112 protein-coding genes and 2 riboswitches are annotated in these 115,343 nt (G+C 34.3%); of the genes, 21 read left to right on the top strand and 91 right to left on the bottom strand.

Annotated features, from left to right (window positions below):
* Positions 1 to 460: 460 nt before the first annotated feature.
* The 21 genes from BX659_RS07805 to BX659_RS07705 all read right to left on the bottom strand — a co-directional run bounded on the left by BX659_RS07805 (position 461) and on the right by BX659_RS07705 (position 21,181).
* Positions 461 to 823, bottom strand: a complete 363-nt coding sequence (locus tag BX659_RS07805) for a response regulator (RefSeq protein ID WP_097017558.1) — start codon at positions 821 to 823, stop codon at positions 461 to 463.
* Positions 824 to 836: 13 nt separating this feature from the next.
* Positions 837 to 2,828 (bottom strand): chemotaxis protein CheA, encoded by a 1,992-nt coding sequence (locus BX659_RS07800; protein WP_097017557.1) that lies wholly within the window; start codon positions 2,826 to 2,828, stop codon positions 837 to 839.
* Between the two features lie 33 nt (positions 2,829 to 2,861).
* Positions 2,862 to 3,320 carry a chemotaxis protein CheW gene (locus tag BX659_RS07795; protein WP_097017556.1) on the bottom strand — a complete coding sequence of 153 codons (459 nt, stop codon included), beginning with the start codon at positions 3,318 to 3,320 and terminating at the stop codon, positions 2,862 to 2,864.
* Positions 3,321 to 3,864: 544 nt separating this feature from the next.
* The gene (gene hisIE / locus BX659_RS07790; protein ID WP_097017555.1) at positions 3,865 to 4,515 is read right to left on the bottom strand and encodes a bifunctional phosphoribosyl-AMP cyclohydrolase/phosphoribosyl-ATP diphosphatase HisIE; all 651 of its coding nucleotides are present in this window, start codon (positions 4,513 to 4,515) and stop codon (positions 3,865 to 3,867) included.
* Positions 4,497 to 5,264, bottom strand: coding sequence for an imidazole glycerol phosphate synthase subunit HisF (gene hisF / locus BX659_RS07785; RefSeq protein ID WP_097017554.1), 768 nt, complete (start codon positions 5,262 to 5,264; stop codon positions 4,497 to 4,499). Before hisF ends, hisIE begins: the two co-directional genes overlap by 19 nt.
* Positions 5,265 to 5,295: 31 nt before the next feature.
* Positions 5,296 to 6,021 (bottom strand): 1-(5-phosphoribosyl)-5-[(5-phosphoribosylamino)methylideneamino]imidazole-4-carboxamide isomerase, encoded by a 726-nt coding sequence (gene hisA, locus BX659_RS07780; protein WP_097017553.1) that lies wholly within the window; start codon positions 6,019 to 6,021, stop codon positions 5,296 to 5,298.
* Positions 6,022 to 6,642 carry an imidazole glycerol phosphate synthase subunit HisH gene (gene hisH, locus BX659_RS07775; protein WP_097017552.1) on the bottom strand — a complete coding sequence of 207 codons (621 nt, stop codon included), beginning with the start codon at positions 6,640 to 6,642 and terminating at the stop codon, positions 6,022 to 6,024.
* Between the two features lie 41 nt (positions 6,643 to 6,683).
* Positions 6,684 to 7,268 carry an imidazoleglycerol-phosphate dehydratase HisB gene (gene hisB, locus BX659_RS07770; RefSeq protein WP_097017551.1) on the bottom strand — a complete coding sequence of 195 codons (585 nt, stop codon included), beginning with the start codon at positions 7,266 to 7,268 and terminating at the stop codon, positions 6,684 to 6,686.
* 72 nt (positions 7,269 to 7,340) lie between these two features.
* Positions 7,341 to 8,645: a histidinol dehydrogenase gene (gene hisD, locus BX659_RS07765; protein ID WP_097017550.1), complete on the bottom strand. Its 1,305-nt coding sequence runs from the start codon at positions 8,643 to 8,645 to the stop codon at positions 7,341 to 7,343.
* Between the two features lie 64 nt (positions 8,646 to 8,709).
* The gene (gene hisG / locus BX659_RS07760) at positions 8,710 to 9,351 is read right to left on the bottom strand and encodes an ATP phosphoribosyltransferase (protein WP_097017549.1); all 642 of its coding nucleotides are present in this window, start codon (positions 9,349 to 9,351) and stop codon (positions 8,710 to 8,712) included.
* Positions 9,352 to 9,355: 4 nt separating this feature from the next.
* Positions 9,356 to 10,573, bottom strand: a complete 1,218-nt coding sequence (gene hisZ, locus BX659_RS07755; protein ID WP_253250710.1) for an ATP phosphoribosyltransferase regulatory subunit — start codon at positions 10,571 to 10,573, stop codon at positions 9,356 to 9,358.
* A gap of 300 nt (positions 10,574 to 10,873) precedes the next feature.
* A complete protein-coding gene (locus BX659_RS07750) occupies positions 10,874 to 11,485 on the bottom strand; it encodes a cell wall hydrolase (RefSeq protein ID WP_097017548.1) in 612 nt (203 codons plus the stop codon).
* Between the two features lie 15 nt (positions 11,486 to 11,500).
* Positions 11,501 to 12,169 (bottom strand): S-layer homology domain-containing protein, encoded by a 669-nt coding sequence (locus BX659_RS07745; protein WP_097017547.1) that lies wholly within the window; start codon positions 12,167 to 12,169, stop codon positions 11,501 to 11,503.
* A 2-nt stretch (positions 12,170 to 12,171) separates the two neighbouring features.
* Positions 12,172 to 14,166, bottom strand: coding sequence for a cohesin domain-containing protein (locus BX659_RS07740; protein WP_097017546.1), 1,995 nt, complete (start codon positions 14,164 to 14,166; stop codon positions 12,172 to 12,174).
* Positions 14,167 to 14,183: 17 nt separating this feature from the next.
* A complete protein-coding gene (locus BX659_RS07735; RefSeq protein ID WP_097017545.1) occupies positions 14,184 to 15,329 on the bottom strand; it encodes an energy transducer TonB in 1,146 nt (381 codons plus the stop codon).
* A gap of 9 nt (positions 15,330 to 15,338) precedes the next feature.
* The gene (locus BX659_RS07730) at positions 15,339 to 15,749 is read right to left on the bottom strand and encodes an ExbD/TolR family protein (protein ID WP_097017544.1); all 411 of its coding nucleotides are present in this window, start codon (positions 15,747 to 15,749) and stop codon (positions 15,339 to 15,341) included.
* The gene (locus tag BX659_RS07725) at positions 15,736 to 16,359 is read right to left on the bottom strand and encodes a MotA/TolQ/ExbB proton channel family protein (RefSeq protein WP_097017543.1); all 624 of its coding nucleotides are present in this window, start codon (positions 16,357 to 16,359) and stop codon (positions 15,736 to 15,738) included. Before BX659_RS07725 ends, BX659_RS07730 begins: the two co-directional genes overlap by 14 nt.
* Positions 16,360 to 16,883: 524 nt before the next feature.
* The gene (locus tag BX659_RS07720; protein ID WP_097017542.1) at positions 16,884 to 17,702 is read right to left on the bottom strand and encodes a PHP domain-containing protein; all 819 of its coding nucleotides are present in this window, start codon (positions 17,700 to 17,702) and stop codon (positions 16,884 to 16,886) included.
* Positions 17,703 to 17,829: 127 nt separating this feature from the next.
* Positions 17,830 to 18,363 carry a spore maturation protein gene (locus BX659_RS07715; protein WP_097017541.1) on the bottom strand — a complete coding sequence of 178 codons (534 nt, stop codon included), beginning with the start codon at positions 18,361 to 18,363 and terminating at the stop codon, positions 17,830 to 17,832.
* Entirely contained in the window at positions 18,360 to 18,950 is a 591-nt protein-coding gene (locus BX659_RS07710; protein WP_097017540.1) for a nucleoside recognition domain-containing protein, read from the bottom strand. The genes BX659_RS07715 and BX659_RS07710 overlap by 4 nt, the downstream gene beginning before the upstream one ends.
* A 242-nt stretch (positions 18,951 to 19,192) precedes the next feature.
* Positions 19,193 to 21,181, bottom strand: coding sequence for a bifunctional 4-hydroxy-3-methylbut-2-enyl diphosphate reductase/30S ribosomal protein S1 (locus BX659_RS07705; protein ID WP_097017539.1), 1,989 nt, complete (start codon positions 21,179 to 21,181; stop codon positions 19,193 to 19,195).
* 440 nt (positions 21,182 to 21,621) lie between these two features.
* Here BX659_RS07705 and BX659_RS07700 point away from each other — a divergent pair, with 440 nt between their 5' ends.
* Positions 21,622 to 22,272 carry an undecaprenyl diphosphate synthase family protein gene (locus BX659_RS07700; RefSeq protein WP_097017538.1) on the top strand — a complete coding sequence of 217 codons (651 nt, stop codon included), beginning with the start codon at positions 21,622 to 21,624 and terminating at the stop codon, positions 22,270 to 22,272.
* A 91-nt stretch (positions 22,273 to 22,363) separates the two neighbouring features.
* On the opposite strand, the gene BX659_RS07695 is transcribed toward BX659_RS07700, so the two are convergent.
* On the bottom strand, positions 22,364 to 24,766 hold the full coding sequence (locus tag BX659_RS07695) for a bifunctional diguanylate cyclase/phosphodiesterase (RefSeq protein WP_097017537.1): 2,403 nt from the start codon (positions 24,764 to 24,766) through the stop codon (positions 22,364 to 22,366).
* Positions 24,767 to 25,643: 877 nt separating this feature from the next.
* On the opposite strand from BX659_RS07695, the gene BX659_RS07690 reads away from it, so the two are divergent.
* The gene (locus tag BX659_RS07690; RefSeq protein ID WP_097017536.1) at positions 25,644 to 25,862 is read left to right on the top strand and encodes an alpha/beta-type small acid-soluble spore protein; all 219 of its coding nucleotides are present in this window, start codon (positions 25,644 to 25,646) and stop codon (positions 25,860 to 25,862) included.
* Positions 25,863 to 25,966: 104 nt separating this feature from the next.
* Positions 25,967 to 26,185, top strand: coding sequence for an alpha/beta-type small acid-soluble spore protein (locus tag BX659_RS07685; protein WP_097017536.1), 219 nt, complete (start codon positions 25,967 to 25,969; stop codon positions 26,183 to 26,185).
* 47 nt (positions 26,186 to 26,232) lie between these two features.
* Here the strand turns inward: BX659_RS07685 and BX659_RS07680 are convergent, their stop codons facing one another.
* The 13 genes from BX659_RS07680 to cobC all read right to left on the bottom strand — a co-directional run bounded on the left by BX659_RS07680 (position 26,233) and on the right by cobC (position 38,212).
* Entirely contained in the window at positions 26,233 to 26,487 is a 255-nt protein-coding gene (locus tag BX659_RS07680) for a hypothetical protein (protein ID WP_097017535.1), read from the bottom strand.
* Positions 26,488 to 26,678: 191 nt separating this feature from the next.
* Complete coding sequence (locus tag BX659_RS07675) at positions 26,679 to 27,053, bottom strand: sirohydrochlorin chelatase (RefSeq protein WP_097017534.1); 375 nt, start codon at positions 27,051 to 27,053, stop codon at positions 26,679 to 26,681.
* Between the two features lie 18 nt (positions 27,054 to 27,071).
* A complete protein-coding gene (hemL, locus tag BX659_RS07670; protein ID WP_097017533.1) occupies positions 27,072 to 28,367 on the bottom strand; it encodes a glutamate-1-semialdehyde 2,1-aminomutase in 1,296 nt (431 codons plus the stop codon).
* A gap of 234 nt (positions 28,368 to 28,601) precedes the next feature.
* On the bottom strand, positions 28,602 to 29,078 hold the full coding sequence (gene ahbB / locus BX659_RS07665) for a siroheme decarboxylase subunit beta (protein ID WP_097017532.1): 477 nt from the start codon (positions 29,076 to 29,078) through the stop codon (positions 28,602 to 28,604).
* On the bottom strand, positions 29,079 to 29,540 hold the full coding sequence (gene ahbA, locus BX659_RS07660; protein ID WP_097017531.1) for a siroheme decarboxylase subunit alpha: 462 nt from the start codon (positions 29,538 to 29,540) through the stop codon (positions 29,079 to 29,081).
* Between the two features lie 71 nt (positions 29,541 to 29,611).
* Positions 29,612 to 30,625, bottom strand: coding sequence for a putative heme d1 biosynthesis radical SAM protein NirJ2 (gene nirJ2, locus BX659_RS07655; RefSeq protein ID WP_097017530.1), 1,014 nt, complete (start codon positions 30,623 to 30,625; stop codon positions 29,612 to 29,614).
* 86 nt (positions 30,626 to 30,711) lie between these two features.
* Positions 30,712 to 31,680 carry a porphobilinogen synthase gene (hemB, locus tag BX659_RS07650; protein WP_097017529.1) on the bottom strand — a complete coding sequence of 323 codons (969 nt, stop codon included), beginning with the start codon at positions 31,678 to 31,680 and terminating at the stop codon, positions 30,712 to 30,714.
* Between the two features lie 33 nt (positions 31,681 to 31,713).
* Positions 31,714 to 32,919 (bottom strand): radical SAM/SPASM domain-containing protein, encoded by a 1,206-nt coding sequence (locus tag BX659_RS07645; protein ID WP_097017528.1) that lies wholly within the window; start codon positions 32,917 to 32,919, stop codon positions 31,714 to 31,716.
* 70 nt (positions 32,920 to 32,989) lie between these two features.
* Positions 32,990 to 34,501: a uroporphyrinogen-III C-methyltransferase gene (cobA, locus tag BX659_RS07640; protein WP_216358765.1), complete on the bottom strand. Its 1,512-nt coding sequence runs from the start codon at positions 34,499 to 34,501 to the stop codon at positions 32,990 to 32,992.
* 2 nt (positions 34,502 to 34,503) lie between these two features.
* On the bottom strand, positions 34,504 to 35,427 hold the full coding sequence (gene hemC, locus BX659_RS07635) for a hydroxymethylbilane synthase (protein WP_097017526.1): 924 nt from the start codon (positions 35,425 to 35,427) through the stop codon (positions 34,504 to 34,506).
* 21 nt (positions 35,428 to 35,448) lie between these two features.
* Positions 35,449 to 36,129 carry a precorrin-2 dehydrogenase/sirohydrochlorin ferrochelatase family protein gene (locus tag BX659_RS07630; RefSeq protein WP_097017525.1) on the bottom strand — a complete coding sequence of 227 codons (681 nt, stop codon included), beginning with the start codon at positions 36,127 to 36,129 and terminating at the stop codon, positions 35,449 to 35,451.
* 125 nt (positions 36,130 to 36,254) lie between these two features.
* The gene (gene hemA / locus BX659_RS07625) at positions 36,255 to 37,520 is read right to left on the bottom strand and encodes a glutamyl-tRNA reductase (RefSeq protein ID WP_253250709.1); all 1,266 of its coding nucleotides are present in this window, start codon (positions 37,518 to 37,520) and stop codon (positions 36,255 to 36,257) included.
* Positions 37,521 to 37,597: 77 nt separating this feature from the next.
* Positions 37,598 to 38,212: an alpha-ribazole phosphatase gene (cobC, locus tag BX659_RS07620; RefSeq protein ID WP_097017523.1), complete on the bottom strand. Its 615-nt coding sequence runs from the start codon at positions 38,210 to 38,212 to the stop codon at positions 37,598 to 37,600.
* 356 nt (positions 38,213 to 38,568) lie between these two features.
* Here cobC and BX659_RS07615 point away from each other — a divergent pair, with 356 nt between their 5' ends.
* A complete protein-coding gene (locus BX659_RS07615) occupies positions 38,569 to 40,062 on the top strand; it encodes a hypothetical protein (protein ID WP_097017522.1) in 1,494 nt (497 codons plus the stop codon).
* Here BX659_RS07615 and cobD read toward each other — a convergent pair whose 3' ends face one another.
* The 12 genes from cobD to cobU form a co-directional block, all read right to left on the bottom strand.
* Positions 40,063 to 41,172 carry a threonine-phosphate decarboxylase CobD gene (cobD, locus tag BX659_RS07610; RefSeq protein WP_097017521.1) on the bottom strand — a complete coding sequence of 370 codons (1,110 nt, stop codon included), beginning with the start codon at positions 41,170 to 41,172 and terminating at the stop codon, positions 40,063 to 40,065.
* Positions 41,141 to 42,019: a GHMP family kinase ATP-binding protein gene (locus BX659_RS07605; RefSeq protein WP_097017520.1), complete on the bottom strand. Its 879-nt coding sequence runs from the start codon at positions 42,017 to 42,019 to the stop codon at positions 41,141 to 41,143. Before BX659_RS07605 ends, cobD begins: the two co-directional genes overlap by 32 nt.
* Before the next feature lie 108 nt (positions 42,020 to 42,127).
* Positions 42,128 to 42,847, bottom strand: a complete 720-nt coding sequence (locus BX659_RS07600) for an AIR synthase related protein (RefSeq protein ID WP_097017519.1) — start codon at positions 42,845 to 42,847, stop codon at positions 42,128 to 42,130.
* Positions 42,848 to 43,330: an ECF transporter S component gene (locus BX659_RS07595; RefSeq protein WP_097017518.1), complete on the bottom strand. Its 483-nt coding sequence runs from the start codon at positions 43,328 to 43,330 to the stop codon at positions 42,848 to 42,850.
* Positions 43,331 to 43,353: 23 nt separating this feature from the next.
* Positions 43,354 to 44,100 carry an adenosylcobinamide-GDP ribazoletransferase gene (gene cobS, locus BX659_RS07590; RefSeq protein ID WP_097017517.1) on the bottom strand — a complete coding sequence of 249 codons (747 nt, stop codon included), beginning with the start codon at positions 44,098 to 44,100 and terminating at the stop codon, positions 43,354 to 43,356.
* Positions 44,100 to 44,696, bottom strand: a complete 597-nt coding sequence (gene cobO, locus BX659_RS07585) for a cob(I)yrinic acid a,c-diamide adenosyltransferase (RefSeq protein WP_097017516.1) — start codon at positions 44,694 to 44,696, stop codon at positions 44,100 to 44,102. Before cobO ends, cobS begins: the two co-directional genes overlap by 1 nt.
* Before the next feature lie 84 nt (positions 44,697 to 44,780).
* A complete protein-coding gene (locus BX659_RS07580) occupies positions 44,781 to 45,413 on the bottom strand; it encodes a hypothetical protein (protein WP_097017515.1) in 633 nt (210 codons plus the stop codon).
* Positions 45,414 to 45,568: 155 nt separating this feature from the next.
* Complete coding sequence (locus BX659_RS07575; RefSeq protein ID WP_097017514.1) at positions 45,569 to 46,936, bottom strand: cobyrinate a,c-diamide synthase; 1,368 nt, start codon at positions 46,934 to 46,936, stop codon at positions 45,569 to 45,571.
* A gap of 177 nt (positions 46,937 to 47,113) precedes the next feature.
* Positions 47,114 to 48,064 (bottom strand): adenosylcobinamide-phosphate synthase CbiB, encoded by a 951-nt coding sequence (cbiB, locus tag BX659_RS07570; RefSeq protein ID WP_097017513.1) that lies wholly within the window; start codon positions 48,062 to 48,064, stop codon positions 47,114 to 47,116.
* Positions 48,065 to 48,066: 2 nt separating this feature from the next.
* The gene (locus BX659_RS07565; protein WP_253250707.1) at positions 48,067 to 49,581 is read right to left on the bottom strand and encodes a cobyric acid synthase; all 1,515 of its coding nucleotides are present in this window, start codon (positions 49,579 to 49,581) and stop codon (positions 48,067 to 48,069) included.
* 93 nt (positions 49,582 to 49,674) lie between these two features.
* Positions 49,675 to 51,186 (bottom strand): cobyric acid synthase, encoded by a 1,512-nt coding sequence (locus BX659_RS07560; protein WP_097017512.1) that lies wholly within the window; start codon positions 51,184 to 51,186, stop codon positions 49,675 to 49,677.
* Positions 51,187 to 51,292: 106 nt separating this feature from the next.
* On the bottom strand, positions 51,293 to 52,012 hold the full coding sequence (gene cobU / locus BX659_RS07555; RefSeq protein ID WP_258176124.1) for a bifunctional adenosylcobinamide kinase/adenosylcobinamide-phosphate guanylyltransferase: 720 nt from the start codon (positions 52,010 to 52,012) through the stop codon (positions 51,293 to 51,295).
* 70 nt (positions 52,013 to 52,082) lie between these two features.
* Here cobU and BX659_RS19415 point away from each other — a divergent pair, with 70 nt between their 5' ends.
* The gene (locus tag BX659_RS19415) at positions 52,083 to 52,214 is read left to right on the top strand and encodes a hypothetical protein (protein WP_258176123.1); all 132 of its coding nucleotides are present in this window, start codon (positions 52,083 to 52,085) and stop codon (positions 52,212 to 52,214) included.
* A 60-nt stretch (positions 52,215 to 52,274) separates the two neighbouring features.
* Here the strand turns inward: BX659_RS19415 and cobK are convergent, their stop codons facing one another.
* The 16 genes from cobK to BX659_RS07475 all read right to left on the bottom strand — a co-directional run bounded on the left by cobK (position 52,275) and on the right by BX659_RS07475 (position 65,092).
* Positions 52,275 to 53,024 carry a precorrin-6A reductase gene (gene cobK / locus BX659_RS07550; protein ID WP_097017510.1) on the bottom strand — a complete coding sequence of 250 codons (750 nt, stop codon included), beginning with the start codon at positions 53,022 to 53,024 and terminating at the stop codon, positions 52,275 to 52,277.
* The gene (gene cobJ / locus BX659_RS07545) at positions 53,021 to 53,704 is read right to left on the bottom strand and encodes a precorrin-3B C(17)-methyltransferase (protein WP_253250706.1); all 684 of its coding nucleotides are present in this window, start codon (positions 53,702 to 53,704) and stop codon (positions 53,021 to 53,023) included. The genes cobK and cobJ overlap by 4 nt, the downstream gene beginning before the upstream one ends.
* 29 nt (positions 53,705 to 53,733) lie before the next feature.
* On the bottom strand, positions 53,734 to 54,765 hold the full coding sequence (gene cbiG / locus BX659_RS07540; RefSeq protein ID WP_097017508.1) for a cobalt-precorrin 5A hydrolase: 1,032 nt from the start codon (positions 54,763 to 54,765) through the stop codon (positions 53,734 to 53,736).
* Positions 54,765 to 55,517 carry a precorrin-4 C(11)-methyltransferase gene (gene cobM, locus BX659_RS07535; protein WP_097017507.1) on the bottom strand — a complete coding sequence of 251 codons (753 nt, stop codon included), beginning with the start codon at positions 55,515 to 55,517 and terminating at the stop codon, positions 54,765 to 54,767. The genes cbiG and cobM overlap by 1 nt, the downstream gene beginning before the upstream one ends.
* Positions 55,518 to 55,580: 63 nt before the next feature.
* Positions 55,581 to 56,312 (bottom strand): precorrin-2 C(20)-methyltransferase, encoded by a 732-nt coding sequence (cobI, locus tag BX659_RS07530; protein ID WP_097017506.1) that lies wholly within the window; start codon positions 56,310 to 56,312, stop codon positions 55,581 to 55,583.
* A 4-nt stretch (positions 56,313 to 56,316) separates the two neighbouring features.
* The gene (cbiT, locus tag BX659_RS07525) at positions 56,317 to 56,904 is read right to left on the bottom strand and encodes a precorrin-6Y C5,15-methyltransferase (decarboxylating) subunit CbiT (protein ID WP_097017505.1); all 588 of its coding nucleotides are present in this window, start codon (positions 56,902 to 56,904) and stop codon (positions 56,317 to 56,319) included.
* Complete coding sequence (cbiE, locus tag BX659_RS07520; protein WP_253250705.1) at positions 56,897 to 57,523, bottom strand: precorrin-6y C5,15-methyltransferase (decarboxylating) subunit CbiE; 627 nt, start codon at positions 57,521 to 57,523, stop codon at positions 56,897 to 56,899. The genes cbiT and cbiE overlap by 8 nt, the downstream gene beginning before the upstream one ends.
* Positions 57,524 to 57,527: 4 nt before the next feature.
* On the bottom strand, positions 57,528 to 58,616 hold the full coding sequence (gene cbiD / locus BX659_RS07515; RefSeq protein WP_097017503.1) for a cobalt-precorrin-5B (C(1))-methyltransferase CbiD: 1,089 nt from the start codon (positions 58,614 to 58,616) through the stop codon (positions 57,528 to 57,530).
* 213 nt (positions 58,617 to 58,829) lie between these two features.
* Entirely contained in the window at positions 58,830 to 59,447 is a 618-nt protein-coding gene (locus tag BX659_RS07510; RefSeq protein WP_097017502.1) for a precorrin-8X methylmutase, read from the bottom strand.
* A 4-nt stretch (positions 59,448 to 59,451) separates the two neighbouring features.
* Positions 59,452 to 59,817 carry a sirohydrochlorin chelatase gene (locus BX659_RS07505; RefSeq protein WP_097017501.1) on the bottom strand — a complete coding sequence of 122 codons (366 nt, stop codon included), beginning with the start codon at positions 59,815 to 59,817 and terminating at the stop codon, positions 59,452 to 59,454.
* A 15-nt stretch (positions 59,818 to 59,832) separates the two neighbouring features.
* The gene (locus tag BX659_RS07500) at positions 59,833 to 60,666 is read right to left on the bottom strand and encodes an energy-coupling factor ABC transporter ATP-binding protein (protein WP_097017577.1); all 834 of its coding nucleotides are present in this window, start codon (positions 60,664 to 60,666) and stop codon (positions 59,833 to 59,835) included.
* A gap of 172 nt (positions 60,667 to 60,838) precedes the next feature.
* Positions 60,839 to 61,603, bottom strand: a complete 765-nt coding sequence (gene cbiQ, locus BX659_RS07495) for a cobalt ECF transporter T component CbiQ (RefSeq protein ID WP_097017500.1) — start codon at positions 61,601 to 61,603, stop codon at positions 60,839 to 60,841.
* Complete coding sequence (locus BX659_RS07490) at positions 61,597 to 61,899, bottom strand: energy-coupling factor ABC transporter substrate-binding protein (protein ID WP_097017499.1); 303 nt, start codon at positions 61,897 to 61,899, stop codon at positions 61,597 to 61,599. The genes cbiQ and BX659_RS07490 overlap by 7 nt, the downstream gene beginning before the upstream one ends.
* 2 nt (positions 61,900 to 61,901) lie before the next feature.
* Entirely contained in the window at positions 61,902 to 62,657 is a 756-nt protein-coding gene (locus tag BX659_RS07485) for an energy-coupling factor ABC transporter permease (RefSeq protein ID WP_097017498.1), read from the bottom strand.
* 110 nt (positions 62,658 to 62,767) lie between these two features.
* A complete protein-coding gene (cobT, locus tag BX659_RS07480) occupies positions 62,768 to 63,808 on the bottom strand; it encodes a nicotinate-nucleotide--dimethylbenzimidazole phosphoribosyltransferase (RefSeq protein WP_097017497.1) in 1,041 nt (346 codons plus the stop codon).
* 155 nt (positions 63,809 to 63,963) lie between these two features.
* A riboswitch (cobalamin riboswitch) is annotated at positions 63,964 to 64,156 on the bottom strand.
* Positions 64,157 to 64,249: 93 nt separating this feature from the next.
* The gene (locus BX659_RS07475; RefSeq protein ID WP_097017496.1) at positions 64,250 to 65,092 is read right to left on the bottom strand and encodes an AraC family transcriptional regulator; all 843 of its coding nucleotides are present in this window, start codon (positions 65,090 to 65,092) and stop codon (positions 64,250 to 64,252) included.
* Positions 65,093 to 65,375: 283 nt separating this feature from the next.
* Between BX659_RS07475 and BX659_RS07470 the strand changes: the two genes are divergently transcribed.
* The 3 genes from BX659_RS07470 (at position 65,376) to BX659_RS07460 (ending at position 69,972) form a co-directional block, all read left to right on the top strand.
* Positions 65,376 to 66,707, top strand: coding sequence for a pectinesterase family protein (locus BX659_RS07470; RefSeq protein ID WP_097017495.1), 1,332 nt, complete (start codon positions 65,376 to 65,378; stop codon positions 66,705 to 66,707).
* 210 nt (positions 66,708 to 66,917) lie between these two features.
* Positions 66,918 to 67,919: a hypothetical protein gene (locus BX659_RS07465; protein ID WP_097017494.1), complete on the top strand. Its 1,002-nt coding sequence runs from the start codon at positions 66,918 to 66,920 to the stop codon at positions 67,917 to 67,919.
* 382 nt (positions 67,920 to 68,301) lie between these two features.
* Positions 68,302 to 69,972: a pectate lyase family protein gene (locus BX659_RS07460; RefSeq protein ID WP_216358764.1), complete on the top strand. Its 1,671-nt coding sequence runs from the start codon at positions 68,302 to 68,304 to the stop codon at positions 69,970 to 69,972.
* Between the two features lie 145 nt (positions 69,973 to 70,117).
* Here BX659_RS07460 and BX659_RS07455 read toward each other — a convergent pair whose 3' ends face one another.
* From BX659_RS07455 to BX659_RS07445, 3 genes are read right to left on the bottom strand one after another with little or no spacing between them, the layout of a single operon-like run.
* Positions 70,118 to 70,771 (bottom strand): Crp/Fnr family transcriptional regulator, encoded by a 654-nt coding sequence (locus BX659_RS07455; protein ID WP_097017493.1) that lies wholly within the window; start codon positions 70,769 to 70,771, stop codon positions 70,118 to 70,120.
* A gap of 11 nt (positions 70,772 to 70,782) precedes the next feature.
* Complete coding sequence (locus BX659_RS07450) at positions 70,783 to 71,637, bottom strand: FecR family protein (protein WP_097017492.1); 855 nt, start codon at positions 71,635 to 71,637, stop codon at positions 70,783 to 70,785.
* Positions 71,621 to 73,390: a CHASE2 domain-containing protein gene (locus BX659_RS07445; RefSeq protein ID WP_106231780.1), complete on the bottom strand. Its 1,770-nt coding sequence runs from the start codon at positions 73,388 to 73,390 to the stop codon at positions 71,621 to 71,623. The genes BX659_RS07450 and BX659_RS07445 overlap by 17 nt, the downstream gene beginning before the upstream one ends.
* Positions 73,391 to 73,641: 251 nt before the next feature.
* Here BX659_RS07445 and BX659_RS07440 point away from each other — a divergent pair, with 251 nt between their 5' ends.
* Positions 73,642 to 74,085: an FxsA family protein gene (locus BX659_RS07440; protein WP_097017490.1), complete on the top strand. Its 444-nt coding sequence runs from the start codon at positions 73,642 to 73,644 to the stop codon at positions 74,083 to 74,085.
* 62 nt (positions 74,086 to 74,147) lie between these two features.
* Here BX659_RS07440 and BX659_RS07435 read toward each other — a convergent pair whose 3' ends face one another.
* Both BX659_RS07435 and BX659_RS07430 read right to left on the bottom strand, forming a co-directional pair.
* Positions 74,148 to 74,609 (bottom strand): DUF3189 family protein, encoded by a 462-nt coding sequence (locus tag BX659_RS07435; protein WP_097017489.1) that lies wholly within the window; start codon positions 74,607 to 74,609, stop codon positions 74,148 to 74,150.
* Between the two features lie 237 nt (positions 74,610 to 74,846).
* Positions 74,847 to 75,557 carry an N-acetylmuramoyl-L-alanine amidase family protein gene (locus BX659_RS07430; protein WP_097017488.1) on the bottom strand — a complete coding sequence of 237 codons (711 nt, stop codon included), beginning with the start codon at positions 75,555 to 75,557 and terminating at the stop codon, positions 74,847 to 74,849.
* Between the two features lie 218 nt (positions 75,558 to 75,775).
* Between BX659_RS07430 and BX659_RS07425 the strand changes: the two genes are divergently transcribed.
* Positions 75,776 to 76,057, top strand: a complete 282-nt coding sequence (locus BX659_RS07425) for a hypothetical protein (protein ID WP_097017487.1) — start codon at positions 75,776 to 75,778, stop codon at positions 76,055 to 76,057.
* A gap of 98 nt (positions 76,058 to 76,155) precedes the next feature.
* Here BX659_RS07425 and BX659_RS07420 read toward each other — a convergent pair whose 3' ends face one another.
* On the bottom strand, positions 76,156 to 77,271 hold the full coding sequence (locus BX659_RS07420) for an aminopeptidase (protein ID WP_097017486.1): 1,116 nt from the start codon (positions 77,269 to 77,271) through the stop codon (positions 76,156 to 76,158).
* Between the two features lie 115 nt (positions 77,272 to 77,386).
* The gene (locus BX659_RS07415; protein WP_097017485.1) at positions 77,387 to 79,381 is read right to left on the bottom strand and encodes a PAS domain-containing sensor histidine kinase; all 1,995 of its coding nucleotides are present in this window, start codon (positions 79,379 to 79,381) and stop codon (positions 77,387 to 77,389) included.
* A 1,224-nt stretch (positions 79,382 to 80,605) separates the two neighbouring features.
* A riboswitch (SAM riboswitch) is annotated at positions 80,606 to 80,712 on the top strand.
* 177 nt (positions 80,713 to 80,889) lie between these two features.
* Between BX659_RS07415 and BX659_RS07405 the strand changes: the two genes are divergently transcribed.
* The 3 genes from BX659_RS07405 to BX659_RS07395 all read left to right on the top strand — a co-directional run bounded on the left by BX659_RS07405 (position 80,890) and on the right by BX659_RS07395 (position 84,912).
* Complete coding sequence (locus tag BX659_RS07405) at positions 80,890 to 81,477, top strand: vitamin B12 dependent-methionine synthase activation domain-containing protein (RefSeq protein WP_097017483.1); 588 nt, start codon at positions 80,890 to 80,892, stop codon at positions 81,475 to 81,477.
* Between the two features lie 22 nt (positions 81,478 to 81,499).
* Complete coding sequence (locus tag BX659_RS07400; protein ID WP_097017482.1) at positions 81,500 to 83,914, top strand: homocysteine S-methyltransferase family protein; 2,415 nt, start codon at positions 81,500 to 81,502, stop codon at positions 83,912 to 83,914.
* A 68-nt stretch (positions 83,915 to 83,982) separates the two neighbouring features.
* Positions 83,983 to 84,912: a methylenetetrahydrofolate reductase gene (locus BX659_RS07395; RefSeq protein WP_097017481.1), complete on the top strand. Its 930-nt coding sequence runs from the start codon at positions 83,983 to 83,985 to the stop codon at positions 84,910 to 84,912.
* Positions 84,913 to 84,961: 49 nt separating this feature from the next.
* Here the strand turns inward: BX659_RS07395 and BX659_RS07390 are convergent, their stop codons facing one another.
* The 3 genes from BX659_RS07390 to BX659_RS07380 all read right to left on the bottom strand — a co-directional run bounded on the left by BX659_RS07390 (position 84,962) and on the right by BX659_RS07380 (position 90,695).
* A complete protein-coding gene (locus tag BX659_RS07390; RefSeq protein WP_097017480.1) occupies positions 84,962 to 86,893 on the bottom strand; it encodes a methyl-accepting chemotaxis protein in 1,932 nt (643 codons plus the stop codon).
* Positions 86,894 to 87,290: 397 nt separating this feature from the next.
* The gene (gene menA / locus BX659_RS07385; protein ID WP_097017479.1) at positions 87,291 to 88,235 is read right to left on the bottom strand and encodes a 1,4-dihydroxy-2-naphthoate polyprenyltransferase; all 945 of its coding nucleotides are present in this window, start codon (positions 88,233 to 88,235) and stop codon (positions 87,291 to 87,293) included.
* A 216-nt stretch (positions 88,236 to 88,451) separates the two neighbouring features.
* A complete protein-coding gene (locus BX659_RS07380; protein ID WP_097017478.1) occupies positions 88,452 to 90,695 on the bottom strand; it encodes an alpha-amylase family glycosyl hydrolase in 2,244 nt (747 codons plus the stop codon).
* Positions 90,696 to 91,048: 353 nt separating this feature from the next.
* Here BX659_RS07380 and BX659_RS07375 point away from each other — a divergent pair, with 353 nt between their 5' ends.
* The 3 genes from BX659_RS07375 (at position 91,049) to BX659_RS07365 (ending at position 93,795) form a co-directional block, all read left to right on the top strand.
* Complete coding sequence (locus BX659_RS07375) at positions 91,049 to 91,993, top strand: dipeptidase (protein ID WP_097017477.1); 945 nt, start codon at positions 91,049 to 91,051, stop codon at positions 91,991 to 91,993.
* 261 nt (positions 91,994 to 92,254) lie between these two features.
* Complete coding sequence (locus BX659_RS07370; RefSeq protein WP_097017476.1) at positions 92,255 to 92,620, top strand: hypothetical protein; 366 nt, start codon at positions 92,255 to 92,257, stop codon at positions 92,618 to 92,620.
* 239 nt (positions 92,621 to 92,859) lie between these two features.
* A complete protein-coding gene (locus BX659_RS07365; protein WP_097017475.1) occupies positions 92,860 to 93,795 on the top strand; it encodes a L,D-transpeptidase family protein in 936 nt (311 codons plus the stop codon).
* A 45-nt stretch (positions 93,796 to 93,840) separates the two neighbouring features.
* Here the strand turns inward: BX659_RS07365 and BX659_RS07360 are convergent, their stop codons facing one another.
* From BX659_RS07360 to BX659_RS07350, 3 genes are all read right to left on the bottom strand, one after another.
* Positions 93,841 to 94,170: a rhodanese-like domain-containing protein gene (locus BX659_RS07360; RefSeq protein ID WP_172431862.1), complete on the bottom strand. Its 330-nt coding sequence runs from the start codon at positions 94,168 to 94,170 to the stop codon at positions 93,841 to 93,843.
* 163 nt (positions 94,171 to 94,333) lie between these two features.
* Complete coding sequence (locus BX659_RS07355; RefSeq protein WP_097017474.1) at positions 94,334 to 94,999, bottom strand: 4Fe-4S binding protein; 666 nt, start codon at positions 94,997 to 94,999, stop codon at positions 94,334 to 94,336.
* 185 nt (positions 95,000 to 95,184) lie between these two features.
* Positions 95,185 to 96,867, bottom strand: coding sequence for an FAD-dependent oxidoreductase (locus tag BX659_RS07350; RefSeq protein WP_097017473.1), 1,683 nt, complete (start codon positions 96,865 to 96,867; stop codon positions 95,185 to 95,187).
* 346 nt (positions 96,868 to 97,213) lie between these two features.
* Between BX659_RS07350 and BX659_RS07345 the strand changes: the two genes are divergently transcribed.
* Positions 97,214 to 97,918 carry an SIMPL domain-containing protein gene (locus BX659_RS07345; RefSeq protein WP_181186428.1) on the top strand — a complete coding sequence of 235 codons (705 nt, stop codon included), beginning with the start codon at positions 97,214 to 97,216 and terminating at the stop codon, positions 97,916 to 97,918.
* Positions 97,919 to 97,973: 55 nt separating this feature from the next.
* Here the strand turns inward: BX659_RS07345 and BX659_RS07340 are convergent, their stop codons facing one another.
* The gene (locus BX659_RS07340; protein ID WP_097017471.1) at positions 97,974 to 98,693 is read right to left on the bottom strand and encodes a DeoD-type purine-nucleoside phosphorylase; all 720 of its coding nucleotides are present in this window, start codon (positions 98,691 to 98,693) and stop codon (positions 97,974 to 97,976) included.
* A 284-nt stretch (positions 98,694 to 98,977) separates the two neighbouring features.
* Here BX659_RS07340 and BX659_RS18805 point away from each other — a divergent pair, with 284 nt between their 5' ends.
* On the top strand, positions 98,978 to 99,499 hold the full coding sequence (locus BX659_RS18805; RefSeq protein WP_143786656.1) for a CBO0543 family protein: 522 nt from the start codon (positions 98,978 to 98,980) through the stop codon (positions 99,497 to 99,499).
* A 90-nt stretch (positions 99,500 to 99,589) separates the two neighbouring features.
* Here the strand turns inward: BX659_RS18805 and BX659_RS07335 are convergent, their stop codons facing one another.
* Positions 99,590 to 100,054: a redoxin domain-containing protein gene (locus BX659_RS07335; protein ID WP_172431860.1), complete on the bottom strand. Its 465-nt coding sequence runs from the start codon at positions 100,052 to 100,054 to the stop codon at positions 99,590 to 99,592.
* Positions 100,055 to 100,347: 293 nt separating this feature from the next.
* Here BX659_RS07335 and BX659_RS07330 point away from each other — a divergent pair, with 293 nt between their 5' ends.
* On the top strand, positions 100,348 to 100,932 hold the full coding sequence (locus BX659_RS07330) for a hypothetical protein (RefSeq protein ID WP_097017470.1): 585 nt from the start codon (positions 100,348 to 100,350) through the stop codon (positions 100,930 to 100,932).
* A gap of 36 nt (positions 100,933 to 100,968) precedes the next feature.
* Here the strand turns inward: BX659_RS07330 and BX659_RS07325 are convergent, their stop codons facing one another.
* Positions 100,969 to 102,285: a Na+/H+ antiporter family protein gene (locus BX659_RS07325; RefSeq protein WP_097017469.1), complete on the bottom strand. Its 1,317-nt coding sequence runs from the start codon at positions 102,283 to 102,285 to the stop codon at positions 100,969 to 100,971.
* Positions 102,286 to 102,579: 294 nt separating this feature from the next.
* Between BX659_RS07325 and BX659_RS07320 the strand changes: the two genes are divergently transcribed.
* Entirely contained in the window at positions 102,580 to 103,614 is a 1,035-nt protein-coding gene (locus tag BX659_RS07320) for an LNS2 domain-containing protein (RefSeq protein WP_181186427.1), read from the top strand.
* A 73-nt stretch (positions 103,615 to 103,687) separates the two neighbouring features.
* Here BX659_RS07320 and BX659_RS07315 read toward each other — a convergent pair whose 3' ends face one another.
* On the bottom strand, positions 103,688 to 105,721 hold the full coding sequence (locus tag BX659_RS07315; RefSeq protein ID WP_097017467.1) for a hypothetical protein: 2,034 nt from the start codon (positions 105,719 to 105,721) through the stop codon (positions 103,688 to 103,690).
* A 283-nt stretch (positions 105,722 to 106,004) separates the two neighbouring features.
* Between BX659_RS07315 and BX659_RS07310 the strand changes: the two genes are divergently transcribed.
* On the top strand, positions 106,005 to 106,463 hold the full coding sequence (locus tag BX659_RS07310; RefSeq protein WP_097017466.1) for a flavodoxin family protein: 459 nt from the start codon (positions 106,005 to 106,007) through the stop codon (positions 106,461 to 106,463).
* Positions 106,464 to 106,493: 30 nt separating this feature from the next.
* On the opposite strand, the gene yfcE is transcribed toward BX659_RS07310, so the two are convergent.
* From yfcE to BX659_RS07260, 11 genes are all read right to left on the bottom strand, one after another.
* Positions 106,494 to 107,054, bottom strand: coding sequence for a phosphodiesterase (yfcE, locus tag BX659_RS07305; RefSeq protein WP_097017465.1), 561 nt, complete (start codon positions 107,052 to 107,054; stop codon positions 106,494 to 106,496).
* Positions 107,055 to 107,095: 41 nt separating this feature from the next.
* Positions 107,096 to 109,177, bottom strand: a complete 2,082-nt coding sequence (locus tag BX659_RS07300) for a sensor domain-containing diguanylate cyclase (RefSeq protein WP_097017464.1) — start codon at positions 109,175 to 109,177, stop codon at positions 107,096 to 107,098.
* Between the two features lie 342 nt (positions 109,178 to 109,519).
* Entirely contained in the window at positions 109,520 to 109,651 is a 132-nt protein-coding gene (locus BX659_RS19410) for a hypothetical protein (RefSeq protein WP_258176121.1), read from the bottom strand.
* Positions 109,652 to 109,742: 91 nt separating this feature from the next.
* Entirely contained in the window at positions 109,743 to 110,297 is a 555-nt protein-coding gene (locus tag BX659_RS07295; protein ID WP_097017463.1) for an NUDIX hydrolase, read from the bottom strand.
* 565 nt (positions 110,298 to 110,862) lie between these two features.
* Positions 110,863 to 111,159, bottom strand: a complete 297-nt coding sequence (locus BX659_RS07290; RefSeq protein ID WP_097017462.1) for a YkvA family protein — start codon at positions 111,157 to 111,159, stop codon at positions 110,863 to 110,865.
* 52 nt (positions 111,160 to 111,211) lie between these two features.
* Positions 111,212 to 111,397 carry a rubredoxin gene (locus BX659_RS07285; RefSeq protein ID WP_308870763.1) on the bottom strand — a complete coding sequence of 62 codons (186 nt, stop codon included), beginning with the start codon at positions 111,395 to 111,397 and terminating at the stop codon, positions 111,212 to 111,214.
* A 140-nt stretch (positions 111,398 to 111,537) separates the two neighbouring features.
* Positions 111,538 to 112,605 (bottom strand): magnesium/cobalt transporter CorA, encoded by a 1,068-nt coding sequence (corA, locus tag BX659_RS07280; RefSeq protein ID WP_097017461.1) that lies wholly within the window; start codon positions 112,603 to 112,605, stop codon positions 111,538 to 111,540.
* A 12-nt stretch (positions 112,606 to 112,617) separates the two neighbouring features.
* Positions 112,618 to 113,163, bottom strand: a complete 546-nt coding sequence (locus tag BX659_RS07275; RefSeq protein WP_097017460.1) for a GNAT family N-acetyltransferase — start codon at positions 113,161 to 113,163, stop codon at positions 112,618 to 112,620.
* 36 nt (positions 113,164 to 113,199) lie between these two features.
* A complete protein-coding gene (locus BX659_RS07270; RefSeq protein WP_097017459.1) occupies positions 113,200 to 113,808 on the bottom strand; it encodes a class I SAM-dependent methyltransferase in 609 nt (202 codons plus the stop codon).
* A 202-nt stretch (positions 113,809 to 114,010) separates the two neighbouring features.
* Complete coding sequence (locus BX659_RS07265) at positions 114,011 to 114,292, bottom strand: acylphosphatase (RefSeq protein ID WP_097017458.1); 282 nt, start codon at positions 114,290 to 114,292, stop codon at positions 114,011 to 114,013.
* Positions 114,293 to 114,544: 252 nt separating this feature from the next.
* Complete coding sequence (locus BX659_RS07260) at positions 114,545 to 114,985, bottom strand: pyridoxamine 5'-phosphate oxidase family protein (protein WP_097017457.1); 441 nt, start codon at positions 114,983 to 114,985, stop codon at positions 114,545 to 114,547.
* Between the last annotated feature and the right edge of the window lie 358 nt (positions 114,986 to 115,343).

Genomic DNA, 115,343 nt, shown 5'->3' with positions numbered 1-115,343 from the left:
CTACACCTCTAAAATCCTGATCTATATATGACTATTTTAAGATAAAATAATTGATCTAATTAAATTTCAAATATAGTAATATTGATAGTATAATTTCTAGGCTTAATCTATATCTAATCAAGTTACTGATTGAACAGTTAAGAAAGAATCAACCTAATCTTAAACTCTCTTTTAGGTATAAACTAAGCCTTCTAATATATAAAACATGAAAAATAAGTTTAATAATTTAACTATTTCTACTAAGCCACAGGTTTAAACCTGTGGCTTAGTATTATAATAAACTAAATCCAAAGCCTCTAAAGATTTTTATATAATTAAATTCTGAAAAAACCTCTATAGCTAAAATCTATTAACTTAGAATGTTCTTTAAAGTATCTTTTACTTTGTTTGGTTTAATAGGTTTTACTATAAAGTCCTTCCTACAGGTTTCACAGAAACCTTTCGTAATTCATAAATAACTTTAACCTAGAATATTCTTTAGAGCATCCTTTACTTTGTTTGGTTTAATAGGTTTTACTATAAAGTCCTTTGCTCCTGCTTTTAAAGATTCTACTACCATTGGCTTTTGACCCATAGCACTACACATGACTACTTTGGCTTCAGGGTTGAAGGCAAGAATCTGTTTAGTAGCCTCAACACCATCCATCTTAGGCATAGTAATATCCATCGTTACCAAATCTGGGGATAAATCCATGTATTTCTGTATAGCTTCTTCACCATTAATAGCTTCTCCAGCTACCTCATAGCCATTCTCTTCAATTAATTTTCCCAACATTGTGCGCATAAATTGTGCATCATCAACAATCAATACAGACTTCGACAAGATGATTCCCCTCCTAACCTGTTGTAATTTCCTCTACATTGATAATTAAAGCAATACTACCATCACCTAAGATAGCTCCACCAGCAATCTTTTGAAGATTCTCGGATAAATCATTAATTCGCTTGATTACTACCTCTTGTTGACCAATAATAGAGTCCACCATTAAACCATAATTTTCATCTCCTACTTCAACAATAACTGTAGGAATTTCAGTTCTTTTCTCTGCTAATTCTGCTTTATTTAACTTATTGCGTAAAGAGATTAATGGGATTACAGACCCTCTACGGTGAATAACCTTCTCTTTTCTAATAGTTTGAATCTCATCTAAATTGACATCTACAATTTCTTGAATAGATTCTAATGGAATTACATACTCTTGATTTGCTACTTTAGTCAAGAAACCTTGAATGATAGATAATGTCAATGGTAATTTAATAGTAAAGATAGAACCTTTACCAACTTGTGAAGTAATATCAACAGAACCACTTAAAGACTCTATCTTATTCTTTACAACATCCATTCCTACTCCACGACCTGACACATCACTTACTTTAGCTGCAGTACTAAATCCTGCAGCAAAAATCAATTTTATTATCTCATTATCACTCATAGTTTCTAATTCGGATTGGGAAATAACACCTTTTTCTACTGCCATATTTCCAATAAATTCAGGGTCAATTCCATTTCCATCATCTTGAATTTGAATTACAACATTATTACCTTCATGGAAGGCTGACAATCTAACTAAACCAACTGGATCCTTTCCAGCTGCTTCTCTTTTAGCTGGACTTTCAACACCATGGTCTATAGAATTACGGATCATATGGACTAATGGATCTCCAATCTCATCAATAATAGTTCTATCTAACTCTGTATCTTCACCTTCAATTACTAAATTAATATTCTTATCTAATTCTTGGGATAAGTCTCTAACTAACCTAGGAAAGCGATTGAACACCAAGCTGATTGGAACCATTCTCATCTCCATTACAGCATTCTGTAATTCAGTAGTTACCTTACTTAATGGTTTTAATTTCTTGTTCAATTCATCTAGATTATAGCTTCTACCAACAGATTCAACCTGAGTCCGCTTAATAACTAGCTCTGCAACTAAATTCATTAAAGAATCTAAACGCTCTACATCTACCCTGATTGTATTATTGGATTTTAGACGCTTAGATAATGTGGCTGCTTTAGGCTTCTTCTTTTCATTATCTTCACTAGTAGTTTTACTCTCTTCTTTAGGCTTAGTATCCTCTTTGATTAATAATTCAGTTATATCTTCAATAAGGTTAATCTCTACCTCTTCAACCTCAGAGACACTATTTAAGGAATTATAGATTATATCTTTATCATCTTTAGTTGAGAACAAGACGTAGAAGGTATGCTCAAACTCCTCATTTTTAATCTTCTCTATTTCAGGATTTGCCTTAATCAACTCTCCATGCTCTTCTAAAGCATCTAAGACCATATCTGCTCTTAAAGATTTAAAGACACAATCTTCTTCTAATTTAACTCTGATAGTCATTGGATGGCCATGGGCATTTTGAGTCATCTCTATCTCTTCTTGGGTCAAGTTAAAGTCATTATCTTGCTTTAGATTAGCTGTAGTATTAGCTGGCTTCTCTACTACTACATCACCTTGGGAGTATGCTTTTAATTCCTTGATTAGTGTATCTAATCCACTAGTCTCTTCAGGACTACTACTTAATAGCTCTAACATATCAACTGCTTTAAAGAGTAAATTAATAACCTCAGTATTAACAGCTAAAGTCTCATCTCTAATCAAGTCCATAACATTCTCCATAGCATGAGCTAACTCGCTAACATTGTCAAAGCCCATAGTTCCCGCCATACCCTTTAAGGTATGTGCTGCTCTAAAAGCTTCATTTATCATTTCCATATCATTAGGATTATTCTCTAAAGTCAATAGTGCATCATTTAACAGATCTAAATGCTCTCTAGATTCACTAGCATATAACTCTTTAAAATCACTCATATCCATAATCAAATTCCCCCTTCCTAAATAAATTTATTACTATGATTCTTTATCCAATTCAATCTTTTCTTTTGATTTTAATAAGTTAGCTAATTCTAACAAGATAACTATATGCTCTCCTACTTTAATAATTCCTCTAATATAGTCATTCTTAATTCCAGACATACTACGAGGTGGAACATCTACCTTACTCTCATCAATATGTAACACCTCAGATACAGCATCTACAATTAATCCTACATTTTGACCTTCAAATTCTACAACAATAATTCTAGTATTATCATCTTCAACTATATCCTCTATCCCAAACCTCTTTCTTAAGTCAATAACTGAAATAATATCCCCTCGTAAGTTGATAATTCCAGCTATATAAGGAGAATTGATTGGAAGCTCAGTTATCTTCTTCATACGGATAATCTCATGTACCTCGGTGATTTTAACACCAAACTTCTCTTCCCCTATATCGAAAACAATAATTTGCCCTGTTTCCTCTGACATAATGTCTCCTCCTTTCATAAGATAAGGATTTATTTTATAAAAAATTTATTCCTTATTCATATCCTTTATTCTATCCGCTATCTTATATTACTAAATATCTTTGGTAATTCTTTTTTATAGATTCTTTTAACTTAATAATTCGTGATTTAATCTATTAATTCCTTCCTAGTTAATTAAAAAATTTATCCAAAAAGTAAAATTTATTAATAATATTAAGGAAATATGTAGTTTTTAAGAACTAAAATAAGATAAAAGCCATCTTAAACAGACAGCTTTTTAAAGTAATTAATATAATTTTAGTATAAGTATAATGTTAAGCAACTAGGAAAAATTTCTGATCGAATTTTTCCTATCTTAATCCTTTGACTATATCCTTAATTATAGACTTTCTCTCTAAATTTCAGATTTGAACTCTAAGTCCTTTTCCCTTCGAGTCCTTTGGACTCTTCGTGCTGAGATATAAAGTTTCATGTTTTTGAGAAACTTTATGATCATGGAGAGTTTCTTGAAACTCACAGGGGAAAAATTCTCGATCGAATTTTTCCTATCTTCTATCTTCCAACTCTTGATATATCTCCTTTAAGTCAACACCATAATAGACCATCATCACCATCAAGTGATAGACTAAATCAGCTACCTCATAAATAATCTCACCTTGATCCTTCTCTTTAGCAGCCATTACTACTTCTGTAGCCTCTTCTCCTATCTTCTTTAAGAAGGAATTCTCACCTTTCTTATATAGTGATGAAGTATAGGAACCTTCCTTTGGATTCTCTTTTCTATCCTTAATAACTTCATACAATTCATCTAATATATCTGAATCTAAAGATTTTTTATAAACCTCCTTAGGATCAAATACCTTCTCTGCATCTTTCTCCCGTTTAATTCCACGATAGAAACAAGATTTATGCCCTGTATGACAAGCTCCACCACTCTGATTAACTTTCAATAATAAAGTATCACCATCACAATCATAATCTATCTCTACAACCTCTTGAATATGACCTGAAGTCTCTCCTTTCCACCATAACTCTTGGCGGCTTCTACTCCAAAAACAGGTTCTACCTGTCCTAATTGTATTCTTTAAAGATTCTTCATTCATATAAGCCATCATCAAAACCTCTTTTGTCTCTGCATCTTGGATGATAGCAGGAATCAAACCCTTCTCATCAAACTTTAAATTTTTGATAGACATCTAACATTAACCCCCTCTTTCTTTAAATATTGCTTAGCTTCTTCTATTGTATACTCTTTAAAATGGAAGATCGATGCTGCCAGTGCTGCATCAGCTTGCCCTATTGTAAAAGCTTCTTTAATATGCTCTAAATTTCCTGCTCCTCCTGATGCAATCACAGGAATATTGACAGCCTCTGATACTGCTTTATTTAGCTCATTATCATAGCCATCTTTAGTACCATCACCATCCATACTGGTTAAAAGAATCTCGCCTCCACCTAATTCTTCGATCTGTTTAGCCCAATCGATTACATCGATTCCTGTTGCTGTTCTTCCCCCATGGACAAAGACTTCCCAAGAGGTACCTCTTTTTTTAGCATCTATAGCTACTACTATACATTGGCTCCCAAACTTTTGAGCACCTTCTCTAATCAACTCAGGGTTCTTCACCGCTGCTGAGTTGATCGATATCTTATCAGCTCCTGCCTTTAATAGCTCTCTCATATCTTCAGTCGTTCTAATTCCTCCACCTATAGTAAAAGGAATAAATACCTTTTCAGCAGTCCTTTTAACTACATCAACCATCGTCTTACGCTTATCACTAGAGGCTGTAATATCTAAAAAGACTAACTCATCAGCACCCTCTTTATCATAAAAAGCAGCCAACTCTACAGGATCTCCTGCATCACGAATATCGACAAAATTAACCCCTTTAACTACCCTGCCTTTATCTACATCAAGGCAAGGGATAATCCGCTTTGCTAACATAAAATCACTCCTTTCATTTGGCTAGTAGCTATTAGCTGTTAGCCAATTCAATCGCTTCTTCTAGATCTAAACTATCGGTATAGATTGCTTTTCCTGTAATCACACCTACTACTCCATCACCTTCTATTTTCTTTAAGTTCTTGATATCCTCTAATTTAGATACCCCTCCAGAGGCGATGACCTTTAAGCCTGTCTCTTTCGCCAAGCTTTGAGTACTCTCAATATTTGGTCCTGTTAAAGTACCATCCTTACTAATATCAGTAAAGACTACCCATTCTACACCTCTATCTTTCATTGCTTTACCTAAATCGATAACAGTAGTATCAGAGGTCTCTAACCACCCTTCAGTAGCTACATAATTATTCTTAGCATCAATACCTACTACAATTCTCTCAGCACCAAACTCTTTAATTCCTTCCACAACCAACTCTGGATTCTCAATCGCAGCCGTACCAATAATTACTCTATCCACTCCAACTGATAAATAACTCTTGATAATCTCCATAGTTCTGATTCCACCACCAACCTGTACTGGAATCTCGACCTCTTTAACAATTTTAGAAATCAACTCCAAATTAGTAGGCTTACCATCTAAAGCGCCATCTAAATCAACGATATGTAAACGGCTAGCCCCTTTACTTGCCCATAATCTAGCCATCTCAATTGGGTCACCATACACAGTCTCCTGCTCAAAATCACCTTTATATAAACGGACACAATTTCCATTACGAATATCTATTGCTGGTATAACTTCCACCTATTCTACCTCCTCAACTATTTTTCCAAAGTTTTTAAGAATCTGCAAGCCCTTATCACTACTTTTCTCTGGGTGGAATTGAGCACCATAGACATTATCCTTAGCAATACTTGCTACAAACTCAATCCCATAATCACTTGTAGCACCTATTACCTCTTCATCCTCTGTTTCAACATAATAGGAATGGACAAAGTATTGGAACTCTCCATCAGCTAATCCATCATAAATTCTATTATCTTGTTTAAGATTCAATTGGTTCCAGCCCATATGGGGAATCTTAAGTCCCAACGTATCAGGAAACTTCTTAACTGAGCCTGAAACGATATCTAAGCCTTTAGTATGACCAAACTCGTCACTCTCACTAAATAGTAATTGAAACCCTAAACAGATTCCTAAAAAAGGTTTTCCTTCCTCAACTACTTGATAGATCGTATCTATCAAATCCAGCTCTTGCAGGTTCTTCATCGCATCCTTAAAAGCACCTACTCCAGGCAGCACAACTCCAACTGCATCAAGCAACTCCTCTTTCTTATCGGTTATCTTCGCTTGATAGCCAACCTTCTCAAAGCTCTTTTGTACACTTCTTAAATTACCCATCCCGTAATCTATAATTGCAATCATTTTATCACCTCACTTAGCTATTAGCTAGTAGCTAATAGCTATTACAGTTTTCCTTTCGTTGACATTACCCCTGTAATCCTCTCATTCATAGCTACAGCCTTCGATAATGATCTGCCAAAGGCTTTAAAGATACCCTCAATAATGTGATGGGTGTTATAACCTGCTAGCTTTCTAATATGTAGGTTAAGACCTAAATTAAAGGCTACTGCTCTAAAGAACTCCTCTACTAGCTCTGTATCAAACTCTCCCACCTTATCCTTTAGTCCATCTACCTCGCAATTTAAATAATACCTCCCACTTAAGTCCAAGGCTATATGAACTAGAGCATCATCCATTGGAACAAACTCGCTCCCATAGCGATTAATTCCCGCCTTATCTCCAATGGCTTTTTTGATGGCCTGCCCTAACACAATTCCAATATCCTCTACAGTATGATGGTCATCTATCTCAACATCCCCCTTAGCCTCCAAGTCCAAATCAAAAAGACCATGTCTAGTAAATAAATCTAGCATGTGATTTAAAAAAGGAACAGGGGTATCAATATTAGAGTTTCCACTACCATCTAAATTTATCTTTAAAGAGATCTCTGTTTCACTGGTCTCTCGCTTAATATCTGCTATTCTCATTTTAAACCCTCCTTTAAAGTACAGTAATAAATAACGGAGTAACAAGAGTGCTTACTCATAACTGCTTACTGGTCACTCGTTACTGCCCTCAAACCTGACTTTAATACTATTAGCATGGGCATCTAACCCTTCTACCTCAGCTATTCTAACAGCATCATCCTTAACCTTCTCTAATCCCGCTTTAGTATAATAGATAATACTTGACTTCTTTCTAAAGTCATCTATATTCAGTGGAGAGTAGAATCTCGCTGAACCTCCAGTTGGTAAGACATGGTTAGGTCCTGCAATATAGTCACCAATCGGTTCTGCAGCATATTCTCCCATAAAGATCGCTCCAGCATTCTTTAATTTACCTAAGATTGCAAAAGGATCATCAACCTTAACCTCTAAGTGCTCTGGAGCAAATTGATTAGTTAAATCTATTGCTTCCTCTAAATCTTGAGCTACTAAGATAGCACCGTAGTTTTCTAAAGACTCTTTACAGATATCTTGACGGGATAGCTTAGCCAACTGCTTCTCTAATTCTAAGTTAACCTCTTTAGCCAACACTGATGAAGTAGTTACTAAAATACTTGAAGCCATCGGATCATGCTCTGCCTGTGATAACAGATCAGCTGCTACAAAACGAGGATTAGCACTCTCATCAGCTAATACCAAGACCTCACTCGGTCCTGCTAACATATCGATATCTACATAACCAAAGGCCATCTTCTTAGCTAAAGTAACATAGATATTACCTGGTCCCACTATCTTATCAACCTTAGTCATAGTCTCAGTACCTAAAGCCAAGCCTGCTATTGCTTGAGCACCACCAACCTTATAAATCCTATCGACTCCAACCTCTGCTGCTGTTACTAAGGTATAAGGATTAATTCCTCCATCCTTAGAAGGGGGAGTTACCATAATTATCTCCTTAACCCCTGCTACCTTGGCAGGAGCACCATTCATTACTACCGAAGATACCAAGGGAGCACTACCACCTGGCACATAAATTCCTACCTTTTCTAAAGGTTCAAACTTCTGCCCTAAAATCACACCATCCTCTTTAATATCCATCCAGCTCTCTTGCAGCTGTTTACTGTGAAACTCACTTACATTCTTGATGGAAACTCTAATCGCCTTTAAGAATTTATCATCAACCTCTTTATAAGCCGCTTCAATCTCCTCTGCCTGTACTTCTAACCCCTTATCTTTTAAGTCTACCTGATCAAAACGAGCTGTATACTCAAAGATAGCTTGATCTCCTTTAGTTTTGACATTATCCCAAATCTCAGCCACAGCCTCTACCTGAGCTTCATTATCAAAGGATGAACGATTTAAAACCTTATTTAATTCTGATTCTATTTCCACATCAGTAGTTTTTAATATCTTTAACATCTTTATATACCTCCTTTTTAATTTGGTGATTAATAATTAGTAATTAGTAAATAGTTACCAATAACTAATTACTAATTACTGCTCTTATCTTCTCAATTATATCTCTAATCCGCTTATACTCTGTCTTATAGCTGACTTGATTGACGATTAAACGTGCCGATGACTCAGCTATTTCAGCAATCTCAATCAGATTATTCTCCTTCAAAGTAGTTCCAGTAGAAGTAATATCAACTATCATATCCGATAAACCGATAATAGGTGCTAGTTCTATAGAACCATTTAACTTAACTACCTCTATCTGAATTCCATTCTGATCAAAGTATCGCTGAGCTACATTGACATACTTAGTAGCTACTCGTCCTGTAGGTGCTAATTGACTTAAATTAGTAATACCTTTATCTACAGGTAAAGCTACAACCAATCTACAATAACCTAAGCCTAAATCTAATACCTCACAGACCTTTGCCCCCGCTTCTAAGAGCACGTCCTTTCCTGCTACCCCTATATCTGCTGCTCCATTTTCAACATAGGTCTGCACATCTACCGCTTTGGATAAGATAATATCGATATTATTATCTTCATCAGTTAAAACCAGCTTCCGTGAATCATCATCAAAGTCTCGATTTACAATTCCAGCTTCCTGTAAAATCGGAACTACCGATTTAAATAATCGCCCTTTTGGTAAAGCAATAGTTAATTTATTCATACCTCTACTCCTCTCCATCTACTAAAGTCTTAACCTTAGCCTGTAATTCTTCTCCTACTACCTTTAATTCTAAGCCTTTACTAGCTGTATACTCTATAACTTCTACTAATTCTCTACCAAATATCTCAATCTCTACCTGCTTACCTTTCTCTCTCAACTCTTCTGCCATAGCAAAACCTTCTGCTTTATAAGCTGGGTCTATCAAGACCAATATTCTATCTCTGTTAAGAGGAAAGTTATAATTCTGCTTCTCTAAAGATAATAACAAACGGTCGATCCCTATTGCAAATCCAGTAGCAGGTATTGAATATCCAAACTTGCTTACTAGCCTATCATAACGGCCTCCACCACAGATAGTATAACCTAAATCCTTAGTGTATCCTTCAAAGACAATCCCTGTATAGTAATTAAAATTACGAACAACACTAAGATCTATACAGATATAGTCACTAACACCTAACAGCTCTAAGTTACGATATACTTCCTCTAAATTAATCAATGATTCTAAAGACTCTTGATTATCTACTAAACCTTTAGCCTTTTCAATAATCTCTATCCCACCTCGTAGCTCTTGAGCTGATAAAATGGCATCCTTCTGCTTGTTAGTCAACTCTGTACCAGTTAATAACTCTTCTAATTCCACTACATTTCTTTGGGATAAAGCTTTACGAATTGCAATCTGCTCTTCTTCCTCTAATTTTGCCGCTTTCATAATCCCAGTAAAGTAATCTACATCACCGATATCTATCTTAAAGTTCTTAAGCCCTGACCCTTTAATAGCTTTAGCTGCCATAGCAATCACTTCTGCATCACCCATTGGACTTCCTACACCTAATAACTCTATTCCTGCCTGATAGAACTCTCGATATTGTCCTGCCCTTGGACTAGTATAACGGAAGACATTGCTCTGATAAGATAAGCGTAAAGGTAAAGGATTATCCTTTAATTTAGTGGCTGCTACCCTTGCAATAGATGCAGTCATTTCAGGTCTTAAAGCTAGAATCTGACCTTTACGATCAAAGAATTTATACATCTTAGTCTGTAACCCTTCTGTTCCTGCTGATAATATATCATAAAATTCAAAGGTAGGTGTAATAATTTCCTCATATCCCCACCCTTTAAATAAATTATGTAATTTATCCTCTATATACCTCTTCTTCTCTGCTACTTCTGGTAAATAATCTCTAGTTCCTTCTGGCCTCTGTAGTTTAATCAATGTCAAAAGACCTCCTCCTTAATTACTTTATCACGTTAAAGTGGTGATTTATTAAAATATAACATATATCTACCTAAGTGTCAATAAGATTTTATGAAAATAAATTAATACTAGTCAATAATTAACTAAACTCAAACTTGCTGTTTAGAAATTAATTCTACTCTGATTTATTTTTCCCTTTATTTATAGCTTCTATTATTGGTTTCGTCTATCATTATTTCAAATTATATATTCCTAAAATTCCTCCTTTAAAGAAAAATAAGTCTCGGGAATTCCCGAGACTTATTTTAATATCAATATTCAATTCTACCTAGCAAAGACATGACTACCAATTTGAATTGTCTTCTCTCTAGTTTCTAACCAAGCCCTCCCTACTGGATTAGCAGTTATAGGATTATAGAAGTAAAGAGCACCATCAGTTGGGTCACTTCCTCTAAAAGCCTCTTTAGCTGCCTTGTATGATGATTCATTAGGTGGTAGATAAATCTGCCCATCATCTACAGAACTAAACTGCTTTTTCTGGTGAATTACACTATAAATTGTATTAGGAAACTTATTACTCTGCACTCGATTAAGAACAACTGATGCTACAGCTACCTGCCCCTCAAAGGGCTCTCCTCTAGCTTCAGCATGAACCGCTCTAGCTAACCAAGTCAACTCATCATCAGTATAGCTCATAGGCTCTCTACTTTTACCCCAACTTGACCTTCCCGTTGTCTGATCATCATCAAACAACTTGTTAAAAAGATAGATTAAGACTACTGTAAAGGCTAAACCTTTATAAGCATCTTCCCTAGAAACCTCTGCTGCATAAGCCTGATATGAGAAAGGAGCAAAAAGAGAAGCAAGGCAAGGCATTATCAATAGAAATACCAAAGTAAAAGCAATAATTGAAAAAACTCTACTCTTTCTCTCCATTCTACCCCCCACCTTCTAGTTACTAACTGATAATAATAGAGAAATTATTAAACCACCAGTTAACCAATAAATATTCTTCTTTAATTTATCAATCTCTTGCTGAGTTCCTGAGCCTTCTTCTAGCTTAGCTAATCGCTCCTTTAAAACTTGATTATCCTGCTCTAAAGAGCTTAACTTATTTTCTAACTTTTTAGTTCTTTCAGCCTCTTCTTTTAAACTCTTTAGTAACTTAACAACCTCTTGTTGCAATTGATTGATTCTATAATTGGTGTTGACTACATCCTCTTTAAGAACCTTCTGCTCTTTATCAAGCTTATTAACCTCATCCTTTAAATCCTCATTCTGACTGATAACCTCTACCAACTCAGAACGAAACTCTGAAGCCAAGTTCTTTAATGTAAGCACATCACCTTTTTCTGGTACTACTTGACCTTGCTCAATGTTATTTAAAATCTTAGCAATAACCTTAGCAAGTTCATAACGACTTACCTTATTCTCACCTTTAAATTCATTGCCTTCATATAAAGACATATAGCCCTTCTCTACTAGCTCCTTGACACTCTTATATGCCCAATGGCTACTCGAGATATCATCAATTTTGGTAGCAGCAAAAGCCGGGAGTGCAGCCGTAGCTACAAAAATAAAGATGAGCATAAAGTTAATAAAACTATTTCTTACCTTCATAATCAATTCCTCCTAATATTAAGTAAATTATTAACCTTCTCCAATTTTAGTTGATTATTATTCTTATCATAAGCTATAAAGTCTTCAAAAGATAAATCAAAGCTTCCTAAAACCTTAATCTTAAAATGGAGCTTGGCTACTAGACCATCTTGTATATCCTGTTCATCCTCCAAAGAGGCAGAAATTCCTTTGATCATACCTTCATCTTGTGAAACCTCAGGTAAATTCCAACTCAATAACTTACCATTATTGATAAAGAGATTTCCACGGGAGACATAAATAGCCTCTAAGACCTCCTTATTATAACTAATATTGGTCTTTAAGCGATAGAAATCTGCTATATTCTTCAGCCTTATCTGGGCAGTTAGATAATCACCAACCTGATAGCCACCGTTTTTAGGTAGAATCTCTATCTTTGCTTTGGGCTTTAAACTTGGAATCAGGATACTATTTTTAGCTATTTCACTAAGAGCATTACTACTACTTAACTCTATTGAATAAGGTAACTTCCCATCAACTAAAGCTAAGGGCTTAACCTTCCAAAGTAATTCAATCTTCTCATTAGGTTCTAAAAATCCTATAAATTTCTCTTCTTTATCACCTTTACTTAAAGTTAAACCAGGTGGTAAGGCCAAATAAGCCTCTATTCCATAAGCAGTTGATGCTCCATAGTTTGAAATGTTACCTTTAATATAGAAGCTATCCTCTACTAAAGAATCATCCTCAGCCTCCATTCTCTTAGGTGCCTGTAATTTCAAAGATAACTTAGGTGGTCCAACAAATTTCAACCCTCTACTTACTTGGTTATCATCGGTATTTTTGGCAGTTGCTTTGACTGTATACTCTACCTGTTGCTGGAACAATCGCTTAGGGCGAACCTCCCACATTACCTGTGCAGTCTCCCCTGCAGCTAAGTTGCCAAGTTCTTTTACCTTATAATTATCTATAGGTTCTAAGTTATCTGGAAGCACTAATTCAACCTTTACATCCTTTACTGTAATTTCAGCAGTATTTTGAATATAAGCTACAATCTCTACAGTCTTATTAGGGTTGTCCATTACTACTTGTGCTGGTGAGGTAACACCTAAGGAAAGCAGTCCAGGTACAATAGTAATACCCCCTAAGCCATAATTTGTTACATAAGTCTTAGTCTCTTTTGCTTTAATGGTACTCTCCTGCCAGAATAGCGCCATAGCACTGTCCAATTCAAACTCACCTTTGCGTAAGAACTCTTCTCCAGATTTGAAATCAAAGTCCCAAGGACCATCTGCTAAACTTCCCCAATCGGCAAAATAAACCTCATCAGGAGTGGTCACTCCAGGACCTTTAATAGTACCTTGGGCAGTTACCTTTGGATCCCTTAATTCATCAAAGGCTTGCCAAAAAGTTGGCAAGTCATCCTTTAAAAATAAACTATCACTGGTAACTGCTTGATTGATAATCCTAAAGGGAGCACCATCATTCTCACCTAACATAGTATCGATCATAATTCTAGTACCTACTTTATGGTCTACTTCATCTTCATTTGTCACCCGATAGGTTATTTGTAAAGTATCAGGCAGACCTGTAGTACTACTCTTAACAAAATTTAAAATTTGACTGACAACTATCTTATTAAATCTATATGTGGTGATAATTCTATTATTGTCAAGGCTAGGCTCTTGGACTAACTCACCATACTCTCCATTACGACCAGCCCTTTTATCAGTCTTACCACCGAAGATATAGTTTTTATTATCTATTCTAAAGGTAGTATAAGAGGTCCAAGGGTGAGGATGACCATAAAGCAATGGCTTGCCATTATCACCACTTCTAATTGGATCTCCTCCTGTAATATCAACAGCAAATCTACCTTTATTAAACTCATTTTGATTGACAATCACAGAAATATAGTCATTCTTCAACTGCAAGTTGCCATATTGATCTACCTTAGCACTCACCTTAGAGGATATTACTGCTAATAGTAGTATTAGAATTATCCCTAATTTTTTCTTCATCCTCTAACACCTCATTTCTAATCAAAGGATAAATCCACATAGTCTATACTTACTGGCTCTTCATTATTATAGCGGAAATGAACTACTAGCATTACTTCATAATCGGATTTATCAGCCTTAAATTTCCACCCATACTGGACTGCTCTTTTAGCATAATTATTTAATTGTTCATGGGAAGAAGCTTCAATCACCTCTATTTGATCAATCTCTCCATTAGCTTTAACCTTTACCAATAACTTAACATCACCCTCTATCTCTGTATTCTGTGCATTTTTGGGATAGCTAAGTCTTGGTTGACTAATGACCATATCCTTAGGCTTAGGTGGAGGTGGTGGTGGCACTTTGGCTTCTTCTTTAACCTCTTCTTGTTGATCTTCACTCTGATTAGTATTCTCTTGGCTAATTTCTTTAGTACTTTCTTCACTAATCTCTTCATTTTTGATAGATTTATCAGTTTTAGCCTCTTTCACCGTCTCCTTCTTAGCTGCAACTTCCTCCTTCTTCTCAACCTCTTTTTGAGCAACCTTAATCTCTTCAGTACTTGACTTACTAGTAATTACCCCTTCTACATCTTCTTTAACCTCTTGAGCAACCTCTTCAACAGGCTCCTTAGCAACTTCTTCTATTTCCTCTATTATATCTTCCTTAGAATTATCCTCTACTACAACTTCATTATTTTCCTCTACTTTTGGACTTTCAGCTTTCTCTTCACTACCTTGGTCTATCTGCTCTTCTATATTAACCTCTTTTTCAATAACCTCTGCTGCTTTAGCAACCTCTTTTACTTCAGGAGCTTCTTCTTTTTCAACCTCTTTAACCTCTACCTCTTTTGGTGAAGCTTTGACCTCTTTTACGTCTTCAGTAACTTCTTTTAGAGGTTCTTTCTCTTTTTCCTTCTTTTTTTCTTCAACCTCTTCTACTTGCTCCTTATTTTTCGATTGACTATTATCTTGATACTCTTTAGATAGCTCTTGACTTTCAGCAGCTACATCTTCTAAATATAGGAGATCTAACTGACTTGTATAATTTATAGGATCACTTTGAAAAGCAGGTTGAACACCGGGATTAATCAAAGATAGCATGTACAACAGAAGCCCATGTATAATCATAGAGATAATAAAGAACCTAGGAAATTCTCCTTGTCGTTTCTTCTTATATGCCATAGTTATCACCTAATCCAATTTCTCTTTATTAGCTGCCAATGCTAATCTATAACCACCAGAATTACGGACTGTATCCATTACGTTAATAATCATCTCATACCTTACCTCTTTATCAGCTTTGATGATGAAGATAGCATCAGGTGATTTTTTAATAATTTTAGATACTTCAAATTCTAACAGTTGACCATCAACAGGATCTCCATCTAAATAAATCTTACCATTTTCAGCGATATTTAAAGTTAATTTGATATCTTCATTCTGCTGAGTAACAGTTTTAGCCTTAGGTAAATTAATCTCCAACCCCGTTGGAGTAGTCTTAAAGGTTGTAAAAAGCATAAAGAAGACTAGCAAAAAGAAGATAACATCAATCATAGGTAAGATTTGAATGTTAGGTCTCTTTTTTAAATTAGATTTGAACATTATTATCACCTTGGCTTAAAGCTTCAACCAAATCTACAAACCAATAATTGATATCCTCAATTCTATCCTGTACTAAACCTAATAAGTAAGTATAGACTAACATCGTAGGAATAGCCACAACTAGTCCTACTGCTGTACTAATTAAAGCTTCAGAGATTCCAGAACTTAAAGCTGCTGGTGTCGCCATGCCTTGAGCACCGGCTAAGATATTAAAGCTATCAATAATCCCCAAGACTGTACCCAATAATCCTAGTAATGGAGATATCGTTGCGATTAAATCCAATACTCCTAATCTCTTTTCTAATTTCTTGATCTCATTTTGTCCAATCAACTCCAAGTTACTTCTTAACTCTTCTTTCCCTTGACCATAATACTTAATCCCCTCTTCTAACATTCCTGCTATTGGTCCTTTGGCATTCATTGCAATCTTCTTCACTTCACCCATCTTACCTTTACTTAACTTTAACCTTACTGTCTCAAGAAGTTTAAAGTTATTCCCTTTAGCCTTCTTTAAATAAATCAATCGCTCTAAAGCAACAGCTAAACTTACTACCGAGCAGAATAGTAAAGGTATGATCGTAGCCCCACCTTGTTTCAAAATCTCCAACATAATTTGTCCTCCTTATAGTCTCTTATATTTTAGAAATTTAATTACAGTGTCTATAGATATATTAACTTCAAAACCTAAATCAATTTGACAGCAAATCAACACAAATTACTCAAAATAAAAACTCACACTAAATTAATTAGTTCAAAAGCTTCTGTCCTAAACTCCTTATATCCACAAAATTTCTTAGAAAAAGCGATCTTAACTTCTCAACTACACTTGCTAACTTAAATAAGTTAAAAACTTTATCACTTTCAATACACTTAGATTGCTCTATTGTCAATAGTTAAATTTATTACTGATATTAGTTATCGACAATAGACAATTAACTAATATTAGTTAACTGTCTACAAAGTACTTTTCTTGAAATATTTTGAAAAATTATAGCACAGAAAAAAATCAAAAAAGCATATTCTGATCTTTATCGACATTCTATGGTAGAGCTATCCAACTTTACCTTAAGCCAAGCTCCCTTCTAAAGCTGGATAACTATAGCTCTTTAACTCTACTTTTATTCCCTATAGAACTTATTTAGCTTTTAAGTTCTCAACTAGTTCATAAGAAGCTTTGATCTTACCAATTAAGATCTCCCCTTTACGCTCTGGTCCGTGGCAATCTGAGCCAGCTGTTACCAATAAATCATTCTCTCTAGCATACTCTAAATATCTTTGACTATCAATTCGGTCATGCTCAGTATGATAGACCTCTATCCCCTCAATTCCCCATTCTAGCAATGTCTTTAATAAATCATCTCTTTCCATTAAGGCAGGATGAGCAATAACAGGGACTCCTCCTGCTTCTTTAATAATTCCAATAGCTTTCTTTGGAGTTATCTTCTTTCTTTCTACATAAGCTGGAGCACCTTTAGCAATATATTGGTCAAAGGCTTGACTCCATTCTTGAACATATCCCTTATTTAGCATAATTTGAGCAATATGTGGACGACCTAGAGCACCTCCATCAGCCAATTTATTGACTTCATCAAAAGCTATCTCTAGTCCCAAATCATTCAATTTGCTGACAATCTTTCTAATTCTATTATATCTAGCTTCCTTTAAATCAGCTAATATATTTATAAAATTCTTATCTTGATAATCGATGTAATAACCTAAAATATGAATTTCAGTATTCTCATAATCAGTATTCATTTCAATTCCCGGTATTAATTCAATCCCTAATTCTTCAGCAGCCTTTAATCCTTCCTCAATGCCACCTACAGTATCATGGTCTGTAATTGCAATTGCACTAAAGCCTAACTTTTTGGCCTTAGTAACAAGTTCTGTAGGGGTATAGCTCCCATCAGAGGCTGTGGTATGCAAATGCAAATCTACGTATCTTCCCTTCATCAATCTTCTCCCCTATCATATTACTTATATTAATTAATCTAATATAATCTTGACTTAATTGATAATTATTTATCCATTATACTATTTCATAATAACTTATTCAATATCGATAGTTAAAATCCTCTTTTTATCCAAAGACTAATCGACAAATAAATACAGCTGCCAGAAATCCTGCTAGATCAGCAAGCAAACCAGCTAGAATGGCGTGGCGACTATTTTTAATTCCGATAGCACCAAAATATACCGCAGCTACATAAAAGGTAGTTTCTGTACTCCCCTGCATAGTTGAAGCTAGCCTACCAATAAATGAATCTGGACCATATTGATTGATTAAATCGGTAACAATTCCCAAAGAACCAGTTCCCGAGAGTGGTCTAATTAAGGCCAAAGGGATTACTTCCTTTGGAATCCCTAATATACTCAAAGGCTTAGCTAACTGATTCAATACAATATCTAAAGCCCCAGAAGCTCTAAAGATAGCAATTGCCATCAACATAGCCAGTAAATAAGGTAAGATTTTAACCCCTACTGCTATCCCCTCAACAGCACCATCTGTAAAGACCTCATAGACCTTGACCTTCTTGATAAAAGCAGCAATTAAAATCAGAAGTATTATTAGGGGAATAGCCCATTGGGAGAAATAATTTATAAGATTAATCATACACCCCTCAACCCACTTATCTTGATTAAGATTTTATTAGCAACTATCCCTACCACTGTTGAACAGAAGGTAGCAAAGACGGTTGTTCCTATAATCTCTGTTGGCTGTGCAGAGCCAGCTCCTATCCGTAAAGCAAGAATTGTAGTAGGAAGCAGAGTAACACTAGAGGTATTGATGACCAAAAAAGTACACATAGCATCAGAGGCTGAGCTTTTACCACTATTTAATTCCTGTAACTGTTGCATTGCTTTAATTCCTAATGGCGTTGCTGAGTTGCCTAACCCTAAGAAATTCGCACTTAAATTCATCATTATCGAAGCCAAAGCAGGGTGGTTTTTAGGTACTTCTGGAAATAAAATCTTGGCTAGTGGTTTAAATAATTTTGCTAAAACATCAGTTAGTCTTGCCTCTTCAGCGACCTTCATTATCCCTAGCCATAATGCCATAGGACCAATTAATTTAACTACTATCATCACACTATCTTCTGCACTCTCTAAGATAGCTATAGATACCTCTTCCATCCTACCATTGATAGCAGCTATAATTATCCCAATAATAATCATAGTAAACCAAATTTTATTCAGCACAACTCTCCCCTCCCTACTCTAAGTTTATGCTTAATAAGTAGGGATATGAAATCTGTTGAGAGAAATAACAATCATAAGTTTAGTTTTTTAAGACACTTTGTTTATTAGTTAGACAGGTTGGTAGGTGTTTAGAAACTATCTAAATATCTAAACCCTAGCAACTAGCTTTATCCTAGACTATAAATTAAAAAGCCTTGTTTGCTTAATTAAGCAAACAAGGCTTTTTAATCAATTATATCAAATTAATTATCAAATAGATCGCCAAATACATCACCTAATTTAACTCCAGAACCTTCATCATCAGTACTAAATTGTGGCTTAGGCGCTGTTTGCTTTTTAGGTTTTGCTTTAGGCTCAGGAGTAGGCTTTAACTCTTTAATACTTAGCCCTACTCTTCTATCATCCTCTTCAATGTTAATAATCTTAGCTTCTACTTGCTCTCCTACACTCACAGCATCCTCTACTGTAGGAATATGTTTGTGAGATAATTGAGAGATGTGAATTAGACCTTCAACACCTGGTTTAATTTCCATAAATGCTCCAAAGTCTACAGTTTTAGTAATCTTACCTTCAACTACATCTCCAACCTTATATTCTGAAATGAACTCTTCCCATGGATCAGGCTGAATCTGTTTTAAACCTAAAGAGATTCTACCTTCTTCAGCATTAACACCTAAAACTTTAACTTTAATGCTCTGTCCTTCTTCTAAAACATCTGATGGATGATCAATTCTTCCCCAAGAAATTTCAGAGATATGTAAAAGACCTTCTGCTCCACCTAAGTCAACAAAGGCTCCAAAGTCTACAAGCTTAGTTACAGTCCCTTCAACCTCTTGCCCCGCTTCTAAAGAAGCAAACAATTCTTTCTTCTTCTCTGCTAATTCCTCTTCTAATACAACTTTACGTGAAAGAACAATATTATTGTTCTCTTTTTCAACTTCAATCACCTTTAATTTAAAGGTTTGACCTACAAATTGACCCAAATCTTCTACATATTCGATAGCAATATGAGAAGCAGGAATAAATCCTCTTAATCCAATATCAGCAACTAAACCACCTTTTACTTCTTTACTTACTTCTGCTTCTATGATTTCACCATTCTCATAAGCAGCTTCAATCTTTTCCCATGCTTTTTGACTATCTGCTCTTCTTTTAGAAAGAATAGCTTTACCCTCTTCATCTTCAGGATTTAAAACAAATACCTTTACTTCATCACCTACAGCAAGTACCTCTGTAGCAGCTTTTCCTACATTACTTACTTCATTAGTAGGAATAAAACCTTCAGTTTTAGTTCCCACATTTACATAAGCACCTTCTTCTGTTACTTGCTCGACTTGACCACTAACAATATCACCCTTAGCTAGTATTTTAGCTTCTAAATTTTCTTCTCTTGATTCATTGATTTCAGACATAATCATTAAAACCTCCTTAATTATCCAGTTGGGGGTTGATGCCCCAGCAGTAATACCTACTTTTTTTATATTTTCAAACCAATCTAACTTCAACTCATCTGCTCTTTCAATGTGATATGTTTTTGCCCCATTCTCAGAACAGATTTCAGCTAAACGATTGGTATTAGCACTATTATAACCACCTATTACTATCATTAAATCGACTTGCTTAGAGAGCTCTGCAGCCTCATTTTGTCGCTCCCCAGTGGTTGTACAGATTGTATTATAAACCTTTAACTCTGTTACATGAGCTAACAGATAATTGGTCAGTTTCTGTAAATTATCTAAGGATTGGGTTGTTTGGGCTACAACTCCTACCTTCTTTAATTTATCTAATTTATCAAAATCAGACTCACCCTCAATAATAATAGCTTGATTGTCTGTATAGCCCCAAATAGCAATAACTTCAGGGTGATCCTTATCGCCACTGATAACAATATCATACCCATTCTCCATTAATTCTTTGGCTTTCTCTTGGGCACGCTTGACAAAAGGGCAGGTTGCATTTACAACATTTAAACCCTTTTCTTGGGCTTCAGTGAGTACCTTAGGAGGAACACCATGGGAACGGATAATTACTGTTCCTTCAGCTATCTTATCCACATCATCTTCTACCTCAATGCCTACAGATTTTAATTTTCTGACTGCCTGAGGATTATGTATTAATGGTCCTAAAGTATATACTGAATCTGCCTGCTCTGCTCCAATTTCTAGAGCTAAATCCATTGCACGATTAACCCCAAAACAAAAGCCTGCATTTTTTGCTAAAATTACTTCCATCACTGTTTCCCCTTCCCAACAATACAAAATTACCTTGTCATATTTGTATTATTCCCATTCGCTAAATAATTATTAAATATAATTATATAAACTTTACTCTTCTAAAAAATTTCTCTAGATATTTAAAATATCCTGCATGTTAATAAAAAAATCTGATAAAATCAAATCTAACTACAACTTATTATAACAAAAAACTAGCTAAAAAAAAAGAAATTTTATCCTTTTAGCCACTTAAATACTTTATTATATATTAAATTCAATCGTTTTAGTAGCCTACCCCTTGAAATCTACAGTTTCAGTTTAAATGTTGAATTTAACCAATTAAATCCTAGTCCAAAGTAAATTTAACTAAAGATATTCCTTTAAATCTAACTTTTAGAGAATAGATTAAGCAATTAATGAGAAAATAATAGTATTACTTTTCAAAAGGAGGCAAATCAATGAGAATTCCTAATCATATCGGTATTATACCAGATGGCAATAGACGATGGGCTGTTAATCAAGGCTTATCTAAAAAGGATGGCTATACATATGGGCTTGCTCCAGGATTAGAGGTCTTTAAATTATGCCAAGAGATGGGTGTAAAAGAGCTGACCTATTATGGCTTTACTATGGATAATACTAAACGCCGTTCTGAACAGACCAAAGCCTTTACTCAAGCTTGTATTGAATCAGTTAAACTAATGACTAAGGAAGACTGCTCTTTATTGGTCTTAGGAAATACAGAGTCTAGCATGTTCCCAGAAGAGCTACTACCTTATACTAAAAGAATAAATTTTGGAAAAGGCGGAATAAAGGTCAATATTTTAGTCAACTATGGATGGCATTGGGATTTAAGCGGTCTAAATGACAGGAATCTAATTAGTAATTCTAAAGAAGGTATTATCAATTCCTTAAAGTCTAAAGATATTTCTAGGATAGATCTGATAATCCGCTGGGGCAGACGACGTAGGTTAAGTGGATTCTTACCAGCACAATCGGTATATTCAGACTTTTATATCGTTGATAGCTATTGGCCAGACTTTAAAGCTCAACACTTTTATGATGCACTCAACTGGTATGACAATCAAGATATAACTTTAGGTGGATAGCAAGCTTTAGGGCAATTTAGGTATTAGGTGAGTAGGTAGATAGATTAAGCTTAACTACCTACCGCCAAGTTACCCAAGCATCAAAAAACTGTTATAGTAATTTAATAGCTTTCTCTTCATCTACTGGTCTACTAAAGTAGTAGCCTTGGAGCACATCACAACCTCTAGCCTTTAAAAATTCTAATTGTTCTCTTCGCTCTACACCTTCAGCAGTAACCTTTAAGTCTAAATTATGACCTATAGTAATAATCGTTTCAGCAATCGCTGCATTCTTATTATCGATATCATCTAAAGTCAATTCTCTAATAAAGGACTGATCAATCTTTAAAGTATTGATAGCAAATTCTTTTAAATAACTCAAAGAAGAGTAACCTGTGCCAAAATCATCAATAGCAATCTTGACCCCTATCTTCTTTAGCTCTTTTAATGACTCAATAGTATAGCTGATATTCTCCATAGTTGCTCTTTCAGTTATCTCTAACTCTAAGGATTTTGGCTCAATTCCAGTCTCTAATAAAATTGCTTCTACCTTCTCAACAAAGTCAGGGTTTTGGAACTCTTGAGGGGCAATATTAACGGAGACATACAAATCATCATAGCCTAGTTCTTGCCATTGCTTTAATTGTTGGCAGGCTCTCTTTAAAGCCCACTGCCCTATATCAATAATCAGTCCATTCTGTTCAGCCAATGGAATAAATCTAGCTGGAGAGATCATACCTTCACTAGGGTGCTTCCATCTAATTAGAGCTTCAAAACCTTGAACTTTTTCACTCTGAGCATTGATTAAGGGTTGATAATATAGAATAAATTCCTCTCTTTCTAGAGCCAGTCTTAATTTGGACTCTAAGCTCATTCTCTCTGACAATTCATTTTCCATACCAGCAGAATAGAATTGGATATCATTACCATTTCTGTCTTTGACTAAATGCATTGCCAAACCAGAATTCTTGATCAACATCTGAGCTGTATATCCAGAATCTGGATATACAGCTATTCCTAAACTACTTGTCAAATAAATAATATCTCCGTTTATTGTATAGTGTTGATTGACCTCACTTAATAGGTTCTGACCTTTTAACAAAATCTCTTGTTTATTCTTTAATCCTTCTATATAAAGATAAAATTCATCACCCATTCTTGATATAATAGTTCCATCAGGTAGATAATTCTTCAAGCGCATAGTTATACTCTTTAGCAATTGATCTCCAACTTCATGACCAAAGCTATCATTAATGGTTTTAAAGTTATCAATTCCAATAGATAATACAATTAACTTACCCCATTTTGTTTTACAATTACTAGCACGACTAACTACCTTTTGAGATAGGCTTTGATGCTTTTGCAACTCTTTATCCACCTTCTCTGTAAAGCAGAATAGGTTTACTAATCCTGTTAAAGGATCATTATAGGTCAGCTTATTTATGGTATCCATCATCTTATTAAAACTATCTATTGCTTCACCAATCTCATCTTGACTCTTTTTGTGAGCCCGCACTGATAAGTTACCCTCAGCCCCTTTATTAAAGACATCTTTAAGCTCCACAATAGGCTTAGATAAGTTATTGGCTATAAAAATACTAAAAATAACTGATATAATTATAGTAATTAAACCAATTAAGATCAACTTCTTGCTGGTAGTAGCTAATGGGCGAACAAAAACCTCTTCCGGAATAACTGTGATTAATTTCCAACCATCAGTTCCATTGATATTATGATAAAATAGATAGCTCTTTTCATCTTCATCCTTATATTTTACCATTCCAGAATTGCTAATCTTAATTTTAGATGACAAAGATACTAGCTTCTTATCAATAAGGTTAGATTTTTCACTGATATTCTCTTTTATAATCATTCTATTATCAGGGTGAGCTATAATCTTACCATCATTATTTATGATGTAAGAGTAAGAATCAAAATGCTTTATCCCTAATTTATTGATATAGTCACTAAATTGCTTCAAGTTTATTACTGCTGCTAATAGTGAAAATCCTTCTTTCTCCTCCTCTGGCAATGGAGTTGCTATTACAATAATCGGTTCTCCTGTTGATTTTGATATCAATGGTTTAGAGATATAGGTTTGCCTATCATTAAGTACTTTAGAGAAATAGTCTCGATCACTAATATTTCCTACGTCAGTAGACCAAGTAGTACTATAATCACCTTCTTTATCGGCGATAAAGAAGAAGAAATAGTCATTAGAACTTTTAGATAATTCTTCCTTCAAATAATTCTGTTTATCCTGCCAACTATGTCCTTCCAACACATGGGTATTGGCATAGGTCTCTAAATCCCTCTTTCTCTCTAACACCCAATTACTAATCAACTTAGTATGCATCTTGGCATCATTCATTCCCATACTTATACCTAAATTACTCAAATTTCTATTTGACAATATAGTAGATGCAAAAATTAAGCTCAATGTCAATAACACACTCACCATTAAAGCTAAAATCATGATTTTGAATTTAATGCTCAAATTTGAGAATTTTAACATTAATTATACCTCATCCCCCAATAGTGGCTTTGATAAAGTGAAACTATATTATCTATCTTTTAATATAGTTAACGCCAATATAGTTCAATAAATTAGAGTCTTTAACTAAATTACACCTTTTCCCTAAAAGTGATCATTTCCGTGTCATCATATGTAATTTAATAATAAAGTAATTTAATCTATAATGCAATAATAAATGATACTTATTCTCATGAAAACGATTTATATACTCTTAAAATTCTTCTTATACTATATCACATATGCTCTACAGATATAATAGACATTTTGAATCTACCCAAACTTAATGCGCTACAATATATTCACTAAATTCCATTTTAGATTCCTTTATTTATAGGTGTCTAAGTCTAAAGTGAAATCTATATTATTTTTATGTTTTTTAGCTCTAACTTGTTACTCATCACTTATTACTCTTCCTACCACTCTTACAAACACGAAGAAAAAATACCCAAACAAATTTTTCCTATTCACTGTTATCCAACTTAACCTTAATCTAAATTTCATTCTAAAATTGGATAATTATATATTTACATATAATAAGAGTTGAAAATTATTTTATTTCTTATCATAGATATTATTTTTTTAATAATGCTATTACATTACTACATACTTTTTTAAAATTCGCCATAATAATCAAGAATTCCTTTATTAAAGTTGAAAAAAACATTATCATTATAAAGTTAGATTAGCAATCCACTTTAATCTATAATATCTGATTGACCTATAGTTATTATTATCCATTGGTATATCTTATAGGTAGATTTAACTGATTAAATAATTCTACGAAAAACTTAACTCGAATTAATTATCTATTTATAAGAGATAATATTAGTACAAAGCAGATAAGGAGGTGAAAATAATGTCAATCAGAAATAACAGTAATCGCTTACTAAATCCTGTTGCTAAAGAAGCTATGGATAAATTCAAGTTAGAAGTGGCTGAAGGTCTTAATATCTCCAATGATTATAAATCTGGTTATTGGGGTAATCTAACTTCTCGTGAGTGTGGCTCTGTTGGTGGTGAAATGGTCAAGAGAATGATTCAAGACTATGAGAATAAGATAGCTAATCAACAATAATAAACTCCCCATCTGTTATAACTGTACCTTTCAATAATTATCTGCTAATAAAAAGTTATTCTTCTCTCCCAAAACCTAATAATAATTAAGGAGGTAAAAAGATAATGTCAATCAGAAATAACAGTAATCGTTTACTAAATCCTGTTGCTAAAGAGGCTATGGATAAATTCAAGTTAGAAGTGGCTGAAGGTCTTAATATCTCCAATGATTATAAATCTGGTTATTGGGGTAATCTAACTTCTCGTGAGTGTGGCTCTGTTGGTGGTGAAATGGTTAAGAGGATGATTCAAGACTATGAGAATAAGATAGCTAATCAACAATAAAATAATAAAAGCCCTAGAATTTATCTAGGGCTTTTTAAAAATTATAGTTAACTTTGTGGCTCTTTCTCTAAAAACTGAGTAATAAATCTAATCACCGGAAAACCTTTAAATCTACTATCAGATGATGCTTTCTCATCATCCTCATCTATAATATCAGCAATCTTATACTCAACAACAGAAATATTTCTTAATGATTCTAAATAGGGTGACTTCATCTCTATTTTATCTTCAGGATTCTCTTTAATACTTACTGTATTGTGTAATTTCTCTAAATTAGAAATAATATTACGTTTATTTATCATCAATATTGCCCCCTTCCTGTAATAGATAAATAGATTATCTGTCTATTCTAAAATCAGTTCACCTTTAATATACCATTAAAATTTAACGATATTGTTACGAACTATAAATATTTTATCAAAATTATATTATTACAAGCAAAAGCAATTAATGGTATAGAAATTTTAATCATTAAATAGAACCAGTTGCTTTATTAGATTGATTGACTGACATTATTTAGCTTTACCTCAATTAAATTTTTTAAAAGGCTAACTTCACCTGCTAAATGGCTAGTTGTTTTAAAGGTAAGTCTGGGATATTTATTTCTTACCTCTGCTAATAAGCTAGGTAAATCGGCTTTTACATGCTTGCCTGCAAATACAAATAAGGGAACAACTGTTATTCTTTGAATATTATCATCAGCTAGCTCTTCTACAGCCTGCCAGAAATCAGGCTTTGAAAATTGCAGGTTTGCTTCCTTTACTCTAAGCTCTAAATCCTCTTCTAAAGCTCTGCTTAAAGCAAGCAATTCTTGATTAGCTATAGCTGATTTGCTGCCATGGCTTAATAATATAATGCCTTCTTTCATTATATCCCCCCTCTACCTCTAAAATTCAACCTGCTTTTTGACCTCTAACAATGCTTTATAGTTTGCTTCTATAGTTGTTTGTATCTCATCTTTGCCATGGGATAAAGAGATAAAGTTAGCTTCAAATTGAGAAGGTGGTAGGTAGATACCTTCTTCTAACATCTTATTAAAATAGATCGAAAAAGCTTTAGTATTTGAGCTTTTAGCACTCTGATAATCTGTAACCTCTGAACTATTAAAGAATAAGGTGAACATAGACCCTAGTCTAGAAAAAACAGCATGAACATCTACTTTTTTGATATTCTTTAGGATTCCATCTTCTAGAAGCTGCCCTTTCTCTTCTAAATTATCATAAGTATCCTCCTCTTTTAATAGCTTTAAGGTATTGATTCCAGCAACCATAGCCAAAGGATTTCCTGATAAGGTTCCTGCTTGATAAACAGGACCTTCTGGTGCAATATAATCCATAATCTTTTCTTTACCACCATAAGCACCTACAGGTAAGCCTCCACCAATAATCTTACCAAAGGTAGTTAAATCAGGCTCGATATTATAAAGCTCTTGTGCTCCACCATAAGCCAATCTAAATCCTGTCATTACCTCATCAAAGATCAATAAAGCTCCATACTCTTTAGTAAGATTTCTTAAAGACTCTAAGTATCCAGCATTTGGGGTAACAACTCCCATATTCCCTGTAACTGGCTCCAAGATAACTGCTGCTATCTCTTGACTATACTCCTTAAAGACCTCCTCAAGAGCTGAAATATCATTATAAGCTACTACTATCGTCTCCTCAGCCAGCTTAGCTGGTACTCCTGCACTTCCAGCGATACCTAAAGTAGTTATTCCAGAGCCAGCTTCCACTAGTAAACTATCACCATGCCCATGATAACAACCTTCCATCTTGATAATCTTAGTTCTTCCTGTATAACCACGAGCCAAACGTAAGGCACTCATCGTTGCTTCTGTTCCTGAATTGACCATTCTTACTTTATCAACAGAAGAGACCCCAGCTACAACCATCTCTGCTAAAGTAGTCTCCAATTTAGTTGGTGCTCCAAAACTGCTTCCTTTAAGTAATTGCTGCTGTAAGCCTTCAACTACTGCTGGATGATTATGTCCTAAAATCATCGGTCCCCATGACCCTACATAATCTATATACTCTTTACCATCAGCATCATAAATAAAAGATCCCTTAGCCCGTTCAATAAAGAGCGGGTCATTATCCACAGCTTTAAATGCTCTAGCTGGACTATTGACCCCACCGGGAATGTATTTTTTTGCTTCTGAGAATAATTCTTTAGACTTTGACATAGTTACACCTCCGACTTACTTATAAATAAATTATATATTTTCTTAATTAATAATAATATAACTATTGAGATTCTGGGTATATTGCGACAGTTTGGTAGCTGGCTGCTGGCTACTAGCTTCTAGCTAAATCTTTTAATATATTTTAATCACTTAGCTAATAGCCAGTAGCTAGAGGCTATTAGCTAAAATGTCGCACTATCCTTCTATTCTATTAACTTCTATAATACTCATCACTTATTGCTCTTCTATAAAATATTTCATACTGGTCTTCTTTAGCTCCTCAGTACTATATAAGATTTGATAATCATCAATTCCAGTTAGTTCTGATAACTCTTGCACAATTTCTTCCACCTCAGCTTGGCTCTGCCCATGAAGCATACTGAATAGACTATAGGGCCAATCAGGATAAGTAGGTCGCTGATAAACATGGGTAGTAGCTGAATGTCTAGCCAAAATCTTGGCGACCTCTTCCCTCTTGTCTTTTGAAACCAACCAGGCTACCATTCCATTTGCTTTAAAGCCTGCTTCTCGATGGTTTAATATAACAGCAACTCTCCTCAAAATACCTTCTTCTTTATATTTATTTAATCTTTTTAGCAATTCTTCCTCTGTAATTCCCAACTGATTTGCAAGAATCATATAAGGCTGCTCTGCCAAAGGAATATTCTCTTGAAGTAACTTGATTATCTCTTGGTCTAACTTATCTAACATTTAATCACCTCTGTTATCTAACTCCAACTTAACAGCTAATTTAAAGAACCTCTCAGCAGGCAATTCTATCATTCTTGTAATTCCAGTCTTCTCTTTAATCTCCTTTAATATAACTGCTAACCTCTGCTGCGAAGGGGCAATTAGAGTAAACCAGAGGTTATAGCTATGATTTCTACGATAATTATGGGTAACACCTAAATAACTATTGATAATCTTAGCCACCTCATAGAATCTATCTTCAGAGACCTCCATAGCTACTAGAGTACTTATATAACCTAATCTTTTAGAACTGAAAATACCACCTATCCTTCTGATATAACCATTATTCTTTAATTTTTTCAACCTTTCAATTATCTCTTCACCATCGATTCCAATCTGCTGACCTAGATCATGATAAGGAGTAGAAGTTAAAGGAATTCCCTGTTGAGTAATCGTTAATAATTGCTGATCAATTTCATCCATTATCTCTCCTCCATATCAATAGTTTTTAAGACTAATTATATTATCATAAAGCTCTATGTAGTCTATATCCTTTAACTTTTAGCTGTATAATCCTCACTATCAATTGCTTTATAACACCAAGGCTCTTCTGCTAAATAATCTCCTTTGGAATAGTAATAGGCCCTTGCTCGACACCCTCCACATATATCTAAATCTTCACATTTACCACAATTTCCTTTGTAATCCATACTTCTTAACTCTTTAAATACTCGGTTCTCTTCCCAAATATCAGTAAAGGGCTTCTCTAACACATTAGCGACCTTAACTGGTAGATAAGGACAGATATGTACATCACCATCAGGTAGAATACAGCAATACCCCACTCCTGCAATACATCCTCGTGAAAATCTCATTTTAAGTCCTCGCCTTTTAGCTATTGGAACAAATTGTGGAGCACAGGTTGGTTTAAGTTCAATCTCAACTTCTTGTGATTTATCTAAAATACGGTGAATCATCTCTTCATAACGCTTGGCTCTTAGAGATTCCTTCTCAATCTCTTTTCCTCTACCTGTTGGTACTAAAAAGAAGGGGTGATGTGCTTTAGCACCTAATTTAACTGCTAAATCTGTTATCTCTTCTAATTCATTGTAATTTCTCTTAGTAATAGTTGTATTAATCTGTGTCTCTAGACCAACTGCTTGACAGTTTTTAATCCCCTCTATTGACTTTAACCAACTTCCTTCTCCTCCACGGAATCTATCATGAAGCTCTGCTTGAGTACTATCTAAACTGATACCTGCCCTTGCTAAGCCAGAATCCTTTAACTTTTTAGCCACTTCTAAAGTAATTAAGGTTCCATTAGTACCTAATACCGGTCTCATCTCTAAACTCTTTGCATAAGCAATCAACTCATAGATATCATCTCTAAGCAGAGGTTCTCCTCCACTAAAGATCATAATCTTAAAACCTGCTTGTGCGACCTCTTTTAATAATTTTTTTGCTTCCTCAGTAGTTAATTCATTACTTTGAACCTCAGGTCCCGAATCACGATAACAGTGTTTGCAGTATAAATTGCACCTCCTCGTAACATTCCAAGAGATAATCAAAGCTATAACCCCCTTAGTCCAAGTATGAGTCTAAGTTTAGGCTTTAGTAAAAATATTACTTAAATTCAAGCTCAAACTTAATATCATTAACCTAACCATTTTGCTACATCCTTTGCACAATATGTAATAATAATCTCTGCCCCTGCCCGCTTAATACTAGTTAGCATCTCTAAGACCGCTACTTTTTCATCAAGCCATCCCTTTTGGGCTGCCGCCTTAATCATAGCATACTCACCACTGACATTATAAGCTGCAATCGGCAGTGTAAAGTTATCCTTAGCCCTGCGAATGATATCGAGATAGGATAAGGCCGGTTTGACCATGATGATATCAGCCCCCTCTTCCACATCCAGTTGAATCTCCCTTAAGGCCTCATCACTGTTGGCAGGATCCATCTGATAGGACTTACGATCTCCCTCTTGTGGTGCAGAATGAGCAGCATCACGAAAAGGTCCATAAAAGGCTGAGGCATACTTTGCTGAATAAGAGATAATAGCTATATCCTCATAACCATGCTGGTCTAATCCTTCTCGAATTGCTCCAACCCGTCCATCCATCATATCGGAAGGGGCTACCATATCTGCTCCTGCCTGAGCATGGGAGATAGCAACCTTTGCTAAATTTTCTATAGTAGGGTCATTTAACAAGCATCCTTCCTCAAGGGTTCCACAATGTCCATGGCTAGTATATTGGCATAGGCAGACATCGGTAATAATCAATAACTCTGGATAAGCCTCTTTAATCTTACGACAAGCCCTCTGGATAATCCCATCCTCTGCCCAAGCTGTAGAACCAATCTCATCCTTCTGATCAGGTATTCCAAATAAAATTATCCCCAATATTCCTAAATCTACTATCTTCTTCACCTCTGCTAAGAGCTTATCTATAGAGAGATGAAAGTTGCCAGGCATTGAAGGAATCTCCTCTTTTATTCCTTCTCCCTCTACTACAAAAAGGGGATAGATCAAATCCTCTCGACTCAATTTAGTTTCTCTAACTAAATTCCTAATAGCTTTAGTCTTTCTCAATCGTCTCGGTCTATGTATTAGATCCATAAATATTGCCTCCTTTTACGTACAGTAACTAGTTTAGTTCTTAACCCTTAGCTCGTCACTCGTTACTGCCCTTGATATCTCATTATCTGTTAAATAACAGGCTGGGTCTTCAGCCCAAAAGTTATTATGGACTGCTTCTGCTCGTGGTCTAAAGTTACCATTACATAAGTCTAACCATTTACAGCTTTGACAGCGTCCTGTCAAATAAACCTTTCGATCTCTCAACTTATATAGAATACCTATCGAATCATCGCACCAAATCTGACTAAAGGGTCTTTCTTTGACATTACCTAAGGTATAATTTTGAGTAAATTGATCAGGGTGTACCTTGCCTAGCCAGTCAACATTAGCAATTGCTATTCCAGAACGGTTACCACCATTAATGGCTAAAAGAGTTTTGACCTGCTCTACTCTAGGATCACCTTTAGCCTTTAATTTTAAATAGAGATAAATCCCATCACAGTGATTATCGACAGTTAAAATCTCCTTATCTAAACCTCTAGCCTGCCATTCCAGAGTCTTAGCTATTAACAAATCTAAGGCTTTTCTGGTCTCAGTAGCAGAGATATCTTGATTGACCAGCTTACTTCCCCGCCCTGAATAGACCAGATGATAAAAACAGGCTCTGGGAATGTTCTCTTCTTCAATTAACTTTAATATTCTCTCTAAATTAGAGTAATTATATTGATTGATAGTAAAACGCAATCCAACCTTCTGATTAACTGCTAAACAATTTCTTATCCCTTGCAGTGCTTCTTGGTAGGCTCCAGTCTTACCTCTAAAGCTATCATTCTCCTCACCTATCCCATCTAAGCTAATACCTACATAGCTTACTCCTAAATCCTTTAATCTTCTAGCTATTTTAGAATTAATCAAAGTACCATTGGTAGATAATGTAACTCTTACTCCCTGTTTTCTAGCATATCCAATCAATTCATAAATATCGGAACGCATTAAAGGCTCTCCACCAGATAAGAGAAGCACTGGTACCTTAAACTCTACTAAATCATCAATAAAAGCTTTAGCCTCCACTGTACTTAGCTCCCCTTGATAGCTTTTAATTTCAGAGTTAGAATAACAATGGACACAACTTAAATTACAGCTACGGGTTACATTCCAGACTACCACAGGACCATAACCTTCTTTGACCCCATACTTATAACTCTTAGCACTCTGATCATATCTAAGACTATCCCCATATTTATCTGGAGAACCTAGTAGCTTTGAAATTCCTATCATAATAATTACTCCCTCTAAATCAGTGATTAGTAACAAGTAACAAGTGACAAGTAAAAATAATTGAAACCTACTATTTACTGTAGTATTTCTTAATTGCTGCTAACAAGCCCTCAATGGTATACTCTTTAGCTATAATAGTCACCTTTAATCCATAACCTTCAGCAGTTTTAGCTGTAATTGGACCAATACAGGCAATTTCAACGTCTTTTAATAGCTCTTGATAATTATCTCCTAAGCCTTTTATCAGATTGTCTACCGTTGAAGAGCTAGTAAAGGTTATCAAATCTACATCACCTGCTACTAATCTATCAGCTAACTCTTCATTACCTGCTCCTTGGATAGTCCGATAGGCTATTACATTATCCACTGTTGCACCTAACTCTGCTAAGCCTTCCTCTAACAAATCTCTAGCTAGATCAGCCCGCGGCAATAAAAATCTCTGATTCGATAAATCCTCTGTAGAGAAGCCTGTTAAGATAGCTTCACTGACATAATCATCAGGAAGATAATCAACTATTAACCCATAGTCCTGCAACCTTCCTGCAGTTTTAGGTCCAATAGCACAGAGCTTAACTCCAGCTAAGGCACGAACATCCTTCGATAATTCAAATAACCTTTTCATAAAAGCTTCTACACCATTGATACTAGTAAAGATAACCCAGTCATAGTCACCGATCCTCTCTAAAGCATCATCTAATTTCTGATAACTTTCTGGAGGAACTATCTCAATTGCTGGAGCCTCTATTATCTCTGCTCCCTCTTGAGCTAAGGCTCTACAGAGACCTTTGGCCTGCTTGGTCGGTCTAGTAACTACTATACTCTTAGCAAAAAGACTCTTTCTTTCAAACCAATTCAACTCTTTACGTAATCTAACCACCTCACCAACAACTATAATTGCCGGTGCTTTAAAGTTAGCAGATCTAACCTTATCTACAATATTATCTAAGGTGCCAACTAAGGTCTCCTGCTCAGGTCTGGTTCCCCATCTGATCAATGCTACTGGGGTTTGGGGATTCCTTCCTCCTGCTATAAGCTGAGGAACAATCTTTGGTAGATTTCCAACTCCCATTAAGATTACTATAGTTCCTATAGTTGTAGCTAGCTTCTGCCAATCTACATTGTTCTTATCCTTTGTTGGATCTTCATGTCCAGTAACTAGTGCAATAGAAGAGTTGTAATTACGATGGGTTAAAGGAATTCCTGCATAGGCTGGCACTGAGATTGGAGATGTAATACCTGGTACAATCTCAAAATCTATACCTGCCTGTAATAGCTCTTGGCCCTCTTCTCCCCCACGACCAAAGATGAAAGGGTCTCCACCCTTTAAGCGGGTAACGACCTTCCCTGCTTGAGCCTGCTCTATCAATAACTGATTAATCTCATCTTGGGTTCGATAATGATGCTTAGCGCTCTTTCCTACATAGAATAACTCAACAGAGTCTTTGCTATACTCCAATAATTTAGGGTTTGCTAAACGATCATATAATATTACATCAGCCTCTTTGATTGCATTTAATCCTTTAAGGGTAATTAACCCTTCATCACCTGGTCCTGCTCCAACTAAAAATACTTTACCTGCCACTATTATCCCTCCTTAATCTCTGCTAAAATCTCTGCTGCTCCCTGCTCAACAAGCCTTTGAGCTAACTTAACCCCTAACTCTTTAGCCTCTTCTCTACTTCCTTTTAGCTTAGCCCTTAGCAACCTACTACCATCTAAACTTGCTACCATACCTTCTATGCTTAGTTCATCATCCTCAATCTGAGCATAGGCAGCTATCGGTATCTTACAGCTACCTTCTAAATATGATAAAAAGCTCCGTTCAGCTGCTACCCTTACATATGTATCATGATGATTTATTCCTTTAACTAACTCCTTAATGCTATCATCATTACTTCTGACCTCTAAAGCCAAAACACCTTGTCCAACAGCAGGTAGAGAAATAGCTGGTTCTAAATATTGGCTTATCTTATCACTCCAGCCCATTCGCTCCAAACCTGCTGCTGCCAACACAATAGCGTCAAGGTCTTGGCTATACAATTTCTTAATTCTAGTATCAATATTCCCTCTAATTGGCACAATCTCCAAATCAGGACGATAATTTAACAGTTGCGCCTTCCTCCTTAAACTACCTGTACCGATTTTAGCCCCTTGAGGTAATTCTTCTAAAATTTTATCATCTTTTGAAATCAATACATCTAAAGGATTAGCTCTTTGAGGTGTAGCAATTAACTCAAACTCATTGGCTATCTCTCCTGGCATATCCTTTAAGCTATGTACAGCCAAATCTATCTCTTGATTTAAAAGAGCTATCTCTATCTCTTTAATAAATAAGCCCTTCCCTCCAATTTCGATCAAAGACCTATCGATAATCCTATCTCCCTTAGTACTCATCTTCTTTAGAGAAAATTTATAATCCGGAAATTTCTCAGCTAACTCTTCTGCTACCAAGGTACTTTGTGCTACAGCTAATTGACTCTTACGTGTTCCAATGATTATTTCTGACATTTTCCCCCTCCTATATCACTATTATAATCCAAATCCATCTTCTGCTATATAAGCTAAATCACAGATTTTTCTCACCTTAGCAGGCAAGCTCTTGTTTAACTTCTCTAAAAATTCATCTTTATCCTCAGCCAATAATCTAATCAACTCTAAATCAGCTAGCTCTCTAAATATCTTTCTCCTTTGCTTCTCATCATCGATATTATCTATAATTATCGGTCTTAATATTTTCATCAACTCTAAAAATACTTTAAATTCTTCTCCAAAAGAGTTCTCTAACTCTTCTCTAATTCTTTTAGAGAGAGCAGGCAGATTCCCACCTGTAGCAACTGTCAATAATAAATCCCCCTGCTTAATAAGCGCTGGCAAGGTAAAGGTCGACTCCTCTAAACTATCTGCCACATTAACAAGAAGATTATGCTTGTCAGCTAAACTGGCAATCAGAGAATTGACTCTTCTATTATCAGTTACAGCAAAAGTTATGCAAGTATCTAACATATCTTCCTTTTTAAATTCTCGTTGATAGTATTTTATATTATTAGCTAAGACAAAGTACTTTAACTCATCAATTACCGTTGGACTAACTAAAGTTATTTCAGCTTTAGCCTCTAGCAACCTTTTAGCCTTACGGTAAGCCACCTTTCCTCCACCAACTATTAAGACCCTCTTTCCACTTAACTTGAGATTAATTGGATAACAACTCATCAAATATCACTCCATATGTAAAGACAATCTCAGATAGACATATAAGTCTACTACTAGCTCTTCATTATCAATTTTTAGATTTTCTTAATACTTTACTCATCATTCTTTACTGGTCACTGCTCTTCTTACTGCCCCATAAATATTTTCTTGATTAAACTCAGTTGCTCCTTGCTGATATCATCACTACCTAACTCCTTGATCTTAACTGTAGGCTGATGGAGTAATTTATTGGTCAAGCGGTGAGCCAAATCCTTAAGCACAGCTTCATTATTCTCTTTAGATAATTTCTTTACAGCCCTTGCTAGCTCTCTTTTCTTAATAGCATTAGCCTCAGCTCTAATGGTCTTAATTAAGGGTATAATTTCCCGCTGCTTTAGCCACTCCCTTATATTAGCCTTCTCTTCTGTAATTATACTCTCTACCTTAGCTAATTCTTCTTTTCTTTTACCCAAGCTATACTCAATAACACCTTCCAAATCATCTATATCATAGAGATGAACCCCTGGAATATCGATTACTTTAGGGTCTATATCACGAGGTAAAGCGATATCAATTAAGAATAATGGTCCTCTTCTTTCTTCCATCGCCTTCTTTACAAGATCATAATGCAAGACATAATGAGGAGCTGCAGTAGAACCGATAATAATATCCACCTTATTAATCCAATCTGCTAGCTGTTTCCATCTGATGACCTCACCTGAAAACTTCTGGGCCAACTTTTGAGCACGACTATAGGTTCTATTAGCAACCATTACTCCTTTAACTCCATTGTCAACTAAGGACTTTAAAGCAAGCTCACTCATCTTGCCAGCTCCTAAAATCAGTACCGTCTCCCCTTCTAATGAACCAAATATCTTCTTAGCTAGCTTTACTGCAGCATAACTAACTGATGTTGCTCCTATTCCTATCCCAGTCTCTGTTCTTACCCGTTTAGCTACCCTGAAGGACTCAGTAAAAGTATAATATAAATACTTATCTACCAATCCCAACTCTTGAGAAATTTCAAAAGAGTTCTTAACCTGCCCCAAAATCTGAGCTTCTCCAATTACTAAAGAATCTATTCCACTGACTACCTGATAAAGATGTTCTATCATCTCCATTCCTTGATAACTATAAAGGTATCTATCCAAACTAATAGGGTCAAAATCTGAGATTAAATTAAATAAGTAATTAGCTAACTCATCTACCTCTATATCAAGGTTTTCAACTGCTAGGTAAAATTCTGTTCGATTACAGGTAGCCAGAATAACCACTCCTGCTACAGCTGATTTTGGGCCCACCTCCTTTAAGATCTCTCTATGCCTTTTACGGGTCAAAGAGAACTTCTCTCTTAATTCTAAAGGAGTGGTCTTATAATTTAATCCTATTACTACTAAGTCCACAACAACCATTCCTCCCACTATAATGTACAATTAACCTCAAGCCTAATTGTACATTATCAATTATAAATTAGCTAATTCTAAGACCACTAATCCTCTAAATGCTTAGTACAGTTAAATAGCTCTAAAGCAACTTTATCCTCTTCATAATAATTAATAATATTGACAGATGTATTTGACTGCATCAATTGCCAAGCCTTAGCTAAAGGTATTCCAAATAAAGTACTAATTAATACCTTAATTACGCCCCCATGGCTGACTATCAATATAGTATTACCAAGATGACGACTTATAATCTCCTCTAATTTCTTTATTGACCTCTCTTGTACATCTTTAAGACTCTCACCTTCTGGTGCTCCATTAAGGGCTGGATCCTCCTCCCACATCGCCCACTCTGCTTGATATTTCTCTTGGATCTGATTATAAGTTAGACCTTCCCACTGACCAAAGCTAATCTCCTGCAACTCCTTAAACTTATCTACCTCCAAATCATGCTCTTTAGCCACTGTTTTGGCAGTCTTATAAGCTCGTTCCAAATCACTTGCATAGATCACATCTATCTCTTCTGCTGCTAGTCTTTGAGCCAACTTCTCAGCCTGCTCTATCCCGTTGTCATTAAGTTGAATATCTTTACTCCCTTGAAATCTTAATTCTCGATTCCAGTCAGTCTCTCCATGCCTTACTAAAATAATTTTAGTCTCCATAATTTATACCCCCTTAAAATATGTAGTTCGAAATATCTCATATATCTGTGACTTTATGGGTGTGTTGTGACACTTTTTACTTTGGTGGTTGGAAGTTAGAGGGTTAGGCAGTTAGGCAGTGCCTACCCATCTATCTACCTAACAACCAAAGTGCCCTAATCTCTCTAAATAGTATTATTTTACCCACACAGACAATTAGCCATTTCCTTAGTATCAAGATTTTAGTACAATTCTATCATAACATTCTCCTCTTAGCATCATAGTAAAAATTAATCCACTTACTTAAATAAGTAGCTATATTATGATATAATTCTAATAATTCAAGTAATCTCTAAATAATTGGAGTGATATTAGCTATGGCAGAATTATCCCGTAATAAATTAAGATTAGAAGCTATCAGTAACCTTATTGCTAGCCTATCTGAAAATGAACAGAATAAGTTACCTAAAAAGCTATCTGAATTAGCCGATAAAGAACATGCCCATAATTTTTTTAAAAAGATAAGTAAGAAGAATCAAACAGAAGTCACAGAGATCTTAACAGGCAAAATGCTAGACCTATATAATAGATTTAAGAATAAAGAGGATTTGATGAATAAAAGCTATCATTGCTTATGCTGCTTTCTTAAAGAAGAGAGAGCTACCTATGAAACACAAGTAATAAGCAACACTCAACAAAAATCTTCAGCTACTTCCACAGAAGCAACTATAAACTCTAATAAAATAAATAATAATCTAATCTGGCAGGTTAAAGACCAGAATAACTCTTATGAATATATAGATTTAGTACCTAAAGAGTTCTGTATCAAGGCCTTAAGAGCAAAAGAAATTAAGCTTGACCTTAGTTTAAAGGATAGAGACTATTTTAGATTATTAATGAAATTATCTAAAGTAGATCAAGAGATTCAAGACTTCAATCAGTGGAAGAATATTCTTTTAGGTTTTGACTATCAAAAATTCAAGGATAAATTAGAAGAGCATAAAAAGCAATTACAAGAATACCTTCAGAAAGCAACTAATATTTTACAAAGAAATAGAAGTGAACTAAATAAAGCAAAATTCCAGAAACCTAAATATCAATATATGAAATTTAAGCTCCAATATAATATTAACCTCTTAAATGAATGGGTTGAATTAACTAAGTCACAAATTAAAGAAAATAATTTAAAGCCCTTCGTTATTAGACAACTTGTCTTTGGGGACAATTCCTTTGAAGTGATTAATAATAAGATTCTACCACCCTTAAATATTTTTGAAATCAATCACAGTACTACTCAATTTGAATGGATTGAATTTCTAGCAATTGACGATTATAATAAGATAATCGAAGCAGAAAATAAAAACATCTTGCCCAAATATATCAAAGCGTTAGAGACTAGGCTGACTAAGACCATAGATCAGGATTTATACCCTCTAGAAATTTCAAAGCATTTCCGCTATATTAAAGAAGCGATAGCTACCTATAATAATAGTCATATCGCTGCTGCTATCACCCTTCTATTACGAGAGAATGAAGGATTAGTCTGGGAGATAGCCCAATATATAGTTATAAAATATAATTTAAAGAACATTGACCTTAAAAATGGTCTCTACTATGATAATTCTAATAATATTACAAAAATTTACTCCCTCTATGGCTTAATCATCTTTATAGAATGGCCTAAAGTCTTTAAAGCCAATAACACTCAGGTCAATTTTGCTCAACGATTGGGATATCTAACTATAGATTATAGACAAGAAAGAAACTCAATCTTACATGGGAGTAAAACCGATTTCGATACCTCGGAAAAATATGCTGAGTTATTATTTACCTGTTTTGATATTCTAAAGAGCTTTCATGAAGCAAAATAATTATAAGTTCTCTCTTAGCTGCTCTAATAATTTTAGATTATCAGCTCTACCTTTGACTGCTACCCTGATAAAATCTTCCCCTAAACCTGAGTAAGAGTTGCAGTTACGGATTAGAGTTCCCTCTTTTGCTAAAAGCTCTTCTAAGTAACTAGCCGTTAGCCCAGTAGCCGCAATATCAATGAAGATATAATTGGCATTGGGATAGTAGACCTTTAAGTTATCAATTTCCTTTAATTGTTTATATAAAAACTCCTTCTCCTCTTTAATTCTTACTTTAGTTTCTTTGATGTACTCTTTTTGCTCTAAGGCTACCTTAGTAGCTATTTGGGCAAAATAATTAAGGTTCCAAGGGTCTTTACTAGCAATTAAGCTTTGAATTAGCTCTTGGTTAGCTACTCCATAACCGACTCTTAAACCTGGAATTGCAAAGAATTTTGTTAAAGAACGTAAAACAAATAGGTTATTATAATCATTAATCAAATCTATAATAGCTACTTCTTCTTTGACAAAGTCAGCAAAGGCTTCATCAACTACTAAGAAGATCCCCTGATTATTTGTATACTCTAAAATCTCAATCAGCTCAGCCCTTGAGAGTAAGGTCCCAGTAGGATTGTTAGGATTACATAAAAATAACAAATCTATACTGTCCAAGCTACTTAATAATGTATTTATCTTCAATTGAAAATTATCCTCTCTATGTAAAGGAAATTCTTCTACTTTACCCCCTACACTCTTAGCTGCTAAAGCATATTCAGAGAAAGTAGGGGATAAAACCATCGATTTACTCGGATTTAATACTTTAGTCAATAAATAGATTAACTCTACTGCACCATTACCCATTATAATATTTTCTCTACCTAAATTCAATTTATTGGCCAAATTCTCTTTTAGTTCTTGAGAGTCTGGTTCTGGATAATTGACTATTCCATCAATATTCTTCCTTATCTCCTCACTAACAGCCGCTGGCGGACCTAAAAAGTTGATATTGGCACTAAAATCTATAATATCTTCTTTACTTAAACCATACTTCTTGACTGCTTTAGTAATATTACCACCATGAATATGCTCCAATCTAACTTCACCCCTCTGTAAGAATCTGATAACCTCCATTAATTATCTGAGTTATCAGCAAATAATTAAGTTCAGGTACTTTAGCTTTGATCTCTGTTAATACTTCTACATAATCTCTTTGATTATCTAAAATAACTCCAATTAAGGTACCACTATGAGCAATACTTAACCCTAAGATAGCCTCTTTTTCTGTAGCCAATTCTAAAAGTTTACTCAAATAAGGCTTAAATAATATAATCTGATTCGATAGACTACTTAAGGTTGCTCCCTTAGCTATTAATCTCCTATCCCCTCTCTTAATACCTTCTGCCACCAATTTATAAGCCCTCTTTACCTCTTGCTCTCTAAGCAGATTCAGACTTGCTAAATCACTTCTAGAATTGAAGCTTAGAGTATCTACCTCACCACCAATATCAAAGATTAAGATTGGAATAGGGTCTATCTCTCCTAGCTTGATTGACCTCTTTCCTTGTAGATGGTCAAAGGCTACTATCCCTGTTAAAAACAATCCATCTGTCGGTTCTATCTTGAGAGCTATCTCTTTGATTAACTCTGTATCCACTTCTTCTCCTATTGCTAAGGTAGTGGCTATAATTGTAGCTACGATATCGGCTGTACTGCTAGCCATTCCCTTCCCTTTAACTAATTTAGACCTAATAGTTATCTCTGCACCACTATCATAACCAAAATAGGTAAGGGTCTCTTTAAGGGCAGTGATTGCCTTATTTCCTGCTTGCTTGCTCCTAATCCCTTTAAAACTCTGCTCTACTCTAACCGTTACATAACTATAAAGATCTATTGGACAGGTAATATGAAGATTGATTCCATCAATTACTCCTTGTACCAACTCACCACAACTTCCTGGTACCTTAACAGTTACTTCCATCTTCGTTACTCCTCTTTTAGCAGTGACAAGTGATGAGGAACGGGTGACGAGTAATAACTTCTACTCATCACTTGCCACTAAAATATTATAATGTATCTATTAATCATCTCAATCTAATCTCCCAATTACATTAACTGGTTTATCTATCACTTTCAACCTAGTTAAATCTTCTGCTGCTACTGTAACTAAAAGAACAGTAGCTGGACCTGCCGATTTTTGTAAATCTACTTTGCTCTTTACTAAGGATAATTCTAGCCCATTGCTCTTTGCTAAGAGTTGAGCTTCATATAAGATTCCCTTGGAGCCAACTGGTAAGATTTCATGGATATAATCAAATTTTAATAGCTCTATTAGCAAATCCAAATCAGCAATCTGACTTAAATCTGCTAAGACCTGATCACCTACTTTGGGAAGGCCGATCGCAACTATCAAATCCTCTTGCTGAGAGCTTCCTACCCTCAGTTGATCGATCTCTACACTTCCAATGGCAGTGACTCCAATCCCAGTCTGTACAGTCACTACATTCTCTTCAGTACTTCCTGTCAATAAATCATCAATACCTATCTTAGCTATCTCTTCTTTAATCCCAGAGATAATCTCCTCACCTGTAGGCTTTAACTCTACACTTAAAGTATCTACAACAGATATCGGAGTTGCTCCACTAGCCATAAGTTCCATCAAAGCAACTCTAGCTGTAAACTTACCTACCAAGCTATTAGCAACCCTTATCTTGTCATGTTTTTTACTTCCAATCCCACCTAAGGAGTCACAAGCAATCACTAAAGCCTTCTCACTATCTAAGTTCACAATAGATATATCCCGTTTCATCTAAAATTGCTCCCTTTGAAAGAACCTACTTAGCAATAATGCTAAACCGATATTAACCCCAGAGGCTAATAATAAGATAGGAACTATCCCGATAAAAAATCCCATACCTAAGATAGGTAGCAACAGCGCAGGTATAATCAGTCCATTATAAAGAATAGCTATAACTGTTGCAAGTACTTTATTTCTTTCGACTATATATCCAAATACTAAGCCCCCAACTCCCATTAATAGTCCAACAATTAAATGGATTGGACCTAAAGGTAGACTGGCTGTTAAGGCAGAGACTAGATGTCCAATTATTAAGATAAGACTCCCCTTAGCTCCTCCTAATAACAAGACCCCTAAGTAACCAGGTAAAGAATCAAGAGCGATACTTCCTACAGGGCTTGGGAATTTAAGATAGGCCCCAACTGCTGATAGGGATATTAACAGACTGACTCTAACTAGATTTACTATTCTCCAATTTTCATTATCTCTTCTCATAGTAATCTCCTCTAAATATTTATTTACAGCTTTAACCTTAAGACAAGAGTTATTATCAATATGGCAAAAACTTCGACAATCTCATTGATCGCTCCATAGTTATCGCCAGTTAGTCCATCAATCTTCTTGGTAATTGACTTAGCAATGATAATTGTCATTAAACGAACTAGTAAAAATATGATTAATCCTCTAAATTGAAATAAAACTACTCCTAATAATAGAGTCCAGATATTGACTATTAACAAGTCTCTAAACTTTAAATTCTCAGCATAAACCTTACCCAATCCTGATTTGCGAGCATAAGGATAATTGAAGGCAGCATAAACTATCGCCCACCGACTTATGGTAGGAAAGAATAATAAAATTGCTATCTTATGATTACTTGGAAGCTCTACTAAGAGGCTGAATTTCAATAAAAACAGAGTAACAAGACCAATTACTCCAAAAGCGCCGACCCTACTATCCCTCATAATCTCTAAAATCCTATCCTTCTTTCGACCACTTAAGAGTCCATCACAGCTATCCATTAAACCATCAAGATGAATTCCGCCAGTTAATAAGACCATAGCCATCAGCAACAGACTACTAGTCACTAGTTGTCCAAAATAGATACTAGCTAGATAATCAATTAAAACTAATATCCCACCAAATAGAATCCCAATCAAAGGATAATAAATCATCGATTTGGCAAGAGCCTTATCATTATAATCTAACTCCTTTTTAACAGGAATTCTGCTAATAAATTGTACCGCTATCAAGAAACTATTCATCAATATTCAATTCCCCTGCGACTCTTAATCCCTTGTTGATAAGGATGCTTGATAGCCTTCATCTCTGTAACCAGATCAGCCTTTTCCAAAATATCTTGAGGCATCCTTCTACCAGTTAAGATTAATTCCGTCTGCTCCGATTTTAATTCAATTAACTTTAATACATCCTCTGTTGATAACAAGTCATAACGCAAAGCATTATTAATCTCATCTAAAATCACAAGATCCTGTTTACCCTCTTCTAGAATCTCTTTAGTATACTCATAAGCCCAAGTAACAAATTTCTGATGGGCTTCTTTGTTCTTACTGTTCTTAATAAAACACTCTCCACAGCCAGTACAGCCCATTAACCCCTGCTTAATCAAAGCAGCATAGGAGCAGCCTTTGCCAAACTGCTTGATATTAAGATTTGCTAGTCTTTCTGTAGAGTATAGCTCTCCAGTATAAGTACTCCCCTTTAGATATTGAATCACCTCTACTTTCAAGCCATGACCTGCTGCTCTCAACGCTAAGCCTAAAGCAGCTGTCGTCTTTCCTTTACCATCACCAGTATAGATTTGTACTAGGCCTTGGGATAGTTTGTTTTCTAGATTCATCTTAGCACTCCTTCATCTTAGCTATTTTCCTTACTTCAAAATCAACATGTATGTATGTCTAAAACTTATTATCTTCAAGCTTAATCAAAACTTCACACCAAAATTCACTATGTAACCAGCAATCCCAAAAAGTGATACTTCTAAGGCATAGTCTCTATACTCCATCCCAAAACTTGGTAGAACTGCTGGAAAGGTTCCTAGCCTATTCATATAAGCAGAATACTTACCATTCTCATCATCATAGCCACTAATAATTCCATAGGTTACTTTGCCATATAGTTTAAAATTTGATATCTCCTTAAAGTCATATGATCTTCCAGTATAAAGATACCAGGTTGGTTGAAAATATGAATTTTGAAAATGAGCTACACCATAAAGTCGCTTCTTAGATGAACTATGATATTCTAAACCTAGCAGCCCTTGATCATTATTCCGGTCAGGATTTTGGTTCCAGTGGTAGGTCATAGAACTGGTTTGTAAGAAAAAGAAGCTTTTATCTTTAGTCCTATTCTTACCTTCATTACTTCTCTTAATAATTTTATTACTACCCTTTTCAGTAATTTTCTCAGTAGCTTTTATATTTTCTTCTTTGCCAACCTTCTTTACATTTCCTTTAGTAGTTGTTTCAATATTTTCTTTAGCAATTATAGGTACAGAGTAAACCGACACTGCTACAACACATAAGATCACTAATATTCTGAAATTGCTTCTTATCATCTTATACACTCCCTTAAGCAATTAGAGAAAGTTTAAATTTTCTCTAACCTGTATTATTTTTCCTTGCAATATTATAACATAGATTGTTATAATATTGAAATTTTTTAAAAGAAAATAATATACTTTGCTTGTGTATAAAATGACTTATAACTATATCAATCATTCCTACAAATTGCCAAAAATCTCTTGACCATATCTAAATTAGACCCAAAATGAAGATGTAGATAACTAGCCAATAAATTATTAACAGCCATCCCTTCATATCTGCCCTCTGCTCCTTTACCACCAAAGAGTTGATAGGCATAATTATCATCCTCTGTTAGATTGATCAATTTAGAATAATGAAACTCATGGCCTTTGACCTCTTGACCTGCTTTTAACAAGAGATTATCCTTAGTAGCTACAGCCTTAACATATCCCATCGCCTGTAGTCTATTCTCCATCTTCACTTGAACAGGAATTGCTCCCACCATTGAAAAGAAAGTACCATCAAAATTATTAATCCCTTCTGTTAAATACATCAAGCCCCCACATTCAGCATAAATCGGCAATCCAGCTTTAACCTGTTGATAGATACTCTCTTTCATACTTTTATTTTCCGATAACTCCGACAAGAAGCTCTCTGGAAATCCTCCACCGATATAAAGCCCATCAACTTCAGGTACTTCTTTGTCTTTAATCGGACTAAAAAATTTCAATTTTGCACCTAAACCTTCTAAAATATCAAAATTGTCCTGATAATAAAAGTTAAAAGCTTGGTCATAAGCTATTCCTAGAGTAACTGGATACTTAGAATTCTTAATAAATAGTTCTCTAGAGTTTAACTTGAGATTAGAAACAGCTTTAGCTAAAGAAAGAATTTCTTCTAAATTAACATACTCTTCCATTAATTTAACTAGTCTATCGATAAATTCTCTGAGTTTCTTGCTCTCAGCAGTAGGTACTAACCCTAAATGTCTTTCAGGTAGAGATAGCTCCTTTTGGCGAGGTAGATATCCCAATACCCTTAACCCAACCTCAGCTTCAATTGCTTCCTTCACCATCCTATAATGCCTATCACTACCAACATTATTTAAGATAACTCCTACAATATTTAGCTTAGAATCAAAGTTCTTATAACCATAGGCTAAGGCTGCAGCACTTCTTGCCACCTTCTTCACATCCAATATTAAAATAACAGGAGCATCTAAAATTTTGGCTATATCGGCGGTACTCCCCTTATCCTGCTGCCCCTGCTTTCCATCAAATAAGCCCATTACCCCTTCAATAATCGAAATATCTGCTTTCGTAGCAGAGTTCACAAAAGACTCCTTGACACCATCCTCTCCTAAGAAATAGCTATCTAAATTTCGAGAAGAATTTCCTGTGATTAGGGTATGAAACCCTGGATCGATATAATCTGGACCTACCTTATAAGGCTGTACCTGATAACCTTTTTTACTCAAAGCAGCCATCAATCCTATCGCCACTGTAGTCTTTCCTACCCCACTTTGAGTTCCTGCTATGACTATTCTAGGATACATCATTACACCTCCTCTTCAACTACTTATTTTACAATTAAAAACTCAAACTCTCTCCTAACCTCTCTCTTTATCTAAAGAGAGAGGAAATTGAGTCCCCCTCTTAAGATTAAGAGGGGTTAGAGAAGTTGTGATTTTTTAAAAGTGAAACTGTCGCTATCTCCTTATATATTACTAAACTTAATAAAATAATCGAATCAAATAATAAATCACCAAAAATAACCCTACATTCCAATACATCAAACTGATAGTATCTTGAATCTGCTCCTTATCAAATTCCTTCCTAGCATCACCTAAATAAGCTCTAAAACTCTCCTCACCTTGATAATAATTAACCCCACCTAAGCGAATATTTAAGCTTCCTGCTATAGCTGCTTCAGGATATCCAGCATTAGGACTAGGGTGCTTTCTAGCATCTCTTAAGATAATTCTAATGGCATTTCTCCAATCCTTACCCTTGATTAAAGCTATTAATATGTATAAACAAGCTGTTATTCTAGCTGGAATCCAATTGGCTAAATCATCTAGCCTAGCTGCCGCCCACCCGAAATAACGATATCTTTGATTCTTATACCCTAACATCGAGTCTAAGGTGTTGACTGCCTTATAGGTCATTGCTAAAGGAAGGCCACCAAGCATCCCATAAAAGATAGGAGCAATTATCCCATCACTGGTATTCTCAGCAAGGGTTTCAATAGTCCCTCTGACTACCTCACCTTCTGCTAAATTATTGGTATCTCTACCTACAATCCAGCCCAACTGTTTTCGTGCTAACTCCAAATTTCCTGCTAATAGTCCTTGATAGACTGCAAAGCCAGCTTGCACTAATCCTTTAATTGCAATAGTCGTTGATAATAACCAGATATTGACCATTAGTCCTAAATAATAATTAACTCGATAAGAATAATAGATTATAGCTTTTGACGTGATATAAGTCAAAGTGATTATTAAAATTGCTAAAATCAGACCAGCTATTCTCTCTCCTCTTTTAGTTGTAACTAACTTTCTAAAGTTTTTTTCTAGATAATTGATGATCTTTCCTATAATGATTACTGGATGGGGATAAAAATTAGGGTCTCCAATGATTAAATCTATGATAACTGCTACAATTAATATCAGCTCTTCTCTCATAGTTACTTCACTCCTATGATCTGATATAACTTTTCCATATCTAGATTCTCTCTAACCAATATAGCCAGTTTATCATAAGCCTCTTCTCTCTTGGCTTTGATATTAAAGAGCTCAGATTTGATAGGAGCTAAGCCTTTATCCACTCTCAACTTATTGATAAACTTTCTTCTAAAGTGGTCATTATCAAAGATACCATGAAGATAAGTTCCCCAGACATTGCCCTTTTGATTGTAAGCCCCATCTATAATAGAGACTCCTTGATCAGACCGTTTAACTATCTCTATCAAAGGCTTACTCCCTTCCCCCAACTCACTCTGACCCAGATGTATCTCATAACCTTCCAAAATATCTTCATATAACTCCATAAATATATCTTTAGAGAGCAGTTTAGCTCTAACTTGATTTGTAGTCTTCTGCTGCTCTAGGGTAGTTATCATATCTAATAATCCTAGACCCTTAATACTTTCTTTTTCAGACTCTACCTTAAAGGGATCATAGATACTCTTACCTAAGATCTGATAACCACCACAGATTCCAACTAACGTAGTCCCTTTATTAGCTCTTTTAATAATCTCTTCTGCAACTCCACTTTCATAAAGGTACTCTAAGTCTCCAATAGTATTCTTCGTCCCAGGCAAGATAATTGCATCAACTTCTTCTAGACTATCTTCAGTCTTAAGATAACGAACTCTCACACCAGGCTCCTGGACTAAGCTATCAAAGTCTGTAAAGTTAGAGATATGGGGCAAGCTAATTATCCCAATATCTAACTGATAATCCTCACTGCCTTGAATATAACTTGGAATTGCATCCTCTTCTGGAAGCTTGAAATCTTTAAAATAAGGGATTACTCCCAAAACCGGTACCCCTGTCTCTTTTTCAAGATAGGCTATCCCCTTCTTTAGCCTCTGGACTTCTCCTCGGAACTTATTGATAATAATCCCTTTAATTCTACTCCGTTCTTCCTGATTCAATAATTCAAAGGTTCCAATAATACTAGCAAATACTCCTCCAGGGTCAATATCTGCTACTAAGATAACAGGAGCAGCTGCCAATTTGGCTACTCTCATATTGACTAAATCAACCTCCCGTAAATTTATCTCAGCAGGACTTCCGGCACCCTCTATTACAATCATTTGATAAGCTTCTTTTAATCTCTTTAAGGAAGCTTTAATCGCCGCTAAACCAAATAAATTGTCATTAAAGTACTCCTGGGCAGTCATATTCTTAACTGCTCTACCATGGATAATCACTTGGGAGCTAATATCCTCTGTTGGCTTTAGTAAAATAGGATTCATATCTACTGTTGCTGCTATCTTTGCTGCTTCAGCCTGTACTGCTTGAGCTCGTCCAATCTCACCACCAGCTCTAGTAACATAAGAGTTCAAAGCCATATTCTGAGATTTAAAGGGTGCCACCCGATAGCCATCCTCTACTAAGATTCTACATAAAGCAGAACTTAAAATACTCTTACCAACATGAGAGCCTGTTCCCTGAAACATAATTGTCTGTGCCAATTTATCACCATCCTATATTGTAAGTTTAAGATTGAGTTTGAGTAAAAACAAAAATTCTACTTAAGCTTAAACTTATGATTAATCAATCTTACCCTATTCTATAATCTGATAAATTTTATCCATATCCAAATTCCCTCTAACAACTTCAGTCAAATTATCATAACTCTCCACTAAAGCCTTTCTAGTAGAGCACTCCTTCGCTAACTCCTTTAAGCCTTTATCTCTCCGTAAGGAATTGATAAATACTCTTCTAAAGTTATCATTATCGAAAATACCATGGAGATAGGTTCCCCAGACTCTAAGATCTTGATTATAGCAACCATCAAGAAGATCTACCTGCACCTTAGAACGAGCCTCTATCTTAAAGAGAGCTTGGGCATTATTAGCAAGTTTAGTATCTCCCATATGAATCTCATAGCCTGTTATTAGCTCATTTTTCAATACTCTAAAAAGATCTAAATCACTATAAACTCTTCCACTCACCTGATAGGTCCTCTTCTCTTTACTGAAAGTAGTCTCTACATCTAGCAAGCCTAAACCTATTATCTGTCTAATCCTACCCTCTACTAACTCTGGATCCATCAACTTCTTACCTAACATCTGATAGCCACCACAGATACCTATCACAGTCTTGCCAGCATTGGCTTGAGCAATTATCTTCCTTGCCAAACCACTGGTATGAAGGTAGTTTAAATCAAGGATGGTATTCTTAGTACCTGGGATAATAATAGCATCATAATTATTCAAATCAGCATCTGCTCCCAGATAATCCACTTCTACCCCTACTTCATAAGCCAAAGAATCAAAGTCAGTAAAGTTAGAGATATGAGGGAGGTTAATTATTCCAATCTTAACCTCTCCTTCTTGCTTACAAAAGTCAGCTAAAGCAACTGAATCCTCGGCTGGAATTCTGATATCCTTTAGATAGGGTATTACACCTAATACAGGCTTTCCTGTCTTTTCTTCTAAGATATCAATTCCAGATTTCAATAACTCAAAATCTCCCCGAAACTTATTCAAGATAATCCCTTTAACCAAATCTCTCTCTTCTGGCTCTAATAACTTCAAAGTCCCTACCACTGCTGCTAAAGCTCCACCTCGATCAATATCTGCTACCAATAATACTGGAGTCTGATTCAATTTGGCCACCTTCATATTGGCAATATCCTTATCCTTGATATTAATCTCGGCTGGACTTCCTGCACCTTCTAAAACTATCAGTTCATATTGAGCAGATAATCTCCGTAGAGAACTATCTATAATCTCCATTGCCCATTCAATATACTCTGGATCCTTTCTATCGACTCCAAAATCACCTATTGGTCTTCCTTTCACTATAACTTGAGCTTGACCATCACCCTTAGGTTTAATCAAAAAAGGTTGCATATCTACACCGATCTCAACATCTGCTGCATCTGCTTGAATTGCTTGAGCCCGACCAATCTCACCACCATCAGCCGTTACATAGGAGTTCAAGGCCATATTCCAAGATTTAAAGGGGGCAACCTGATAACCATCTTGAGTAAAGATTCGACAGAGTGCGGTAGCCAGAATACTCTTACCTACATTTGATGAGGTTCCCTGTAACATAATTGTTTTAGCCATTGCTTTACCTCCAAATTCAATTGACAATGTACAATTAACAATTAGCTTGATCTATAATTGTTAAATATCCTAATGTTTTTATATTTTGAACTTTAACTATATATTATCAATTATCCATTGTAAATTGTCTTTTTATTTTCATACCTAATTCTTTAATCTCTACTGGTATTCCTGCATAAGTAATATAGACCTCATCAGCTTCACTTGCCACTAATTGATTGACTTGACCAACAATATCCCGATAAACCCTACCTAATTTATAAGTTGGAACTAAGCCTTGACCAACTTCATTAGAAACAACTACTAAAGTTAAATTTCTCTCTTTGGCTTCTCCAATAATCCTCTTAACTTCAACAATAATCTCTTCTTCTTTATCCATTCTATTAAAACCATAGTCTCCTTCTCCAAATTCTTCATCATCTAATAATAGATTTGAAATCAATAAAGTTAAACAATCTAATAAGACTACTGCCCCCTCATTCAAATCACCTAAAACATCACTTATATACCTGGACTCCTCAATAGTAGTCCATTCTGCCGGTCTAGAATTTTGATGATGTGCTACTCTATCTGCCATCTCTTGGTCTCTAACTTCTGAAGTAGCAAGATAAGTAACATCTAATCCTCCAAGCTTAGTCACAATCTCTTCAGCAAAGCTACTCTTACCACTTCTGGCTCCACCTAAAACTAAAATTAATCTGCTCAATTGAACCTCTCCTTTGTGATGATATAACCCTCTTATATTAGTAGAAGAATGAATATTGGGACAGTTTAGCTTCTGGCTAGTAGCTATTAGCCAGCGACCAAAGTGTCGCACTATACCCATTAAGCATCATCAGCTAATCTGTATAAATCCACTAATAAAGAGCCATGCTGATAATACAGGAGGTGATAATATGTCTATGGAAAATTATCAATTCTCTAAATTGAGTCAAACAGAGTTGGCAGAGATTAAGAAGATTGAAGATAAGATCAATCAAGATCACCCAGATAAAGAAGTTATCTTATTGGCTTATAATAAGAAATAGTGTAAGTGTGGGGGTGAGTCTTTTATTAGCTTTTTCTCACACTCCCACTAATCACTCACACTATCTGAATGTCTCCATTAAACTCTGATAATCACTCACTACCCTTGGATATTCGATAGCTGGTCTAGTTATCAAAATCACCTTGACTCCTAAGTCTAAAGCAGCCTCCAACTTAGTATTCAATCCTCCTACCCTTCCACTTGCTTTTGTTACTAGCACATCAATCTGATAATCCTCTAATAACCTTTGATTTAACTCCTTAGTAAAGGGTCCCTGCATCCCAATCAAATTTCTAGGGATAAACCCTAACTCATTAGCTTCCTTAATAAACCTCCAATTAGGTAGTACCCTTGCCACTAACCTCTCCTGCCAGTTCTCTAACTCCTCTACAAAATAATGGAGCCTTCTACTCCCAATAGTTAACAGGATTCTATTAAACTCTTTAGCTTGTTTAGCAGCCTCTTCATAACTATCAACCTTGATGAGCAATTCATTATTAGCAAATTCTAGACTTTCCCTTTCAAAACGTAAATACTCTATCCCTAAGCTCTGAGTAACCTTAATTGCAGTCAAAGAGACCTCTTGAGCAAAGGGATGAGTTGTATCAATAATCATACTAATCTTCTTTTCTTTAGCTAATGCCTTCATCTTCTCTGAGCATAATTTTTCTTGAATTACTTCAACCCCTGATTCTACTAAGAGTTGATAGCCATAATCTGTTACCACCGAAGCTAATAGAGGCTGATTTATCTCTTGTAACCGGTCAATTATCTCTCGACTCTCTTTAGTTCCAGCCAAAACCAAAATCATAGCTGATAACCACGAGGTGTTACCATTAAATCACCTTGCTTAAGGGTCTGGGAATTTCCTATAATCACCGTAGTTAGCATATCAATTTTATGTTCTAACATCTCTGCTAAAGTAGTAACAATCAACTCCTCATCCCCCCGTTTAGCCTTACGCACGATACCTACAGGAGTATCAGCACTCCTATTCTCTAAGAAGATATTCCTAGCTATTTCAACCTGCTTAATTCTCTTCTTACTTTTAGGGTTATAAAGAGCAACTATAAAATCGCCCTCGGCTGCCTTCTCTAATCTCTTCTCTATCACTTCCCAAGGTGTCATCAAATCACTTAAGCTGATTACAGCATAATCATGCATTAAAGGTGCTCCTAGTGATGAAGCTGCTGCATTAGCTGCTGTAATTCCTGGGATTATCTCCACTTCTAGCTTAGGATTTTCTTTTACTAACTCTAAAATCAACCCAGCCATACCATAGACTCCAGGGTCTCCACTACTGACAATTGCCACCTCTTCACCTTCTAAAGCCAAATTAATTGCTTGTCGGCAACGCTCTACCTCCTTGGTCATACCATTACTTATTACCTGTTGTTCTTCAGTCAATATCTCTTCTAATAGTTTAATATAAGTCTGATAACCAACCACTACATCTACTTGTTGCAAGACTCGATAGGCTTTCAGACTCATATACTCGATATCCCCTGGACCGATTCCCACTACATAAAGCTTTCCTCTACCACCGCTACTGTTACCCTTCCTTTGATCGTCTTGGGTAGGAGTAACTGAGAATTCTTTGCACTTAAGACTGCTACTGGTTCGCATACACCACCAACTCCTATCTTCTCTTTTACAAATTCAGAACTTGTATATTCAAAGTCTACCCTTTTAATCTCTGCTCTACTGATAATATTTAAAGGAACCTCTAAGCTATTAGCAGCCTCTACAATTCCTATTTCCTTCTTTTTTAAATCAACAGTAGCTAAAGCCTTGATACTCTCTCTTCTTAGCTGCAACTTCTCTAAAGCATATGAGATAGCATCTTCTATCTCTGTTACACTAATACCCTTTCTACAGCCAATACCTAAAATGATATTCTTGGGAACTAATTGTAGATATTCTGCTGAGAAATCAATAGCTTTATTTGTAATAATTACAGGGAAACCTTCCCTCTGCCCTAGCTCCTTTAAAGGATATAAATTAATATTCTCATCTTCATCTAGCTCTAAGTGATAATCTGTAAAGATATTTAAAGTCTTGTCATTGACTATTGCTGAATTGGCTAATTTTAGATTTTCAAAAGGAATAATCTCACAATCCAATCTCTGAGCAAGTAAATCAATTGCCAACTTACCATGACAATCAGTTGCTGTGCTAATCACAGGGTTTGCTCCAATTAAAGTTGCAATCTTCTCTGTCAATCCATTAGCTCCCCCCAGGTGCCCTGACAGGGTACTGATTACATTCTGCCCAGTCTCATCAATGGTTACCACAGCTGGATCCCTTCTCTTATCAGCTAAGTAAGGTGCTATTACCCTAACTACAATTCCTAGTGCCATAATAAAGACTAAAGCATCATATTCTTCAAACAGCTTAGCCACTAACTCCCTTAAAGTTGTATCAAAACTATGTATATCCTCACCTTCAGCCAATTTAACTGGTAAATAAATTTCAGCTTCTTCTAATTTCTCTCCTAAGCTCTTAGCTAAAGTCCTTCCCGATTCAGTCAAAGCAATAATAGCTAACTTCATTAATTTTCTGCCTTTCTAAATTCATGGCTAAAGTTCTTATCATATAGCTTTGATTTATCATAATCACTATCCAAAAACTCGCCTACTAAGATCATTGCAGTCTTCTTAATCTCAGCTTCCTTAACCTTAGCTGCTATATTCTCTAAAGTCCCTTTGACTATTCTTTGGTCAGACCAAGAAGCCTTTTGAACCACAGCAATGGGGGTACTAATTGGATATGCTTTACTTAATCTTTCTACCACATCTCCGATCATATGTACACTTAAGAAGATAGCCATCGAGGTTTGGTGCTGGGCTAACTTCTCTAAGCTCTCTCTGGCAGGAACAGGGGTTCTACCTTCTAACCTAGTAATAATCAATGATTGAGCAACACTAGGTAAGGTAAACTCCCGCTCCATAGCTGCCGCTGCTGCTAAAAAGGAGCTAACCCCTGGGATAATCTCATACTCTATCCCTTGCTTTTTCAAATAATCTATCTGCTCCTGTATAGCTCCATAAAGACTAGGGTCTCCTGTATGGACTCTAGCTACTATCTTTTCAGCTTTAACCGCTTTTTCTATAGTAGTTAAGACTTCTTCTAAGTTCATGGTAGCACTATTATAGACCTCTGCTTGAGGAGCATAATCTAAGATGGCAGGATTGACCAAAGAACCAGCATAGATAACTACCTCTGCTTTTTCCAAAACCTTCATACCTTTAATAGTCAATAAGTCTGGGTCTCCTGCTCCCGCTCCAATAAAATAAACCTTCATATTAGCTTCCCTCCTTTTGTTCAAGTATGAGTGATTAGTGTGCGTGTGAGTAAGGTCAGAAGATTAAAAAAATAATTTTTTACTCACACTCACACTATATTTTCTCTTAACTATAATCATCGATAAATAATCTATCTTTTCACCAATCAATGACCTCAAATCTCTAGTAATGAACTCTCCATCTTGCCCACAGCGACTGATAAAGACCCCATTCTCTACTAAATCTAACTTCTCCAACATCCTGACTATCTCCTCATAATTTTTAGAGACCTTCATCAACACTACATTCTCATAGCTAGTTAATATCTCTGCTAAGTCATCACAGTCATAAGCAGTAGGGATAATCATGACCTTCTCTTTTCCTTCAGCTAAAGGCAGATTCAATCTAGCAGAACAAGCATTTATTGAGGTAATACCAGGTACTGTTTCAACTTCAAACTCTTTTTCTCTAACCCTCTCTAAGATATAGATATAAGTGCTATATAATAAAGGATCACCTAAAGTAATAAAGGCTACATCCTGACCAGATTCTAATAACTCTATAATCTCTTCTGCTGCCCTATCCCAAGCTAGCCTTAATTTTGCTCTATCATTGGTCATGGGAAAGAGTAGATACTTCACCCTCCCTTGACAATCTACTACCTCTTCTACTATATTTAGAGCCACACTTCTCTTATCTTTGCTAGATTGAGGAGTACAGATTAAATCAACCTCTTCTAAGATTCGTTTTGCCTTTAAAGTCAATAACTCTGGGTCTCCTGGTCCAATCCCTAATCCATATAATCTTCCAGCCATCAAATCATCCTTTCTCACCACTAATAATATATACTGGATTCAAGCCTTGTAGCATCTGATAATCTCCTACCTGTCGTGTTCTAGTTACTGCAATATTACAGATTTCAAAATCATAAGCTAACTCCTCTAACTTCTTAATAGAAGAATTCAAGGTATTTAAGGTGATTGCATTAATTACTATTCTACCTTTTGCTTTTAGCTTCTTATCTATCACATCTAAAATCTCCTCCAACTTTCCTCCACTACCTCCAATAAAGACCCGATCAACTTCAGGTAAATCCAACAAAGCTTTAGGAGCAGAACCCTGTATTACTTCTAGATTACTTACTTGAAACTTGGCAGCATTACTCTTAATTAAGTCAACCCCCTCTGTTTCTCGTTCAATTGCGTAGACCCTTCCCTTGGAGGCTAATAAAGCACTCTCTATTGTCAATGACCCTGTTCCAGCACCAATATCATAGACAATACTATCATCTTTTAAGCGGAGCTTAGACAGGCTAATAGTTCTGACCTCTTCTTTGGTCATAGGAATTTCACCACGAATAAACTCACTATCAGGAATCCCTACAGTTCTATAATTCCAGTTATCCATTATAAATCACCATCACTGTTAATTTAGCAAATTTTTGCTTACTTAACTCCTCTAAAGAAGCCTCTACTATCCTTTCTGATTCGTAAGATAAATTCTCTACTACAATTCCAATCTTATTCTTTACTCCATTCTCCACTAAAAACTCAGCAATCTCGTTAGGAGGAAATTTATTATCGGTAAAGAAGGCTACTTTATCCTTAGTAGAAACCAGCTCTAATAAAGCTTTCTTATCCCTGTTCCCATGCAAACTAGTAATATAAGCATCCTGCCAAATCAATTTTGCCTTAGCAAAGGCTAACTGCATCGCACTAATTCCTGGGATGACCTCCAGCTCACTCTTAGAGAAGAATCTTTTGAGATAATTCAAGATGCTATATAGTCCCGGATCTCCTGAAACTAAGACTGCTATCTTCTTAGTTTGGTAATTTTCTTTAATATAATCTTTAATTTTTGCTAAATCTACAGTAATTAGTATCTTCTCCTGCTTATACTTCTTAAATAACTCCAAAGCCCTGCTTCCACCAATAATAACATTAGCCTCACTGACAACCCTCTCTGTAATTGGTAATAGATAATCTCTACTTCCAGGGCCTATCCCTAAGATATGTATCTTGTTCACTAGATCACCAACCTCCATATCTCCCCAATATTTCTCCTTGCATCGAAAATAAAAGAGACTTGACCTCTAATTCTCCATCAACATGCTCCTCTGCCCTAATACTTACTCTTTTTGCTAATAGATTAAAAACCTCTTCAAATCCAGCTTCTTTGATTATCTCTATAGTCTCTTCAGCAGTATTGGCAGTTAAGATTTGATTGATTAACTCTTCTCTTCCTCCTATAGAAGCAGTATAAGCAGCAATGGTCTCTAATCTAGCATCAGCTAGATGGCTATGGGTATTGAAGATTCCAGCCCCTACCTTGACTAGCTTGCCAATATGCCCCAGCAGAATAATCTTCTTAACCCCTCTAGCTACACACTCTTTGAGCATAAAGCCTACAAAGTTACTCATTCTAATAATCTGCTCTTCTCTAAAACCTAAATCTATTGCCATTCTCTTTCCATAGTTGCCAAAGACTAAAACCAGTTCTTCTTCTCCTAAGGCTACAGCCTGACTGATATTGATAGCTAAAGAATCGCAATAAGCCTTCTCAGACATGGGTTCTACAATCCCTGTCGTTCCCAAAATAGAGATTCCACCTATAATTCCTAACTTGGGATTGAAGGTCTTTTTAGCTATCTCTTCACCTTCAGGCACTTCAATAGTAACCCTTACTCCTTTATCAGCAGGTAAAACTTTGTTAATCTCAGTTTTTAACATCTTTCTAGGTACAGGATTGATAGCAGGCTCTCCCACTTCTACTGCTAAACCAGGTTTGGTAACTTGACCAACGCCCTTTCCTCCCAGTAATTCAATTCCCGACTCAATCTCTTCCACCTTAGCAATTATCTCAATCCCATCAGTAGCATCGGGGTCATCGCCACCATCTTTTAAGACTGAAGCAACTACATACCCCTCTTTTATCTCCAAGATATCTACCTCTAAATCTAATTCAATTCCTGCTGGTGTATCTATCTTTACTCTAGCTATTCTCTTACCAGTAAAGAGAACATAAGTAGCTGCCTTAGCTGCTGCTGTAGCCGTACTCCCTGTTGTATATCCTCTTCTTAATTTTTTTCCATTTTTGACTACGTAGGAATCAAATACCATAATAACACCATCCCATACTCATAACTTTGTGCTTAGAGTATATATTTAAACTTATACTGAGATTTAGATAATAGAAGGATATTGGGACAGTTTAGCTTCTGGCTACTAGCTTCTAGCGGTTAGCTAAGAAATTATAAATTTAATAGCTAGAAGCTATGGGCTAGTAACTATTAGCCAGCGACCAAAGTGTCGCACTATACCCATATAACCCCATTAACACATATAAAGCAACGCATTAACAATCGATGCTGCTACTGGACTTCCACCTTTTCTTCCTCTAACAGTAATGTAAGGGATATCCAACTTTTCTAGCTCCTCTTTAGACTCCTTAGCTCCTACAAAGCCAACGGGAGTTCCAATAATTAACTCTGGTTCTGCCTTTCCTTCCTTAACCAATTTAATCAATTCAAAGAGAGCTGTAGGGGCATTGCCAATGGCAAAAACCTTATTATCTTTATCTTGAGCTGCTCTTCTCATAGACATCATTGACCTTGTTATCCCCAGCTTCTTAGCTTCTGTGGCAATCTCCTGATTGCTAATAAAACAATCCACCTTAATATTTAATTCCCTGCTCTTACCTTTAGTAATCCCTGACTTGAGCATATTTACATCTGTCACGATATTAGCACCTGATTTAAGGGCTGCCAAACCAGCTTCAATTGCTCCCTTAGAAATCACTACTAACTTGGCAAACTCCAAATCGGCTGTAGCATGAATTACTCGTTTAATTACTTTATCCTCTTGAGGACTTTGACCTAAGTCTCCCACCTCTTCAGTGATAATCTCCATACTTCTGACTTCAATCCCTTTAGGGTCTTTATTAAAATCCATAAGCTCATCCTACTTCCTTTACCCGTTCTACCATTAGCTCCGCTATCTTCTGGTCAGCACCAATATTTCTACCAAAGATAAACTCAACCTCTGGATACTTCTTCTGCTCTAGCTTAATTAGTTTAGGAATATCCTCTTGAATATGTATACCAGGAAATAAGAATAAAGGAACTACTATTACCTTCTTAACCCCAGCTTTAACGACCTTCTCTATACTTTGAGCCAAGCTTGGTTTAGCCAACTCCATTGATGCCTTCTCTACTATCTCATAATCTATCTCTTCCTTAACCATCTCTACTATACTATCAAAGACCTGGTTTGCCTCTACTGTTCTACTTCCATGACCTAAGATAATTACACCTGTTTTCATTTTTAATCTCCTCCTCTAACTATCTATTAATTCTAAAAATTCTTTCTTATTTCTAGGAATATAACTTCCATCTTTGACCAAACCCTTCTGCTTTAGGCCTTGATATACTTCTACTAGCCAAGGTTGAACTAGACTAGCTTCTGACATAAGTAATTCGTCTTGAAATACCTCTTCTACTATTCCCTCACCAATCAACTTCCCAGCCTTCATAACATAGATATAATCAGCCCAAGAATAAGCTAAATCAACATTATGTGTTGAGATAATAACTGTTATCCCCTTCTGCTGTAGTTGATTAAAAAATACAATCATCTCTTCTGCCTGCCTAGGGTCCAACCAGACTGTCGGTTCGTCAAAGATAATCACCTTGGGCTTCATTGCCAAAATACTAGCAATCGATACTCTTTTCTTCTGGCCATAGCTCAATAAATGGGTAGGTCTGTCCTTTAAATCACTAATTCCAAGAGTACTCATGGCCTCATCTACCCTATTTTTTACCTCACTTTCGGACAAACCCAAGTTAAAGGGTCCAAAGGAGATTTCTTCTAAGACACTTGCCGAAAATAATTGTCTATCTGGATCTTGAAAGACAATCCCCACATTCTTTCTTAGCTTCTTCAACTCCCTTCTCTTATAACTAATTTTCTTTCCAGCAAAGCTAAGCTCACCATCTTTAGGCTGCAAAATCCCGTTAAAGTGAAAAAAAAGAGTAGACTTTCCTGCTCCATTGGGTCCTAATAGTGCTAGCTTCTTACCTTTAGGTATCTTAATAGATAAATCATTTAAAGCCTTAGTTCCATCAGGATAAATAAAATTAAGATTTTTAGCTTCAAGTATTATTTCAGACAGTAAGACCACCTCCTGTATCTAGTTGACAGTGTACAGTGTACAGTTAAGTTCAAGGATATTAACCCTAAAAAACTTTATAGAGTAATAGATTATAAGGTTTTTAACTGTCAACAATCCCTACAGGTTCATTAGTAGAACCTTCCGTGTAAACCACTGTGCACCGTTAACTATATTAATATATCGTAACAATTATCAAAAGAAATTCAATTAAGAGAATAGCTATCAAATTCCTCTTAGAAAGTTGATGCTCTCGTACTAATACTCTAATCTCTCCATCATATCCCCTAGCTTCCAAAGCTATTACTAGTTCTCTAGCACGGTAATAAGCTTTAATAAATAAACGGGCAATCAATTTACTTAAAGAGAACAGGGAATTTCTAAAAGATGTATAACCTAAACGAGACAATTGAGAGAGTCTAATCTGATTAGCTGTTTCTAGTAGTATAAATAACAGCCTATACATCAGCATCATCAATTCTATAAAGATTTGGGGTAATTTCAGTTTTTTAAATATATTGATAATCTCCACTGCAGGAGTAGTCAAAGCTAAAAAATATAAGCAAGATACTGTGGCTAACGACCTTAAGAATAAGTTGATCCCCACTAACAAGTTTCTACTTTGAATACCTACCTTGACCTTTCCAAAAGCTACATACCATAATAGAGTACTTTCATCTGTAGTAATGGAAATAATAATTGCCAAGATACTAAACAATAAAAAAGAGACTGGAATAGCCAATAATTTAATAAATAGCTTCACAGATATTCTAGCACCTAGAGTTATTACCCCAGCCATCAACAAAATAACAACTAGGGAAATATAGACTGAATTAGCTACTAAACAGACTATCATAATTCCTATTGCAAATAATATCTTCTCCATGGGGTGAATCTTACTAAGTTGATTAGAATAAGCATATTGATCAATATTTAACATCCTTCTTCCAATCTACCTTTATACTTAGCTTCAGTTTTTTTAGAGCCAATATAATAACCTAATATCCCTGCACCTAAGGCAGCTTGTAAAGCAAACAGTAAGCTCTCAATCTCTCCACTAGGAGGCTCCCAAATATTATTAAACCAAGGTTGATAATCTGGATTGATCGCTGCAATAATCCCTTCTGCTGCTCCATCAGCACCACCAAATTCAGCATTAGGCACTACTAATAATGGAATAATAGTGATGACTAAGATCAAGAATATTATCATTAAATTTTTTTGGGCTAAGTTCATGTTCATTCCCTCCCCTTTGATATAACTGCAAGCTCTCTTAATTCATTTTCATTATATTGGTGGACTAGATTAAAGACCAGTACTGTTAATAGCCCCTCAGTAATAGCCAAAGGAAGCTGAGTTACTGCAAAGACACTTAAGAATTTAGTTAATGAAAGTAGAATTCCACCTTCTCCACTTGGAAAAGCCCAGGCCAATTGTGTAGCCGTTGTTACATAAGTCATCAAATCTCCTAAGGTTGCAGCTAAGGATACGCTTAACCACTGAGGTGCTCCCATACTCTTAAGCAACCTATATACTCCATAAGCTACAAAAGCTCCTACTATAGCCATTGAAAATAGATTAGCTCCTAAGGTAGTTAGACCACCATGGGCCAATAATATTGCTTGAAAAAGAAGTACAATAGAACCTAAGACCACCATGGGCCAAGGCCCAAATAAGATAGCACCCAATCCAATTCCCGTTGGATGGGAACAGCTCCCTGTTAACGAAGGCAACTTAAGTGATGACAAAACAAAGACAAAAGCACCTGTCACTGCTAATAATACCTTAACACCTGCTCCTTGCTCCTTAACTAACTCTTTAATCTGCCTAATTCCTAAAGCCAAAAAAGGTAGCGCAACTGCCCACCAAATTCCTGCCCATTTGATAGGTAGAAAACCTTCAGCAATATGCATAGCTTCAGCCTGCTTTGGCAATAACGTCATAAATAGTGTTGATAATAACACAAAACTTTTCTTTCCTTTTAACTTAAACATTAATATCCTCCTTACTTCGTTTATTAGGTGTTAGGTAGTTATAAACTACCTAAATCCCTAACTCCTAACCACTCAAAATATCCCAATCTCCCCATTAAGTTTCACTACAACTACAGCCCTATCTCCTCAAAGGTAGCCATCTCTTTAATAATTCTACTGGCTGCTTCTACTAAATTCATAGCTAAGACCGCTCCTGTCCCTTCTCCTAATCTCATATCCAAGTCCAACATAGGCTCTAAGCCTAAAGTCTCATAGGTCTTAATATGGGCTGGCTCTACTGACTTATGAGAAGGGATTAAATAGCCTACTACCTTTGGCTCCAACTTTTGGGCAATTAAAGCAGCGGCTCCAGAAATCACTCCATCAACTATAACTGGTACTCTCTTAGCTGCAGCAGCTAACATCATCCCTGCCATAGCTCCTATCTCTAAACCACCTACTTTAGCTAAAATATCAATCCCATTATTGCTATCTGGTTGGTTTAACTTTAATCCTTGCTTAATCACCTCTTGCTTTCTAGCAAGACCTTTATCATCAATCCCTGACCCATAACCAACCACATCATCTACTGATAATCCAGTGCAAGCCGCTATAATGGCACTACTAGAAGTAGTATTACCAATGCCCATCTCACCAGTTCCAATTAAATTAACCCCTCTATCAACTAGCCCTTCTACAACCTCAATTCCTACCTCTATACTGGCTATCGCCTCTGCTTCTGTCATAGCTGCTTTTTGAGTAAAATTATCAGTTCCAGCCTTGATCTTCTTAACCACTAAGCCTTCTACTCCTACTTCTTGAGCAACACCTACATCTACCACTATAACCTCTGCTCCCACCTGCTGAGCCAAGACATTAATAGCAGCACCTTGATTTAAGAAATTATGAATCATGGCTACCGTTACCTCTTGAGAAAAGGCACTAACACCCTCTTCTACTACTCCATGGTCTCCAGCCATTACTACATGAGCTTTACAATCAACTGGAGCAAATACATCTCCAGTTATTCCAGCTAACTTAGCTGCTATCTTTTCTAATTTCCCTAAACTCCCTTGAGGCTTAGTCAAAGTATCTAACCTCTGCTTTGCCTCCCTAATCTTAGCCTGATCTAGCTCTTTAATCTCGTTTAAAGTTCTCTCTAATATTTTCATCTTTATCTCCTTTATAATTTAAAGTTGATTTAAACTAAAAGCCCCCTTAATCTTCTTAAGAAGATTAAGGGGGCTAAAAAACAAATGTATATAAATATAGATATACCTATCCCTATAGAACAATCTCCTTACTTTTCTTTACTCCCGAAGCTTAAGTAAGCTTTAAAAATTAGGCAGGTCTCCTGACTCCTAGCTCTAATTAGACTATACCTTCCCAAATCAAAAAAATTCAGTGGTATACTATAATCCATTATCTCTAGTCACAGTGGCGGGTCCGCTCAGGATTTTCACCCGATTCCCTATTCTCCTTTAGATATCTCTAAAAGCACCTAACTTTTATATTCAATTTTATTTATCTTCAGAAAATTTTAGTACTACATGTATAACTTCTTCTTCTTTTCAATTATACTGATTAGAGTAACTATTGTCAACTCTCTTTTACTAACCTCTTTTACGATTAAGTTTTCTATATTTAGAAGGTGAGGTATTAATTGATTTCTTAAATACACGTCCAAAATGAGTAATTGTATTAAAGCCAACCTGATTAGCAATCTCTGTAATTGTTTTATTAGTATTTATTAATAGCCTCTGAGCTTCCTTAATTCTAACAGTATTAATATAATTGATAACTGTAAAACCTGTTACATCTTTAAATAGATGACTTAGGTATGATTCACTGATGGAAAACCTTTTAGCTAAAAATGAAATACTTTGTTTTTTACTGTAATTATTATTTATATAGGTGACTACCTCCATAATCTTTTCCTGCATAGGATTGATTTTATCAATGTATCTATTTTCTCTATTATATCTATTAATTCTCATTAATAGTTCTGAGAGAAATATCTTTAAGTATAATTCTTTCTCTTCACCATTACTATTATACTCCTTTAGCATTTTAATCAGAATATTTTCAATAATAATCTGTTGTTTTGGATTGAGACGGAGTATATTACTACTCTGAATTTTTGATAAAAAATCATAATTTTTTTCTAATTTTTTAATATTTCTTATGAAATTATCATTAAAGTAAAGAACAATCCGATCATTTTCCGAACAGTCACTATATACTGTTCTATGTATATCATAGGTATTTATTAAAACAAGATCACCTTTTTTTACATTATACACCTTATCCTTGATAAAGTACTTAACACTACCCTTCTGCAAATAATATATCTCATAACTTTTATGGTAATGGATACTTGACATGGAATAATTAATCTTAACTCTAGATTTTTCTACAAAAAAAGATTTTTTCAGAAATTCAAGTTTAGTTTTCAAAAAATCCTCCTTTCTATATAATTTGATAATTCTTAGCTGTATTCTACAATAAATTTATTTGTTCTATTACTGTGATTTTACAATAATTTATGGCTATCTGTCAAAGAAAAAACAGAATATGTTGAATGTTCTAAAAGTTAACAGTATATGCTTAGAAAATTTTAAATTGATCAAATATAATGAAAGATGTATTAAAAAATTCTTTTACAGGAGGAGGTCATTATTAAAAATTTTTTAATTTAAAAAGGAGGCTTAAGTTATCAAATCTAAAAAATTAATTTTATTGTTACTTATCGCAACTCTTTGCTTAACATTAGCAGCATGTTCAGATGATTCTGACTATACTGCAGTTTTAACTAATCTAAAAATAAGTCCAAACACTAGTGAACTTTATGTTGGTATTACTCAGCAATTTACTGTTAGTGGTGTTGACCAGAAGGGTAATACCATGAGTATTGATTCAGCTGACTGGTCAATAAGCGATGAAAGCATTGGCAGTCTAGACAAAATTACTGGACTTTCTGTTAACCTAACTGCTATTGCAGAAGGTACAGTCACTTTAACAGCACAGACTGGTGATTTTAAGAAGTCCATCTCTCTAACTGTTGAAGCAGCATCTAATTTCGTCCCTGATGCTGATGCTATCGTAGACTCTAGTCTAACTTCTCAAGACGGCAATCAGTATCCTACACTAGGAGATGCTCTTAGTGATGCTAATGGAACTGCTAATGACTGGTATACTATTTATGTAAAAGATGGCCAATATTATGAACAAAATACTATAGGTGAAGGTTCTCAATATATTCGTATCATTGGTCAGAGTACAGATAATACTGTTATCTACTATAATCAAAGCACAGAAGGTCAAGATATGAAGAAAACCGGTACCCTAATAATTAATGGTTCTGACGTTACAGTTAAAAATTTGACAATAGAAAATAGTTATAATACTAGAGAAGACAATGATGAGCATCAAGCAATAGCATTATATGTCAATGGTGATCGAGTAGCCTTTAAAGATATTAATGTCATAGGACGACAAGATACCTTAATGGATAACTGTGGTTATGATTGGAGTTCTGATGATCTATTAACCAAAGCCCGTCACTACTACAAAAATGTTTATGTAGAAGGAACTGTTGACTTTATCTTTGGGGCTGGTACTGCTGTCTTTGAGGATAGTGAGATCCATATGGTCTATCGTGATAACAGTACAGGTTATTATACTGCTCCTGCAACTGCAGCTTCAATGAAAGGCCTTGTCTTTAATAACTGTAATTTCACCGCTGATGATGGTATCACAGCAGCCTATTTGGGCAGAAACTGGCATGCTTATGACAGTTATACAGATGTCTCAACAAATACAGCTATCTTAAATTCAGCCATTGATGCAGAAGTACCTGCAGATGGTTGGAAACAGATGAGTTCAAGCTATCCTGATTTTTATGAAAGTGATCTCATGGTAGAATATAACAATATTGGTACTGGTGCTGTTGCAGATCCTGCTAATCCAGGTAAGCGTAAGCAGTTAACTGATACACAGGCTGATGAATATGCAACTCACGTTATCTTAGGTGACTGGGATTATGAAGCTCAGGTAAATGCTAGCTTCTAAAGATAATCAGATTATTTTTAGATTAAGATAAAATAATTTATATAAAATCTAATATATTTAATTATTATGATTTGGTGTTAATAATTAAATATTAAACTAAATTACCTTAAAATATGATTGTACAATAATAAGCGAAAGGAGGGTCGAGACTTTATAACTAATATTATTCCGTATTTGGAATATAAACTTAATAATACAAGGGGGATATAAATGCTTAAAAAATTATCAATTTTTACTTTAATTATTATGATGGCTTTTGTCTTAACTTCTTGCAGTGATGATGATGATTCTAGTTCAAGTAGTGATTATACACCAGTTTTGACTTCAATACAAATCAATGCTGGGTCAGATACTGTCACCTTAAATCCTGGTGATACATCTGATAACTTTACTGTTGTAGGTTTAGATCAAAAAGGTGAACATATAAGCATCAGTGGTTCTGATATAACTTGGTCTCTAACTGATGAAGATGGTAATGAGACTGATTTAGCAACTCTAAGTGACACTACAGGTCAAACTGTTACTGTAACAGTTGGTGATACAGAAGGTGATGTTATACTTACTGCTAGCGTAAATGATGAGTTGACAGCCTCAACAACTATTAATATTGCTGCTCCGCAATTTGTAGAAGTCTTTACCGATAACTTTGACAATGGAGATGTGACTAGTGATTGGACTACTGCTACTACTTACGCTATTATTGAGGATAGCGATAGAGATGGTAATGTCATCAGTATCGCCCCAGCACCTACTGAGGCTGATCTAGAAACTAGTATACCTGATGGTATTGATAATGGTCAGTTAGGATATAAAGTTGACTCTGCAATGGCTTCAGGACAGATAGACTTTTACGCTAAGGTTGGTGCATATCGTTTAAAATTTGATATGCGTGATTCTAGTGGTAATAGATTCTTTAGAATATATCTTCACGGTTCACAAGTTGACGCTGCAGTTGATAGTGACCTTACAGTTAATGGTGAAACTGTTCCAGAAGGTGAGACTACTACAGTTGAATTAACTAACAAAACTAGTGTTTGGAACCATTATGTATATCAATGGAAAAATGGTACTTTCTCTATCTATCAAAATAATGAAGAAGTTCTAACAATTGATATTAGTGCTTTAGAGAATCCAAGTAGCTTTATATTCTATTCTAATAAATATGCTCAAGTATATATGGATGATGTTATATTTTCTACATTAGAAAATTAAGAGATTAAATATAATATTATAAAGAAAGGTACTTTATCTTTTCTTATTGCCCCCACATTCTATCTGTGGGGGTGTTATCTATAAGATTTTTAATTTATATCTTTAATATTATTATAAGTTTAATTTTAGTTCCCCTCTCTTCCACTTAAGAAAGATGAAAATTTCAGTTAAAATTTACAAACCTACCTATATAGGTTTGTGACCTTGGAATAAGATTTCCTATTATTTTTAAACTATGAGAATTAGCAGCAAATTTAAAATTATATAATCTAAAGATAAAGAACTGGCTTTAGAGTCAGGTACATCTATTATATCTATTAGTAGGAATATTTAAGCAATTTAGAGGATTTAAAATAACCATTAAATAAAAGGTGGTAAACATATGAAATTAACAGAACAGAAAAGTTATTTATTGATTTTTACTATGTTGATAGCTGTAATTTTGTTGTCAGCTTGTGATGGTAGTAGTGATGTTACTAATGATAGTAGTTCAGTTACAATTAATGTTGCAGGGGTTAAAGGTGGTGCTGTTTATATTGATTCAGTTACCCCAAAGGTTACATTAAGTGGTAACGTTGATAATAATTATCTTATTCAAATTACTTTAGATGGTGTTGCTTATGAGCAGTCTACTGAGATAAGCTCTATTGGTGAACATACTTTAGTTATTAAGGTCAAAGATAGCGATGGTATAGTAGTTGAAACTAAGAGCATTACTTTTGAAATCTCTGATAGTCTTGATAGTATTTCTGCATTAGCTTTTCCTACTGCTGAAGGTGCTGGAGCCAATACAATTGGTGGTAGAGGTGGCGATGTCTATGTTGTAACAAATTTAAATGATAGTGGAGAAGGTAGTTTAAGATATGGAATCGAACAAAGTGATGATCCAAGAACTATTGTTTTTGCTGTCTCAGGAACTATCCATTTAAAATCACAATTAAATATTAAAAATGGCGATCTAACCATTGCAGGTCAGACTGCTCCAGGTGATGGTATCTGTGTTGCCAACTATGGTACTGTAATAAATGCAAATAATGTTATCATTAGATTTATGCGCTTTAGATTAGGAGATGCTACAAACAGTAAACCTGAGGTCGACTCACTTTGGGTTAATCAATCTGAAAATGTAATTTTAGATCATGTTTCAGCAAGTTGGTCTATCGACGAAACTTTATCAGTAAGTGAAAGTGATAATGTAACGATACAGTATAGTATCATAAGTCAAAGTTTGAATAATTCCTATCATCATAAAGGTGAACATGGCTATGGTTCTTTAGTCCGTGGAGAACAAGGAGCAGAATATACTTTCCATCATAACCTTTGGGCACATCATAATAATAGAACCCCTAGACCAGGCAATTATCTTAGTTATCAAGAAGATTCAGTTGGTTTATATGCTGATTTTGAGAATAATGTCATCTATAACTGGGGTGGTTCACATGGTGCCTATAATGCTGATAAAGATTCAGTAAGTCATTATAATTTTATCAATAACTACTTTAAGTCAGGGCCTGACTCATCAAGTAAGTCCTATATCTTCTATGAACAAGCTGCTAAAGCTGAGGGCTATTTTGCTGGTAACTCTTTAGATGAAGATGAGCCATCTGACCCATATAGTTTAGTAAAATACAGTTTTAAAAACCTATTTGGTCAAAGTGAATCAGCTATTATCTCAGAATACAAACAGACTAGTAAATTCATAATTGGTAATGTTGCTGTTACACTTGAACGTGCTGATGAAGCTTATGATAATGTCTTAGCATCTGCTGGAGCTTTTCCTAGAGATGATGTTGATATACGTATTATCAATGATGTTAAAGATGGAACTGGTAATATCATTGATTCTCAGGAGGAGGTAGGTGGTTGGCCAGAGTTAGAGTCAACAACAGCACCTACTGATACTGATCAAGACGGTATGCCAGATAGCTGGGAAAGTAACCACGGTCTTAATTTTAATGATTCATCAGATGCTTCTACAGATCAAAATCAAGACGGTTATACTAATTTAGAAGAATATCTTAATTATCGTGCTGATAAGTTACTTAACTCTTAAGTTCTCAGCAATTAAGTAGGATTGAACTATACAAATGGTAAAGTTATACAAAAGAGATGGCTTTAAAGCCATCTCTTTTGCTGCTTTTATTGAACTGCTATACAACTATTTTACAACTCAATCAGACCTTATCATCCCAGAATTACTATTTATCTACTAAAATCAAATATCTCTGCTTAACGATAATTATACCTTTCTCTATCAACTCATTTAACAACTTAGTAATCGTCTCTCTAGTTGTCCCTACTAAATTAGCCAACTCCTGATGGGTAATCTTCTTAGTTATTACTGTCCCTTCCTCAGCTATCTCTCCATACTTATCAGCCAAATCCAATAAGACCAGATGAAGGCGTTCTTTAACACTCTTAAAGGTAAGTGCTTTAATCTGATTATTGGCTTCTCTTAATCTATTCGATAGAGTTACTATAATCTTTAGAGAAATCTGAGGAAATTTAAGTAACAAGCCATTGAACTTCTCTCTATCTATCACTAATAACTGTGATGTTTTCATAGCCTGAATTGATGCTGAACGAAGACTCTTATCTAGTAAAGCCATTTCACCGAAAAATTCCCACTGCCCCAACAAGACCAAAGTCTTCTCTCTACCACTCTCAACAGTTCTAAAGACTTTAATCAATCCATCTAAAATCAGATAAACAGCATCACCTACCTCTCCTTCTAAGAAGATAATCTCATTCTTATCATAAACCCTTTGATAAGTTATCTTACTTAACTCCTCTAACTCTTGCTCATTCATATCTTGAAAGAGAATAAAATTTCTCAAAAAATTCTTTGGCACCTTTATCCCCCTTATCTATCTTTTCTGCCTCCACTTTTACTCTTACCCCTGCTTCTACCTCGGCTTTTATCTTTACCTTTGTCCTTATTTTTATCTTTTTCTTTATTATTACCTTGATTTTTAGATTTATTTTCATAATTACTCTTATCTGTTACTTTATCCTGAGCCTTTTCTTTAATCTCTTTTTGCTCTTTAGCTTTAACCTCTTTGCTCCATTTATTTATCTTTTCTAACCACTTTTTCTCTTCATCCCACTTACTCTGCTCCTTTGAGCCAAGTTTATTCAGTTTTGCCTTAACTCTCTTACTCTTTACCTGGGCCAACTCTCCTGCAACTACCATTACCTCTCCAGCAGAGTTACCAACTTCTACTCTTCCTTTTCTAACAGCTACCTCAACCTCTTTATCTTTTCCAACCTTAACACTAAATAGTGTTCCTCGTACTCCAGCTACTGCCGAAGGGGTATCTACTTCAAACTCCTTCTTCTTAATCCCCTCATTGATAAACTTAACTATAATCTCTCCTATGCTAAGTTTAACCTTCTTATAGTCAACCTTGCCTCCTCTATTCTTGACTATCTTCAGTTTGGAGTTGCTTTTGACTAAAACCCTTGCATCTTCACCAAAGATAAGCTCTGCTTTACTACCTTCTAAGGTTTTAATTAGGTCTCCAACCTCTACATCCGCTATACTATCAACCTTTCTCCAATCAGAAGAGAAGATTAAAAAAGTCTTCTTATAATAGACTTCTCCCTTAATCTTCCTTAATCTCAAATTATTATTAGCAGAACCCTCTAATGAAAACAAAGTACTTACTAAGATAATAAAGAGTAAAGCATAGCTAATAACTCTAAAACTCCTTTCCATAATAACTCTCCTCCCTAATTACCTCATAAATATTCTCTTTATTTATCTTTCCCCGCAAGACAACTTGTGACTTTAATTTTACCTTAAACTTACCTTCAATCTGTTGATAAGTTCCTTCTCCAATTAAAATCTCTCCTCCTTTAGCCAACCCTTCAATCCTAGCTGCTGTATTGACTGTGTCACCAATAGCAGTATAGTCACTTCTTTTGGTAGAACCAATATTACCTACAATAGCCCTTCCTGTATTAATCCCAATTGAGATTGGGAGGGGCAATTGTTGATTATTTTCAACCTTGCTTTGCAAGCTCAAAGCCAATTCAATAGCACAGACCGCATGATCCAACTGATCTGTTGGAGCACCAAAAAAGACCATAGCTCCATCACCAAGGAATTTATCTAAAGTACCTCCAAACTTGAGAACCTCATCAATAATAAGTGATAGATATTTATTCAATATCTCTACTACTTCAACAGAGCTCTTTCCCTCACTAAAGCTAGTAAAGCCACTTAAGTCGATAAATAAAACTGAAATCTCCCTGCGCTCCCCCATTAAATAGTCCTTCTCAGGCAGATTGATTACCTTTTCAATTACATCCTTAGATAGATATCGTGAGAAGGTATATTGTAAATGATTTTTTCTAGCTTCAGACTGCCAATAAGCCCTAAGATTACTAATAACTAAATTCAAAATACTTATCAAAATAAAAGGGGTAATTGGAATAAAGAGATTGAAATTAATCAAAAATAAAACTCCTAGTAGTGACATAAAAATAAAAGATAACACCAGAATATTTACACCTTGTATAGGTATTAGCCTACCATAGATAATAGCAGTTACCAAACTAAACAGAACCAAACAACCCACTACCAGCCAATCATCGATAGTAGCTATAAAGGAATCCTTTAAATAATTATCGATAATCTCAGCCTGAATCACTACCCCAGGCAGATAACCTTTCACAAAAGAGAAGGGGTTTATCAAATAATCACGTAGTAGCCTTTCTGTAGCCCCCACCACTACCAATTTATCTTTAAAGAAATCTTCAGAATAATCCCCTTCTAAGACTTTAATAAAGGAGATACTTTGGAAGTAAGTATCACTATGGTGGAAATTGATTAACAGCTCTTTAGCTAAAAAATCTCTCTTATCTTGATTATATTCTTCAGCTAGCTTAATAGCAAACGGAGTTAGATCCTCTTTTATCAAGTCTATCCTTCTGACCTTACCATCAGAATCTTGGGTCAAATTTAAATAACCAAATCCTCTTGCCTTATTTTTAAAGATTTCAATAGGATATCTTATCTCACCACTCTCAAGCTTCCTACTTCTAATTAATCCCCATAAGCTTAATTGCCTAATCTCTTTATTCTCTAGAATATAAGGTAATACTACCTTATTAGATTTTAATAACTGCTTTGCCAACGCTCTATCTTCATCTCTTTCTTTAGGAAAATCAAATAGAATATCAAACCCTATTATCTTTGCCCCAGCTTGATTGAGCTCTTTTATTAAGTTAGCGTGATAAGTCCGAGGCCAAGGCCACTTTCCTACCTCTTCTAAAGACTCTTTATCTATCTCAACAATTACTATATCATCCTGAGACTCAGCTTCGATCAAACTCTTTATATATAACCTATAATCATAGCTTAATAATTCTAAATCATCTAATATTGGGGTTAAGAAGATAAGTACAGTTATAATACCAGTACCAAGCCCTAATAGTAACCACTCTCTGTCCTTAAAATTTAACATAATCCCTCCAATAATATAAGATATAATCTATCTTGATCTACTTTTACTAATAGATTAATCTGTTACTTTACTAAAATTTTATAGTCCCCTTCAAATATCCTTTCTTTAATCTATTTATTCTTCAAATCACCTTATTTCCCTCCACTATTCTTAATTTATTCCTATTAACAAATTGGATTATATTACTATAAACTCTCGGAGCAACTAAAGAATATATTATTAATAAGGATTAAATATAGGAGGGATAACTTATGTTTAAATTACTTTTAATCTTTACCGTGATTCCTTTGATAGAGTTGACTCTATTAATCAGATTAAGCTATCATGTTGGAACTTTATATACAATCTCTTTAATAGCTACTACTGGAATTATCGGAGCTATATTGGCTAAAAAGCAAGGAACTTCAGTTATTAAGAAGATTAACCAATCTCTCTCTGAAGGAAAGATGCCTGCCGATAGCTTAATCGATGGCTTGTTGGTCTTAATCGGTAGTGCTATGTTAGTTACACCTGGCTTATTAACAGATTTTGCTGGATTTTCTTGTATCATTCCTTTTACTAGAAAGAAGGTAAAGTTTTTGATGAAAGGAAAGTTCAGTAAACTACTTACAACTGGTAGAGTACAGTTCTTCTCCTTTAATCAACAACAAGAGAAGACTGTTGATATTGTTGAGGATGAAGATAATATTAATTAATCAATAAATAAGAGGTAGCAAATAGACCCAATTCTATTTGCTACCTCTTATTTATTTGTAATTTAATTCTTAACCTCCAATTCCCTCTTAACTTCAGAGACCAATTCAACTATCTTAGGATAAGCCTTTAAAACACCTTGAGTAACAATTGGTCTGCCAATAGTCATTAACCCTAAGGCACGAGAGGTATAGCCTCCTATCTTCATTGTAAAGTTAATAGTCGATTTAGTCTTAATTAACATCAACTCTTCTTGATCTCCTAATAGATCATAAGTATCCTTAATTGCAGGGATAACAAATTTTTCAGCATATTTACAGCCTAAAGTATAGACTTGATTGCCAAACTCATCTTTACCTTGGTAAATCAAATGACCTAAATCCTTAGTTTTAAGCTTATCAAAGGTAGGTAAATTAAGTATTTCATTCTTATTTGGAGTTCTATCCATAGGTAATTTATTTAAATGTAATGCTGATGCCACTGCCACTGAATGGGTACCACCAACATCATGATAGATAATATCCATTAGTTCCCTCCTAATTTTATAGTCTACTTTTTATAATCTACTTTTTTTAGTTTACCTCTATAGTGTTAATTTATTCTAGTCTCTAATCTTAGTTAGATTATTTGAATTTAAAATTAAAGTGGTACTAAAACAGTAAAGAGTGATGAGTAACAAGTGACGAGAAAAATTTTCTACTCCGTTACCCATCACTCGTCACTGATTACTAGAGTGTAGCACTATACCCAAATCTATAGTTCACTAATAATAATCTAAAATTCCTTGATAAATCCCATAAACTAGCTTATCCTTAAACTTATTCTCAGTTAAGAGCCAATTATCTACCTTCTTATTAATAAAGCCTACCTCTATCAATACCCCTACCACTCTACTATTCTTTAAAATATAATAATTGCCTACTCTAACTGAATTATCTAAAAGCTTTACACCTTGATAACTAATTTGATTTAATCTATACTGGATCTTCTTAGCTAAACTCTGGTTTGACTTCTTGCTATTTTGATAAAAGACAATTGGTCCTCTGATTCTGAATTTACCTGCAAAGGAATTAACATGGATACTGATAAATAAGTCAGCTTTATTATTATTTATAATATCAACTCTAGCTTTCAAATCCCTCATATGCCTACTCTTATAAGCCTGATTCTTATGGTCTAAGGCAGTATCATGATAGCGGGTCATAATTACCTTTGCACCTTTAGTACTGAGTAAACTTCTCAATCTTCTTGCTATATCTAAATTAATCTCCTTCTCTACCATATTATCATATGATGCTCCAATATCAACCCCACCATGACCTGGGTCTATAACAATTACCTTCCCTGATATCTGATTTAGATTACTTACAGGCCTAGCCCGATTGATATAGCTAGTTACACTCCCAAATAATGAAGCTAAAAAGATCATAATTAAAAGTAATTTTAAAAACCTCTGATTACATAGAAGAATCATTCAATCCCCTCCAAAAAGGTATCAGTTTATAATCTATAACTTAAAATTTATAAATCAATCATTATACTTAAAGTGATAGTTCATGGGGTAGTTAATCTTTATTCTAAACTATAAAACCCTTTTATTTATAACTACTCATAGCTAAGCCAAATTATTGCAGTATAGATTTTCCTTACTTTTAACAAAATAGAGATAAAGAAAAGCTAGGGAGTGATTAGATGATATTTGGTAATAAATTAAAGGAAATGTCTATTGGGATGGTCAGTCAACGCCTTGAGGAGATGAAAGATGGCGATACAGCAGAGTATGATAAGACCTTGGAGATGCTCTTATTAATGACTGAGGTCGCCACTCACTTTTTAAAGGAGAATAAGGAGTTTAGGGAGAAATTTGCTGAAATTCATGCAGAATTTATTAAATCACCAGAGAGTGAGCGTGTAATCGAGGAGAGTGTTACAGCATATGAGAATTTCAAAGAAAAGCAAGAAACTATGGTATAAATATCTCTAACCCAGGATTCTAGAGAAGTAATACAATATACCTATAAAACGATATTATAAAGCAATAAGAAGTAGCCACTAGTGGCTACTTCTTTAACTTACTTTAAATTATCAGGATTTAAGCACTCCAACTCTGGAATAACAAACAATCCATCCTTTCTAATCAATCTATCGTCAAAATAAATCTCTCCTCCACCATACTCTGCCCTTTGAATACAGACTAAATCCCAATGAATAGAAGATTTATTGCCATTACTGGCTTCATCATAACATTTACCTGGAGTAAAGTGGAAACTACCTTTAATCTTCTCATCAAAGAGAGTATCCTTCATCGGAGTCTCTATATAAGGATTGACCCCAATAGCAAATTCACCAATATAACGAGCACCCTCATCGGTATCAAAGACCTTATTGATCTTTTCAGTATTATTGGCAGTGGCCTTGATAATTTTACCATCCTTAAACTCTAGTCTAATATTTTCATATGTAAAGCCTTGATAGACTGCAGGTGTGTTATAGGTTAAAAACCCATTGACTGAATCTTTTACTGGTGCACTAAAGACCTCACCATCAGGAATATTCAACTTACCATCACATTTAATTGCTGGAATATCCTTAATTGAGAAGGTCAAATCTGTTCCTTCTCCTACTATTTTGACCTTATCAGTCTGCTCCATCAACTCTACTAAATTATCCATAGCTTCAGACATCTTAGCATAATCTAGAGTACATACATCAAAGTAAAAGTCCTCAAAGGCTTCAGTACTCATACTTGCCGATTGAGCCATGGAATGGTTGGGATATCTTAACACACACCATTTTGTATTTGGAACTCTAATCTCACCATGGATTGGTTTAATAAACTTCTCCATATAAAGCTGCATATTCTCACTGGGCACATCAGAGTTTTGAGTAATATTTTCAGCAGAACGAATAGCAATATAGGCATCCATCTCTTCCATTCTCATCTTATGGTATCTAGCTTGGGCTTCTAATTGTTCAGCACTGGCTTTGATCAATAGTTCTCTATTTAATAATTCATCATTAACCTCTATAAAAGGAAGAGCTCCTACTTCATAAGCTTCTTTTACTAATTGGCGAGCAAGGGGATTTTCTGCTCCAAATACTTCAATTAATATCTTCTCACCTTTCTTTAATTCAACAGAATAATTGATTAAATTAGTGGCTAATTCTTTTATTCTAGGATCTAACATACTCAGCACTCCTTTATGTAATTTATTAGTTCTAAGATTCATTCTAAACCTAATTATAATGAGGATTACTTCAAAAATCAAATTATAATATATTAAAACTAAAAGATATAACCCTTTAACAAATATTACTTTGATATACATCAGAGAATTCAATATTAACTCTTTCTATAATACTATCTTTAATATAAGTACTATTATAGTAGACATCTTCTTTAGAGATATCTCTTATTGGAAGCTCTATTTCAAATTCCGTCCACTCTCCATATTGGCTAGCTACTGATATCTTACCATTATGAGCTTCAATAATAGTTTTAACCAAAGCTAAACCTACCCCACTACCTTCAGCCTTATTACTCAAATAAGAATCTGCCTGTTCAAATCTATCAAATAGCTTTTTTAACTTCTTCTCTGGTATACCTATTCCTGTATCTTTTACTGATATTAGAATACTATCTTCCTGCTCAAGAACTTTTACCGTTATCTTACCTCCAACATCTGTAGATTTAAATGAATTTGATAACAGATTAAGAATAACCCTTTCAATCTTGTTGGGATCACAAGCTATTATCCTCTCTTCTGTATTGGTATCAAAATATAACTCTATACCTTGAGCTTCTGCATAGGGTACTACCGACATAACTATATCCTCAACCAAATAAACAATATTATTATTCGTTAAATTCAGATTAACAACTCCAATATCAAATTTAGTAATATCCAATAGGTTATTGAGCAACCTTAGTAATCTATAACAATTTTGCTTCATTATATTAGTATAATCAACAAATTTATCATAATAAATACATTGCTTTTGATTTAAGTGGGTCTTCATCAATAATTCTACTGTTCCTAAGATTATATTCAAAGGGGTTTTAAAATCATGAGAGATATTAGAGAAAAATTCAGTCTTTAACCGATCATATTCCTTAGCTTCTTCTAACTTTATCTGCTTCTCTATAACCTTTCTCTGTAATCGTTCATTCTCCTTACGTTCACTTATATCCTGTACTATAGTAGTAAAATATCTTTCTCCACCATATATAAGTGATGAAGAGGAAGCCTCAATATCCCTTACAGTCCCATCTTTTAGAATAATTTTATATTCAACAGGTTCTAATGAGATATCTTCTTGCTCTAATCTCTTTAACCTCTCTACAAACTTCCTGCGGTAATTAGTATGAATATCAAAAAACTCCTCAAGTTCTCTTCCAATAACTTGATCTAAACTACTACAGGATATTAACTTCAAAGCCTCTTGATTAGCATACAAACATTTACAATCTCTATGTAAAAAGACTCCATTTGGTAATAATTTTATAAAATGTTGATATAACTCTTTGCTCTTTTTTAACTCTCTCTCTACTTCTTTTCTTTGGGAGATATCTATAATAGAAGAAGAAATAATTATTGGTTTACCTTCTTTATCTTTTATCACATTACTAAAGGCTTCGATTTCAAAGGTAGATCCATCCTTCCTTTTAGCTATCCCTTCACCAAAGCAACTTCCTTCTTTAATTAATTTATTTACTGCTTCTCTAAAGTTCTCAGTGTCTCTCCAAAATTGCTCTCCACCTTTACCCAATACTTCATCAGAATTATATCCCCACCAATCTAAGGCCTGCTGATTAGCATATACAACCTTACCTTCCATATTTACGAAGACTTCTCCATTTAAGGAGCTTTCTATAGCCTGTTCTTTAATCTTCAAATCTGCTTTTAATCTCTCAAAATTGCTAATATCTCTAAAGTTCCAAACCTCCCCTTCTACTTCTCCATCTATAACCAATGGATAAAAGACAATCTCCCAGACTCTTCCATCTTTAAAATTAAGATAATCTATATCTTTATTAGAAGATTTACTTATGCGTTGCAGCTGAGCTATAGACTCGTCAGGCTTTATAAGTTGATCCTTTATGTGATTAAGTAAATTCAAAACATTTTGCTCTTCCCATAACTCTTTAGGAAAATTACACATCTCTACAAAACGTTCATTCTTATAGATAATTCTTTTTCGATTTAAAACTAAAATACCATCATGACTTGATTCTAGCATTCCTTCTATTATCTCTTTATCCCCAATTAACCTATCTTTACTTTCAATAGTACCCATTAAATAACCTCCACATAAAATAATAATTTTAGGTATTTATTAGCTTCTAAAGTTCTAATTACATAACATAATCTAGATTGACCATCAAATAATAATTTACTGCTACCTAGATGTCCAAACTCACAAACAAATCAATTATGAGTACAGATCTGTACTCATAATTAAAACAAATTTTAGTTAATAATCTCTAATATACCATGTAAATTAAACTTAAGATATCTTTATATTAATCAAAAAATCTCAAGGGCTATTTAATAAGATAGTTAGAATTGTAATTATCTGTACTATTGCTGATTATATTTAAATAAAATTTCCCTTTTAACAGCTTAATTATGTAAAATTGTTATCTATAAACTTAGAATAAACACCTGTAATTATACCATCTTAGGGATATAATGTCAATTTCTTCTTGGCATTATGTTTAATTTAACATAAATTCCCTTAAATAAACCACCGATATTCATCTATATTTTCCTAATAAAAGTATAAATCACCAATATTAAAATTTAATTAGTTAAAAATTAAAATCTCCTTAAAATCTATATCTAAAAAATCAAATACTCACTATTATTCATAAAAATTGAAAAGTTTTTTGGATTCAACTAACTAATTTAATCACTTGTAAGCTAATTATAATTTTAAAAGATTCTAACTCTTAGTGAGTACTAATTATTCTACTAAATTAATAAACTGTAAATATGTGGGGCTATGCCATTATTCATTACTTTAAAGAAGGGAGCGATAATTATGAATTATATTCTTATTCTTATTATAGTTCTACCTATCTTGGCTTTAGCATTATGGATGGATAGTATAAACAGAAAATACTCCAATAAAATCAAAGATTTAAAACATTTAATCTATAGCGTTCACGATGAAGTCAGTGAGTTAAAAAGAGAGAAAAGACAGAGTAATAGATATAAAAAATAGTATAAGAAGAAACCTTCTAATTATAATTATAATTAAAATTAAGTTGAGTTAAGATTAAGTATAAATAGATTCTCTGTTAAGACTTAAACTTGGGCTAGCTTGATATAAATTAAATATAATTTATAAAATCAAACTAATACTCAATAGTTATTACTAATAATCATGAACTATCTCAAAGATAATTTTTATTTTGACAAAACTCAATTTTAATGGTATACTTATTCAAAAATAAGTTCACTTTATGCATTTAAAGCTAATACCTATCAGCTATATTATTTTAAAAATAAATACTAACTCTTATCAAGAGAGGTGGAGGGACTGGCCCGATGAAGCCCGGCAACCACCCCTAAAGGGGGAAAGGTGCCAATTCCTGCAGAAGTATATCTTCTGGCAGATAAGAGAAGAGCTATATATACTAAAAAACCTCTTCTCTTATGAAGAGGTTTTTTATTGGTTAAATTATTATAAAGGAGGGAGAAGTTATTATAGAAAATATTTCAATTAAGATACCAAAAACTGAAGTAAAAGGACGATTAGGCTATAAAGAGAATAGCATCTCAAGCAAGCAGATTGAAGAGATGATAGACTCTTTGATAGAATATTCTTATTCATTAATAGATTGTAAGGGAGCTTATCTAATCCTCGATAAGCTTCAACTTGATAAAGAAGATAACTTGGTAATTTTAGGAGAGAATGCTTTAAATTTTGAAAGTAAGGATATCATTGAGCTGCTAGAGGGGCAAGATAAGGCTGCTTTATTGGCTGTAACTATTGGCAGCTCTCTAGAAGACAAGGTCAAAGAATTATTTAATCAAGGAGAGTTTACCAAGGCAACTACCTTAGACGCTATTGCTTCTGTTGCTGCTGAAGAGGTTGCTAATGAGCTTAATACAATTATAAAAGAAGAAGCTATAAGTTATGACCTACCTCACTTGACTATGCGCTTTAGTCCCGGTTATGGTGATTTAAAGCTGGATATACAGCCTAAAATTTTGGAGTTATTAAATAGTAATGAATTGGGTATCACCACTACTAAAAGTAATATCTTGCTACCAGAAAAATCGATTACGGCAATAATCGGTCTTGGTAGAGTTGCAAACTCTTATCGAGCAAGATGTAATTTTCACTGTGCATCTTGTAAATTTGATAGTTGTGTTTATAATTGATCTAGAAAGGAGTAGTTAGTAGATGAGTAGTTTATTGAAGAGATTGAAGAATGAAGTTTTAGTATTAGATGGTGCAATGGGAACTGAGTTACATAAGAAAGGATTAGAGGTAGGAGAATGCCCTGAGAAGTTAAATTTGACCCATCCAGAGATTCTAACTGAAATTCATCGCAGTTATGTTGAAGCTGGTAGTGATATTATTCAAACAAATACCTTTGGTGCCAGTAGAATCAAGCTTGATGAATATGGTTTAGGTGAAGAGGTTGAAGTGATTAACCGCAAAGCCGTAGAATTGGCTAAAGCTGCTGCTAATTCAGATACAATTATTGCTGCCTCAATGGGACCTACTGGAAAGCTTTTAGAACCTTTAGGAGACCTTAGCTTCCAAAAAGCTTATGAAATCTTTGCTGAACAGGCACAAATTCTGGAGGATGCTGGAGTAGATGTAATCAGCATTGAGACCATGACCGATTTACAGGAAGTTAGAGCAGCTGTTATTGCTGTTAAAGAAAATACTAGCTTACCTATTATCTGCCATTTAACCTATGAAGAAAGCTTAAAGACTATGACTGGAACTGATCCAGTAACTGCTGTCACTGTTCTGGAAGGTCTTGGCGTTGAGGTTATCGGAGCCAACTGCAGTATGGGTCCTGAAGGATTGCTAAAAATTATTGAAACTTTAGGTAAGAACACCTCCACTTACCTCTCAGTAGAACCAAATGCTGGGCTTCCTATCTTAGATGAGAATAACAATACTATCTTCCCAATGAAAGCTAGTGAGATGGCAAGTTACCTTAAGAAATTCGTAGATGCAGGAGCAAATATTATCGGTGGATGCTGTGGTTCCACTCCTGAATACATTAGACTGGTTGCCGAGCAGGTTAAGAAGTTAAAACCAAAATCAAAAAATCATCAGGCTGAGACTAAACTGGCTAGTAGAAGCAAGACAGTAGTAATCGCTGATAACCTACCTACCCGTATCATTGGAGAGAGAATCAATCCAACTGGTCGTAAAGAGTTATCAGCTGAGCTGAAGGAAGGCAAGATGAATATAGTCTCCCAAGAAGCAACAGCTCAAGCCAAAGCAGGGGCTGATATCTTAGATGTTAATGTCGGAGTTCCTAAAATTGACCAGGTAATTACAATCAAACAGGCTATTACCACAGTTCAAAACCTCGTTAATCTGCCAATCTGTATAGATACTACCGATGCTGAAGTTTTGGAAGCAGCTTTGCAGACTGTAGTCGGAAAACCCCTCATCAATTCGGTTAATGGTGAAGAAGAGAGTCTAAATAGTGTCTTACCTCTAGCTAAGAAGTATGGTGCTTGTGTCTTAGGCTTAACCCTTGACGAAGATGGTATCCCTAAGACTGCTGAGGGGCGTTTACAGGTTGCCCGTAAGATTGTAGAAAGAGCTTTAGAACTAGGGATTAAACGGGAGAATATCCTAATAGATGCTCTAACCTTGACTGCTAGTGCCCAACAAGAAGGCGTGCAAGAAACGATTAAAGCAATCCGCCTAATCAAAGAAGAGTTAGGGGTTGCTACTGTATTAGGAGTCAGTAATATCTCCTTTGGATTACCTGATAGAAAGAAGGTCAATACAGCCTTTTTAGCAATGGCAATCCAAGCTGGATTAAATGCCCCTATTCTTGACCCCACTATTGAAGAGATGAAAGCTACTCTGATGGCTAGTGATATCCTAGTCAACCGTGACGTATCTAGCCAGCGGTATTTAAAAGCCTACGGTCAAAATAAAGAAGCTGAGGAAAAAAAAGATACTAAACAGGAAGAAAAAGAAGTTGAGTTGAATATTTTAACTCAGATTCAACAACAGGTACTAACTGGTGATAAAGACAATATTAGCGATAATATCAAAAAAGCATTAGATGATCACTCTGCCTTAGAGATCATTAATCGAGCCTTAATTCCAGGAATTCAAGAGGTTGGTGATAAGTATGATGAGGGGATCTACTTCTTACCACAATTGATGCTTGGTGCTGAAGCGATGCAGAACTCCTTTGCTATCCTTAAACCAATCTTGGAGAAAGAAGGAAGCAAGGAGAATCAAGGTAGAATCATTATGGCCACAGTTAAAGGTGATGTCCATGATATCGGTAAGAATATCGTTAAGATAATGCTCCAAAATAATGGCTTTGAAGTAATTGATTTGGGCAAGGATATCGCCAATGAAACTATTATCTCCACCGCCCTAGCTAAAAAAGCTGACATCATCTGTTTAAGTGCTTTGATGACTACAACCATGCCAAGAATGGAAGAGATTACAGCTAAGTTAAAAGAGAGCAATTCTAATATTAAAGTCATGGTCGGTGGAGCTGTAGTGACTGAGGATTATGCTGATAGTATTGGTGCATATTATTCTGATAATGCTGTTGAAGCAGTTAAAACCGCAAAAAAATTAGTTAGTAATAGTTAGTAGTGTGAGTGTGAGTAAAAGATTATTTTCTCACACTCACACTAAAATCGAGAAGGGAGAAGAGAATAATGAGTTTAAAAGATAAGATACTAAATAAAGAATCAGGAATAATACTATATGGTCTAACACCACCTAAGGAGAAGAATAGTAGTGATAAAATAGCAGAGATTTCACAAAAGCAGATAAGTCGAATTAAAGACCTTAAGATAGATGGATTAGTTCTTTATGATATTCAAGATGAGAGTGATAGAGTCAAGGAGGAGAGACCCTTTCCCTTTCTACCAACAGTCGACCCTGCTATCTATAGCAGCAACTATCTAGATGAATTAAAAATACCAAAAATCGTCTATCGTTGTGTAGGAAAATATAGCAAAGATCAATTTTCAAAATGGCTTACATCAGATATTGAGACAGATAGATTCTCTGTCTTTGTAGGTGCTGCCTCAAAAAAGCAAGATGTCAATTTAAAGTTAAGAGAGGCTTATGAGTTAAGAGAGAAATTAAATCCAAAGCTACTTTTAGGTGGTGTAACGATACCTGAACGCCATTGTATATCTGAGGATGAACACCTACGGGTACTTTCTAAGGTAGAAAGTGGTTGCAAATTCTTCGTATCACAAGCAGTCTATAACCTAGATTACTCTAAGAACTTCTTATCAGACTATTATCATTATTGTCAAGAGAATAATCTAGAAATGGTTCCTATCATCTTCACCTTTACCCCTTGTGGTTCAAAGAAGACCTTAGAGTTTATGAAATGGCTAGGCATAAATATAGCTAAATGGCTAGAAAATGATCTGCTTAACTCTGAGGATATTTTAGAGCAGTCTCTTAATTCCTCTAAGAAAAACTTTAAAGAGCTATTGGATTATGCCTTAGAAAAAGGAATTCCAATCGGCTGTAATATTGAAAGTCTATCGATTCGCAAAGCTGAGATTGAAGCTTCAATCGAGTTGGCAGAATTTGTGAAAAATACTTTTGAGAAGAAAGCTAAATAAAGATAAAAAACATCCTGCCTTTCAAAATTAGGTAGGATGTTTTTTATCTTTAAACCTTAAATTTACTAACTAGACTCTGCAAATTCTGAGCCATATTTGTCAACTCTAGAGATGAATTAGTTATTTCATCAGACATAGTAGCTATATCCTCAGCAGATTGTATTATCTGCTCACTATTTTTTCCTAACACTTGAGTTGAAGCAGCAACCTGTTGGATCTGAGTTGAAGTTTTTTCAGTTGTATTATTGATTTTATTAAAGATTTCTCCTGCCTTTTGAGCAATTTTTTCTCCCTGTTCTGCTTTAAGCTCTACCTGTTTAATAGATTCTAGACCAGTTGCTGACCTCTGTTGAGTGATCTTTACTAGAGAAGAGATATTCTTAGTTGCTTTAGTAGTCTCTTCAGCTAATTCTCTAATCTCTTCTGCCACTACTGCAAAACCTTGCCCATGCTCTCCTGCCCTAGCAGCTTCAATAGCAGCATTTAAAGCTAATAAATTGGTCTGTTGTGCTATATCATTAATCAGAGCAATAATCTGACCAATCTCTTCAGAATTATTGTCCAAATCATTAATGAGCGAAACTGTTTGCTTAACTACATCATTAATCTCTTTTATACTGAATATAGTCTCCCCAATATTCTCTCTACCAGTTTGGCTTTGGTTAGTGGATTCTTCAGCAAAACTACTTACTTGTTGAGTACTATCTATAATCTCTTCAATACTAGCGGATACACCTCGAATTAGCTCATTTGTCTCTTGGGTAGTTGCATGCCCTTCTTGTGAAGCTGCAGATAACTCTTCACTATGGGCTGATAAATTCTCTACAGAGTCTAAAATACTACTTATAACCACTCTTATACTCTTAGTAGTTTTATTAAACCCTCGAGCTAAATCTCCAATCTCATCTTTTCTAGTTGTAATCTCTTCACTAATAGTATTAGTAAAGTCTCCTTTAGCCATCTTATTAAATTTTTCAGTCACTTCTACTAGTGGATTTGATAATTTATTGGAAATCCAAAAAGCAAAAATGGTAGCAAAAATTAAAGCTATAATAGTTAAAGAAACAATTAATGTAGTGGTTGTCCGTAATGAAGCAAACATTTCTTTAACTGGAATTGAACCCACCAATGTCCATCCATTTAATAGCTTATAATAGGTCATCACTTTTTCATTACCTTCATAACTATAATATATTGTACCCATCTTTTTATCACTATTTTCTATCTGCTCTCCTACTTCTTTTAATTGCCCATTACTAACTTCTTTGAAATTCTTACCTTCAAACTCAGGGTGGAGTAAGAAATCAAAATTTTTATTTACAATTATAAGGTATCCTGAATCATAAATCTTCTTATTTTTATAACTTTCTCTAAACTCATCAAACATAAAGTCAGAACCTATTACTCCTAGTAACTTACCATCCTTCTCTACCCTTTTAGAAAAGGAGACAATAGTTCCACCATATGGCTCCCAAAAGTAGGGGTCAGAACTGTTCTTACCATTTTCAACTGCTTTTTTCCACCAATCTCCTTCGCTATGTCCCGTTTGATAGATATCATACTCATCAGCTCTAATGAATCTCCCATCTTTTTGAACAAAAGAGAGGCTATGACCTCCTTGGACTGTTTTTGAATCAAAAATAATCCAACCAGATTTTGCATCAGCAGCCTCTGCTGCTCCTAAAAATGTATCTTTGATTTCATCTTCAAACTCATCCATCTTAACAGGATTATTGGCTACTTCCTCTAAGTTGATATTCTGTACCACTATATTCTCTAACTGCTTTACTAATTCTTCTGTTTTTGCTATTTGTTCATCCAATTTCATCCCATAAATATTTGTTAAACCCCTTACTTTCTCTTCAGCCTTCTCTTTTAATATTCCACGACTATTAAATAAAGTTACTCCCCCTACCAATAAAGCAATAATTAATGAGGTTAATAAAATCGATAATGTTATCTTACTTTTAATTTTGTTCATCTTGGCTTTTCCTCCTTTATTTGTTAAAATTATTTAAACTCATTATTTTATGATTTTTACCATCTATTATATGTTGATTTCTACATAATTTATCATTGTCCTTTATTGATTATTATCACAATTATAGGAAATATAAACAGATAAAATAAACATAAGCAATCTTTTGATAACAATGTTACTTACATAATTCTAAAACTTACCCCTTGTCCTAGTTAACTTTAAATATCAAAGTATTTTTTCATGGATATATTGTATCAGTTCTTATACTGGCACAAAGCATAAAATTTAATTGATTTAATATAGTAAATGACAAACAAATTTGATAAAAAGAATAAGATTTATATCAATAGACATTAAAATAACCCACTACTAGTACTAGTAGTGGGTTATTTATGTTTTAAATAACTATCGATAAAGTCAAAGTCAATATTTGAAGAAAATTTATCAACACAAAGTTTTTCACTGCTAGGATAAAAGTATCCTTCTTACTCTGCTTCTCTACAAATAATTCAATATTCCTCTTTACAGGAAGCAAAGTTAAAAACGTAAGTGATGAAGTCATGGGTATAACCCTTAGAGCTAAAAGAACAATTAGGTCTAGATAAACTAGATAATAGAGGACTTTAAATAACTGTAATGACCTCTTCTTACCAAGATAGATTGGCAAAGTATAGCGATTATTCTCTAAATCATCATCAATATCACAGATATTATTAGCCAGCATGATATTAGCTATCCCAGATACTAAAGGTATAGAAATCAACCAGATATAAATTAACTCCATAAGATTTAGCTTAATACTCAAAATCCCACCCTCATAAAATAAGGAAACAAGATTCTGATCGAAAAGATGGATATAAATTGAGATAAAGGTTATTACAAAGCCCATAAAGAATCCAGAGGATATCTCCCCTAAAGGTGTACGAGAGATAGGTAGAGGACCAAAAGAATAAAGAACCCCTACTCCAAAGGAGATTCCCCCTAGAAATAGCACTAGCAAATTTGTATTAAAAACTAGAATAATGCCAAAGAAAACTGCGATTGCTAATAAACTTAATATTATAGCCTTAACTGTACTCTCTTTGAGTTTATCCTTGACAATAGCATTATGGCTTTCATAATTATAGCCATGGGTCTTATTAGCCTGTTTATAATCAATAAAGTTATTAATAGCCGTTGTAGCCATATCAATTGCTACTAAAGAGATTAACATCAAGATAAAGTTCTTTAAATTGAAGTGATCAAAACGATATAACGTATATAATGTCCCTATTAAGAAGGGAATTAGGCTGGCAACTTTGGTCTGAATCTCCACCAATTTTAGAAAACTTCCTATAAACATCTTTCCACTCCTATCAATGATGAATTATTTACTGATACTATTTGAGTCAGTTAGCCTCTTTATTTATTTTTGACATTAAAGATTAAATCCCTCTATTTAAATAACCTTTACTTTCCTAAATCATTTTATTGTACCACTCTAGTTACATATGTAAGGCACTAGATAATATTGAATTTTTATAGAATAAAAAAGGACTAAAACTAGCCCTTTTCTATTCTATACCCTTTTATAAATAAAACCACTATAGTATGGCAGTACAAAGGAACTAAAAGTACCATCTCTCATCTCTATCAAGTTATTGGAATGGATTGCAGTAAATTGATCATATACTCCTTCTATATCAGCTAGCTTCAACCATTTACTAGAATAACCAATATTCAAATCTACCTCTACGTCATGACCTTCAAAATTAAGTAAGACTAACATCTCTTCTGCTTGATGCTTTGTCCTCCAGCCAATCACCCTTCTGTTTTGACCTTCCCGCTTAGATAACCAGTGTCCCAAAACCCAATCAAACTTTCCTTCTACCACTGGATTGTAGCCAGATATCTTTAGAGCACTATATTTTTTTCTTAAATTAATCAGCTTCTGTGTCCAGTAATAAAAAGGATTATAATCATAATCAGGACAATTAGGATCAGGGCTAATTAAATTGATATCGATATTATTAGAACTTCTGTTGACTCCAAACTCTTGGCCCATATAAATCATCGGCTGCCCTAACGCAACTATAGTGCTTAACATTGCCAATCTGGCTTTTCTATCCTTGATATTACAATCATAGATATTATTACTTTCTATCTCATATTTAACACTCTCTTCATCATGGCTTTCACTATAATTAATTACATTGTTGGTATGTGCTGAAAAGTGATTTTTGCAGAAATAGAATATATCTCCCATACCTTCAGGACTGTTATCACACCAATCCCTAAAGACTCCTTCTCTTAATAAAGCCTTAATCTTATCATGGAAAAAGTCACTCCATTGGGCATAGCCATTATATCCATCAAAATTTAAATCAGATTGATTAGGTAGATTTTCAGCTATCAAGATCGCATCAGCTTTAAAGTCTTTATCTCTAATCTCATGCTGAATTTCATATAAAAGCTTATGATCTAAATAATTGGTATGAGTAGCATCAAATCTAAAACCATCTACATGATACTCCTTGATGAATAATTTACAAGCATCAATCAACATATTATCAACTTCATCCTTGCCAGTGGCTAGCTTGTTTCCCCATTGTGTATTTCCTGAAAAATAAAAGCCACCTGCATCACTACGATCATCAATTAACTGCCATAAAGGATTAAATTGATTAGAAGTATGATTAAAGACCTGATCGATAATCACCGCCAATCCATGATTATGGGCTGTATCTACCAATCTTCTAAAGTCATCAGGCTCCCCAAAGTCCTTCTCTACTGACATAAAACTACAAGGATCATAGCCCAAGCCAAAATGGCTCCAAGCCTCTGAGGTAGGCATCAAGGCTAAAGCTGTTACCCCTAGTTCATCAAAGTATCCATCCTCGATTCTTTTGATGATACCACGAAAAGTGCTCTGATCATCTAAAGAAATATCTGAATCGCCATCGGTAAATCCATATACATTTAATTCATAGATGATTAACTGACTAAGATCAGGAGTCTTCCATGACTGATCTGTCCATCTATATTGGGTAGGGTCAACAATAATACAGTTATCAAATTTATAATTATCACTATAAACTCTAGTATAAGGATCATGTACCCACCTTTCATCTCCGCCAATACCTCCTTGTACATAAAACTTATACTCTATATCCTCAATTCCCGTCTTGATATCCTCAGCAAGTATTCTAACCCACCAAATATTTGGTTGATTATAGTAACCACGGTATAAGCCCATAGGAATAAAGCGTTCTCGATCTTCACATTTTTGACCATGACAGTGCTCAGGAACAGTAAACCCATTTATATTAGAAGCTAAATAGACTTTAGCTGCTCTGGGGTGAAAGAATCCAAATATAATTGATCCATCTAATAGTTTATGGGCTCCTAACATCGATGGTGTTCTCAAGTCAGAGATATCGGTATCAGGAAGATAGAAGTTCTCTTGTGGAATTAAATCCTTAATCCCTTCATAAACTTCTCTGATATCTCCAATAGGTCTAAAGGGTCTGACTCTATAAATATTATGCCAACCTGCCTTACACCAGATCTCATCTCCTAACCCTGCATTATAAAAACGATTAGCCTGATCATCCTCTAAAAATAACTCTCCATTCTTCTTGCCTTTAAATTTAAAGTTAAAGCTAGATCTATTTAAAGTAACATCATAGTAGACTCCATATTCATCACTTCCACTTGCTCTAATCTCCTTTCTCATTCTCCCAGTCCCATCCTTCCAAACCGATAGTATAGGCTCTTCTAAATTATAACTATTATCATAGTGAATTCGTAGACTAACTCTCATCATACCCCTCCTTAATTCAATTCTAAAAATATGTATAGTCAATTTCAGTATTATTGTTTGTGAGATCTGTCAACTTCACTACTTTATTATTGACTAAAAGATAATAACTATATACTCAAATGAATAAATTAATGTTATAATTTAAGGATAATCACAGTAGTCCAAGACTAAAGTTAAGCTAAATGGGGATATTGCGACACTTTAGTAATCAGTGACAAGTAAAGGGTAACGAGTAAAAATCTCCTCTCGTCATTTATTACTCATCACTAGTTACTGTCTTAATATCTCTCTATAATGTCATATTTAATTCTAAGTTTAATGAATATATTAGAACAAATAAGGAGTGGATTTAAGTGAAATTAATTGATTTACATTGTGATACAATCTATCGTATCTTTACAGAGGATAAAAAAGCTAGTTTGGCAGATAATAACTTTCATGTAGATATAAAAAAACTGGAGAAGAGCAGTTCTCTAGCCCAATTTTTTGCCCTCTTTTTAGATTTAGAGGAGATAGAGACTAATCCCCTTGAACATACCCTAGCAATGCTTGATAGATTCTATCAGGAACTTAAAAAGAATCAAGATAGAATCAAAATTGCTCATAACTATGAGGAATTGGTCAAAAATAAAGCAGATAATAAGATCTCTGCTTTTCTAACTATTGAAGAGGGTGAAGCTTTGCAAGGCTCTTTAGCCAATCTAAGAAATTTTTATAGACTAGGAGTCCGTTTAATTACCCTTACCTGGAATTATCCCAATGCTATAGGTTACCCAAATATAAAAGAAGAGTATCGCTCTAAAGGGCTTAGTTCCTTTGGTAAAGAGGTAGTTTATGAGATGAATAAGCTAGGTATGCTAATTGATGTCTCTCATCTATCAGACCAAGGCTTTTATGATGTAGCTAAATTATCTACTAAACCCTTTATAGCCTCCCACTCTAACTGCCGTTCTCTAAAAGGCCATTCTAGAAACCTAAATGATGAGATGATTAGAGTTCTTGCTGATAAAGGCGGAATTATAGGAATCAACTTCTCCTCAAATTTTTTAGCTGATAAAGAGATTAGTAAAGTTATTGATATCGTCAAACACATCAAACATATTCATCAGATTGGTGGAATTGATAGCATTGCTTTAGGCTCTGATTTTGATGGGATCGATTGTGAATTAGAGATTGAAAATATTGCTAAGATGGATATGTTATACTCTGCTCTTAAAAAAGCAAAGTTTAGTGAAGATGAAATTAAAAAGATATTCTATAAGAATGCTGAACGGGTGATTAAAGAGGTGGTGAAATAGATTAATATCAAAGCTTAACATCTCAATTATGAGAGTTGAATTCAACTATCTAGTAACAGTTAATAGGTATATTGCGACACTTTTTCTTTGGTGGTTAGGAGTTAGAAATTTAGGTAGTTAGGCAGTTCCTACCCACCTGTCTACCTATAAACAAAGTATCGCATTACCTATCTATTATATCATTTTTTCTTATCCCTAATAATTGCTATTGTATCTACCTAGCTTAACTTATAAGATAATATTAAGAAAGGAGGTTAACAGATGCCTGAACTAAATTTTAGAAATGGATACTTCTATGGAGTCTGCTTAATCTGTGTAGTCTTATTCATCTTTGCCATAGTCTCTTTAGGTGATACAATTGTAGATATTATTTATCCACACCAATATATTGAACCAGATGTCTATCTAGAAAAAGAATTACGATACGAAAAGGACTTTCCTGAGCTATCAAAAGAAGAGATAAAAGAGATGATTAAGGAGAAGAATGAAGAGCGTAAAGCACAAGAAGAGTATAATAGAAAGAGAAGAATAGTTTTAAGCTTAACCAAATCAATTCTACTATTACTCTTAGTAATACCTATCTATCTATTCCACTGGAATAGGATTGAAGGTAATTCACAAAATTAATAATTAGGTGCTTAAAGATTGGATCTTGTTAATTTCTTTGAGCACCTATCCTCTACTTCTACGATTTATCAACTACTCTTTTCAATTCACTAGCAGTTTATATCTTAGATCACTTCTAACTACTAAATTTTAATCATTTAAGTTTTATAATAAAAGCCTTCGATGTATATAATAATATTAGACTTATATACTTAGCTCGTCTCACAATTAAAAATTTATACATTTTAGGAGATGAAAAAATGAAGGTTAAAATTCTTATTATATTATCGCTAATTCTTTTATTATTAACCTTCCCCTTAAATACTTATGCCACAGAAGATGATGACACCTGTAGCTGTTATGATTATCATAAAATCTCACTACATTACCCGCCAATCCAAGATGATAATATTAGAGCATTACAATTAGAGCTTAAAATCCTAGGCTTCTATCAAGGAGAACTTAATTCTTTGTATGATTGGGATACTTATCTGGCAGTTAAGAGGTTTCAATATGCTAATAATTTGGATAGTAATGGTATAGTCGATAAAGATTTCTGGATCAGTTTAAACAAATATTTCAACAATCAAACTTCTACAACAGAAGATGAGATAATGCCTCCCCCAGGAGAGGTATCTATTCTAGTTGATACCACAAATAAGACTTTAACGGTTTATTCAGATGGTTCCAAATATCATACTTTTAAGGTTGCTGTAGGAAAATGGTCTAGCAGATCACCTGTAGGTGAATGGCGAATCATTCAAAAGCTAGATATGTGGGATGGAAGTGCCTTTGGGGATAAATGGATGAAGTTGAATGTACCTTGGGGGAATTATGGGATTCATGGTACTGATAAACCAAGCTCCATTGGTTACAATGCTAGCCATGGTTGCATTAGAATGTATAACAATGATGTGAACATCTTATACTCTTGGGTCAAAATAGGTACTAGGGTAAAAGTGGTTGGGCAAAGAGATCCTATTGAAATTGAATCTCCTCTTAAATATGGAGATAAAGGAAAAGATGTGTTACTCTTACAAGAAACCTTAAGAAAACATGGATTAAATGCAGGTTATACAGATGCACGCTTTGGCAAAGAGACCAAAGAAGCTATGAAGGAGTTAAAGTACATCTATGGATTAGAAGATGATTTAATTGCTGATGAAAACACTCTCTATATTCTAAATCTAAAATAACTAGAAGGAAGGTGGAATTCCACCTTCCTTCTAGTTAAGATTGAATTATTTAACAACCTTACCCTCCCAAGCCATCATACCACCAGACATATTCTTAACAATATCAAATCTCATCTCCATTAATCTTCTAGCAGCCTTATCACTTCTTACGCCTGAAGCACATACAGTAATTATCTCTTTGCTCCTATCTAGCTCATTTAATCTATTCTCTAATTCACTTAAAGGGATATTAATAGAGTTAGGAATATGTCCTTGTTTATATTCTTCCTCTGATCTTACATCTAAAATCTGTATATCACCTTTTCTTAACCTCTCCTCTACCTCTTTAGGAGATATCTTCTTTACTTCACTACCAAATAAAATATCAAAAGGCAATTATATCACTCCTTGCTTTCAAGTTATTAATTAATATATCCAAGATTAAAGATATTATAAAATAACCTTAATCACTAGCTATTGTAACAAAAAAGTATATTATCTGTCAAAAAAATTATTAGCTCTTTAATAATTTATATGTCTAACTCTTATATATTGTGATTTATTTATAATCTAAAGCATTTACTGGACACTTATAAACACACTCTTGGCAGTGGATACAATCTAAATCCTTATCATTATCACCAGTAAAGTCATACGGCTTTAAACCCATTGGACATTCCTTCTCACAGAGTTTACAATCTACACATTTATCTCTATCTACAACTATTCTCTTCGGTCTTGTTCTTAATCTACGCTTAACTTTAGTAATTAATGCTGATAGAGATCCCATTGGACAGAAAGAACACCAAGTCCTCTCATTAAAAATAATCCCTAATAAAATAGTAATTGCAGTGGTGATAAAGATAATCTTATAAAATACATAACCAATCTTAATTAAGTCCCCCTTAGCCTGAATTATTCCATCTATAAAATTATAAACCAAAAAGATAAAAAAAGCTACCCTAAAGAATACAGTTCTAAAAACTCTTGGAATATTTACACTCCGGCTGACTTTAGCTAAGATATTATCATTAAAGCTCCCTCGAGGACAGGCAGTTCCACACCAGACTCGACCACCCTTTAATACTGCCAAAAGTGGTGGTGCTATCATACAAATTAAAGCCACACTACCTATAATCGGATAATGCCAACCCAATATTAAAAAAGCTACAATCACAGTCCAACTTATCTTTCCTACAAACCCTAAAAAACCTTTCTGTCTCATCTTACCCACTCCCTTTAAGATAATAATATTATAACTTTGATTTTCCTATGCTAAAATGAATTATATATTTATATATCTAGATAATGAGATATATAAGGTTTTTATTAACCCCCTCAGGTAGGGGGTATGGTTATAATATAACTTATTGGGAGGAATTTGTCAAGTCCATAAATACAACTTAAGTATTATAGATTTTGAATTAAAAGTTCCTTCTCTTCACTGCAGAGGTTCCAAGCTAAGATACCACCAGTTAAGTTCTCTACAGTATCAAAACCATTGGCAACTAGAATCTTATAAGCCAAATAGCCTCGATATCCCTTTCTACAGTAGACAACAGTATACTTAGCTGGATCTAGCTCTCCTATCCTCTCCCTTAGACTATTAAGAGGAATATGTTTAGCCTCACCTATATAACCTTGCTTATACTCTCTAGCTGTTCTAACATCTAGTAACTGAATATCTTTTCCAGCTTCTAAGGCCAGCTTTAAATCATGGGGGCTGATTAAATCAGTTTCATAGCGTAAATGATTAGATGCAATCATCCCACTCATAACTACTGGTCCCTTTGCCGAAGAATAAGGTGGGGCATAAGCTAAATCTAAGTCCTCTAAATCCTCTACAGTCATCTTGGCCTGTAAAGCAGTGGCAAAGACATCAATCTGCTTATCTACACCCTGTCTACCTATACACTGAGCTCCCAATAGTTTGCCAGTCTGTTCTTCAACAAGTAGCTTGATTGTTAAAATTTCAGACCCAGGGTAATATCCAGCATGGTTTCCTTTATTAAGATAGACTGGATAATAGCTAATCTTATGTTTTTGGCACTCCTTCTCATTCAACCCAGTGCTGGCAGCAGTAAAATCACAGACCTTGACAATACTAGTTCCTAAAACCCCCTTGAACTTCTTCTTAGTATTCCCAACAGCATGAGCTCCCGCAATTCTACCTTGCTTATTAGCAGGTCCAGCTAAAGCAAATCTAACCTTCTCTCCAGTAACTAGATGAGTACTCTCAACTATATCTCCTGCTGCATAGATATCTGGGTCACTTGTTTGCATAAATTCATTGACAACAACTCCTACTTCACTGACCCTAAGCCCTGCATCTTTAACCAATTCTAATCTCGGCCTTACTCCAGCAGCTAAGATTAAAAAATCTGCATCAATCTCATCTCGACTCTGTAGAATAACCTTTATTAGATCTCCTTCTTCTTGAAACTCTGTCACTCCATTATTTAAGATAACCTCTATCCCTTTCTCTTCTAGATGTTGGACTAATGGCATCGTCATCTCCTTATCTAAAGGAGCTATAATCTGATCCATCATCTCAACTAAAGTAACCTTTAGCCCTCTGCGCTGTAACTCCTCAGCAATCTCAACCCCTATGTATCCACCACCTACTACTACAGCATCTTCTGGTTTATTCTTCAACTCTTCCATAATCTTATCGGCATCTGGAACGGTTAACAGACTAAATATCTTTCTACTATCAATTCCTTTTATCGGTGGTTTAACAGCCTCTCCACCAACAGCTACAATCAATTTGTCATAAGCTTCCTTAAAGCTCTCCCCAGTCTGGTGATCGATCACCTCTACACATTTTTCTTCCCGATTAATCTTGATTACTTCATGGTTGACCCTTAAATCTATATTAAAGCGTTTATGGAAGTATTCATTACTTACCTGAAATAGATTCTTCCTCTCTTTAATAGTCCCACCTACATAATATGGCAATCCACAGTTAGCAAAAGAGGCGTAGGGTCCTTTTTCAAAGACAATAATCTCAGCATACTCACCCTCTCTTCTAGCCTTAGTTGCTGCACTTGCCCCAGCTGCTACAGCACCAATTACTACTACTTTAGTCGTCATAGCTTCTCTCCCTCCACTTTTTAATATTAATATCCCTCACTTAATAACTTTAATGTATATAACTAAATTTAAATATATGATGTATTATCGGTTAATGGATATATTAAGACATTTTAGCCGCTAGCTTCTGGCTACTTGCCACTTGTATAAGTTCTTAGCTAACGGCTAGAAGCCAATAGCTAAAATGTCCCATTATCATTCTATTCTCTCAGCTTTCTACTAACAAAGTCTATAATCCTAATTTAAAGCAACTAATGGCTTTTATCAGCTAAATATATTATAATAAAATTAAGCAAGAAGTATAATTACAGAAGGTGAGGTGAGACAGATTAAAAAAATTATAATTTTGACATTAATAATCCTATTAAACCTAATCATAACACCATCTCTTGAAGCAGAAACAGATTTTAAGAATATCTCCACTATAGGCTCAGCTGAAATCACTCTAAGACCTGACCAGGCTATAATCAGATTAGAGATAAATGGTGAAGGTAGTAATAAATCAAGGCTAAATCATCAGTTTAGAGAAGAAATAAAGAAGTTAACTAGTAAACTCCAAGAGCTCTTTTCTAATAATATAGAGATCATCCAAGGTGAAATTGAGATAGTTAGCTATTTAGATAAGGCTAATCACTTCTCTAAAGAGATTTACAGAGGTACTACTTACTTAAAGATTAAATTAGATAATAATCTAATAGACAACTTAAATAAGCTAGTAGATAATATTCAAGATCTCAATCCAGTTAATAGCAGAGTAACTTATAATCAGCCTGATGATTTCTCTTATAAAATTGATAGAGCTTACTATACCTTTAAAGACCCTCTAAAATATCAAAATCAGCTACTTCAAGAAGCCTTAAATAATAGCACAGCTAAGTTAAATGTCCTTTTAAAACTCTCTTCTTTTAAGCTAGTTGGGATTTATCAATTAAAGGAGCTTCAACCAAGTAATATCTCTACCTACCAAGAAGAGATTAATCTTGAGAGGATAAAAGAAGCCACAGAGGAATCTTTTAAAACTGAATTGAGGGTAATCTATCAAGTCAACTGACTTAGTCTCTAAACACTAAAACTCCCCTGCTTAGCAGGGGAGTTTTACTATGAAATTATCCATAAATTTTAGTTACAGTATCTAAGACCATCTCGGTCATTCTATCTACACCTTCTTTAATCTTAGACTTATCTGCTCTAGTCTTTTTAAAGACATGGTCTGATACAGTAAGTACAGTAGCTGCTCTCAATCCATATTTAGCAGCAATATTATATAAAGCTGCCGTTTCCATCTCTACAGCTAATACCCCTAATTCTGCTAAGCGTTTCAAATCTTCTCCATAATCTGAAGATTTACCATAGAAATAATCAGAAGTAGCAATCTGACCTACATGTGCTGGCATCTCTAATTCAACAGCACTCTCATATAAGTTTTTAATCAATTCAAAATCTGCTGGTGGTGCTAAAGTAATATCTGGACTTATCTGATTGATAGTAGTTCCAATGGTAGCTGTAGACTGGGCAATTATCACATCAGCCTCCTCTAAATCATTGGATAAAGCTCCACAGGTACCTACACGAATCAAGGTCTTAGCCCCTAGCATCTTAAGCTCTTCTAAAACAATAGAGATAGATGGTACCCCCATACCTGTAGTTTGAATGGATACCTCTACCCCATTAAAAGTTCCTGTATATCCATACATCTTACGATAATCTGTATATAGTTGTGGATCATCCAAGAACTTTTCTGCCATATACTTAGCACGCTCTGGATTCCCTGGTAATAATACAATATCTGCTACTTGACCTTCCTTAGCCTCTACATGAATTGGCATAATTTAATTCCCCCTCAATTGATTTTTAGTAGTAAAAAATTATTTAGTTACTACCAATAGCTTAATTCATTCAAGCTATTTTTAAACTTAATCTTTAATAAATATTAATATGTAATATCATTAGACGTCAGACGACTCTTTTATTTAATTCTTCCTTGCTATCAAAACTCCTTCTTTCTAATTTATTTTTTGAAATTATGCAATAATTAATTTGAAATTAGCAAATCTTATTAATGAGTTTGCTCTAACAGTATTACAATTAATTTAGATTAGGCGGGATTACTATGTTTAGAATTCTTCTGTTTATCATCTTTATCTATAGTGCCTATAAATGGAGTGATTGGAGAAACTGGAGCTTATATTACCCTTCTATCCTCTTTTTTATCATCTGTAGCCTGCTTTATAACCTGCTCTATTATAATTATCCTTTATGGAAATTTGAACCGTTACCGATTATCGAAAGGCTTCTACCTAATAATACATTAATCTCTATAGCCGTTAGCTTTACTATCTTTCCCTGTACTACCTTGCTCTATCTAAGCCATCTCCCTAAGGGAAAGAAAGAAATAATCTATATGTTGACATGGGTCTTATTTTACACATTAATCGAGCTGATATCTATTCCTTGCCAAGCGATCTCTTATCATAATGGATGGCATCTAGGCTACTCTCTTGTCTTTAATATAATTACCTTTTCTATTCTAAGGATTCACCACAAAAGACCTTTAGTAGCCTGGGGATTTGTCTTTATAGCTATAGTTATAATCTCAACCTACTTTAAACTACCACTTGATAGTATAGAATAACCTCCATTGATTAAATTTTAACTAAGTACAGGATATAATAAAAAGAAGAACTGCTACCTTAGGTAGCAGTTCTTCTTTTTACAGAAATATTTAATTATCTTTAAGAAAATCAAGAACCTCATTCAAATCAGGCAGATTCCCGATCTCATAGACCTTAGTAAAGATAACCTTACCCTCTTCATCTAAGATAATATTAGCACGCTCTGAGAACCCATCCTCGTCTCTAAAGATCCCCATCTTCTGAGCAAAGTCTCCATGGGGCCAAAAGTCAGCAGGCATCAAAAGCTTCTCTATCCCTAAATGATCCCCCCAAGCTTTTTTAGTATAAATTGAATCTATGCTCAACCCTAAAGGCACTGTATTGAGCTCTTTTAACTTATCATAATTCTCCTCTAAAGCACTCATCTGATTAGCACAGATTCCAGTCCATGCTAAAGGATGGAAGGATAAGAGCACCTTCTTCCCCCTAAAGTCACTTAATTTAATCTCTTTATCATATTGAGTCTTAAAGGTATAATCTTCAACCTCTGTTCCAACTTTAATTACCTCACCCATTTTAATTCCCCCTTATAAATATATGTAGCTTTATTGCTAATAGTTATCAGTAGTGTTTATCTATATTATAACAACTTATACCAATTATGTCAAACTTCTAAGTTAAAAATTCCTTAATTGTATAATCTCCAGTTGAAAGTTTTTATCCAAAATTAACTATAGCCCTACTTAAAACTTTTGAATGACGGATTGAAATTAAGGCAATATTATTAATACAAAGAAAGATAATTTCTTTACTTCTATTATTTAGATTACTAATATCTAAATTCAGATAGTTAAAGCGAGGTTTTAATTTGAATCAACATAAAAAGATGACCTTAACTCCCATCTTATTCTTTATTGTTATACAAATTTTAACTATTTTTCTGCTAATTAAAGCTGGTAGAGATAGATATGAAGGTATAATCGTTGCTACTTCTCTCTTTATAATATATATTCTTTTAGAGCTTAAATATGATTTAGAATTAAATAATTACATCAGAATTATTTTAATTATAACTATGCTCACTGATTCTACTTTAGGAAGATACTTTAATTTCTATAAGACAAAACCTTCTTTTGATATCTTATTACATATCTTTGGCACCTACTCCTTTTCTTTATTTGCTTATTCATTAATATCACAGATATTTCCTAATTCTTATAAATCAAATTGTTATAGAGTTATTTTTGTAATTACACTGGGAATTGCTTTGGGAACAATCTTTGAAATAATTGAATTTTTATTTGATATATTGATAAATTCAAGTACAAAGCATCAAAATGGATTAATAGATACCAATCTAGACCTTATTGCAGATTCATTTGGTGCCATAATAGCAGCTTTGCATTTATTTCTTAGTAATTTTAATTTAGTGGACACATATAAAAAGAAGTAGCAGAAATTTCTGCTACTTCTTTTAAATGAAAGACGATTAGATTACTAGTGCTGCAATCCAAGCAAATAAGATCAAAGGAATATTAAAATGTAAGAAGGTCGGTACACACGTATCCCAGATGTGGTCATGCTGACCATCGGCATCTAATCCAGCAGATGGTCCTAAAGTACTATCAGAAGCTGGAGAACCTGCATCACCTAAAGCACCTGCTGTACCAACTAAGATAATTGTTGCCAGAGGACTAAAACCTAAACTTTGAGCTAATGGTACATAAATTGCTGCAATAATTGGGATAGTACCAAAAGAAGTTCCAATCCCCATGGTAACTACCAAACCAACGATCAACATCAATAATCCACCGATAAATTGGCTTCCTCCAATTCCACCTACAACAGATTGGACTATACTATCTACCCCACCTGTTGCTCTAATTACATCTCCATAACCTGCTGCAATTAACATTACAAAGGCAATAAAGCCCATCATCTTAATTCCTTCATCAATTAAATCATGTAAGTCATTCCATTTAATACTGCCTGTTACTGTCATAATAATCAATCCAACTAAAGCTCCTAAAGGTAGAGAACCATAAGCTAATTGAATAGCTAAGGCTGTAAACATTGCTACTAAAGCAAAAACATGACTTTTATTAAAAGATATATTATTCTCTGTAGTAGCTGCTACCTCTAATTGGGTCTGTTGAACTGCATCAAGTTCATAATCACGTTTACTACGATAGGTAAAGCAGATGGCTACTATCAAACCAAATAGCATCCCCAATGTCGGTATCCATAACACACTAGCAATCTGACCTAAACTAACATCCATTCCATTAGCTGCCATCTCATCACGGATAATACCATGAAATATTAGACCAAAACCTGCTGGAATAGCCATATAAGGTGCCTGTAAACCAAAGGTTAGAGCTGAAGCTATTGCTCTACGGTCAACCTTTAACTTATTAAATAACCCCAATAATGGTGGGATTAAGATAGGAATAAAGGCAATATGTACTGGAATCAAATTTTGAGACAAACTAGCAAACATGGCTAATAAGAAGATAAATACTCCCTTCTTATTACCAATTATCCTCTTCAAAGCTTCACTATTACTGATTAAAGCTACAATTCCTGTCTGCTGTACTGCTACTGCTAAAGCTCCAAGTAAGATATAACTTAAGGCAGTTTCAGCATTTCCGCCCATGCCACCAATTAAGGTAGACATAGTCTCTTTTAAGCCCAAACCACCAGTTAAACCCCCAACAATTGCTGCTACTAATAACGCTAAAATTACATTTAGATTGGCTAAACTCAACCCAATCATTACTATGACTGATATAAGTACTGGATTCATTTAAAAAAACACTCCTCTTGATTTATTTATCTTTTTACTATATCATTACTTTAATTCGCTAAAGCAATAATAACATACCCCCTAGCAAATGTCAAGATTTTTTAATTAGCTTTAAGTTTTATTAATTATTTTCAAATTACCCTAACTATTTATCTTCATAGTAGTAATAAAAATTGATTCTACTTTCCATAAAAAATTAACAATAAATTAACCTGTAATTTAATTAAATTTAAAACAAATATTGGACAATATTATTATACAACTATAAAAAAAGGAGTGTTATATATGTATTTATTGAAGAAAAAATTATTGTTTTTATTTATTTTAAGTTGTTTAGTATTAGCTAATACCTCTGTTTCATTTGCTTTTCAATCAACTTCAACAGCAAGCACAAAAGAAGCCTTGTCAAAATCATATTCTAGTAGAAATCAGACACACTATTATAATTTAAAACCTGGAAATTTTCCTCCTCCTAAGCCAACTGAAACTTTTAATAACTGGTGGAATTATCCTCTAGTTAATCACACACCTCACCATAATGGATATGATAAAATATTTAGCCAATATGAGTCTCAAAGAGTTGAAGGTAAATTTCATTATGGCAAAAGTAGAAAAGATTTAGAAGGCGAGTGGATATCAATTTATGTTTGGTCTTTTTCTAGTGAAAATCCACAATGGATAAAATATGGTAGAAGAAAGACTGATTATGATGGAAGAATTTATTTTAATATTCCAGAAGATAAGAGGCTACCTTTAGGAATTAGTATTGTTAGAATGTATGTTGAAGGAGATGGAACTTTTGCAGATTCCTATATTCAAATAATTAGGGATAGGGAAGATTTTGTTGTTTTTGATATAGATGGAACCCTTACTTTAAATGATATAGAGTTTGTTAAAGAATTTACATCAGAATTATGTGATGAGCTTTATCAATCGAAAGCTTATCCAGGTGCACAAGATGTTGTTAAATATTACGTAGATAGAGGATATAATATTATTTATTTAACCGCTAGACCTTATTGGGGATCAGATTTAAGCCGAAAATGGTTAATAGAAAAAGAATTTCCTTTTGGAATACTTCATACAAAATATAATGAAGATACTTTTGAAGAAAATGATGTTTATAAAACAAATTATTTAAATAAAATTATCAATAAAGGGGTCCATATTGAAAGAGCTTATGGTAATGCAACTACAGATATTGATGCTTATTATTCAGCAGGACTATATTCTTCTCAAATATTTATTATTGGGGAAAATTCAGGAATTGCTAATACAGTTCCTATTTCAACCTATTTAGAACATCTAGAGACATTAAATCAAAATTAAATATACCTCAAAAAAAACTGGGCGATATATCGCCCAGTTTTATAAGTATGGTTAATGGCTACTAGCCAAATAATCATCTTATCACTATCTCATCTGGATCTGGTCCTGTTCTACCTTCTTTATCAATCTTCACAATATAAGCATCCCTCTCACCTTTAGCAAAAGAGTTTGTATAACCAACTAAAAGATACCCCCCATCATTACTAAAAGTAATGTCCATAAATTCATCATTCTCTATACCACCATAAAGCTTTGACCATTCTTGATGACCTTGGCTATCTATCTTGACCAGATAAGCATCATAATCACCCTTATTAGCAGAATTGCTATAACCAGCTAAGAGATATCCCCCATCATCAGTTGCTGCTACTGCTCTAAACCCATCATCACCTTTTTTGCTGCCATAAGTATTAGAAAATATTAGCTCTCCTTGACTATCGACCTTGACTATATAGCCATCATAAAGCCAGTCTGTAGTAACGCCTCTAGCACCCACCAATAAATACCCTCCATCTTCAGTTCGCATTATCTTTTCAAATCTCTCATCTAAGCCTTCTTTCCCATAGGTATATGCAAAAACCTTCTTGACTTTATTATCTAGCTTTACTAGTAGACCATCGCCATCTCTATTATCAAAGGGACTAGTATGACCAACTAATAAATATCCACCATCATTACTAGCTATAACATCATTAAAATAATCATTACTACCACTCGGATCATGATTATAGGTATATTCCAATAATTTATCATTATTATTATTCAACTTTGCTAAATACCCATCATTACCTATCTTACTACTATAACCAACAGCTATATACTCCCCATCATCAATTGAATATAACTGATAGATCTGTTGATTACTTTTAGAATTATCTAATTTATATTCAGCCAGTTTCTTTCCATCCTTCTTAGCAATTTTAACAAGGTAACCATCATTACTGAGATTTTTGTTATTCCCCTTATATCCTCCCAATAAATAATTCCCATCATTACTTGCTACTACACTAAAGAATAAATCCTCTTTACCCTCAAAAAAATCATAGTTATAGAAGAGCTCCTTACCATCTTCATCTATTCCCACTAAATAACCTGAGGGGTAGACCCAATCCTTATTAAAGGAAGTTGTATAGCCTACTGCAAGGTATCCATCCTCTCTATTAGTTATTGCTTCAAAGGCATCATAAGCAATACCACCATAACTTCTCTGCCAGACCTTGATTACATTAATATCGATTCTCTGACTAACCTCTCCCCCATAACTATCAGAGATTTTAACCTCAACACTATCAGTTGTACTGTAGGTAGGAGATAGATAAGTAACCCTTGCGCCTTGCCCAATAATCTTGCCTTCATCTGCAGACCACACATAAGCTAACTTATCATCATTAAAATCAATCGCACTAATATTAAGAGTTGCCTTGCCCACCCTATGCTTATCATCAATAGTAATAGATCTAGGCTTAGCTACAAGTTTTTTAACGACTTTAGGTAAATAATTTCTAACTTCAACAGTAATGCTAGTTCTTAGCTCAACACCTTGCCTATCTCTTATACTAACCCTAATATTATATAGCCCTTCCTTATCTGGAGCAATATAAGTAACCTTCTTTCCTTGCCCCTCAATACTTCCATAACCAGTTGTCCAGCTATAGCTCAAATCCCCAGTATAGTTACCAGTATCTGCAGTTACTCCAATCCTCTCTCCAGGATGAATTAATTCCCTTTCTAATTCTAAAGAGACCTCTAAATTCATTACATCTATTCTTTTGGTGGCTAATACATTCTCCCCATACTTATCACTAACAATCACAGTTACCTTATAACTTCCCTTAAGCTTTGGTGGAAAGTAAGTAATCCGCTCTCCTGTTCCAATAATCTGCCCCTCTTCAGCTAGCCACTGATAGTCCAATTGATCATTATCCAAATCATCAGCTTCAACGATAATCTCAACAGATTCTCCTTTACTAATGATCTCTTTACTTGCATAAATAGCATTAATTACTGGGTTATGATTCTGCTGTTTTGCTTTAACCCTAGAATTAATCGAAAATAATAGTAGAAAAGAACAACTTAATATTAAAAATAATCCTCTCTTTCTAATCATATTCTCCTCCGTTTCTATATCACTAACACTTATAGACTAACTTATCATCTTGAAAATAACTTAAATTATATAATTTTCCATTAAAAACTATCTACTCATATAATATTTATTTAGAGTTTGACTTATGCCACTAAATTAATATCTTAATTGAAAGTAGCAAATAATTGAAATAAAAAATTAAATCAATAATATACCTTGCTGTTAAAAGCAAAAATTTATATAATATAGTTATTGATGCAATTTTAAAGGGGTTAATAATATAAGTATCAGGGGGACTAAAGTAATGAAAATCTTAATAGTCTATAAATCAATTCACCATGGCAATACGGAAAAAATTGCTAGAACAATGGCAGACGTTATTAATGCCGATATATTATCTACTAGGGATGCCACACCTCAAATCATCGGTAGATATGACTTAATCGGCTTTGGTTCAGGAATATATTTTGGCAAACACCACCATAAATTATTAAGCTTAGCAGAAGACTTGCCAGAGGTCAAAGGAAAAAAAGCCTTCATCTTCTCTACCAGTGGCTTAAGAGAACTACCTATCATTCACAACTTCAACAAAGAACTAAAGAAGAGATTATTAGAAAAAAAGTATCAGTTAATTGGAATCTTCTCCTGTCGAGGCTTTGATACCTATGGACTATTAAAATTAATTGGTGGCATCCAAAAAGAAAGACCTAATGATGAAGATTTGAGCAATGCTATAGCCTTTGCCGAAAATCTAATAGAATAAAAAGATAAAAGACCAACTGATGTTGGCCTTTTATCTTTTTTCTAAATCAATATAATCGATCAACCTCTTTCCATCCTCCAAAGAGATTATATCAATCTTATCATCAATCACTGCAAAGGTAGGAATTTGAGGCTCTTGTTTAGGTAAAGATACACTGCCAGGATTTAATAATATCACTCCATCTACTTCTTTAGCTACTGGTTGATGAGTATGACCAAAGATTAAGATGTCAGCACCAAACCTTTTGGCAAAAGCAACCCTATCCTCTTCCTTTTCATGCTGATAACCATGATAAATAACAATTCTACGCCCATTATCATCAACTACTGCATATTCAGCCAAGGGATAAGGTAAGACCCAATCATCTACCAAGGCATCTACATTTCCCTTAACAGCTAATAGATTTCCTTCAAATTGATTAATCTCCTCAACTAAAGACTTAGTATCATATCCTTCTGGTAAAGGGTTTCTAGCACCATGATATAAGATATCACCTGCCACTAAAATCATATCAACCTCATCTAAATATTTGATTGCTTTTTTAAAAGCAGTTAAGCTACCATGAATGTCACTAATTACACCGATCTTCAATATTATCACCTCTAATCTCTCTTTTTATCTTAAAAATTTATCTATTCATATTCAGCTAAGCAGGTTTGATCCTTCCCCCTTCTTTTAGCTTGATATAAGGCAGTATCAGCAGCACTAATCAGCTCTTTTTGCGATAATCCTGCTTGATAGCAAGCAGCTCCAATACTGATAGTCACCTTTAACCTTAGATTATCATATTCGACTATCATATTTCTAACCAGATCATTTAATCTTTCTCCAATAGCCAATACACTAGCACCACCGGTTTTAGGTAGAATAATTGCAAACTCCTCTCCACCATATCTAGCAACTATATCTAACTCTCTTGCTTCTTCTTCCAACAATCGTGCTAAACATTTTAATACTCTATCACCAACTTGATGACCATAAGTATCATTAAACTCTTTAAAGTTATCAATATCCATCATCATCAAAGATAAATCAGAGTTAGAGCCTTTAGCTTCGGCTATCTCTTCTCTTAAAGCATCCTGAAAATAACTGTGATTATATAACTTAGTCAAACCATCTCTAGTAGCCAAATCCTCCATCTGTTTGTACATAGTAGCATTCTCAATAGCAATAGCAATCTGATTTGCTAAGGTAGTTAAAAAACTCTTATCTGCCTCTTTAAAGTTTCTTGGAAAGTCTAACTGTGCTGCAGTAATCGCCCCAAGCATATTATCCCTTACCTTTAATGGAATGCAGACAGCAGATATTAAATTTAAAGTTTCAAATTGATTCTTTATATCTTCACTTACTTTATCAGTAATTAAGACACTATTACTTTCAATTAGACTACTAGCCGTCTTTTCTGCTAATTTGATTAACTTTTTAGTCTCTTTATTGGTTGGAACTCCTATAGATGAAACCAATTTTAGCTTTTCATCATGCTTATCCAATAAGAACAGTCCTGCCATTGATACCCCCATAGTTCCCAAAACAACATCAACAGTTAGATCAATTACCTTATCTAAATTTAAAGTAGAGTTAATGGTATTGCTTGTTCGTTGTAATGTAGATAAACCAGCCATATTTCTCTCCATCTTCTCAAAAAACTCTGCTTTTTCAATGGCCAAAGGTGACTGTTCCACTACTGTTCTAATTGCAACCTTATGAAAATTATTAAAGAAGGACTCTTGCTGATCTAAGAAGAAGATAATAGCTGCAAGCTCACCCTCAACAAAGATTGGAGCTAATAACATTGAATTAAAACCATCTTCAACAAACAATTTCGTATCAGAATGATTGTCCTTAACTAAAGAGTTAATTATCACTATATCCCCTTCAGTTAAGTGGTAACCAAAATATTCTTCACCTTTTTTAATCTTAACCCGCTTCCAATACTCTCTATATAAGTCCTTATCTAAACCCTTTAATGATTTAAGATCTAAATAAGAATCTTCCTCTTCAGATTGAGCTAATAAGCCTCCTACTTTTACATTTAACTTTTGGCAAGCAATCTCAATTAAAGCTTCATAAGTATCCTCTAAAGTAAATTTAGAACTGAGCTTTTTATTTATATCATGTAAGCCACTTAGACTATTACAAGTTAGATTAATATCATTTAATTCTCTTTCTTTATTACAGATGAACTTTATTCTCCGTTGATGGACATCTATAACTGATAATATAGACCAAAATAGTATAGTATTTAAGAATAAAGATAAGATAAAATTGTCCTGAAAGATTAAAACCGTTGCTAAAAGTAAACTTATTACTAATCTTTTTAATTTACTTTCAATATTATCTAATCCTATTATATGATATTTATCTATAACTATTCCTAATAATACACTCTCTAACCCCAGAGGATAGAGATTAGCTTTTAAATAATAACTCAATATAGCCATTATAACTCCATTTATAAGACCATAAGGAGAACCAAAAATTCTTCCCATCAATAAGATAGCTAAATAATGTAACCCTATATTATACCCTTTAAAAAGATAAGTTCCCACCACTATAATTACTATTATAATCAGATTAAAGAATAACTTATCTTTAGTACTTATATTTGTAATCATTCCCTTAGAAAGAGGTCTTAGATTAATTACAATATATGTGATAGATATAAAGATAGAAAGTTGTAAAATAGCCTGAACAAATAAATTTATCTCTCCCATAATTAGTTGCCCCCGTATCTTTTAATTAATTTAAAGGTTCATAATATAGTATCTATAATAAAACTTATACAAGTAATCACTCAATCTTAGTGATAATTAATATAAATAATACTAACTTCTTAATATTTTTTTCATATAAAACTATATTTCCTATATTATTTCTAGATAAAGTCCAATTTCCCCTGCATAATTACTAATCTTTCGAAAAATTTTAGCACAGCTATTAATAATTAGTATTAAAAACCATATTTACGATAAAAATAATAAATTTACCTCTAGCTATTTTCAATAATAAAGTACTTAACACTAAAGTAAAGAATAAATTGGGTCTAAAGACCCAATTTATTCTTCTTCCACTGCCAAAATCTTAATTTGATCATTATCATCTCTATCAAGATTTAATGCAATCTCCATATCCTCTAACTTTCTCTGTTCATGACCATCTAATTTAGCACGTTTAACCTCTAACTCCATTACAAAATTCCCCCTTGAGCTTATTTCTTATTAAGTTTATAATTTAGCTGACTTGTTTATAGCATGTCAAAATTTAAGGGGCTTTATGTATTTAATCATTTCTATTCTTTAGATATTCCTTAGTATGCAACAAGGCTAAAACAGCTAGAGAATGATTAATAGAACCGTTAGAGATTAACTTATCAACATCTGCTAACTTTATCAACTCAACCTCAATATCTTCTGTTAAATCTAAATTCTGCTCTCCAACTAAAGAAGCATCCTCTGCTAAATAAAAATGGCAATAATTATTCTGAATGGCAGGATTAACAGCAACCTTCCCCAAATAAATTACCTGTTGACTAGCATAACCAGTCTCCTCTAATAACTCTCGTTTAGCAGCAGCTTCTGGGTCATTCTCTCCTGAATCTAAGGTACCTGCAGGAACCTCTAGAGTAACATCATCGATTCCAAAACGATATTGTTTGACAAACACAATCTCATTTTCAGGAGTAATAGGAACTATATTGACCCAATCTAAAAACTCCATCTTAAAAAAGGGATGAGAAATCTTTTTCTTATTATGATAACATATTTCTTCCTTAAAAGAAACTATTCCTCGTTGATATATTAAATTACTATCCTTCTTTTCCCAAAAATTCTTCATATAAACACCTACCTTACTTTCAACACTAAATTATCCATGCTTTTTATACTCTATAGATAAACAACTCTAGAATGAAACCTAAATATCCTACTAATTTAATACCTTTATTTCTTAACCAAAAACCTTAGAAGATAACTTTCAGCAACAACTCTCTCTAATTTACACGAATAAAACCAAAAGATTTAAAACATTAATTAATCTTTTACTCTTTAATTCACCCCAAGAGTACTTCCTCAAAAAGCAAAAACCGCTTCTTTAAGGGCGCGTGAAATTCGTGTAAATTCGCTGCCAATCTTTAGCTTTTGATCTTTAGTCTTTTATTTCATTCTAGACTTGCTTATCAATATAATTAAAATTAAGGAAACAACTAAGAGTAGAGCCTACCAAGTAAAAACTGTGAGAAAAATTAACAATGAAGGAAGAATCAATAAAAAGGGAGCAATTTTGAATAAAAACCGCTTGCTTCAATCATATAGATTACTATAAACACCTAGCCTTCTAAATAAATTAATCAATTAGAACTAGATATAGAGCATACTTACCCTATCTATAGTAAAATCAATAATCATTCAACCTTATACTCATCATCATCTAAAGTATATTCATTATCATTATTTTGCTCATATTTATTAATTAAATTGAACATATAATTCCAGATAGTTAATGCAATAGCTGTATCATCTAACCACCCTAAGAAAGGTAGTAATATCTCTGGAACTAAATCTAGTGGAGATATAATGTAGATTAGAGGAAAGAGTAATAATGCCTTCTTTAATATAGGTACTTTTGGGTCACTAATATACTTGCTTGCTAATCTTATATTCTTAATAACCATTTTAAAAGTGTTTAATTTCTTTGCCATAACCTCACCCCATTATCTAGTCTAAACAATTTTCATTATAAATATTTAACCTTTATAAACTAGGAGCTATGACCTCAAAAAATCTATCTTTATCAGCACCGCAAACTGGGCACTTCCATCCCTGGGGCAAATCTTTAAAAGGAGTTCCTCCCATAATCTTACCCTGCTTATCGCCTAAACTCTCATTATATTCATAACCACAGACTTCGCATTTATATTTGACTATCTTATTACTCATAGGCATCACCTCTTAGTAATTAATATAGATAAAAAGCAAAGTAATTAAAGCAATATCATACTTGTTTATTTGTCCTTATCAATTTCTACTCACCAGTCTTACTCATTACTTTTAGTAAATTCTATTATAATGCTTGATAGCTACAGCCATTTCTTCTTTTTAAAATAAAACAACATCCCTATTACAATAGCCAGCATTACTATTAGCGTAATTGGATATCCCAATTGACTTTCAAGCTCTGGCATATATTTAAAGTTCATTCCATAAATTCCTGCTATAAAGGTTAACGGGATAAATATTGTAGAGATAATCGTTAAAACTTGCATTACCTCATTCATCCTATTATTGACATTTGATAAGTAGGTATCCATCATCCCATTGATAATATCTCTAAAACTTTGAATTGTATCAATTGTCCTTTCAATATGGTCATTAACATCCTTTAGATAGAGGATGGTACTCTCTTTAAATAACTTATTATCACCTTTAAGTAGATTATTAAAGATACCCTTAAGAGGCCAGACTGATCTCTCTAGAAAGATCATCTCATGTTTGACCTGCTGTATATCAGATAATATGTCCTGAGAAGAATCAAGTAATAAGTCTTCTTCCATCAAAAAAAGGCCTTCCCCAATCTCATCTAATACTACAAAATAATTATCGACTATCACATCCAATAAGACATATGCTAAGTAATCAGCCCCTAAACTTCTTAAACGAGAATTCTGATTTCTAATCCTCTCTCTAATATTATCAAAGACATCCCCTTCTTTTTCTTGAAAGGTCAGTACAAAATCCTCTCCTAAGATAATACTCAGCTGCTCTATATCTATCTCCTCTTCTTCAAAGTCATAAGAGAATAATTTGATTACAAAATAGACAAAGTCATCATAACAATCGACTTTAGGGCGATGATCTGTATCAAGTATATCCTCTAAGACCAAGGAATGAATATTAAAAGCATCTCCTAAACTCTTAATCACCTCTATATTATGTAATCCATCAATATTAATCCACTTTATCCCATCTTTTTGCTTATAAGCTAAAGCCTCTTCAAGGCTAACCTTCCTCTCCTCTAAATAATAAGAACCATTATAGTTAAAGATAGTTATCTTAACTTCTTCTTCCCGTTCTTCCCCTCTATAAACTAAAGTTCCAGGAGGTAATCCACTCTTATTGATCGAACTTTTTTTAAATCTATAAGCCATTTATTGCCCCTCCTAATTATCTTGCCTGCTCTGCCATTCGTCTTTTAAAATACCATAACAGATTTCATCATGATATTTACCATTTCTATATCTCTTCTGTCTTCTAATACCTTCTTTAACAAAGCCAACCTTCTCATAGGACCTTTGAGCCCTGTGATTATATTCCCAACAGACAAGCTCAACTCTATTTAACCGCAATTGATTAAAGGCAAAATCTAAAATTAAATCCAAAGCCTCAGAGCCTAAGCCCTTTCCTAAATTCTCATTATCACCAATCACTAGCCCTAACACACCATAGCCATTCTTTAAATCCAAGTTGACAAAGTCAATCTGTCCAATATAATCTCCATCCTCTATATCTGCAATGACAAAACCTGTCCATTCATTACTCATAGCCTTATTTAAGAAATCCCTTGTATCCTTTTCAGAATTTGGATAAAGAAAGATATCAGATAAGTATCCCGTAATCTCAGGATTAATAACCCATCCTCTGATATCTTCAAAATCAGAGGACTGGTATTCTCTTAACCTAATTCTTTGACCATAAATCCTTGACATAATTAATATCCTCCCGACCTTAACACTAATATGTACTTATCCTTGTAATTGGGCAATCAGCATATATTCATCTTTGATCAGTAATTTCCAATTGATTAATTTAAAGCCATATTGATCTAAAAAGCTCTCTATCATACTTTTAGAGTATATCTTAATCTTCTTCTTAAATAAAACAGATAATAAATTCATCAACTGTCTAGTAGGGCTTGCTTTCCAATCATCAGTGATGAGTAAATACCCCTCTGGCTTAATGACTCTCTTTATCTCTGCCAATACCCGTTCAGGATGGCGATAATGTTGAAAAGAATTAACACATAAGACTAAATCAAAAGAGGATTGGTCCCAAGGTAATATTTCAGAATTACAGAGGATTAAATCACTATCAGCTCCCAATCTTCTTTTAGCAGCTTTGAGCTTATCTTCTGATGAATCTATCCCCGAAATCGATACGTCCGAATAATTCTTGGAAATAATCTCTAATAAAGATCCTTTTCCACAATCTACATCAAGCACCGAATTAAACTCTAAATTGCCTAGAATATCTATTAAATTTTTACGCACCAATTCTATATCTCTCTGATAACTATTAACATTATACCTGCTTGACTGAAGAGAAAAAGACCCACCTATACTCTCTTTATACATTATCTCTCTTTGGCCCCCTTGTAATTAGCCTACCCTCTAATAACCTTATACTCTTCTAAGCAGACAGTATAATATTTATGATCGAACTGTAATTTACATTATTTCTATAAAAGTTAAAAAATACCTCCATCTTTAATCCTTTAAATTTTAAACCTCTTAAAATTTATATCACAGCTTTAATTCCCAAGCTAATATACTCCAATTAATACTTTACTTTAAACTTACTAAACTCATCTTGAAATTCTTCATCTATTATCTCAAGATCCTCTACCTCTGATAAAGGCGAGCCCTGCTTAATTAAATCTATCATCTTATTTACCTTAAGCTTATCACCTACAAGCACAGCCTCTACTCTGCCATCATTAAGATTTTTAACCCAACCTGTTATTCCTAAGTTATTAGCCTGTTGATTGGTATACCAACGAAAGCCTACTCCCTGTACGTGTCCACTGATGTAAAGATGCTTTCTTACTTTAGATTCCATCAATTATCACCCCTCCTACTTGCTAATCAATAGATTCTGTAGATTATCAAATTGACACTTGACAAATACCTTCTATAAAGGTATTTAATTAAAAGATCAAAAAATCCTTTGTAATATAGAACAATATTCAAAAATTAATTGATTCAAAAAATATTATTAACACTTACCACTTCAATTAATTCCAATAATATAGCAGAAACTTTATAAACATCTAAAAAAACTGCCGACTAATTAGTCAGCAGCTTTTAGTAATTAAGCTTTCCAAATACTCTTTTCTCCGCTTCCATCTACTGCATCTTTATAGATGGCCTTTTTAGCATTAATTTTAATGATATATCCACCTTCATCACCCATATGCTCAAAGGGACAGTATTGTTCTGCTTCATGATGGAGGTTAGAACCTTCTTGACCAATCTCTGCTTGACCAAAGATCTGGACACCTTTAATAGTTTCATAATCTCCATAGAACTCTGTACTTACTAATAAACAGACCTCTTTGTTCTTCTCTAAGTTCTTAAACTTAGAACCACCATTACTGTGAATATAAATATCCAAGCCTTCACCAAGAAAATATTTGACTGGACTTACTCTTGTTTCTATTCCAGAGGTGGCTAAGGCCCCAGTGTCCTTCTTCTTTAAAAAGTTAATAATTGTTTCCTTTAATTCATTACCTGTGATAGTTGCTGTTGCCATATGTTTTTACCCCTTTCTTTACTTTAGCTATTATTAGTATGGAGTATTCTTTAAAAAATATTATTATTTAATATATTACTTTGCTAACTTATTCTCCTCAAATTCTCTAGAAAAATGGAAAAATAAAGTGAATTATGGTATTCTATTAATATGTTCTGCTAACTAAGTTTAAATATAAGTAGTGACTTTTTATGGGAATATTGCGACACTTTTACTTTTGAAAAGTAGACAAAATTATTAGGTTTCGCCTAATGGCGAGTTACCTCTTACCTAAAAGTTTGTTATAATAAAGTTAAGCAAGCAAGATGGATAGCGAGTTACTAGGCAATAAGCCTCTACAAAAGTCTTTCACTTGCTT

This window comes from Orenia metallireducens, from assembly GCF_003001995.1.
GTDB lineage: Bacteria > Bacillota > Halanaerobiia > Halobacteroidales > Halobacteroidaceae > Orenia > Orenia metallireducens_B.
This window is presented reverse-complemented; position numbering and strand designations above follow the sequence as displayed.

Bases quoted from the DNA above. Each gene is read 5' to 3' on its own strand.
- BX659_RS07800 (WP_097017557.1), bottom strand. From the start codon at position 2,828: ATGGATATGAGTGATTTTAAAGAGTTATATGCTAGTGAATCTAGAGAG.
- BX659_RS07795 (WP_097017556.1), bottom strand. From the start codon at position 3,320: ATGTCAGAGGAAACAGGGCAAATTATTGTTTTCGATATAGGGGAAGAG.
- hisIE (WP_097017555.1), bottom strand. From the start codon at position 4,515: ATGTCTATCAAAAATTTAAAGTTTGATGAGAAGGGTTTGATTCCTGCT.
- hisF (WP_097017554.1), bottom strand. From the start codon at position 5,264: ATGTTAGCAAAGCGGATTATCCCTTGCCTTGATGTAGATAAAGGCAGG.
- hisH (WP_097017552.1), bottom strand. From the start codon at position 6,642: ATGATTGCAATTATAGATTACGGGATGGGTAATTTAAGAAGTGTACAA.
- hisB (WP_097017551.1), bottom strand. From the start codon at position 7,268: ATGAGAATAGCAGATATTAAGCGAGAGACCAGTGAAACAGAGATCTCT.
- hisD (WP_097017550.1), bottom strand. From the start codon at position 8,645: ATGTTAAAGATATTAAAAACTACTGATGTGGAAATAGAATCAGAATTA.
- hisG (WP_097017549.1), bottom strand. From the start codon at position 9,351: ATGAATAAATTAACTATTGCTTTACCAAAAGGGCGATTATTTAAATCG.
- BX659_RS07750 (WP_097017548.1), bottom strand. From the start codon at position 11,485: ATGGAGAGAAAGAGTAGAGTTTTTTCAATTATTGCTTTTACTTTGGTA.
- BX659_RS07745 (WP_097017547.1), bottom strand. From the start codon at position 12,169: ATGAAGGTAAGAAATAGTTTTATTAACTTTATGCTCATCTTTATTTTT.
- BX659_RS07740 (WP_097017546.1), bottom strand. From the start codon at position 14,166: ATGAAGAAAAAATTAGGGATAATTCTAATACTACTATTAGCAGTAATA.
- BX659_RS07735 (WP_097017545.1), bottom strand. From the start codon at position 15,329: ATGGCATATAAGAAGAAACGACAAGGAGAATTTCCTAGGTTCTTTATT.
- BX659_RS07730 (WP_097017544.1), bottom strand. From the start codon at position 15,749: ATGTTCAAATCTAATTTAAAAAAGAGACCTAACATTCAAATCTTACCT.
- BX659_RS07725 (WP_097017543.1), bottom strand. From the start codon at position 16,359: ATGTTGGAGATTTTGAAACAAGGTGGGGCTACGATCATACCTTTACTA.
- BX659_RS07720 (WP_097017542.1), bottom strand. From the start codon at position 17,702: ATGAAGGGAAGATACGTAGATTTGCATTTGCATACCACAGCCTCTGAT.
- BX659_RS07715 (WP_097017541.1), bottom strand. From the start codon at position 18,363: ATGATTAATCTTATAAATTATTTCTCCCAATGGGCTATTCCCCTAATA.
- BX659_RS07705 (WP_097017539.1), bottom strand. From the start codon at position 21,181: ATGGAAGTAATTTTAGCAAAAAATGCAGGCTTTTGTTTTGGGGTTAAT.
- BX659_RS07700 (WP_097017538.1), top strand. From the start codon at position 21,622: ATGAGAATTCCTAATCATATCGGTATTATACCAGATGGCAATAGACGA.
- BX659_RS07695 (WP_097017537.1), bottom strand. From the start codon at position 24,766: ATGTTAAAATTCTCAAATTTGAGCATTAAATTCAAAATCATGATTTTA.
- BX659_RS07690 (WP_097017536.1), top strand. From the start codon at position 25,644: ATGTCAATCAGAAATAACAGTAATCGCTTACTAAATCCTGTTGCTAAA.
- BX659_RS07685 (WP_097017536.1), top strand. From the start codon at position 25,967: ATGTCAATCAGAAATAACAGTAATCGTTTACTAAATCCTGTTGCTAAA.
- BX659_RS07680 (WP_097017535.1), bottom strand. From the start codon at position 26,487: ATGATAAATAAACGTAATATTATTTCTAATTTAGAGAAATTACACAAT.
- BX659_RS07675 (WP_097017534.1), bottom strand. From the start codon at position 27,053: ATGAAAGAAGGCATTATATTATTAAGCCATGGCAGCAAATCAGCTATA.
- hemL (WP_097017533.1), bottom strand. From the start codon at position 28,367: ATGTCAAAGTCTAAAGAATTATTCTCAGAAGCAAAAAAATACATTCCC.
- ahbB (WP_097017532.1), bottom strand. From the start codon at position 29,078: ATGTTAGATAAGTTAGACCAAGAGATAATCAAGTTACTTCAAGAGAAT.
- ahbA (WP_097017531.1), bottom strand. From the start codon at position 29,540: ATGGATGAAATTGATCAGCAATTATTAACGATTACTCAACAGGGAATT.
- hemB (WP_097017529.1), bottom strand. From the start codon at position 31,680: ATGGATCTAATACATAGACCGAGACGATTGAGAAAGACTAAAGCTATT.
- BX659_RS07645 (WP_097017528.1), bottom strand. From the start codon at position 32,919: ATGATAGGAATTTCAAAGCTACTAGGTTCTCCAGATAAATATGGGGAT.
- hemC (WP_097017526.1), bottom strand. From the start codon at position 35,427: ATGTCAGAAATAATCATTGGAACACGTAAGAGTCAATTAGCTGTAGCA.
- BX659_RS07630 (WP_097017525.1), bottom strand. From the start codon at position 36,129: ATGAGTTGTTATCCAATTAATCTCAAGTTAAGTGGAAAGAGGGTCTTA.
- hemA (WP_253250709.1), bottom strand. From the start codon at position 37,520: ATGGTTGTTGTGGACTTAGTAGTAATAGGATTAAATTATAAGACCACT.
- cobC (WP_097017523.1), bottom strand. From the start codon at position 38,212: ATGGAGACTAAAATTATTTTAGTAAGGCATGGAGAGACTGACTGGAAT.
- BX659_RS07615 (WP_097017522.1), top strand. From the start codon at position 38,569: ATGGCAGAATTATCCCGTAATAAATTAAGATTAGAAGCTATCAGTAAC.
- cobD (WP_097017521.1), bottom strand. From the start codon at position 41,172: ATGGAGGTTATCAGATTCTTACAGAGGGGTGAAGTTAGATTGGAGCAT.
- BX659_RS07605 (WP_097017520.1), bottom strand. From the start codon at position 42,019: ATGGAAGTAACTGTTAAGGTACCAGGAAGTTGTGGTGAGTTGGTACAA.
- BX659_RS07600 (WP_097017519.1), bottom strand. From the start codon at position 42,847: ATGAAACGGGATATATCTATTGTGAACTTAGATAGTGAGAAGGCTTTA.
- BX659_RS07595 (WP_097017518.1), bottom strand. From the start codon at position 43,330: ATGAGAAGAGATAATGAAAATTGGAGAATAGTAAATCTAGTTAGAGTC.
- cobS (WP_097017517.1), bottom strand. From the start codon at position 44,100: ATGAATAGTTTCTTGATAGCGGTACAATTTATTAGCAGAATTCCTGTT.
- cobO (WP_097017516.1), bottom strand. From the start codon at position 44,696: ATGAATCTAGAAAACAAACTATCCCAAGGCCTAGTACAAATCTATACT.
- BX659_RS07580 (WP_097017515.1), bottom strand. From the start codon at position 45,413: ATGATAAGAAGCAATTTCAGAATATTAGTGATCTTATGTGTTGTAGCA.
- BX659_RS07575 (WP_097017514.1), bottom strand. From the start codon at position 46,936: ATGTATCCTAGAATAGTCATAGCAGGAACTCAAAGTGGGGTAGGAAAG.
- cbiB (WP_097017513.1), bottom strand. From the start codon at position 48,064: ATGAGAGAAGAGCTGATATTAATTGTAGCAGTTATCATAGATTTAATC.
- BX659_RS07560 (WP_097017512.1), bottom strand. From the start codon at position 51,186: ATGGCTAAAACAATTATGTTACAGGGAACCTCATCAAATGTAGGTAAG.
- cobU (WP_258176124.1), bottom strand. From the start codon at position 52,012: ATGGGTATAGTGCGACACTTTGGTCGCTGGCTAATAGCTACTAGCCAG.
- BX659_RS19415 (WP_258176123.1), top strand. From the start codon at position 52,083: ATGTCTATGGAAAATTATCAATTCTCTAAATTGAGTCAAACAGAGTTG.
- cobK (WP_097017510.1), bottom strand. From the start codon at position 53,024: ATGATTTTGGTTTTGGCTGGAACTAAAGAGAGTCGAGAGATAATTGAC.
- cobJ (WP_253250706.1), bottom strand. From the start codon at position 53,704: ATGAGTCTGAAAGCCTATCGAGTCTTGCAACAAGTAGATGTAGTGGTT.
- cbiG (WP_097017508.1), bottom strand. From the start codon at position 54,765: ATGAAGTTAGCTATTATTGCTTTGACTGAATCGGGAAGGACTTTAGCT.
- cobM (WP_097017507.1), bottom strand. From the start codon at position 55,517: ATGAAGGTTTATTTTATTGGAGCGGGAGCAGGAGACCCAGACTTATTG.
- cobI (WP_097017506.1), bottom strand. From the start codon at position 56,312: ATGGCTGGAAGATTATATGGATTAGGGATTGGACCAGGAGACCCAGAG.
- cbiT (WP_097017505.1), bottom strand. From the start codon at position 56,904: ATGGATAACTGGAATTATAGAACTGTAGGGATTCCTGATAGTGAGTTT.
- cbiD (WP_097017503.1), bottom strand. From the start codon at position 58,616: ATGGTATTTGATTCCTACGTAGTCAAAAATGGAAAAAAATTAAGAAGA.
- BX659_RS07510 (WP_097017502.1), bottom strand. From the start codon at position 59,447: ATGGATTTTAATAAAGACCCTAAAGGGATTGAAGTCAGAAGTATGGAG.
- BX659_RS07505 (WP_097017501.1), bottom strand. From the start codon at position 59,817: ATGAAAACAGGTGTAATTATCTTAGGTCATGGAAGTAGAACAGTAGAG.
- cbiQ (WP_097017500.1), bottom strand. From the start codon at position 61,603: ATGTTAAATATTGATCAATATGCTTATTCTAATCAACTTAGTAAGATT.
- BX659_RS07490 (WP_097017499.1), bottom strand. From the start codon at position 61,899: ATGAACTTAGCCCAAAAAAATTTAATGATAATATTCTTGATCTTAGTC.
- BX659_RS07485 (WP_097017498.1), bottom strand. From the start codon at position 62,657: ATGTTTAAGTTAAAAGGAAAGAAAAGTTTTGTGTTATTATCAACACTA.
- cobT (WP_097017497.1), bottom strand. From the start codon at position 63,808: ATGAAAATATTAGAGAGAACTTTAAACGAGATTAAAGAGCTAGATCAG.
- BX659_RS07465 (WP_097017494.1), top strand. From the start codon at position 66,918: ATGCTTAAAAAATTATCAATTTTTACTTTAATTATTATGATGGCTTTT.
- BX659_RS07460 (WP_216358764.1), top strand. From the start codon at position 68,302: ATGAAATTAACAGAACAGAAAAGTTATTTATTGATTTTTACTATGTTG.
- BX659_RS07450 (WP_097017492.1), bottom strand. From the start codon at position 71,637: ATGGAAAGGAGTTTTAGAGTTATTAGCTATGCTTTACTCTTTATTATC.
- BX659_RS07445 (WP_106231780.1), bottom strand. From the start codon at position 73,390: ATGTTAAATTTTAAGGACAGAGAGTGGTTACTATTAGGGCTTGGTACT.
- BX659_RS07440 (WP_097017490.1), top strand. From the start codon at position 73,642: ATGTTTAAATTACTTTTAATCTTTACCGTGATTCCTTTGATAGAGTTG.
- BX659_RS07435 (WP_097017489.1), bottom strand. From the start codon at position 74,609: ATGGATATTATCTATCATGATGTTGGTGGTACCCATTCAGTGGCAGTG.
- BX659_RS07430 (WP_097017488.1), bottom strand. From the start codon at position 75,557: ATGATTCTTCTATGTAATCAGAGGTTTTTAAAATTACTTTTAATTATG.
- BX659_RS07425 (WP_097017487.1), top strand. From the start codon at position 75,776: ATGATATTTGGTAATAAATTAAAGGAAATGTCTATTGGGATGGTCAGT.
- BX659_RS07420 (WP_097017486.1), bottom strand. From the start codon at position 77,271: ATGTTAGATCCTAGAATAAAAGAATTAGCCACTAATTTAATCAATTAT.
- BX659_RS07415 (WP_097017485.1), bottom strand. From the start codon at position 79,381: ATGGGTACTATTGAAAGTAAAGATAGGTTAATTGGGGATAAAGAGATA.
- BX659_RS07405 (WP_097017483.1), top strand. From the start codon at position 80,890: ATGATAGACTCTTTGATAGAATATTCTTATTCATTAATAGATTGTAAG.
- BX659_RS07400 (WP_097017482.1), top strand. From the start codon at position 81,500: ATGAGTAGTTTATTGAAGAGATTGAAGAATGAAGTTTTAGTATTAGAT.
- BX659_RS07395 (WP_097017481.1), top strand. From the start codon at position 83,983: ATGAGTTTAAAAGATAAGATACTAAATAAAGAATCAGGAATAATACTA.
- BX659_RS07390 (WP_097017480.1), bottom strand. From the start codon at position 86,893: ATGAACAAAATTAAAAGTAAGATAACATTATCGATTTTATTAACCTCA.
- menA (WP_097017479.1), bottom strand. From the start codon at position 88,235: ATGTTTATAGGAAGTTTTCTAAAATTGGTGGAGATTCAGACCAAAGTT.
- BX659_RS07380 (WP_097017478.1), bottom strand. From the start codon at position 90,695: ATGAGAGTTAGTCTACGAATTCACTATGATAATAGTTATAATTTAGAA.
- BX659_RS07370 (WP_097017476.1), top strand. From the start codon at position 92,255: ATGCCTGAACTAAATTTTAGAAATGGATACTTCTATGGAGTCTGCTTA.
- BX659_RS07365 (WP_097017475.1), top strand. From the start codon at position 92,860: ATGAAGGTTAAAATTCTTATTATATTATCGCTAATTCTTTTATTATTA.
- BX659_RS07355 (WP_097017474.1), bottom strand. From the start codon at position 94,999: ATGAGACAGAAAGGTTTTTTAGGGTTTGTAGGAAAGATAAGTTGGACT.
- BX659_RS07350 (WP_097017473.1), bottom strand. From the start codon at position 96,867: ATGACGACTAAAGTAGTAGTAATTGGTGCTGTAGCAGCTGGGGCAAGT.
- BX659_RS07340 (WP_097017471.1), bottom strand. From the start codon at position 98,693: ATGCCAATTCATGTAGAGGCTAAGGAAGGTCAAGTAGCAGATATTGTA.
- BX659_RS18805 (WP_143786656.1), top strand. From the start codon at position 98,978: ATGTTTAGAATTCTTCTGTTTATCATCTTTATCTATAGTGCCTATAAA.
- BX659_RS07335 (WP_172431860.1), bottom strand. From the start codon at position 100,054: ATGGGTGAGGTAATTAAAGTTGGAACAGAGGTTGAAGATTATACCTTT.
- BX659_RS07325 (WP_097017469.1), bottom strand. From the start codon at position 102,285: ATGAATCCAGTACTTATATCAGTCATAGTAATGATTGGGTTGAGTTTA.
- BX659_RS07315 (WP_097017467.1), bottom strand. From the start codon at position 105,721: ATGATTAGAAAGAGAGGATTATTTTTAATATTAAGTTGTTCTTTTCTA.
- BX659_RS07310 (WP_097017466.1), top strand. From the start codon at position 106,005: ATGAAAATCTTAATAGTCTATAAATCAATTCACCATGGCAATACGGAA.
- BX659_RS07300 (WP_097017464.1), bottom strand. From the start codon at position 109,177: ATGGGAGAGATAAATTTATTTGTTCAGGCTATTTTACAACTTTCTATC.
- BX659_RS19410 (WP_258176121.1), bottom strand. From the start codon at position 109,651: ATGGAGTTAGAGGTTAAACGTGCTAAATTAGATGGTCATGAACAGAGA.
- BX659_RS07295 (WP_097017463.1), bottom strand. From the start codon at position 110,297: ATGAAGAATTTTTGGGAAAAGAAGGATAGTAATTTAATATATCAACGA.
- BX659_RS07290 (WP_097017462.1), bottom strand. From the start codon at position 111,159: ATGGCAAAGAAATTAAACACTTTTAAAATGGTTATTAAGAATATAAGA.
- BX659_RS07285 (WP_308870763.1), bottom strand. From the start codon at position 111,397: ATGAGTAATAAGATAGTCAAATATAAATGCGAAGTCTGTGGTTATGAA.
- corA (WP_097017461.1), bottom strand. From the start codon at position 112,605: ATGGCTTATAGATTTAAAAAAAGTTCGATCAATAAGAGTGGATTACCT.
- BX659_RS07275 (WP_097017460.1), bottom strand. From the start codon at position 113,163: ATGTCAAGGATTTATGGTCAAAGAATTAGGTTAAGAGAATACCAGTCC.
- BX659_RS07270 (WP_097017459.1), bottom strand. From the start codon at position 113,808: ATGTATAAAGAGAGTATAGGTGGGTCTTTTTCTCTTCAGTCAAGCAGG.
- BX659_RS07265 (WP_097017458.1), bottom strand. From the start codon at position 114,292: ATGGAATCTAAAGTAAGAAAGCATCTTTACATCAGTGGACACGTACAG.
- BX659_RS07260 (WP_097017457.1), bottom strand. From the start codon at position 114,985: ATGGCAACAGCAACTATCACAGGTAATGAATTAAAGGAAACAATTATT.